Source organism: Mesorhizobium sp. B2-3-13 (genome assembly GCF_006442195.1).
GTDB lineage: Bacteria > Pseudomonadota > Alphaproteobacteria > Rhizobiales > Rhizobiaceae > Mesorhizobium > Mesorhizobium salmacidum.
In genome coordinates this window covers 53,982-164,697 of sequence record NZ_VFVQ01000010.1, presented here as the reverse complement: position 1 = coordinate 164,697, position 110,716 = coordinate 53,982, and the positions used below count along the sequence as shown (strand labels likewise).

The window sequence follows — 110,716 nt, the reverse complement described above, 5'->3', positions numbered from 1 at the left end:
CAGGCTCAACCTGTCGCCCTGGGCGCGCGTCGGCGTGCTTGTCGTCGCGGCGCTGGCCATCGGTTTGCTGCTGATTTCGGGACGCTGGGACAGCCTCTCGATCCTCAAGGAGTATTCCAACCGCGCCGACAGCTTTTGGGCCGAAGGCTCCAAACATGTGACCCTGGCGCTCGGCTCATTGCTTGCCGCCGTGATCGTCGGCCTGCCGCTCGGCATCCTGTGCCATCGTGTCGAAAGCCTGCGGGCCGGCGTCCTCAACGTCTTGAACATCATCCAGACCATTCCTTCGATCGCGCTGTTCGGCCTGCTGATCGCGCCGCTTGGCTGGGTCGCAACCCATGTGCCGGGAGCCGCCGCGCTCGGCATCAGGGGCATCGGCACGGCACCCGCCTTCGTCGCGCTGTTTCTCTATTCGCTGCTGCCGGTGGTGGCCAACACCGTGGTCGGCCTTGCCGGCGTGCCGCGTGCCGCCAACGACGCGGCGCGGGGCGTGGGCATGACCGATCGCCAGCGCCTGTTCGGTGTCGAGTTTCCGCTGGCGTTTCCGGTGATCCTGACGGGCATCCGCATTGTCCTGGTGCAGAACATCGGCCTTGCCACCATCGCAGCGCTGATCGGCGGCGGCGGTTTTGGCGTCTTCGTGTTCCAGGGCGTCGGCCAGACGGCGATGGACCTGGTGCTGCTCGGCGCGGTGCCGACCGTGGCGCTCGCCTTCGCCGCCGCCATCATCCTCGACGCGGTAATCGAAATGACCGCCACCAAGCGCAGGGTTGAAACGGCATGATCGAGATCGAAGGCATCACCAAGCGCTATGACGCGACGACAGTCGTCGACAACGTCTCGATGGTCATCGAGCCGCGCACGGTTTGCGTCATTGTCGGCACTTCGGGTTCCGGCAAGACGACGCTGCTGCGCATGATCAATCGGCTGGTCGAACCAACCGCCGGCGTCGTCAAGCTCGACGGCGCCGACAATCGATCGGTGCCCGGTTACGAACTGCGGCGCAGCATCGGCTACGCAATCCAGGGCCACGGCCTGTTTCCGCATCGTACCGTGGCGCAGAACATCGCCACCGTGCCGGTGCTGCTTGGCTGGGACAAGGCCCGCATCAAGGCCCGCGTCGATGAACTGATGACGCTCTACCAGCTTGACCCCCGGGAATTCGGGCCGCGCTATCCGCACGAACTGTCCGGGGGCCAGCAGCAGCGCGTCGGCGTGGCCCGCGCGCTTGCCGCCGAGCCCAACGTTCTTTTGATGGATGAGCCGTTCGGCGCGCTCGACCCGATCATCCGCACCAAGGCGCAAGAGGATTTGCTGGCGATCCAGAAGCGCTTCGGCACCACCATCATCCTCGTTACCCATGACATGGAAGAGGCCGTGCACATGGGCGACAGGATCGCGGTCATGGATGCCGGCAAGCTCGTGCAATATGCAGGGCCGGCGGAGATCCTGGCGAAGCCGGCCAACGCTTTTGTCGAGACGCTGGTCGGCGCCAGCGAAAGGCCATTCAGGCTGCTGTCGCTGGGCCGGGTGCGCGATGCGGTGGAGCAGGGCGCCGCCGAAGGCGAGGCGATCCCCGGCGACGCCAGCCAGCGTGACGCGCTCGCGGAACTTCTCTGGTCCGGCAGGCCGGCGCTGCCGGTAAAGGGCACCGACGGCAAGCCGATCGGCCGCGTCACCGTGGATGGCCTGGTCAAGCGGGCGGCGAGGCCGTCATGAAAGCCTGGCTGCCTCTGCTGCTCAGGCTTGCGCTTGTGGTGTTGCTTGTTGCCTTCACCACCAGCCCGGGTTGGTTCGAGCCGTTGCTGAAGCCGCTGACCGAAAACAACGCTCCCGTCATCTACAATCAAGGCAGCCTGCTGACGCTGACGCTGCTGCATCTGCGCACCGTGTTGATCGCGACCGTCGCGGCCACCATCGTCGCTGTGGCGCTCGCCATCCTGGTCACCCGGCCCGCCGGCGCCGAATTCCTGCCGCTGTCGCGCAGCCTGGTCAATATCGGCCAGACCTTTCCGCCGGTGGCGGTGCTGGCGCTCGCCGTGCCGGCGGTGGGCTTCGGCGAGAAGCCGACGCTGATCGCGCTGTTTCTCTATGGTCTGCTGCCGATCTTCGAGAACGCGCTCACCGGACTGACGACGTTGCCGGCCAATGTCGTCGAGGCTGCGCGTGGCGCCGGCATGACCGGCTGGCAAAGGCTCACCAAGGTCGAACTGCCGCTCAGCGCGCCGATCATCCTTGGCGGTATCAGGCTGTCGGTGGTGATCAGCCTGGCCACGGCCACCATCGGCTCGACGGTGGCGGCCAGGACGCTCGGCGAGGTGATCATCGCCGGCTTGCTGTCGAACAATCTGGCCTTCATCCTGCAGGGCGGTCTGATCGTGGCGGCGCTTGCCGTGCTGATCTATGACGGACTGTCGGCCGTCGAGCGCTACGCGGCGCGGCGCATGGGCAGAGAGGCGGACTGACCCGTGCCCGATGGTCGGGACGATTTCAATCGATCTAACCGCCGAGAGATCGCGACGGACACTCGCCAGCATCGACTTTTGGGCGAAAGCCGCGCAAAAATCGAACCATATCTTGACGTTCGCAGCCCTGTTTCGCATACACCGATGCGAAGAGGGGGATTCCATGCACGGGATTCCGTCTTTGTCTCAACGGCCCAGGGAGGGGTTCTTTTGGGCCAACAATCGAGGAAAACCCGGCAATGACCATAATTTCCGCCGTCATCGCCTGCGGCTTGCTTTCTGTCCTTTACGCCATATGGGCGACACGTTCGGTCCTTGCGGCCGATCAGGGCAATGCACGCATGCAGGAAATTTCCGCAGCCATTCGCGAAGGCGCGCAAGCCTATCTGGCACGCCAGTACACCACCATCGCCATCGTCGGCGTCGTCGTGCTCCTCCTCGCCTGGTGGCTGCTGTCGATCACCGCCGCCATCGGCTTCCTGATCGGTGCCGTTCTGTCGGGCGCCGCCGGCTTCATCGGCATGCATGTTTCGGTGCGGGCCAATGTGCGTACCGCGCAAGCGGCTTCCAACAGCCTTGCCGCCGGTCTCGACATCGCCTTCAAGTCGGGCGCCATCACCGGCATGCTGGTTGCGGGCCTGGCCCTGCTTGGCGTTTCGATCTATTACCTCATCCTCACCCATTTCCTCGGCCTCCAGCCCAATGACCGCATCGTCATCGACTCGCTGGTCTCGCTCGGCTTCGGCGCTTCGCTGATCTCGATCTTCGCCCGTCTCGGCGGCGGCATTTTCACCAAGGGCGCCGATGTCGGCGGCGATCTGGTCGGCAAGGTCGAAGCCGGTATTCCGGAGGATGATCCGCGCAATCCGGCCACCATCGCCGACAATGTCGGCGACAATGTCGGCGACTGCGCCGGCATGGCCGCCGACCTGTTCGAGACCTATGCGGTGACGGTCGTCGCCACCATGGTTCTCGCCGCCATCTTCTTCGGCGGCACCGCTGTCCTCGGTGCGACAATGCTGTATCCGCTCGCCATCTGCGGCGCCTGCATCCTCACCTCGATCGTCGGCACCTTCTTCGTCAAGCTCGGCTCCAACGGCTCGATCATGGGCGCGCTCTACAAGGGCCTGATCGTGACCGGCCTTCTGTCGGTCGTTGGCCTCGGCGTCGCCACCTCGGCCACGCTCGGCTGGGGCGAGGTCGGCACCGTTGCCGGCATGACCATCACCGGCAAGAACCTGTTCATCTGCGGCCTCATCGGCCTTGTGGTGACCGGGTTGATCGTGGTGATCACCGAATACTACACCGGCACCAACAAGCGTCCGGTCAACTCGATCGCCCAGGCATCGGTGACCGGCCACGGCACCAACGTCATCCAGGGGCTGGCAGTCTCGCTGGAATCGACGGCGCTTCCGGCAATCGTCATCGTCGGCGGCATCATCGCCACCTACCAGCTCGGCGGTTTGTTCGGCACCGCGATTGCCGTCACCACCATGCTCGGCCTCGCCGGCATGATCGTGGCGCTCGACGCCTTCGGCCCGGTCACCGACAATGCCGGCGGCATTGCCGAAATGGCTGGCCTGCCCAAGGAAGTGCGTCACTCCACCGACGCGCTCGATGCGGTCGGCAACACCACCAAGGCGGTGACCAAGGGCTACGCCATCGGTTCGGCCGGTCTCGGCGCGCTGGTGCTGTTCGCGGCCTATTCGAACGACCTGAAGTTCTTTGCCGCCAATGGCGACAAATATCCCTACTTCCAGGGCATGGGCGAAATCTCCTTCGATCTCTCCAATCCTTACGTGGTCGCCGGCCTGATCTTCGGCGGCCTCATTCCCTACCTGTTCGGCGGTATCGCCATGACGGCCGTCGGCCGCGCGGCGGGCGCCATCGTCGAGGAGGTGCGCAAGCAGTTCCGCGAGGATCCGGGCATCATGGCCGGCACCTCGAAGCCGAACTACGCGCGTGCGGTCGATCTCCTGACCAAGGCGGCGATCCGGGAGATGATCATCCCGTCGCTGCTGCCGGTGCTGGCGCCGCTCGTCGTCTATTTCGGCGTGCTGTTGATCTCGGGCTCGAAGGCGTCCGCCTTCGCCGCGCTCGGCGCCTCGCTCCTTGGCGTCATCGTCAATGGCCTGTTCGTCGCGATCTCGATGACTTCGGGCGGTGGCGCCTGGGACAACGCAAAGAAGTCGTTCGAGGACGGTTTCACCGACAAGAACGGCGTCAAGCACCTGAAGGGTTCCGAGGCGCACAAGGCTTCGGTGACCGGCGATACAGTCGGCGATCCCTACAAGGACACCGCCGGCCCTGCGGTCAACCCGGCGATCAAGATCACCAACATCGTGGCACTCTTGCTGCTGGCCGTGCTCGCGCACGGCTGAACGGCAACGATTGAATCTGAAAATCCGCGGGAGCGATCCCGCGGATTTTTCATTTGATGGGTTGCTGCGACCAGGAACGGGATTTCGTGTCTCGCCGGTTGTCACAAAATTTCAGCATTTCATCCTGTCACGGTCTGCCGGTCGGGTGTCCCCGTCGTCGTCCAGCCATCCGGCATCGCACGGTCGTCACTGCTCATGTCCAAGCTCCCCAGCTTGGCGGTTTGATACGGGTTTTCCCCACCACTGGCGAGCCGGACCGGCCAAACAAAAACCCGTGGGATCGCTCCCACGGGTTTTCGATCGCCTGAGACATTTCTGTTCCCCAAAGTCAGGGAAGCAGGATCTAGGGAAGCAGGAATCTAAGGATCAGGGGGTGCCGCCGGGAATGCTGGGCGCCAGCTTGCTCGCGCCGTTGATGATCTGGCTGAGGAAGTTCTGGTCCTTGCCGCCGGTCGGCGTGGTGCGCGAAATGAAGTCGAAAATCTTACCGTCCTTCAAGCCGTATTTGGCGATCTGGGTGACGCGGCTGTCCGGGCCGAAATAGACCGCCAGCACCTTCTGGTCGACCAGCCTCGGCTTGTCGAAGGCGACGTAGCGCTTGCGCGTCTGCGAGATATAGTAAAACGCCTCGTTGTCGAAAGTCGCCGTGGTTGACGGCGTGCCGAGCGCCAGAAGCACCTGCTCGCGGCTGGAACCGACCGGCACAGAATCGATCGCCTGCTGATCGAGGACGTAGCCTTGCGTGAACGTCTCGCTCGGACTGAGGTCGCCGATCATCTTATTGGTGTGGCATGCAGACAGCGCCGCTACGATAGCCAGCAGCGAGATCGCACCGGCAGGCCTGAAAGTGAAAGTCGACTTGAAATTCAGCGCGCGCAACAACAATTCTCCATTCCATCGCCGCAACTTGCGCTGGGCCGCAAAACCGGTAAACCAGCTTGCTTGCCGATGCAACAAGGCCAATTCAACAAACGGTCCCCGGAGACCATCCCCATGTTCCAGCGCCTTTTTGGCCGCGAACGCCACGCCAACCGCACCATCACCGACGCGCTCTACGCACAAATCGTGGCGGCGGCGCGGCAGATTGTTTTTTATTCCCACTGGAATGTGCCTGACACGCCGCTTGGCCGTTTCGAGATGCTTTCGCTGCACATGTTCCTGGTCCAGCACCGCTTGCGCGGCGAGGACGGCGTGGCGCAGGACATCGCGCAGGTGCTGATCGACGAGTTCTTCCTCGACGTCGATCATTCGCTGCGGGAACTGGGCATTGGCGACGTCGGCGTGCCAAAACGCATGAAGAAACTGGCGAAGATGTTCTATGGCCGCACCGCCGCCTATGATGATGCGCTGGAACGAAACGATCATGATAGTCTGACCGCGGCACTTACCCGTAATGTCCGTCCCGACGCCGGCGCTTGGCCGGAAGCGTCGCGTTTGGCCGGGTATGTCGCCGACGCCAGCCGGCAGCTGAGTGCTCAGCCGACCGAATCGATCGTTGGCGGCACTGTGGCATTTCCAGGGGCCAACGGAGGCTAATCGATGAAACACGCGGATATGCAGAGTCCGGTATCCTTTTTCGCCAATGTCGCCCGGCTGCCGCAAAAGGGGCTGCCCGTGGTGATCGAGGCCGATCCCGCGCAGCGCGCCGCACTCGCCGAGGCGCACGGGCTGCTGTCGGTCGAAGCCTATCGCGCCGAACTGCTCGTTACGTCGTGGAAGCGCAATGGCGTTAAGGTCAGCGGCCGTGTCGAGGCAGACATCACCCAGGCCTGCATCGTCACGCTCGACCCCGTCCAGGCGCATATCGACGAACCGGTCGAGGCACTGCTCTTGCCTGAGGACTCCAAGCTCGGACGGCAGGGATTCGAAAGCGCCGGCGAGATTCTGCTCGACGCCGACGGGCCCGACAGTCCCGAGACATTTTCAGGCGACACCATCGATGTCGGGGCGCTTGCCGAACAGTTCTTCGGATTGGCGATCGACCCCTATCCGCGCAAGCCCGGCGCCTCGCTTGGTGCCGGTGACGACACCGGATCGGCCGAGAATGAATTTCAGCAAAAACTGCGATCCTTGCTGGGAAAATCCTGAAAACCTCGCCCGCGACGGAAAAGTCGGTTGTGCGGCAGCCTAAAACCGCTATTTTCGCCGAACCTTTGCGACCGCTAAAACGACTTGCCGCCTAACCGTGAGATGAATACCGCGTGATCAGGATTTCCATCGATGCCATGGGCGGCGATCACGGACCAACCGTGGTCATTCCAGCGCTCATGACGGTCGCGACCCGCCGTCCCGACATCCGCTTCGTCATCTATGGACGTGAGGAACTGGTGCGCCCGGAACTCGCCAAGTTTCCCAAATTGGCTGAGGTCAGCGAGTTCTTCCACTGCGAGATCGCGGTCAGGATGGACGACAAACCGAGCCAGGCGCTGCGCCATGGCCGCTGGAAATCGTCTATGTGGAAAGCAGTCGAGGCCGTCAAGTCGGGCGCCGCGGATGCATGCATCTCCGCCGGCAATACCGGCGCGCTGATGGCGATGTCGAAATTCTGCCTGCGCACCATGGCCACCATCGAACGTCCGGCGATTGCGGCATTGTGGCCGACATTGCGTGGCGAGAGCGTGGTTCTGGACGTGGGCGCCACCATTGGCGCCGACGCGCACCAGCTCATCGATTTTGCCATTCTCGGCACCGGCATGGCGCGTTGCGTATTCGGCGTCGCCAGGCCCACGGTCGGGCTGCTCAATGTCGGCGTGGAAGAGATCAAGGGCCAGGAGGAGGTCAAGGAAGCGGGGCGCATGTTGCGTGAAGCCAACATGGCCTCGATGAACTACCATGGCTTTGTCGAAGGCGACGACATCGGCAAGGGCACGGTCGACGTTGTGGTGACGGAAGGCTTCGCCGGCAACATCGCGCTGAAGACGGCGGAAGGCACCGCGCGCCAGATAGGTGGCTATCTGCGCGCCGCGATGAGCCGCACCCTGATGGCCAAGATCGGCTATGTCTTCGCCAAGGGCGCCTTCGACCGCCTGCGCGAAAAGATGGATGTCGGCCGCTCGAATGGCGGCGTGTTCCTGGGGCTGAATGGCATCGTCGTCAAAAGCCATGGCGGCGCCGATTCGGACGGTTTCGCCGCGGCGATCGAACTCGGCTACGACATGGTGCGCAACAATCTGCTCGACCGCATCGAGGCCGACCTCGATCTGTTTCATGCGCGCAACCCGCATGCCCTGACATCTAGGAAATCCGACGTCGTTACCGACGCAAAGGAATAGGAAAGAATTTTGATCAGATCAGTTGTGCGCGGCACGGGCGCCGCGCTGCCCCGCCGCATCATGAAGAATGCCGATTTTGAAGGCATGGTCGAGACGTCCGACGAGTGGATCGCCCAGCGCACCGGCATCCGCCAGCGCCATATCGCGGCTGACGACGAGACGACGGCTTCCCTTGGCGAGGCCGCGGCGCGCGCCGCGCTTGCCGATGCCGGATTGACCCCGTACGATATCGATCTGATCGTGCTGGCGACCTCGACGCCCAACAACACGTTCCCCGCCACCGCCGTCGAGATCCAGAACCGGCTCGGCATGCAGCACGGTTTTGCCTTCGACATGCAGGCGGTATGTTCAGGCTTCGTCTATGCGGTGACGACAGCCGACCTCTATATCCGCGGCGGCTTGGCAAAGCGCGTGCTGGTGATCGGCTCGGAAACCTTTTCGCGCATCCTCGACTGGAGCGATCGCTCGACCTGTGTGCTGTTTGGCGACGGCGCCGGTGCGGTCGTTCTGGAGGCAGGCGAGGGGGCCGGCACGATCGCCGACCGGGGCGTCCTGGCGGCCAGCCTGCGTTCCGACGGCGCGCACAAGGAGAAGCTTTTCGTCGATGGCGGGCCGTCGACGACGGGAACAGTCGGCCATCTGCGCATGGAAGGCCGCGAGGTCTTCAAGCACGCGGTCGGCATGATCACCGATGTCATTGAGACGACCTTCTCGGCCGCTGGTATTACCGCCGACGATCTTGACTGGTTCGTGCCCCACCAAGCCAATAAACGGATTATTGACGCTTCAGCAAAAAAGCTTGGGATAGCCGAGCAAAAGGTGGTGGTCACCGTCGATTTGCACGGTAACACCTCGGCTGCTTCCGTACCGCTGGCGCTGTCGGTGGCCGTCGCCGACGGCCGCATCAAGAAGGGTGACCTGGTGCTCCTGGAGGCGATGGGCGGCGGCTTCACCTGGGGCGCCGTTCTGGTTCGCTGGTAAGTGGAGAACGGTCCGGTTTCGGTCCTTGACCTTGCCGGATCAATTACTTAGGCTCTGCCGTTGTTGTGCCGATTTTACGCTTGAACTGATGGGACGGTCGCATGGGGGGAAAAACACTTACGCGCGCCGACCTGGCCGAGGCCGTCTACCGGAAGGTCGGTTTGTCGCGCACTGAATCCGCCGAACTCGTCGAGGCGGTACTGGACGAAATATGTGAAGCGATCGTGCGCGGCGAGACGGTTAAGCTGTCGTCCTTCGCGACGTTTCATGTCCGCTCCAAGAATGAGCGCATCGGACGCAATCCAAAGACCGGCGAGGAAGTACCGATCCTGCCGCGCCGGGTGATGACCTTCAAATCGTCCAACGTGTTGAAGAACCGCATTTTGCGTTCTCACCAGAACAGCAAGGCCAAGGGCGGTAAATAGCCTCCATTGCACGGTTGAAAAACCGACCCGCCGAAACAGCGGGCTTGAATATTGCTTCACAAACCGCTGAAATAAGGCCCGATTCGGCAGCATGGCCGGATTGGTGTTCTGGCGTATGATCGATTCCGCGCTGGCGGAACAAGCTCTTCTTCGTTGAGCGTGATCTCGTCTGAAGACCGTTCCGGGCCACGCTCCAGCGTGAGGATTTCGCCCATGGACAAGAGCCCTGACGCCTTCCGCACCATCAGCGAGGTCGCGGAAGATCTCGACCTGCCGCAGCATGTGCTGCGTTTCTGGGAGACGCGCTTCAACCAGATCAAGCCGATGAAGCGCGGCGGCGGCCGTCGCTATTACCGGCCGCAGGATGTCGAACTGATCAAGGGCATCCGCCATATGCTGTATGACCAGGGCTACACCATCAAGGGCGTGCAGAAGCTGCTGCGCGAAAACGGCAATCATTTCCTGGTCGCTATCGGCAATGGCGACATGGCCGCCGTCGAGGCGATTTCGCAACGCAAGCAGGCCGACCAGGTGCCGCTGACGCCGGCATCCCAGCCGCGCGGCGGAGATGACGAACTGGTTGGCCAGCCAAGGGTCAAGCCCAGCCGCCGCTTTTTCGGCCTGGGCAAGAGCGACGAGGAAGGTCCGGTTGCGCCGGACGCGTCGAAACTCTCGCGTGACAATCGCGCGCTGCTGCAGGAGGCGTTGTTCGACCTCCTGGAATGCAAGCGCCTGCTTGACCAGGTGCGCTGACCCCGGGGGGCCAGTGCCTTCGACGCGTCGAAAACCGGAACCGGCGGTCGGGTGAGGCGTTACGTTTCCTTCTGCAAGACAAGGAAACGCATGATGGCATCATATTCAACCCTGTCGGACATCGACCTCGAAAAGCAGGTCGCGGCTCTCTCGAGGGAACTCGCGGCGTTGCGCAAGGCAGTGTCAAAGCGGGGTGGCGCTTATTATGGAGACGGCCGTGATGCTGCTCTTGATACATATTCGGATCTTGCGGAGCGCCTGCGCGATGCCATGCCGGCAATCCGCAAACAGGGCAGGGTGATTGAGAAATCGGCACGCGACCATCCGGCGGCCGCCGTCGCGGTCGGCCTTGTCGTGCTCGGCCTGGCCGCCAGCCTGCTGTTCAGCCGGCGCTGACCGCTACCCCGGCACAAGGGGAACTCGCCTATCCACGGACGCCATTCCCTTGTTGTCGCTAGCTGGACTGGCGCTGCTATCCGGCGACAGTTCGAGTACCGGTCGTCCGGCTTGGCATTGCTGACCAGGAGAAGACCAGCCTTGAACAAGAAACCAAGGCCGGTCTTCTCGTTGGCGGTCTGCTTAGGCCTTGTTGCCCATCTTCTTCATGTGGTGATGATGATGATGGTGATAGCGGTGATGGTAACGATGATGGTAGTGGTGACGGTGGTGATGATGCTTTGCCATTGGGGCTGCGTTCGCGCTCGTCGCGCCGACCACCGGCACCGCGAAAGCGATTGCTGCTGCAAGCCCGAGGGCCGAGAGGAGGGACTTCTTCATTGGATCGTTTCCTTTTTTCGCAGGCAGGTATCAATCGGGCCGATATCCCGACCGCCGCGAATGGAATTACGCTCCTGATTTTTTTCCTCAGTATTTCCCGATTGTAGAATCTTTTTTCTGAACTGTTTCCGAGGAAACCGGCTTCCTGCTCGATAATCGCCAGGGCCGAAAGCCGGCTGTTTTGGCCTACATCGGCGGGATCACACCATTGTTGCCCACCACGACGCGGCTGGCGCTGAGCGTGCCGTCAGCCTCGCGCTGCCCGGTAACGAAAACGGTCGCGCTTGGCTTGAGATCGGTCGGCGCGGCCGGCGCGAAGGTCACGACAGGCGTGCCGTCGGGTATGGAGATCTTCTTCGTCCGCCCGTTGTCGTAGGTTAGCGTCACGGCCCGCCCGTTTATGTCGGTGACGTCGGCGACGGTTCCGTTGGTCATGCGGCTGTTCGGCTCCAGGTCCCAGGGGCGGTCACCCTCGCCAGTGCCTTTCAAAGCCGCGGGAAAGACCACCACTTCGAGCGCGCCGCTGCCGCCGTCAGCCTTGGAGACAGAGGCGATGCCGAGGAAATCGCCCTGCTTGATGTCTTTTAGCGATGCGCTTGCGACGCCTGAAAGCTTCCAGCCGTCTTTCAGTTTGATGGCGGAAGTATCGCCCTGACGAGTTTTCACGGTCAGCAGCGACGGCTCGAAGCTGACCACGGTGCCGCGCACGCGCAATGTGTCCGCGGCCTGCGCGCTGGGCACAGCGACGCCGGAAAGCATCGAAATCGTGCCGAGCACGAGGAGGGGTGTCTTGAGGTTCATGGGTGTCCTTTTGGGAAAGACTGGCTGGAAAGGGATGGTTTCACGCCAGCGACATCGAGATAACGAACGGGTGGGGCGAAACTGCCGGGCAAAAGCCGCTCGGGCGTTCAAAACAACTTGATCGGGACAGGGCTAGGCAGCGCTTGGCAAATCGCCGGCGAGAGGGCATCTTCCTGCTCGTCTCAGGCAACATCCATTTTGATCAAACGCTTTCAGCCAACGGAGTTGCCAATGCCCAAAAATGCAAAAAGCCACGCCCTCTCCGAACCATTAGCAAACGAGATCGGGCCAGATTACAACACCCTCAGGGCAATGCGGGAAACGCGCGGATACAGCCTCGAAGCGCTTTCGCTGACCTGCGGCCTCTCGGTCGACGAGATCGAGGACATCGAGAGCGGCCGGGCGGCCGACCCGGCGAAGCTGCGTCGTATCGCGTCCGCGCTTCGTTTGCCCCAGGACGCTTCCCTTGCTTCCGCCGCACCGACGCTGGCCGCACAAGGCCGGCCTCAGGCATAGATCGGCGACCGGCATGCGCAAGAAACCCGCCAAGGCCTGCTTGGCGGGTTTCTTGTTGACGCCATGGCGTTCTCCGGCAGGCCGGGCTTGCCGATTTGCAAGTCACGCGTGTTTATACGTTCGGCATCCAAATTCGCGCCGATCGCATCTGCCTTGCATCGGGTCTGAACCGTGAGTTTTTCGATATGAGCCTGGACTCCGTTGGTGCTTTCTTCGCGGCTCACGCGCCTGATATCGAGGTCATTGTCACGCAATCGAGTTCGGCGACGGTGACGATGGCGGCGGAAGCGCATGGCGTCCTGCCGGCGCAGATCGCCAAAACGATCTGCCTTCGCGTCGGCGAGCGTACCATGCTGATCGTGACCAGCGGCATCGCCAGGCTGGACAATCGCAAGTTCAAGGACCAGTTCGGCGGCAAGCCACGCCTGCTGGACGCACAAGAGGTTGTCGCGGCCACGAGCCATCCGGTGGGCGGTGTCTGCCCGTTCGGCCTGCCGGCGCCGCTGCCGGTCTATTGCGACGTCTCGCTGCGCGAATTCGCTGAGGTCGTACCCGCCGCCGGCGCCACCAACGCGGCGGTGCGCATTGGGCCACAGCGCATGGTTGAGCTCGTCGGCGCGGAGTGGGTGGATGTGTGCCAGGCCTAGCGCCGGATCCAATCCAGAGCTGAGCCGCGCAGAATGGGCAGTTCGAGAATGAGGGGATGCGGCAGAGGCGGACTTTTGGGGGCAAGTCCTGCTTTAAAATGGTCGGAGTGGCCGGATTCGAACCGACGACCCCTTGACCCCCAGTCAAGTGCGCTACCGGGCTGCGCTACACTCCGGACCGGTCGCGATGTATCTTGATAACCCGGCTCGGGTCAACCGATTTCCGCGATAATTATCTTGCCGCGATCGCGGGCTCGAATGAGACCTACGATACCGGGCGTAACAGCCGCTGATGGCGGTATTCCAGGGTGATGGCGCCCCAGACTAGGCCGAGCGGCAGATACATATGGCGCCAGTGGTCGATGTCGATGAAGGTGCCGGGCCCGATATTGCCGATGAAGGCGACGTAGGCGCATAGCAGGTAGGCTGCCACGGCCGGTCGCGCAGCAGGATGCGGAATCCGGCCGCCGTAAGCGAAATCCTCAGGCCGAACAGAGCTCAGATGGCGATCAACCGGCCATGTAGATTTGGTAAGGCGCCGGCTCGCCGATGACGAAGCCCGACAGAAGAGGAGGGTCAGCGCACGCGGCGGATCATGGCTGATCGCGCTCAATAGGCGTTTTCCGTATTGAGCAGGCGGATCGGTGTCAGGAACAGGATCCGCAGATCGAACAGCAGCGACCAGTTCTCGATGTAATAGAGGTCGTATTCGGTCCGCATGCGGATCTTCTCATTGGTGTCCATCTCGCCGCGCCAGCCATTGATCTGCGCCCAGCCGGTGACCCCTGGCTTGACCTTGTGGCGCGCGAAATAGCCATCGACCACCTCGTTGTAGAGAAGGTTGTGCGACTGCGCGGCAATGGCGTGCGGGCGCGGACCGATGAGCGACAGCGAGCCGAGCAGCGAGTTGAAGAACTGCGGCAGCTCGTCGATCGAGGTCTTGCGGATGAAGCGGCCGACACGGGTGACGCGCGGATCGTTCTTGGTCACCGTCTGCTTGGCGGTCGGATCCGACCGGTCGGTATACATGGAGCGGAACTTGTAGACCTCGATGATCTCGTTGTTGAAGCCATGCCGCTTCTGCTTGAACAGCACCGGTCCCTTGCTGTCGAGCTTGATGGCGATCGCCGTGGCCAGCATCACAGGCGAGAACGCGACGATGCCAATGACGCTGAAGATGATGTCGAAAGCGCGCTTGGCGACCGAGTCCCAGTCGTTGATCGGCTTGTCGAAGATGTCGAGCATCGGCACCGAGCCGATGTAGGAATAGGCGCGCGGACGGAACTGCAGCGCATTGGAATGGGCCGACAGTCGGATGTCGACCGGCAGCACCCAAAGTTTCTTCAGCAATTGCAGGACGCGCGATTCGGCGGTCAGCGGCAACGACACGATCAACATGTCGATACGGGCGATGCGGGCGAATTCGATCAGCTCTGAAATGGTGCCGAGCTTGGGATAGCCGGCGACGAGGGCTGGCGAACGCTTGTCGTTGCGATCATCGAAGATGCCGCAGATGCGGATGTCGTTGTAGGGCTGCTTTTCCACCGAGCGGATGAGCACTTCCGCCGCCTTGCCGCCACCGACGATGACGGCGCGCCGTTCCATACTGCCATCGCGCGCCCAGCGCCGGATCAGCTTCGACATCATCAGCCTGAGACCGAAAAGGCAGACGAAGGCAACGACGAACCACGTGCCGAACAGCAGGCGCGAATAGTCTTGTGACATCTTCATGGTGAACGCCGTCAACGCCATCAGGGCGAAGGTGCCGGCCCAGACCAGCAGGATGCGCCCAAAATTGGTGATCGGCCGCATCAGGGACACCACCTGGTAGCAATCGGTGACATCGAGCAGCACCACTGCGAGGAACGACGCGGCGGCTATCGTCAGCGGATATTGCCAGGCGAGGTAATTGAAGAAACCGACATAGTAGAAATAGACGCAGAGCCCCGAGAGCAGCAGCACCGCGAATTCGACCATGCGCAACACGCCGCTGACCATGATCGGCGACATCGTGTCGCGCCGGTATTGCGACGCGACCTGCCGGGCAACGTCGTTCATGCCGCCGGGCTTGTCGCCATCGGCAGGGCCGTCGAATTGACGCACCGCTTCTGATGAAAAGCGATGCGCGGGGTCGATCTCGTTCATGGAACAGTCCGCAAGCTTCCCAAGAGTGATTAGCAAAAGAGAGCTAAGAAACCCTTGAAACAACCTGTGGCTTTGGATGAGCCTGAACTACCTTTCGAGCGCGGCGAAGTCATTGGCCTCGCCGCGGCAAGTATCTCCAGCACGGCGACGACCCGCGCTTCCGTCAGGCCGCGCACGTGCCGGAAAATTGCTCCGACGGGTGAGCGAAAGCGGTGGACGATCCTGAGTTGCCCGTCACGCTGTTCAGAACAGGCGTTCGCGGACGTACACGGTATCGCCCGGCAGCAGCGGATCGGAGGTGACCACGCGGCCCGTTATCACCTTGCCGTTGATGTCGCGGGTGATGTCGACGCTCTCCTGGTTGGCGCGTGGCGTGAAGCCTCCGGCGATGGCGATGGCCTTCTGCACAGTCAGGCCGGGCACATAGGAATACTGGCCGGCGGCGCCCACCTCACCCATGACGAAGATCGGCCGGTAACGATCGATCTCCACCGAGACGTCAGGGTCGCGCAGGTAGCCTTGCCGCAGTTTATCGGCGATCTCCTTTTCCATCTGCTGCGCGGTGTGGCCACGTGCCGGTATGGCGCCGACGAGCGGGAAGGAGATGTAGCCGGACTGGTCGACGCTGTAGCTATTGGTCAGGCCCTCCTGCTCGAACACGGTGACGCGGACGCGGTCGCCGGCGCCGAGGCGATAGGGCTGGTCGAGGACCTCGTGAAAGGCGGCCGGCGTCGGCCGGTAGCTGGAGCAGCCCGCGAGCAATGATACGGCAAGCAGTGCGCGAAAAAGGGAAGCAGTGCTTTGCATGGCCGGACAGGTACCTTCGACTGGCCGCTGCGGCGTCGCAGCAAACATCTGGGATCGGGTCCGTTATCATCCTGTTAGGGTTAATGGCCGGTAAAGGAGCGCGCCAATGGCGATCAAGCAGACAAGGTTTTGCGATTTTATCGATTTTTTGCCGTCGCCCGCCGGTAAATCTAATGAAGCTTACCGTGATCTTAACGGCTGAGTTACCATAGTTATTTACGGTGCATCCGACCAGTTTCGGAGTAGGGATGCATGTCCGTTCAATCCGCGGCCGCAGACGTCGATGTTGATCTCAGGCAGTCCTTCGCTAGCCTGGGCCGGAACTGGCTGCGGATTCTGGTCTTCGTTCTCGTGGTAACGGGACTTGCCTTCGCGGCCGTGTCGTTCGCGACCCGGCATTACAAGGCCCAGACGCAGGTGGAGATCGCCCCGCGCGGATCGGACTACACGCGGCCCGCCAGCAGCAACCCGGACAGCGACAAGCCGATCCTCGACGAGCAAGGCATTGCCACCCAGGTCCAGATAATTTCGTCCAACGAAATCCTCAAACAGGTCGCCCAGAAACTCGGCCTGTCGCGATTGCACGAATTCGACGAGACGATCGACATGTCGGCATTGAACCGGCTGCTGGTCCTGGTCGGGTTGAAGAACGACCCCATGGATGTTCCTGCCGATGAACGTGTTCTGAAGAAAATGCGCGAGAAGCTCAACGTCTACCGCGTTGAAAAGAACGGCATAATTGCCATCGAGTTCTCTTCGGAGGATCCGAAGCTTGCCGCCGCCATCCCCGATGCCATTGCCGCCGCCTATATTGCGGGGCAGGGCGCGGCCAAGAGCGAATCGAACACCGCCGCTGCGGACTTCCTGGCACCCGAGATCGCCGACCTGTCCAAGCAGGTCAGGGATGCCGAAGCCAAGGTCGCGGCTTACCGCGCCCAGTCGGACCTCCTGATGGGCGGCAACAATTCCACGCTGGCCACCCAGCAATTGGCCGAGCTGTCGACCGAGTTGTCGCGAGTGCGGGCCAGCCGCGCCTCGGCCGAAGGCACAGCCGAGAGCGTGCGCAAGGCACTGCAGAGCGGCGGATCGCTGGATTCACTGCCGGAAGTGCTGTCTTCCGACCTGATCCAGCATTTGCGCGGGCGGCAGGTCGAATTGCGCGCCAACATCGCCGATCTGTCGACGACGCTGCTCGACAATCATCCGCGTATTCGCGCGGCCAAATCACAACTGGCCGATCTCGACGCCCAGATCCGCAGCGAAGCCCAGAAGATCATGAAGGGCCTGGCGATGCAGGCCGATGCCGCCAAGGCGCGCGAAAACCAGCTCGTCGCCGACGTCGACACGCTCAAAGCTGCTTCGGCACAGGCCGGCGAGCAGCAGGTCGGTCTCGACGCGCTACAGCGCGATGCCGCCGCCAAGCGCCAGCAGCTCGAACTTTACCTGACCAATTATCGCGAGGCGGCGTCGCGTCGGGATCGCAACTATGTTCCGGTCGACGCTCGCATCGCGTCGCCGGCTTTGGTTCCCTCCGAGCCCTACTTCCCCAAGGTCTGGCCGATCGTTGGCGTAGCCGCCGCAGCTTCCCTTCTGCTGGCGGCGGTGTTCACGCTGCTGCGGGAGATATTCTTCGGCCGGGCCATGCGCCCGGCAAGGGGTGCCCGGCTTGAACCGATCGACGAGGTGGCGATGCCGCCAGCCGCTTATCAGGACCCATCCACCCGCTCGGAGCCGGCAGTCGCCAACGAGTTCGCCAATCGCGCGGTCGAGGCATCATGGCCCGAAACGGTCACGGAAACACCGGCGCAGCCGCGGCCCGCCGCCGAGGTCGAGACCGTGGAGGTCCGGCGGCCGCGCTCCGTGCTCGGCGAGATCGACGTCGAAAAGGCCGCCGAGAAGCTCATCGCCAGCGGCGCCGCGCGCGCCATATTCGTTTCCCCCGAGGGCGACGAGGCGGCCGCGTCGGCGGTCCTGGTGGCGCGCGAGGTTTCCGACGCCGGGCTGCGTGTCCTGCTGCTCGACCTCACGGCCTCGGGAGCTGCGTCGCGGCCGATGCTGGACAGCGGGCTTTTCCCCGGCATCACCAATCTGCTGGCGTCGCAGGCGCAGTTCAGCGACGTGATCCATGCCGACCTCTATTCAGACTGCCATGTCATTCCCGTCGGCACCGCCGATCCGGTCCGTGCCATGCGCGCCGCCGACCGGCTGCCGATCATCATGCAGTCGCTGACGACAGCCTATGACCTGGTGGTGGTCGAATGCGGGCCGGCCGATGCGCAAGGTATCGGCCGTCTGGACGGCGAGGCCACCGAGGTGTTCCTGTCCATGCTGGAGCCTGACGACGAGGTGACGCAAGCCGCGGTCAAGCTGATCGAGAGCGGCTATCCCGACCTGACGCTGGTGACGCCGCTCGGGCACGAGCCGCCAGGCAATCCGGTGCCGGGGCGGCGTTCAGCGGCCTGAACAGCCACTCAAAGGCACCTGGCCTATCCCAGTTCCAGCGTCGTCACGCCGGATATCCTGTTGGCGTCGAGCCTTGGTGGCGCGCCTTTGTACAGGCGCGTGGTGGTGAAGGTCGGTGAGAAGCCTGCCGCCTCGAGCGCCGCGACGAAGTCCACCTTGCTGGCCGGAACGTCGATGTGAAGGTCTCCTCCTTCGCAGGCGCCCGCCAGGTCTTCGAGCAGGTCCAGCGCGGTCCGCGTATCGTCGGCGAAGAGCGGGCCGATCTTGAAGCCGCTGCGGCAGGATCGCGCTACCGCATAGCCGGCCGCGCCCCGTGGTGTGATCGCTGCCAGCGCGCGATGCGGTGGCTGCAGCCACCGCTGCAGGAAAGAATGGCGGGACGCGGGAAAGCAGAGTGCGCCATATCTCATGATGTCGGGCACCAACTGCGTGGTCACCATGCATCGACCACATCGAGGCTGATCTCGATCTGCGCGTCAGGGCAGGCCCAGCACTCCGCGAGGCTCTCAAATTCTGACAGCTAGTGTTCGTCGTCGATGGAAAGGGGGCCGCCTGTCTGGCTGCCGCGAAGTGTGCTTTGCGCGCAACGCCGGCTATGCCTCCGCCGTGACCACCGCCATGGCGTGCTGCGCGCCGAACATGCCGGCTTCCTGCAGGCCTTGCTACATTTCGGTCAATGGCCGCTACCAGAGCCTGGCCCGCATACGCACCATGCTGTCGGGCGTGACGACGCCGCTCGCCAATGCCGGCAAGGTGCTCGTCACTGTCTGACGTGCCGCCTGACCGGGCAGGGCTCAGCGCTTGGCCCTTGGCTCCAGCATCAGCCACTTGATGATGCCCATCGCCGGCAGCACCCAGAGCAGGCCGCTGAGCAGGAAGAACAGGAATTGCACCAGCGCGCCCGATTCCGACAGGCGGGCGACCGCGAAGATCGAGGCGACCAGTGCGTAGATGATGACCAGCGCCAATAGCAGGAACATTCCGATCAGTTTTTTCAGTCGAATGGGCATGGCTGGCCTCGTTGATGGCTATCGCTTAGGCCGAACGCGAGGCACGCGCAACCCGCGACACCGGGCGCGACGGCGTGCCGCGCTGCGCGGTCTTGCCAGCAGGAGTGCGATGGTTCACCAATCCGCGACATTCAAACTGCCGGGATATATCCATGGCCGCCATCACTGCCGCCGCGCCCTATCAGGCCCGCGACCGCGACCTCTATAACCGGGCACTCGTACGCGGCTGGCTGTACGTCGTGCTCCTGGTGCTGTTCGCGCTGGTGCTGGTTGGCGGCGCCACGCGGTTGACTGAATCCGGCCTGTCGATCACCGAATGGCAGCCGATCCATGGCGTCATCCCGCCGCTCAACGGCGCCGAGTGGCAGGAGGAATTCCAGCGCTATCAGCAGATCCCGCAATATACCGAGCTCAACAAGGGCATGAGCGTCGAAGCGTTCAAGTCGATCTTCTGGTGGGAATGGGCACATCGCCTGCTGGCGCGCAGCGTCGGCCTGGTCTTCGCCCTGCCGCTGCTGGTCTTCTGGGCGGCGCGCCGTATCGAGCGCGGCCTTGGGCCGAAACTGGTCGGCATTCTGTTTCTCGGCGGGCTGCAGGGGGCCATCGGCTGGTGGATGGTGGCCTCCGGCCTTGTCGACCGGGTGTCGGTGAGCCAGTACAGGCTGGCGACGCATCTCACGCTGGCGGCACTGATCTTCACCGCGACCATGGTCGTCGCGCGTGGCCTGGCGCCGCATTCCGAGCCCGCGGCCGATCGCTCGACGCAGCGTCTGGCCGGCTTCATCGTGCTTCTGGCGCTGAGCCAGATTTATCTCGGCGGCCTGGTCGCCGGTCTCGACGCCGGCATGAGCTACAACACCTGGCCGCTGATGGACGGCAGGATCATTCCAGGCGATCTGCTCGTCCTCGAGCCGGCGTGGCGCAACTTCTTCGAGAACCCGAAAACGGTGCAGTTCTTTCACCGGCTGGGTGCCTATACGGTCTTTGCCGTCGCGCTCTGGCACATGATCGCCACGCGTCGGCGGCTGCCCGGCTCAACGCATGCGCGACGCGCGACACTGTTGTTTGTTCTGGTGCTGGTCCAGGCTTCGATCGGTATCGGTACGCTGTTGATGCAGGTGCCCCTGCATATGGCCCTGACCCATCAGGCCTTTGCGCTCGTCGTGCTGGGCTTTGCCGCCGCGCATTGGCGCGGCACCAAGGGCGCTTATCCCTTGCCCAACGAGGTTGCCGTCGGACGCTGAGTGCGGCCAGTCACATCCAGAATTCATTCGACTGCGTCGCCCTGAGCATGACAAATCCTTGGTGAGGGAGCCAGGACAGGTCCGTAACCGATCATGGTCAACAAACGCTCGCTTCGGCTCTTCCCCGGGATCAGAAACGCGCCCGCACTGCCCGGATCGCCGCGGCGATCGACAGTTCGCGGTTCTCCTCGACCGCATTGTCGTCCTCATGATGCCAGGACGCGGACAGACAACCATAGGCGATGGCATGGTCCAGTATTGCCGCCGGTGATTGCCCCAGCGTCCGGGAAAAGACCTCGGCCATATGCGCGATCCGCTCCGGGGCGAGGCAAAGTGCATCGCGGTCGAGCGGATTGTAGAACATGTTGGCGGCGTCGAAACCGGGATCACCGAGCACGCCCTTCGGATCGATCACCAGCCAGCCGCGCGGTCCTCGCAGGATGTTTTCGTGATGCAGATCGCCATGCAGCGGCCTGATGTCATGCGGATTGGCCAGCAGTCGTTCCGCGATGGCGCCGGCCTCGACATAGAGGCTGTCACCACCGATGCCACGATCGGTTGCGGCTTTCTTGAAGAGGCTGGCGAACCGCTCCCTGAGCGGCTGAAGCTCGGACGGGTAGGGGTGATCAGATGGCGAAAACAATTTCGCCATCACATCCGCCGCGATGGCGGTCGCTGCATTGTCGCCTTGTTCGACGAGAACCTGCGACAGAAGTGTGTCCCCGCCATATTCGAGCAGCATGGAATGCCCGTCACGGCCGAGAAGCCGCACCGCGCCTTCGCCGCGCCGCCAGGTAAGGAAATGCTCGCCGCGCAACTCGTCGGCAACGTCGTCGAACGGCTTCAGTGCCTTCACAATGGCTGGTGAGCTGTCCTCGAGCCGCACCTTCCAGATGCGGCTCGAAAAGGTCTCGGCAATGAGTTCGGGTTCGCTGACTTTCCAGCGCGGTGGAAAGGCCGGCGCGTTCATCACAGACCGAGCATCAGGTCCATGTTCTGGACGGCTGCACCGGAAGCACCCTTGCCGAGATTGTCGTAGACCGCCAGCAGCAGCGCCTGAGCTCTGCTGTCGTTGGCAAAGACATAGACCTTCATGCGGTTGGTGCCGTTGTAGACCTCCGGATCGATGTCAAGCACGCGCTCCAGATGCGCATAGGGCGCCACCTCGACCACACCGCCCTTGATCGCGGCGAAATGGTCCGCAATGGCGGCGTGAAGTTCGGCACCCGTCGGTACGCGGTCGAGGCCACCGAGTTGCAACGGCACAACCGTGATCATGCCTTGCGCGAAATTGCCCACCGCCGGCTGCATGATCGGATCGTGCGACAGCTTCGCATAAGCCTTCAATTCCGGCACGTGCTTGTGCTGCAGGGTCAGGCCATAGGGCAGGAACTCCGAGGCGTCCTCGCCCTTGGCGACGTAGTCCTCGATCATCGGGCGCCCGCCGCCCGAATAACCCGTAATGCCGTTGACCGAGATCGGGAAATTGGCCGGCAGCAGGCCTGCCGTGACCAATGGCCTGAGCGTCGCGATCGGCCCCTGCGGCCAGCAGCCGGGATTGGCGACGCGCTTGGCCGTGGCGATCTTCTTCGCCTGCTCCTTGTCCAATTCGGCGAAGCCATATTCCCAGCCTTCGGCCACGCGATGCGCCGTCGACGCATCGATGACCTTGGTGGTGTCGTTGGCGATCAGCGAGACGCTTTCCTTGGCCGCATCGTCGGGCAAGCACAGGATCGCGATATCGGCGGCGTTGAGGAATTCGGCGCGCGCGGCCGTTTCCTTGCGGCGCTCGACCGGAATGGAAATGATCTCCAGATCGCCGCGCTCGGCAAGCAGCGCCCGGATCTGGAGGCCGGTGGTGCCGTGCTCGCCGTCGATGAAGATTTTCGGTTTCATTGCCTGATCAAATTCCCTGATATCTCAAAACTATATGCCGTTGCCATGATTGACCGCGGCGCCATTGTGGTCGCCGCTGTTCAACTCATCGAGCCGGGCCTTTCGTTCCGCCAGCAGGCCGAGATACTGCATGGCCACCATCGAACCGGCGATCGCCGTTATATCGGCGTGATCATAGGCCGGCGCAACCTCCACGACATCGGCACCGACAATATCGACCTGGTTGAGCTGACGCAGCGTCGACAGGATCTTCGCTGACGACGGCCCCCCCGAAACCGGTGTGCCGGTTCCCGGCGCATAGGCCGGATCGAGGCAGTCGATGTCGAAGGTCAGATAGGTCTTCCTGCCCCCGGTGCGATCAACGATGGCATAGGCGATGTCGGAGGCGCGCATTTCCTCGATTTCATGACCGTGCAGGATCTTGATGCCGAACGTGTCGGGCGCATGGGTGCGGATGCCGATCTGGATCGAGCGGTCGGGATCGATGATGCCTTCCTTGACCGCGCGGCCGACGAAGGACCCATGATCGATGCGCTTGCCGTCATCGGGCCATGTGTCCTGGTGGGCGTCGAACTGCACCAAGGCGAGCGGCCCGTGGATGGCGGCGTGCGCCTTGAGCAGCGGCCAGGTGACGAAATGGTCGCCGCCGAGCGTCAGCAGGAAGGCGCCGGATTTCAGGATCTTGGTCGCCTCGCGCTCGATCGTGCCGGGCGTCTTCTGATGGTTTCCCGAGTCGAGCAGGCAGTCGCCATAATCGACCACGGCGAGGTGCTCGAACAGATCGCGTGAAAACGGGTATTGCGGGTCGTTATCGAGGATCGCCGAGGCGCGGCGGATCGCCTGCGGCCCGAACCGGGCGCCCGGCCGGTTGGTGACGGCGGCGTCGAAGGGAATGCCCCACACCACCGCATCCGCGCCCCTCACGTCCTTGGTGTATTTGCGCCGCATGAAAGACAGCGCGCCAGAATAGGTCGGCTCAAGGGCGCCACCCGTTTTGGAGCGGGTGGTGAAGGCATGGTCGATGTTCTTGGTCGCCATTACTGGTCCTCGTTTTCATCGGGGTGCAACAACTACAAAACCGGCATGGAAGATGCCAGTCACAGCTTGGGGAGACGAAACCGTGCCGCCCGGGTGCCACGGCAAGACAGGATTTGTATCATCATGACGCAGACCGCGTTTCTTAATCCGTCGGATGCCGTGGTGTCGACCCACGCCGGCACGATCGCCGGCGATCGCTTCCAGGTTCTCGATTCGTGGCGCGGCATCTGCGCGTTGTTGGTGACGCTGTTTCATTTCCCGACCGCCTCGGCGATCTCGCAGAGCGGCTTTGTCGGTTCGTCCTATCTTTTCGTCGATTTCTTCTTTGTCCTTTCCGGCTTTGTCATGGCCTCGAGCTATGCCAATCGGCTGGGCCGGCCGGGAGAGGTTATCCGCTTTGCGCTGGTCCGGTTCGGCCGCATCTACCCGCTGCATCTGGTCATGCTTGCCGCCTTTGCCGCCTTTGCCGCCTTCGAGCTGTTGCGGCTGGTGCTGCCGCAATTGCATGGCACGGGGGCAGCTCCCTTCACCTGCGGCTTCGACCTCAAGAGCTTGGCTGCCAATCTCCTTTTGCTGCAAGGTGTCGGCTTCGAGGATCGGTTGACGTGGAACGCGCCAAGCTGGAGCATTTCGGCCGGGTTTTTTGCCTGTCTCCTGTTTGCCGGCGTGGTCTTCGTCGCCGGCGCACGCGCCTGGATATGGTTTGTCGCCGCCGCCGTCGCCGCGCCGCTGTTCCTGCTCGGCTTCTCCACGCATCATATGGATGTGTCCTATGATTTCGGCTTCATCCGCTGCCTCTACGGCTTCTCGCCCGGCGCCCTGTTGGCCTGGTTTCAGCATGATTCCATTGCAGGGGCGCGACAGGTTTTGCTCGCAAACGGCCCGCGGATGAGCTGGACTCTTGCCGAAATCGTCATGGTGGCCGTTATCGTTCTCTTTGTCTCGCTGGCGGGCGACAACGACGCCGGCATTGCCGCGCCCCTGGTGTTCGCCCTGGCGCTGTTTCTCTTCGCCCATGAAGGCGGCTGGATCAGCGCGTTGCTCAGGACGCCGTTCATGCTGACGCTCGGCGCGCTGTCCTATTCGATCTACATGGTCCACATCTTCGTCCAGGCGCGCCTGATCAATGTCGCCGGGCTCGTCGAGCGCAAACTCGGCCTCGGCTTGATTGGCGACATAGTACTGCGTGGCGAGCCCGCGACCGGCTTTGGCGCCGGATGGACAGCGACTGTGGCGATCGTCGTCATGCTCGCCGCCACCATCGCCGTGTCGTGGGTCACATGGCGCCTGGTCGAAATGCCTGCAATGGCTTGGTTCCGCCGGCTGTCGAAGCGCATCTGACCCACATCGCCGGCCAACCGCTACAGCATGTCGCCCAAAAGTGACTCTCGGTTTTGGGGAAGACGACATGCGTAAAGACAAACATCCAAAGCGTCGCCTGAATCCGTTTCGACGCGACGCGCTTTAGCCGGCTTCGTTCACCTGGATGTCACTGACGTCGCCTATCCCGGCTCGACCCGGCAAGGAGCGATTCTCGATGCGGACGATCTGGCTGAGCCTTCTGCTTTCCACCGCGCTGGCGGCCGCCTCCGGTCAGGCCTTGGCCGGCGAAACTCGCGCCAGGCAGATCCTCGACCGCTTCGAACATGCCAACCAGTGGCGCGACCATGTCATGGTGGCTGCCCATCGCGCCGGCAGCATGCAGGCCGGCAAGACGCTCTATGCGGAAAACTCGCTTGCCGCCGTGGAAGGCTCGATCACGATCGGCGCCGAAATTGTCGAGGTCGATATCCGGCGCTCGAAGGACGGCCAGTTCATCGTCATGCATGACAGCTGGCTGGACCGCACGACCACCTGCAAGGGCGAGGTCCTCAACTACACGCTGGCCGAACTGAAGAGATGCCGGCTGGTGATCGAGGGCACCCATGCCGTCACCAACGAGACCGTCTCGACGTTGCGCGAGATGCTGATGACGACAAGGGACAGGATCCTCATCAATCTCGACAACAAGCTCGAAGTCGGCGACCTCCCGGGCATGATCGCGGTGGCTCGGGATCTCGGCATGGCCGAACAAGTCATCGTCAAGGAAAACCTGTGGAACCAGGACAGGATCACCACGGTGAGGGCCGCCATGGCCGCGGCAGGCGATGGCTTCCAGTTCATGCCGATCATCGCCGATGACGCGGTGCATGATGCCGGCTTCGCCTCGACGGTCGACCATGCTTTCGCGCCGCGCGCGATCGAGCTGATCAACTGGCGGGCGGACGCCGAGACGTTGACCGAAACCGGCGGGTCGCTGTTCAGCACCCGCATGCGCGCCGAGGCGGTGAGGGGCGACTGGCATATCTGGGCCGACACCTACGCCATCGTCAACAAACCGGGCGGCTTCCTCGCTGGCGGCCGTGGTGATGAACTGGCGGTCCAGGCCAGCCTGCCGCGCGAAGCCTGGGGCTTCTGGGCCGACCGCGGCGCCACCATCATCCAGACCGACGAACCGAAAGCAGCGATCGGCTGGCTGGCTGCGAATGGTTGTCGCGTGCCTTATGCCGGCGAGAAGCCGACAGAACCGGCGCATACAGCCAGCATCAATTAGGAGTGGCGGCTGAAGCTGCCGCTCTCCCTCTCTCGTGAGAGTTGCCCGGCAGGTCGGAGGGGCGCTGTCCCACAATTTGTCGATCAATCAAATCTGTAGCCCAAAAGCAAAAAAGGCCGCCCGGAGGCGGCCTTTTTCGATATCGGAGTTCGAAACGCCTAGCGCTTCGAGAACTGGAAGGAGCGACGGGCCTTGGCCTTGCCGTACTTCTTGCGCTCGACGACGCGGCTGTCGCGGGTCAGGAAGCCGCCCTTCTTGAGCACGGCGCGCAGCGCCGGCTCATAGTAGGTCAGCGCCTTGGAGATGCCGTGACGCACGGCACCGGCCTGGCCGGACAAGCCGCCGCCGACGACGGTGGCGACGATGTCGTACTGGCCCGAACGGTTGGAGGCGATGATCGGCTGGTTGAGGATCATCTGCAGGACCGGACGCGCGAAATAGGTCGCGAATTCCTTGTCATTGACGACGATCTTGCCGGAACCCGGCTTCACCCAAACGCGCGCGATGGCGTTCTTGCGCTTGCCGGTGGCATAGGCGCGGCCCGACTTGTCGAGCTTCTGGACGTGGACGGGAGCCGCGGCCTGCGTGTTCGTGTTGCCGGTGGCGGCGCCCAGTTCTGCGAGCGAGGAAAGCTCAGCCATCTTATGCGACCTTCTTGTTCTTGGAATTCAGCTTGGCCACGTCGAGGACTTCTGGCTGCTGGGCGACATGCGGATGTTCCGCGCCTGCATAAACGCGCAGGTTCTTCATCTGGCGACGGCCGAGCGGACCACGCGGAACCATGCGCTCAACGGCCTTCTCGACGACACGCTCGGGGAAACGGCCCTCGAGCAGCTGGCGCGCGGTGCGCTCCTTGATGCCGCCGGGGTGGCCGGTGTGCCAGTAATAGACCTTGTCGGTGAACTTCTTGCCGGTGAACACCACCTTGTCGGCATTGATGACGATGACATTGTCGCCGTCGTCGACATGCGGGGTGAAGGTCGGCTTGTGCTTGCCGCGAAGATGATTGGCGATGACAGTGGCAAGACGGCCGACGACGAGACCCTCGGCGTCGATCAGGATCCACTTCTTCACCACATCCGCAGGCTTCTGCGAAAAGGTTGTCATGTTTTCTGCTCTCGGTTTTGACCTTCACGGGGAAGGCGTTTCTTGTTGCTTGGATTGGCGAAAGACGTTTGTCCCCAGCCAATAAACAAAACGGCGGCCTTCGCGGGCCGCTGCTTCGTGAGGGCTTATAGGCGAGGGCAGTGGTTGCGTCAAGGCAGTGGGAAAGTCCTACGGCGCAGAAAATGCTGTAGAAACAATACGTTGGTCGAAGGGTATTATTTTACCACATCTGTGGCGCGCTGGGGCGGGATCGAATAGGTCCCCGTGGCATGCGCGATCGTGTGTCCATCCGGGCCGGCGACGATGTCGATGTCGAACACCATCAGGCTCTTTCCCAGCTTCAGGATGCGGCAATGACCATCGATCGGCCCGGCCTCGGCCTTGCGGACGAAGTTGATGTCGAGGTTGACGGTAACAGAAAGCGCGTCCGGCCCGGCGTGGGAAAGCACACAGACATATCCGCCAATGTCGGCCAGCGTGAACAGCGACGGACCGGATACAGTTCCGCCAGGACGCAGGTGCCGCTCGCCAGCGTTGAGCCGCACAATGCAGCCGCCTGGGAACACGTCGATCGCCTCGTAATATTTGAACTGTTCGTTGAGTTGAGGATAGACGGTCTCCATCAGCACATTGACTTGCGCTGCGGTCAGCACGGGCTTGAGATTGTTCTGGGCGGGCATGTCGGCCTCTCGTTTTGTGCCAGGCTTGTATGAACGCAGCGCGGCATTTCTGGCAACACCTTCATCCCGGCGCAAGCGGTCCTGGCGCAAGCAATGGGTGTTGGACGAAAGCCGATCCGATATTAGATACTGTGCCAGCACGAACGGAATCGCGAGACCTCATCCATGGCCGAAATCCTTGCCATCAAGCCTGCTGCCGCCGACGAGGGCCCGGTCACGGCGAGGCTGGATAAGGGCGTGCTGCGCCTGACGCTCGCCAATTCGCCCGCCAACGCCCTGTCGCTGGCTGTGATGGCGGCGCTGACGGCGGAACTCGACCGCGCCAAGGCCGACAAAGCCGTTCGCGTCATCGTGCTGTCGGCGGCCGGCAAGGTGTTCTGCGCCGGCCACGACCTCAAGGAAATGACCGCGCGGCGCGCCGACGCCGATCGCGGCAAGGCCTTCTTCGAAGAGACGTTTGCCGCTTGCGCGACGCTGATGCGGACCATCGTGCGCCATCCCCTGCCTGTCATCGCCGAGGTCGACGGCCTGGCGACAGCCGCCGGCCTGCAACTGGTCGCCAGTTGCGACCTTGCGATCGCCTCGCACGAGGCGACCTTCTGCACGCCGGGCGTCAACATCGGCCTGTTCTGTTCGACGCCGATGGTGGCGCTATCGCGCAACGTCTCGCGCAAGCAGGCGATGGAGATGCTCTTGACCGGCGAGACGATCGACGCCGCAACGGCGAAGCAATTCGGCCTCGTCAACCGCGTCGTGCCGCGCGAGTACCTGAATCAGATTGTCACCAAATACGCCCAAACCATTGCTTCCAAATCCTCCTTGGTGGTGAAGACCGGCAAGGAAGCTTTTTACGCGCAGGCCGAGATGGGCTTGGCGGATGCCTATGCCTATACCGGCCGCGTCATGGTCGAGAACATGCTCGCGCGGGACGCGGAAGAGGGCATTGGTGCTTTCATCGGCAAACGCAAGCCGGAGTGGACGGACGAATAGGACGAGGATTATGGAACCGCGCATCTCCATCATCACCATCGCCACCGACAATTTGGATCTCGCCGTGCGTTTCTACGAGGCTATGGGTCTGAGGCGCCACGCGGGCATCACCGACGGTGTCGCCTTTTTCCAGATGGGCGGCGCCATCCTCGGTCTGTTCCCGCGCGCCAGCGCCGAGGAGGATTCGGGCATCACCTTCGCCCAGGCGCCCTCGGCCGTCTATCTCGCCTACAACACCCGCTCGGACGCCGAAGTCGACGAGGTGCTCGCCATGGCCGAGAAGGCCGGCGGGCGTATCGTCAAGCCGGCCGGCCGTGCCTTCTGGGGAGGCTGGTATGGGTACTTCGCCGATGCAGACGGGCATGTTTGGGAAGTGGCGCACAATCCGGCCTTCCCGATCGCGGAAGACGGCACGATTTCGCTGCCTGATTGATGGCTTATCCCAAGCAGCTGACACGGCTCAAGGCACCGTATCTCAAGCGCATTCTGCTCGACCCGGAGCGCGTGACGGACTGGGAGAAATACCCTTGGAACCTGCCGCTGTTTCGCGGCCACGGGTTCGAGCTCGAATTCGCCACGCCCATCACCATCATCGTCGGCGAGAACGGCACCGGTAAATCCACGCTGCTCGAGGCGATCGGCGCGCTGGCCGGCTATGACGAGGCCGGCGGCGGCAAGGGCTACCGACCGGTCGACCATGCCAGTGCCATCGACAAGAGTGGCGCCGCACTGGCGAACACATTCCGTGGCCACTGGTTGCCAAAAGTCACCGCCGGCTGGTTCTTTCGTGCTGAATCCTTTTACTCCGTGGCTCGCTATCTCGATCAGGCGGCGCTGGAGGACCCGTTCAAGCCGCCGCCGCCGGATTTCCTGTCCTGGTCGCATGGCGAAGGCTTCATCCGCTTCTTCGAGGAGCGCTGCCGCAGGCAAGGCATCTATATTCTCGACGAGCCCGAAAGCGCGCTTTCACCGACGCGCCAGATCGAATTGCTGAAGATGCTTCGGCGCATGGACCAGTCGGGCACAGCGCAAGTGATCATGGCGACCCATTCGCCGCTGCTGATGGCCTGTCCCGGCGCGCAACTGTTCCGCATCAGCCGCTTCGGGCTGGAGCCCTCTGACTTTCGTGATACCGACCACTTCCGCATGCTGCGCGATTTCAGCAATGACCCGGGTGGTTTTCTCGCTGAGGCGTTGTATGAGGACGAGGCATGAACCACGATAGCTACGACAACACCTATATCGGCGGCATCCTCAATGCGGTGAAGACCGTCGCCATGGTCGGCGCGTCGGCCAATGATGTCAGGCCGAGCTATTTCGTGCTGAAATATCTGCTGGCCAAGGGGTTTTCGGTGTTCCCGATCAATCCCGGCCAGGCCGGCAAGGAAATCCTCGGCCGCATGACCTATGCCAGGCTGGCCGACATCCCGGAGCCGATCGACATGGTCGATGTCTTCCGCAATGCAGCCGCGGTTCCCGGTATCGTCGACGAGGTGCTGGCGCTCGATCCCTTGCCGAAAGTCATCTGGATGCAGCTTGGCGTGCGCCATGACGAGGCAGCCGCCCGCGCCGAAGCCGCCGGCATCAAGGTGGTGATGAACCGCTGCCCCAAGATCGAATATGGCAAGCTCTCCGGTGAGATCGGCTGGACCGGCGTCAATTCCGGCGTCCTGTCGTCGAAAAAGCCGCTTATGCGCCAGGGCTTCCAGAGTTTTGGCGTCCGCCAGAAGTGACGTGATACGGGATTGCTTTTCCGCAAAAGATTCCAGTCAACTGCCGGTGCGCAAAATTTTTTCGGGAAGCCATTAAGTTTCCCATGCGTTCATCGCGGATCGCACGCCGAAAGGTATTTTCTTCTTTGCATTCCAGGCCGCGCTTCGCCAAGAATGCCCCGCCAATTAAAAGTTTCAAAGGGAGGTTTCAGTGACCCGTTCGCCCGGTTTCAACACGCTCGCGGTCCACGCCGGCGCCAAGCCCGATCCGGCCACCGGCGCGCGCGCCACGCCGATCTACCAGACGACCTCCTTCGTCTTCGATGACGCCGACCACGCCGCTTCGCTGTTCGGGCTGAAGGCGTTCGGCAACATCTACACCCGCATCATGAATCCCACCCAGGCAGTACTCGAAGAGCGCGTCGCGGCTCTCGAGGGCGGCACGGCTGCGCTTGCGGTTGCATCCGGCCATGCCGCGCAGGTCATCGTGTTCCACAATCTGATGCAGCCCGGCGACAATTTCGTCGCCGCCAACAAGCTTTACGGTGGTTCGATCAACCAGTTCGGCCATGCCTTCAAGAATTATGGTTGGGAGGTACGCTGGGCCGACACCAATGATCTCTCGACCTTCGAGAACCAGATCGACGACAGGACCAAGGCGATCTTCATCGAGAGCCTGGCCAATCCGGGCGGCACCTTCGTCGATATCGAGAAGATCGGCGACATCGCCCGCAAACATGGCCTGCCGCTGATCGTCGACAACACGTTGGCCTCGCCCTACCTCATCCGCCCGATCGAGCACGGCGCCGATATCGTCGTCCATTCGCTGACCAAGTTCATGGGCGGCCACGGCAACTCGATCGGCGGCGTCATCGTCGACGGCGGCACCTTCGACTGGTCGAAGTCGGGCAAGTACCCGATGCTGTCGGAACCGCGCCCCGAATATGGCGGCCTCGTGCTGCACGAAACCTTTGGCAATTTCGCTTTCGCCATCGCCGCCCGCGTGCTCGGCCTGCGCGATCTCGGCCCGGCGATCTCGCCGTTCAATGCCTTCCTTATCCTCACCGGCCTCGAAACCTTGCCGCTGCGCATGCAGCGGCACTGCGACAACGCGATCACGGTCGCCGGCTGGCTGTCCAACCACCCCAAGGTCGCCTGGGTGAATTATCCCGGCCTGCCCAGCGACAAGAACAATGCGTTGCAGAAAAAATACTCGCCTGAAGGCGCCGGCGCCGTCTTTACCTTCGGCCTCAAGGGCGGCTACGAGGCCGGCATCAAGTTCGTCGAAGCACTCGAGCTCTTCTCGCATCTGGCCAATGTCGGCGACACCAAGTCGCTGGTCATCCACCCGGCATCGACCACGCACCGCCAGCTTTCCGACGAGCAGAAGGTCAAGGCCGGCGCTGGCCCGGACACTGTGCGGCTGTCCATCGGCATCGAGGATGTCACCGACATTGTCGCCGACCTCGAACAGGCACTCGCCAAGGTCTGACCTGATATGTCCGCGCTTCTTTCCGTCGACACCAAAAGCGTCGAGCCCGAATCCGGCGCGCCCGCGCCGGATCGCCTGATCTCGGGCGATCCGAAATTCCGCACCTGGAACATCGAGGAGCGCGACGGCGGCCTCTACGCCGGCATCTGGGAATCGACCCCTGGCAAATGGCGCATCGTCTATGACGAATGGGAATTCTGCCACATTCTGTTAGGCGTCTCGGTGATCGCGGAAGAGGGTGGGGAAGCGCGCACCGTCAAGGCTGGGGATAGCTTCGTGCTGAGGCCGGGCTTCAGGGGAAGCTGGGAAGTGCTTGAAACGACTCGCAAGGAGTATGTGATCAAGCTTTGATCACCTCGCTGCCGGATACTCTCCGGCTTCTGGGCCACGGCGTCAGCCATGCAGCCGAACAGGATCGTCACGGCGAGCGCGATCGCGCCTCTCGAAAACAATCTCATCGCAAGCCCAGCCCACCATGGTCAGAAACGCACGGAGAGCGCCTCCAGCCCATGGAAGTGGTAACTGTCGCGGAAGCGGGGCTGTTCGGCAAGATGCACTCGCGGGTGCCGATCAAACAAAGTCTTCAGCGAAACCTGCAGTTCGAGGCGGGCGAGCGGCGCGCCGATGCAGAAATGGATACCGGCGCCGAAAGACACATTCTTCTGGTCGGTGCGCTCCTGCCGGAAGGCCTGCGGTTCGGCAAAGGCGTGCGGGTCATGATTGGCCATGCCAAGCAAAAGCCCGATCGTCTGGCCCGGCCGCACGACGATGCCGGGCGCGATTTCGATCTCCTCATAGGCATAGCGCATGAACATGTGCAGCGGCGCGTCGAAGCGCAGGCATTCCTCGACTGTCGCTGCTGTCGCTTCCGGTGAGGTGAAGAAGCGGCGCGGGTCGCCGCCTTGCGCCAGGATGGAATGGACGGCGTTGCCGGTCTGGTGCACGGTCGCTTCATGGCCGGCGTTGAGCAACAGGATGGCCGAGGAGACCAGTTCGTCCTCGGACAGTTTCTGGCCGTCTTCCTGGGCCGAGATCAGCAGCGACAGCAGGTCATCGCCCGGCTTCTTGCGCCGCTCGGTCACGTAGCCACGCAGGAAGTCGGAGAATTCGCCCGCGGCACGGTTGGCCGCGTCCTCGGTCTCGCGGGTGCGGCCATGGATATACATGGCGACCATCCGATGCGACCAGTCGAGCAGTTGCGGGCCTATCTCCACCGGCACGCCGAGCATTTCGGCGATGATGGTGATCGGCAGCGGGGAGGCGAAGGCCGGCAGGAGGTCAACGGCCTTGCCAGGTTCGAAACGATCCATCAATTCGTTGGCGAGTGCCTCGACACGCGGCCGCAACCGTTCGACCTGACGCGAGACGAAGGCACGGTTGACCAATGTCCTCAGCCGCGTGTGCACCGGCGGCTCCAGTTCCAGCATCGAGTTGGCTTCGATGCCGTCAAATGCCTTGAGATAGGTCCTGTCTTGGCCGACACCACGGCTGTCTGGGATGCCGGCCGGGTTCTGGCGGCCGAAACGGCGGTCGCGCAGCAGTCTGTTGACATCGCCAAAGCCACCAAAACACCAGAAGCCGAACTCTTCCCAGAAAAATGCATTCGACGCGTCGTGCAGGAAGCCGTAGGCCTCGTAAGGGTTCAGGAAGAAAGCCCGTTCGCGCGGGTCGAGCCTGAGCCGGCGAGTGGCTGGATCAAAGGCCAGATACGGGAGCGTCGATTTGGTCATGCCAGAACCCATAGCGCGGCTTGCCAGCCCGGTTCCAGACCGTATGTTGCGTCCGACAGCCCGATGCATTGAGCCAGCCATAGGGTTGCGGAAAGTCTGAACGGATGAATGTGATCGTTGTCGGCGCGGGTATCGCCGGTCTCTCCACGGCGTGGTCGCTGGTCAAGGCTGGCCACGCCGTGTCGATCGTCGAGCAGGGGCCGATTCCCAATCCGCTGGCGGCATCGGGCGACCATCACCGTATCATTCGCCGCGCCTACCGCGCTGGCACCGGCTATGGGCGGCTGATCACCGAAGCCTATGAGGCCTGGGACGAGATGTGGGCCGATCTCGGCGAGAACCACCTCGATGCGCGCGGGTTCGTCTGCGTTTCGCGCGAGCCCGGCGATGAGGCCGAGGAATACCGCGAGGGCCTGGAAGAGGGGAATTTCCCTTTCGAACTGCTGGAACCGGACGCTGCCGTCGAGCGCTGGCCGTTCCTTGAGGCCGGCTCGTTCCGCTACGCCTATTTCTCCAGGGAAGGCGGCGCGCTGCATTGCCGCGGAATAGCGGCGGGGCTCGCCAAATGGCTGCGCGCCAACGGAGCCAACGTCTACGAGCACAGCAAGGTGACGGAGATCGATGCCGAGGCCGGCCATATCGTGCTGGAAAGCGGCGAGACGATGCAGGCAGACCGCATAGTCGTTGCCGCCGGCGCCTGGGTGCTGAAGCTATTCCCTGAACTCGGCGGTGAATTGAAGACCTTTCGCACCGCGCTCGCCTATGTCGAACCGCCCGCCGAGCTCAAGGCGGCCTGGGAGGCGGCGCCCGTCATTCTCGATGTCGGCGGCAAGACCGACGGTTACATGATCCCGCCCACCCGTGGCGCCGGCATGAAATTCGGCTCAGGCCTGCACAAGGTGCCGACCAGCGACGCCGACTGGAACCGCGAGCCGGTGCCGGGCGAGGGCGAGGCGATCCGCAACCTGTTTTCGCCGCCGATCGCCCGCATCGAGGAGTATAAGGTGACCGAAGTGGTCACCTGCGCCTACACCTTCACGTCAGACGAGAAATTCCTGGCGCATGAGACAGGCAAGTGCCTGGTCGTCTCGGCGTGCTCGGGTCACGGCTACAAATTTGGTGCCGCGGTCGGGCGCCGTGTTGCCAAAGCCATTGGCGATAGCGATGTCGCGGGCCTCAAGGCTTGGCTGCGGGCCGAGGTGGCCTAGGCTCAGTCCTGGCAGTGCCTCGGTATATGCACGCGGCGCCACTCCGATGACCCTTCACGCACCAGCACGCGCCGCGGGACGGTCTGGTAGGCGGCGGGAATATCGATGACGCGCCTTTGCTCGGGCCGCACCAGCACCTCCTCGGCGATGCTGTCATATTGCGCCGGAATGACGACGCGCCGCGTTCGCTCGGGCTGGATCACCACCGTCTCGGCGACGCGTTCGTAGCGCGCCTCGTGCCAGACCTTGCACAGCACCCGGCGGCCATGGATGACGCGCCATTCCCAGGAATAACCGCCGCCATCGATCCTGACGGTGTGGTAGACGGTCCGGGTGATTGCCGGGACCACTTCATATTGAACCTGTGCCGGAACGGTCATCACCACACGCTCACGGGTGCCATAGATCGGCGGATCATAGTCGACGGTCTGCTGGCCGGGAGGGCTGACCATGACGTCTTCGTAGACGGTGTCGTAAACGGCCGGTGTGCGGACGGGCTCGTAGCATTCGACGGCGCGGCCGCCTGCCGCCGTTTGCGAAATCGAGCCGAGCAGGGTCAGCCCGGCAATGGCGAAGCATGCGGTCTTTCCTGACATGACACTCCCCGTTTGAACTCTATTGCATGGCGCCCAAAAGTGAACCTCGGTTTTGGGGCAACGACATGCATAAAAACAAAGCCACAAGTTCAACGTTGAATTGTAGGGGAGGCCGTTGCGGAGAAAAGCGGTTCGGTGCATTTCGTTAAGTGACGAGGTTAAGAAACTGCTACCTGGCGGGGGCCGGCTCGGTATTTCGGGTCGGCGTGGCATCAGCTGCTGCTAATCCTTGCCCGGAAGCTTGATTCGACTTACCCAGATGGCTAGGACGGGTCGGCCTTGCGCAAGGATGAGCCGGCATCCTATTTACATCTTGACGATCCAGAACCGATTCTGCCCGAGCTGCCAGCCTGTCCGGCGCCGGAATCCCACCGCGAGACAAGAGATAACTGATGAAGAATCCCGTCGAAACCTACATGAACCTCGTTCCGATGGTGGTCGAACAGACCAATCGCGGCGAGCGGGCCTACGACATTTTCTCGCGCCTCCTCAAGGAGCGCATCATTTTCATCACCGGTCCGGTCGAGGACGGCATGGCGACGCTGGTGTGCGCGCAGCTCCTGTTCCTCGAAGCTGAGAACCCGAAAAAGGAAATCAACCTCTACATCAATTCGCCAGGTGGCGTCGTCACCTCGGGCATGGCGATCTACGACACCATGCAGTTCATCAAGCCGGCCGTGTCGACGCTGTGCATCGGCCAGGCGGCCTCGATGGGCTCGCTGCTGCTGACCGCCGGTCACAAGGACATGCGTTTCGCGACGCCGAACGCCCGCATCATGGTTCACCAGCCGTCCGGCGGCTTCCAGGGCCAGGCGTCCGATATCGAGCGTCACGCCCAGGACATCATCAAGCTGAAGCGTCGTCTCAACGAGGTCTATGTCAAGCACACCGGCAAGAGCTATGACGAGATCGAGAAGACGCTGGACCGCGACCATTTCATGACCGCCGACGAGGCCAAGGATTTCGGCCTGATCGACAAGGTCATTTCGTCGCGCGAGGCGGCCGAGGGGGCGTTGGCATAAAGGCTAGTTGGCAGTTGGATGGCACCATCACGCGCTTTTGGCGTGTCTTGCGTCATTTCGGCCACAATTGGCTGTTCCCTCGGAGGTCGGGATTGCCTACGTTAAGGCTATGTTGATTTTCGACGGCTTAGCTTTGCGTGGGGAGCTGCGAATCATTGCCACGTTTTCTGATTTGTGTTTCGTACGCAATACGTTGCGGGAGCCGGAAGACTGGCGGCGGCGGATTCCCGCGATAAATAGAGTATGCGCCCTTTCAGCCAGACCATCGGCGGGCGGCCATGAAAGGACATGAAAATGAGCAAGGTCGGCAACAACAGCGGTGATTCCAAGAACACGCTCTATTGCTCGTTTTGCGGCAAAAGCCAGCACGAGGTGCGCAAGCTGATCGCCGGCCCAACGGTGTTCATCTGCGACGAGTGCGTCGAGCTGTGCATGGACATCATCCGCGAGGAGAACAAGACCTCGATGGTGAAGTCGCGCGAGGGCGTGCCGACCCCGCAGGAGATCCTCAAGGTTCTCGACGACTACGTCATCGGCCAGCCCTACGCCAAGCGCGTGCTGTCGGTGGCGGTCCACAACCACTACAAGCGCCTGGCGCATGCCGGCAAGAACAACGACGTCGAGCTGGCCAAGTCCAACATCCTGCTCATCGGCCCGACCGGCTGCGGCAAGACGCTGCTCGCGCAGACGCTGGCCCGCATCATCGACGTGCCCTTCACCATGGCGGACGCCACGACGCTGACCGAGGCCGGTTACGTCGGCGAGGACGTCGAGAACATCATCCTGAAGCTGTTGCAGTCGGCCGACTACAATGTCGAGCGCGCCCAGCGCGGCATCGTCTACATCGACGAAATCGACAAGATTTCGCGCAAGTCCGACAATCCCTCGATCACCCGCGACGTGTCGGGCGAGGGCGTGCAGCAGGCGCTGCTCAAGATCATGGAAGGCACGGTCGCCTCCGTGCCGCCGCAGGGCGGCCGCAAGCACCCGCAGCAGGAATTCCTGCAGGTCGACACCGCCAACATCCTGTTCATCTGCGGCGGCGCCTTCGCCGGGCTGGACAAGATCATCTCGGACCGCGGCAGGAAAACCTCGATCGGTTTTGGCGCCATCGTCGCGTCGCCGGAGGATCGCCGCACTGGTGACGTTTTCCGCCTGGTCGAGCCCGAGGATCTGTTGAAATTCGGCCTCATTCCGGAATTCGTCGGTCGTCTGCCGGTCCTGGCGACGCTCGAAGATCTCGACGAGCCGGCATTGATCCAGATCCTGACCGAGCCGAAGAACGCGCTGGTCAAGCAATATCAGCGCCTGTTCGAGATGGAAAATGTCGATCTGACCTTCCACGAGAACGCGCTTTCGGCGATCGCCAAGCGCGCCATCGAGCGCAAGACCGGCGCGCGCGGCCTGCGTTCGATCATGGAAGCGATCCTGCTCGACACGATGTTCGAACTGCCCGCGCTCGAAGGCGTGCGCGAGGTGGTGATTTCGGAAGAGGTGGTGACCGGCAGCGCCCGGCCGCTCTACATCTATTCCGAACAGAAGGAAAAGAAGGGCAATGTCAGCGCCTGATATGGCACTTGGCCCTATATTTTTGTGGAACGGCGCCCATGCGGCGCCGTTTTGCTGTGAGGAACCGGCACACCTTCGCGATGGAATGGATTGCGGACCATGTTAACTCTTGATCTTTGGCCCGCCTGCCTCCACCTAACACGAGAAGGCCGAGGTGCCCGATTTCTGTGCTGTAAAACTCCCGTCATAAACGGTGGTAGGCGGAACGATCCCCGGTCGTTAATATGAGATTCGCGGTTGGCCTGATGGTGGCCGCGACATGAAAGGTTGGACAATGGCCAAAATATCCAAGGCTCCCAGCGACGGCGTCTTCGCAGTCCTCCCGCTGCGCGACATCGTGGTGTTCCCGCACATGATCGTTCCGCTCTTCGTCGGGCGTGAAAAGTCGATCAAGGCGCTGGAAGAGGTGATGGGTCAGGAAAAGCAGATCCTGCTTGCCACCCAGATGAATGCCGCCGATGACGATCCCGAGCCCGATGCGATCTTCGACATCGGCACGCTCGCCAATGTGCTGCAATTGCTGAAGCTGCCCGACGGCACCGTCAAGGTTCTGGTCGAGGGCGCCTCGCGTGCGAAAATCGTCTCTTTCACCGACCGTCCCGACTTCCACGAGGCCAAGGCCGCGGCGCTGGTCGAGCCCGAAGAGGAAGAGGTAGAGGTCGAGGCCCTCGCCCGCTCGGTCGTCACCGACTTCGAGAACTACGTCAAGCTGAACAAGAAGATCTCGCCCGAAGTGGTGGGTGCCGCCAGCCAGATCGACGACTATTCCAAGCTCGCCGACACGGTTGCCTCGCATCTCGCCATCAAGATCCCTGAAAAGCAGGAAATGCTGGCCACGCTTTCCGTCAAGGAGCGGCTGGAAAAGGCGATGGGCTTCATGGAAGCCGAAATCTCCGTCCTGCAGGTGGAGAAGCGCATCCGCTCGCGCGTCAAGCGCCAGATGGAGAAGACGCAGCGCGAATACTACCTCAACGAGCAGATGAAGGCGATTCAGAAGGAGCTCGGCGAAGGCGAGGACGGCCGCGACGAGGCCGCCGAGATCGAGGCGCGCATCAAGAAAACCAAGCTCTCCAAGGAGGCTCGCGAAAAGGCGGAAGCCGAATTGAAGAAGCTCAGGACGATGTCGCCGATGTCGGCTGAATCGACGGTCGTGCGCAACTATCTCGATTGGCTGCTGTCGATCCCGTGGGGCAAGAACTCCAAGGTCAAGCAGGACCTGGCCTACGCGCAGAACGTCCTCGACACCGATCACTTCGGCCTCGACAAGGTCAAGGACCGCATCGTCGAGTACCTTGCCGTGCAAAGCCGCCAGAAGAAGCTGAAGGGGCCGATCCTGTGCCTCGTCGGCCCTCCCGGTGTCGGCAAGACCTCGCTCGGCAAATCGATCGCCAAGGCAACCGGTCGCGAGTTCATCCGCATGGCGCTCGGCGGCGTGCGTGACGAAGCCGAGATCCGTGGTCACCGGCGCACCTATATCGGCTCGATGCCCGGCAAGGTCATCCAGTCGATGAAGAAGGCAAAGAAGTCCAACCCGCTCTTCCTGCTCGACGAGATCGACAAGATGGGCCAGGACTTCCGTGGCGATCCGTCGTCGGCCCTGCTCGAGGTGCTCGATCCCGAACAGAACTCGACGTTCATGGATCACTACCTCGAGGTCGAATACGACCTGTCGAGCGTGATGTTCGTGACGACGGCCAACACGCTGAACATCCCTGCGCCCCTGATGGACCGCATGGAGATCATCCGTATCGCCGGCTACACCGAGGACGAGAAGATCGAGATTGCCAAGCGGCACCTGATGCCGAAGGTGATCCGCGATCACGCACTGCAGCCGAAGGAGTTCTCCGTCGGTGAGGACGCGATCCGCGCGATCATCCAGACCTACACCCGTGAAGCGGGCGTCAGAAGCCTGGAGCGCGAGCTGATGAAGCTCGGGCGCAAGGCGGTGACCGAGATCCTGAAGACGAAGAAGAAGACGGTGAGCATCACGGCGGCGAACCTCGCCGACTATCTCGGTGTTCAGCGCTACCGCTTCGGCCAGGTCGAGGCTGACGATCAGGTCGGTGTCGTCACCGGTCTTGCCTGGACGGAGGTCGGCGGCGAGTTGCTGACGGTCGAAGGTGTCATGATGCCCGGCAAGGGCCGCATGACGGTGACCGGCAATCTGCGCGACGTGATGAAGGAATCGATTTCGGCGGCGGCCTCCTATGTCCGTTCGCGCGCCATCGATTTCGGCATCGAGCCGCCGCTGTTCGACAAGCGCGACATCCACGTGCACTTGCCGGAAGGCGCAACGCCGAAGGACGGTCCGTCCGCGGGTGCCGCCATGGCCACGGCCATTGTGTCGGTGCTGACGGGTATTCCGGTTCGGGCCGATGTGGCGATGACTGGCGAGATAACGCTTCGCGGCCGCATCTTGCCGATCGGCGGCCTCAAGGAGAAGCTGCTCGCCGCGCTGCGCGGCGGCATCAAGAAGGTGCTGATCCCGGAAGACAACGCCAAGGATCTGGCGGAGATTCCGGACAACGTGAAGAACGGCATGGAAATCATTCCGGTCTCACGCGTCGGTGAGGTGTTGCGCCACGCGCTGGTGCGGATGCCGGAGCCGATCGAATGGGTCGAGCCGGTCAATCCGCCGGCCACGACCGACAGTGCCGACGATGCCGGAAAGTCGCTTGCGCATTAGTTTTTTCTAAAGTTGCAGTGCACAAACAGAAAGCCGGGCCTCGCGCCCGGCTTTTTCATGTGAAAAACCGCGGAATTCCGGGCTTTTTCCGCTTTTTTCCTGCCTTTTCGACTTGGTTGCGGCAACGCTTCTTTCTAAAGTCCGTTTCCTGCCGGACGAGTCGTAAGTTCCGGTGTTCTCATGGAAGGGAATTTTTATGAACAAGAACGAACTGGTGTCCGCTGTCGCCGACGCCGCGAGCATTTCGAAGGGTGACGCGCAGTCGGCGGTCGATGCAGTGTTTTCTGTCATCTCCGGCGAACTGAAGAGGGGCGGCGATGTCCGGCTTGTCGGCTTTGGCAATTTCACCGTGTCAAAGCGCGCTGCATCCACCGGCCGCAACCCCCAGACCGGTGCCGAAGTGCAGATCCCGGCGCGCACCGTGCCGAAGTTCTCGGCCGGCAAGGGCCTCAAGGACGCCGTCAACTAAGCGCATTTAATTTTCAAAAACCTGAAAAGCCGGGCTTGCCCGGCTTTTCATTTTTGGACTCGTGTCGATCGGATCGGAAGCTCCTCAAACAGTCGGGGCGTCGGCGCGCATCAGGCCTTCCTTCTTGAGATGGGCCCAGAGCGCTGCAGGGAGTTTCGCGTCCAGCAGCGACCGGTTGCTCTCGACTTCTTCAGGCCTCTGGCCGCCGGGGATGACCGAAACCACCGACGGGTGCAACAGCGGGAACTGCAGGGCGGCCTCGATCAGCCTGACATCATGGCGTTTGCAGACGGCCTCGATGCGCGTCACGCGGTCGAGCACATCCTGCGGCGCTTCGGAATAGTTGTAGTAGGCGCCGGGCTTGGGTCCGGTCGCCAGGATGCCGGAATTGTAGGGGCCGCCGAGAACGATGCCGATGCCGCGTTTCTGGCAAAGCGGCAGGAACGATGTCAGCGCCTCCTGTTCCAGCAGCGTGTAGCGACCGGCAAGCAGGAACAGGTCGAAATCGCCGCGCTCGGCCAGCGTCTGGGCCACCTGCCACTCGTTGATGCCGCCGCCGAACGCCTTGATGACGCCTTGGTCGCGCAAGGCAAGCAGACCATAATAGCCCGAGCGCATGAACTCATCGATGCGCTGGTCGGACGCCTCTTTGCTGCCATGGGTGAAGATGTCGACATCGTGCACGAACAGGATGTCGATGCGGTCGACGCCAAGCCGCTCCAGCGACGCCTCGAACGAGCGCATGACGCCGTCATGGCTGTAATCGTAGACCTCCTTGCGCGACGGCGTGTCGAAGAACTTGCCGATGCCCGTGCGCTCCTCCGGCCGGCAGGCGCGCATGATGCGGCCGACCTTGCTCGACAGCACGTAGTCGTCGCGCTTCCTGGAGCGCAGGAACGGGTTGAGGCGCGTTTCCGACAGGCCGAGCCCATAGAGAGGTGCTGTGTCATAGTAGCGGCAGCCAGTCGCCCAGGCGGCCTCCAGCGTCGCATTGGCGTCCTCGTCGGAGACGGCGCGGTAAAGATTGCCGAGCGGAGCCGTGCCGAAGCCCAGCTCCGTAAAGGCGATGCCGCCATTGCCGATGCGGTCGAAATGCCGTGTCTTCATGTCTTGAAATTTTCCCGGATTGATTTGTCTAACATGACACTATCATGCTCGTGGCTCGGCAAAAGCACCGCTGAGCGTTGGACACGCAATTTCGCGGTTGCTAGCATGAACGAAATCAAGCTGTTCCGGGGAAGAGCATGATCGGAAATTGCCAATCATCTTCGACTACTGGCACGCCGGTGGCGCGGCCATGAGCAACTCCGGCTCGCAGATGTTCAGGACCGCGCTCGACGAGCTTGGCGCGGTGCTGGCGCGCGTCGACCGCGATCGGATCGACGCCGCTTGCGGGATGCTGGCGGATGCCAGACAGATCGTCGTCTATGGCTGCGGCCGCGAGGCCTTGCAGGTGAAGGGCTTCGCCATGCGGCTCTATCATCTGGGCCTGCCGGTTTCGGTCGTCGGCGACATGACCACGCCGCCTGTAGGGCAGGGCGATGTCTTGCTTGTCAGTTCCGGGCCTGGCGAAATTTCGACTGTACTCACCCTGATGCGCATTGCGCGCGAGGCCGGCGCAACCGTCCTGCTCCTGACCGCCCAGGCGGGCGGCAGCGCTGTAGGGCTAGCCGATTTGACGCTGCTGATCCCGGCGCAGACCATGGCCGACGACCAGGGGCCGCAAAAGACGTCGGTGCTGCCGATGGGCTCTGTCTTCGAGGGCGCGTTGTTCCTGCTGTTCGAGATCATGGTGCTGAAATTAAGGGAGTTGACCGCGGCGTTGCCGGAAGCCATGCGCGCCCGTCACACCAACATGGAATAGACCATGCGCTATGAACTGATGCTGCCGCACCAGATCCGCAAGGCGATCGCGCAGAATTGGCCGGTCGCGCTGCCGCTCGGCGTGCTGGAATACCATGGCGAGCACATGGCCGTCGGCATGGACACGCTGGCCGTCATCAAGACGCTGGAACTGTTCGAAAAAGAGAGGGACATCGTCATCCTGCCGCCCTTCTATTACGGGGCGGCGAGCTATGCTGTCGCACCGCCTGAAGGCAGCGGCTCCGTTCAGGTCGGCGGCAATCAACTGGCGCCGTTCGGCGAAGAGCTGTTCTACAGCCTGCTGCGCATCGGCTTTCGCAACATCCACGCCATCATTCATCACCAGACTGAGAATTTCTCCGCCGGCATGCCGACCGATCTCGCTTTCAAGACCGCCGGCAGACAGGCGATCTTCCGCTTCCTCGAGAAGCAGCGCGGCGAGGGCTGGTGGGGAGCCGAGACGATGGCCGACTACTACGCCGGACATGCCGCGGGCGAAAATTTCTTCAACTGGGTACAGGTGCATCCCCTGATGCCGGTCGCAATGAACGGCAAATACCCGTTCGACCATGCCGGCATCGGTGAGACATCGCTGATGCTGGCGCTATGCCCGGAAGCGGTGGATGCCGCGCACTTCGCGGACAACAAAAGCTGGTATACGGCGAGCGCGGCGGATGCTTCGGCAGAACTCGGACAGCAGGGCGTCGCCATGATCATGGATCATCTGCGCACGATCCTGAAGGCCTAGCCCGCCCTTTCCTTCTCCCACAGCGGAGGGAAGGAAGAGGCGCCCGGTTACTTCACCGCACCAGCCGTCATGCCCATGATCAGGTAACGTTCCAGCGCGATGCCGATGACCGCAAGCGGCGCGATCGCTGCGGTGGCCAGAGCAGCCATCGACCACCAGTTGATACCTTGCGACCCCGTTTGACTGGCGACCATGACCGGGATCGTCTTGGCGTCCGTCGATGTCAAAAGGGCGGCGAAGAAATACTCGTTCCAGCACAGCACCATTGCCAGGATGAAGGCTGCGACCATGCCCGGCAGCGCGATCGGCATGACGATGCGGAAAAAGGCGCCCCAGATCGACAGGCCGTCGACGAGGGCTGCTTCCTCCAGCTCGACGGGGATGGAATTGAACTGGTCACGCATGATCCAGATGACGATCGGCAGCACCATCAGCGTGTAGAGCAGGATCAACCCGATGCGCGTATCGAGCAGCCCGACTTCGCGGTAGAGCACCAGGAAGGGTAGGGCCAGCACCACCGGCGGCAGGATCAACTGCGACAGGAAGAAGAACGAGATATCCTCGTTCTTGAACCAGGCGAAATGGTAGCGATAGCGGGTCAGGCCATAGGCAGCGAGGCTGCCGATGATGATCGCCAGGCTTGACGCGCCGACCGAGGTGATGACCGAATTCATGAAACGCTTGAGGAATTCGTCGCGCACGGTCGAAGTCTGGAAGATCGAGTCCGGCGACAGGCCAAGCGATCGCCACCCTTTCCAATCCGGCTGGAAGTCGACAAACGGGATCAGATGGCCTTGGGTGACATCCACCGCCGTTTTGAACGAGGTGGTGATGGTCCAATAGATCGGAAAAAGGCAGATGAAGCCCCAGCAGGCGAGCGCGCCATAGATGAAGACGCGGCTGGCGACGAAGCTCGCCGGCGAGCGGATTTCGGAGGCGACGTAGTCTGTGGTCTGGACGCTCATCTTGCCCTAATTCACATTGCGCACGAAACGGCTGGCGAACTTCAACAGCCAGGTCACGAACACCACGATGATGACCAGATAGGCCATCGCCAGCATGGTCCCGTAGCCGACATTCGAGCGGTCGCGGTATTCGCGGTAGATGAAGCTCGACACCGAATCAGTGGCGCCGCCCGGACCGCCCGAGGTAACCGTGATTATGATGTCGGCAAGCTTCAGCTTGAAGATGATGCGCAGGATCACCGCCGTCACCGACACCGGCAGCATCAGCGGGAAAGTGACCTGCCAGAAGGTCTGCCAGGCCGTGGCGCCATCGACACGTGCCGCCTCCAGCACCTCGCGCGACATCGCCTGCAGTCCCGCCAGCAGCATGATCATCATGAACGGAACGAAGGTCCAGGCGTCCAGCAGCATGATCGAGATGCGGGCGGTGATCGGGTTCGAGAAGAAAGCCGGGTCTTCCCAGCCGAGATGGCGCGCCAGCGTGGCTGCTGGTCCAAAGCGGTATTCCATCAGCGACTTGCCGATCATCCAGGACACGGCGACCGGTGACAGCATCAGCGGCATCAGGAACACCACCCGGAAGAATTTTCGGGCGCGGATCTGCGCGTTGAGCAGCAGCGCCAGGCCGAACGCGATCACATATTCGACCAGCACCGCCAGCACATAGAGCACCATGTTGACCAGGGCGTTGCGGTAGTACGGGTCGGCGAGCATCTGCCAGAAATTGTCGAGCCCGTTGAACCTGCGGCCGCTGAACGAACTGAGATTCCAGTCGGTGAGCGCGATGTAGAAGCCGAACAGCGTCGGGAAGATCACCATCGCGATGGTGAACAAAAGAGCCGGTAGCAGGAAGAGCGCGCGCTGGCCGTCCTCGCCGCGTGTCAGAACCTGGCCGATGCCGATCGCCACACCCCACAGCACATAGGCGTAGACCACGGGCCGCCATGTCTCGAAGCCGATCGTATCGACCTCGGTCTTGTAGAGGATCTGCAGCACGATCGTTGCCAGCAGGCCGAGCGTGGCAAGCGCCATCAGCGCCCAGCCCAAACGCCTGCGCCCTGGCGGGATCAGATCATAGGAGGCGGCGTCTGCCGGCCACCCGGTCGCGGTCGAAGTCTGGTCAGCCACAAATCTCGCCCGTTTGGAAGGGAAGGCTGTGGTCCGGCGTTGCCGCCGGACCACGGTTCAAAGGCAGCTTACATGCCGAGCGAGGCCTTGTAGAGCTTGACCTGCTTGTCGCGGCCGATCTGATCGGTCAGCTTCTCCCAGGCGGCCGCGATGGCATCGGCGCCTTCCTGCGCCTTCATCTTGCCGGCGAAAGTGTTGGCCAGGATATCCTCGGCGGCGCTGTAATACTGGAAGATGCCGGGGATGCGCGGCTCGATCGCCGCGTTGGGGTGGTTGTAGCTGTCGCCTTCCGACTTGAGATAGGACGTGATGAAAGCCTCGTCGTAGCCGGCCGCCACCCATTCGGGAATGTCGAAATGGGAGTTGCGGTAGGGCTGGAAGCCCGACGGATACATCGCCGTCCAGATCGACAGGTCCTTGCCGCCGAGATGGGCGGCCGCCGACCATGCAGCCTTCTTCTTTTTCTCGTCCGCATCGACACGGGCCATGACATAGACGCCCCAGCCGAGGTAGGCGCAGTTCGGCGCATAGTTCGGGCCGCTGGCGAGCTTCTCCCACTTGCCGGTCTTGGAGTTATAGACATCGTCGGAGCCCGGCAGGATCGAGAAGCCGGTGACATCGCCGATGACCGAGCTATCATTGGTCTTGACGTTCGAGCCGACATCGCCCCACCAGGGGATCATCGAGCCGGTGCCGGCCAGGAACTGCTGGAAGGCGGTGGTGTTCGGGTCGGCATTGATCTGGTCGGCGGGCTCCGACGGCAGGGCGTCGATGACATCCTGGATGGCCCGTACCCAAGCCGGATTGTTGACGCGTGGCTTCATCGTGTCGGCGTCGAACAGCCAGGCCTTGTCATCGGGATGCTTGGCGTAGGCGCTGGCACGGCTGCCCAGGAAATAGAAGCCGAAACCGCCCCAGGGCTTAGGCGCGTCGAGATAGCCGTAAACATCCTGGCCCTTGAACTTCTTGCCCTTCAGGAACTTGGTCACGGCCTGAACCTCTTGCCAGGTCTTCGGTACACCCCATTCGCTGGTCGCCCCGCCATCCTTCCACTGCTTGGCGAGATCGGCGTCTGCAAACACGTCGGTGCGGTAGTTGAAGTTGTGCGCGTCGCCGTCGATGGTGACCCGGTACTGCTTGCCATCCCAGGTGCCAACGGGCGGCTTGAGGTAGTTGACGAGATCGTCGAAGTCGATCTGCTTCTTGACCCAGTCGGGCATCTCCGAAGTCAGGCCCTTGCCGCAGACGTCGCCCTCGAACGGGGCGCCCATCTCGATGATGTCGAAATCGACGGTGCCGGTGGCGATCGACTGCTGCAGGCGGGCGTTGTAGTCGGCCTGCGCCAGGTCGATCCAGCTGATCTTGGCGCCGGTATAGGTCTCCCATGGCTTCAGGAAACCACGAAACAGCACATTGTGCAGGTTCTGGTTGTTGAGACCCATGAAGGTGAGCTCGACACCGGCGAACTCGCCTTCCTTGACATTGGCCTTGGTCGCCTCGAGGCAAAGCTCGCCAACCTTCTGGAAGTCGGCGTCGGTCGGCTGACCTTTGCCAACCCCGGGGATTTGCAGGATTTTCGAGCGCAGTTCGCTTGCGGCGGCAGCTGGGCGCGTCAGCGCGCCAAGTCCGGCGCCGGATGCGGCCGCGATCGCGGCCATCGAGGCCGCGCCCTTCAATATGTCGCGCCTCGTAGCGCCGGCACGGACCAGTTTGTCGTAAAGACCTACTCGCATGGACTATTCCTCCCAGAACATTAGTCGTGAATCGAAGTGCCGATCGCGCCGGGCGCTGGCTTTGTTCAGAAGCGAAACGTAGGACCCCAACCTGCGTCGCTTCGCGTTCCGTTTTTCGGGTCGAGTACCAGCGTTTCGGATCGGCGCTTGTCACTATTCTCGCAACCAAACGCCGTGTCAACGAGAACGGTTTTTGTCTATAAGAGACCGACTTGCCCTGACCGGTCGCGTTGGTTAGCTTCTGCGCCTACGGCCAGTGGAGCCGATGGGGGAACGATGGCTCAAGTCGCGATCAGCAATGTTGCCAAGGCGTTTGGAACCGTCAAGGTTCTGCACGAAGTCAGCGTCGACATTGCCGATGGTCAGTTCGTCGTGCTTGTCGGCCCGTCCGGTTGCGGCAAGTCCACGCTGCTCAGGATGGTGGCGGGGCTGGAGACTGTCTCCGGCGGCACGATCGCCATCGGCGACCGCGTCGTCAATCACCTGCCGCCCGCAAAGCGCGACATCGCCATGGTGTTCCAGAACTATGCGCTTTATCCGCACAAGACGGTCGAGCAGAACATGGCTTTTGCCCTCAAGCTGCGCAAGACCGATCCGGCCGTGGTTGCCGAGCGGGTCAAGCGCGCCGCAGACATCCTCGACCTCAGCCCCTATCTGAAGCGCTATCCGCGCCAGCTTTCCGGCGGCCAGCGTCAGCGCGTCGCCATGGGGCGCGCCATCGTGCGCAATCCGCAGGTATTCCTGTTCGACGAGCCGCTTTCGAACCTCGACGCCAAGCTGCGCGTGCAGATGCGCACCGAGATCAAGGAACTGCACCAGCGGCTGAAGACCACCACCATCTATGTCACCCACGACCAGATCGAAGCCATGACGATGGCTGACAAGATCGTCGTCATGCGCGACGGCCGCATCGAACAGGTCGGCGCGCCGCTGGAGCTTTTCGACCGGCCGGCGAACCTTTTCGTCGCCGGTTTCATCGGCTCGCCTTCGATGAACCTGCTCAAGGGCACCGGGCGCAAGGGCGGCGTCGACATTGCCGGAACGCTGTTCCCGGTTGCTCCGAACAACGCCGTCGAGGAGGGGCGCTCCGTCGTCTATGGCGTGCGCCCCGAACATCTTGAGATCCACCCCGATGGCGTGCCGGCCAAGATTTCGGTGGTCGAGCCGACCGGCTCGGAAACCCTGGTCTTCCTGCGTTTCGGCGACGGCGAGATGGTGGCGCTGTTTCGCGAGCGCCATGACTTCAAGCCGGGCGACACGCTGAAGCTTCGGCCAAGGCTCGACCATCTCCATCTGTTCGACGCCGAGACCGGGAAGCGTCTCTGATCTCAAACGCACTTCACGAGGACCATCATGCTCAAAGGGATCGATCCGTTGCTCAATGCCGACGTGCTCCAGGCATTGCGGGCGATGGGACATGGCGATGACCTGATCATCGCCGACACCAATTTTCCCTCCGATTCGGTAGCGCGCCGGACGGCGCTCGGTCGGGTGCTGCGCATCGATGCCTCGGCGGCGCAGGTGGTGAAGGCCGTGCTGTCGCTATACCCGCTGGACACGTTCGTCGATGATTCGGCCGCCCGCATGGAGATCGTCGGCAAGCCGGACGAGATCCCAGCCGTGCAGAAGGAAGTGCAGAAGGAGATCGACGCCGCCGAGGGCAAGTCCTGGCCGATGGTGCCGGTCGAGCGTTACGCCTTCTATGAGCGCGCCAAGCAGGCTTATTGTGTCATTCAGACTGGCGAACGCCGCTTCTACGGCTGCTTTGCCTTCCGCAAGGGCGTCGTGCCGCCGGATGCGGAGTAGCGGCATGGCCTCGGGCAAGCCTGTTGTTATCCTCGGTGTCTTTGTCGCCGATACGGCTTACAGGGCGCAGCGCCAGCCGCGCATGGGCGAAACGATCCTCGGCAATTCCTTCAAGCTGGGGCCAGGCGGCAAGGGGTCGAACCAGGCAGTGGCCGCCGGCAAGCTCGGCGCGGACGTCACATTCCTGACCCGCCTCGGTGTCGATGCCTTCGCCGACATGGCCACGCGGACCTGGAAGGATGCCGGCGTGAAGAGCGCCGCCATCGACACGCCGGACAGCTATACCGGTGCCGCCTACATCTTCGTCGAGGAGGGAAGCGGCAACAACGCCATCATCGTCAGTCCCGGCGCTGCCATGCTGATCACGCCTGAGGATATCGAAGCCAATGTCGACCTGATCCGTGGTGCCGGTGTTTTCGTGACGCAGCTCGAACAGCCGATCGATGCCGCGATGCGGGCGCTGGAGATCGCGCGCGGGGCAGGGGTGACGACCATCCTCAATCCGGCACCGGCGGCAAAGCTTCCCGACCGCATCTACACGCTCTGCGACTATCTCACACCCAATGAGACCGAAGCCGAGGAATTGACCGGAATGGGAGTCACGTCGGTCGACGACGCGCGCGCCGCCGCGGACAAGCTGCTTGAAAAGGGCGTCGGCACGGTCATCGTCACGCTCGGCGACAAGGGCGCGCTGCTGCACGCGAAGGATCGGTCCGAGCATGTTCCAGCCATCAGTGCCGGCCCTGTCGTCGAGACCACCGGCGCGGGGGACGCCTTCAATGGCGGCTTGGCCGCAGCACTTTCGCGCGGCGTGGAGCCGCTGGAGGCGGTGCGCTTCGCCTGCGCCGTTGCCGGCATTTCCGTGACACGTCCAGGCACCGCACCGTCGATGCCGACATTGCAGGAGGTCGAGGCGCTGCTGGCCAAGGGCTGAGGCAATTGCCCGGAACTCGCAGGATACCCCAGAGGCCAGAACGTTCCGGCCTCCGAAGTCTCATGTTCGATGGGCGCGTTGCGAAGCTACTGCCTGACGTAGCAGCGCTTTCCCTGATCCGGAGCGGGATCGCCGAATGCATCATTGTCGCATTGGACGCCATTGCGGAACACGTCCTGCGTGAATCGGCCGTGGGCGCCGTACCTGACCACCTTGCGGCCATAGAAATCGCAGAATTCGCCTTCCTCGGCGCAGACCGCCCACTTCTCGCGGCGAGGCTCATCGTAATCGTCGTTCGACTCGTCACGGTCGCGCTTCACGATGAAGCAGAACTTTTCCTTGCCCGGCGCAGGATCGCCGAAAACGCGGTTCGAACAGGGTATCGCGTTGCGCTCGATGTAACGCGAGGTCGTGCGGCCCTTGGCGCCGTAGACGACCTCGGCGGGATAGGGCAGGCGGCAGATCTCGCCCTCGCGCGCGCATCGCTGCAGCCGGTCCGCCGACGCGGCGGCGGGAAAAAGGATAGAGGCGGCCGTCGTCGCGCCGCCCAGGCAAATCAGCGTGAATATCGTGCGCGTAGAAATATTCGGTGCAATTGACATTACGTCCTCCATGCCATTCCGGCAGCATACTGCAATCTGGCTGCCTGCGGATGAATCGAGCGCTTTGTGGGCGATTGCGCAAGCAGATTCGCAACGACCAACGCGTTCGCAATCTGCAGGGCTGCTTCGGCCGTTGTTTGTCAGCCACCGGAACCGCGTCGTGGGTTCCACGGTACCGCTCATGCAAGGGTGATTTTGGATCCTGGGAAAGCCAGGCCTAAGGACGCCTTCGGCACGTCAATTCTGAAGAGATCTTTGACAATTCATGTCGGCATTTCCCTGGAGACAAGGATCGTGATCCTTGAGGGAAATGGCGCGAGTGACGGGGCTCGAACCCGCGACCTCCGGCGTGACAGGCCGGCACTCTAACCAACTGAGCTACACCCGCGCATTGACGAGCACGTGTCAGCCGTGTTCGTCGTTGGGGCGCTGGATAAGGGGTTCGCTACCGGGTGTCAAGCGCACCAAACCATCATAACGCCAAACAGGAGAAGGTTTTTTGACAGCCGGCATTTTGTTCGCAAATCGGGCCTGCGAACAGGGCATCCCACACTCATTTAGCCTTGCGAAGCAAGTCCCGACCGCTTAAAGGTCCGGCCCGGAGCGGGCGATTAGCTCAGTTGGTAGAGCGCTTCGTTTACACCGAAGATGTCGGCGGTTCGAGCCCGTCATCGCCCACCATATCTTTCCACCCGTTGATGTTTTCCGGTTTGCGGGCGCCACGAATCGCCGCGTCGACAACAGTTCCGCGCACAGCTCACCTGTTCTCCCTCCTGAGGGCGTGCATTGCTTTTTCACGGGTGAGCGGCATTTTCGGGAAATCTTTAGGGCCTCCCAGCGTTCACCTCGATAGAGATAGCCATTGCCGTGGGGGCCACAGCTCTCGCCGAAGGCAACTGCGGCTGCAGGTCAAGGAAAATGCCCGTTCAAGCTTTCATCAACCGAATTGCCACGGCCGTCCCTGATCACGGTGTCCACCAATTCTTCCTTCAATTTGCGGGCTCCCAGCTGGCAGATCCCCGCCGCCGCGCAATTTTCGATCGCATGGCCGACAAGGGCGGCATCGAACATCGCTATTCCTGCTTCGCACCCGCTAGCGATCCTGAGGGTCTGAGCGTCGACCTGGCGGGTGTTTTCAAGCGCGGTGCGTTTCCAGGTACGGCCAAACGCATGGAAATGTTTGCCACGGCCGCGCCCGCGCTGGCCGAGCGAGCATTGGAGCGGCTTCTGGAGGGCGAAGACAGGAAGGGTGTCACGCATCTGATCGTCACCACGTGTACGGGCTTCTCCGCCCCCGGTATCGATCTGGAAATAATCGCCCGGTGCAATCTGCCCACCACCGTGGAGCGCACGATCATCGGTTTCATGGGATGTTATGCGGCAATCAATGCGCTCAAACTGGCGCGGCACATCGTCCTGTCGGAACCTGCGGCCCACGTTGTGATCGTCTGCATCGAACTCTGTACGCTCCATCTCAAGGAGACGGCTGATCTCGAAAAACTGCTATCTTTCTCCCTCTGGGGCGATGGCTGCGCGGCCGCGTCGGTGACCGCCCGCCCGTTCGGCATCGGCCTGGACAGTTTTCATGCGATCGTGGATGCCGACGCCCGCGACCTGATGAGCTGGAGCGTGCACGACGACGGGTTCGACATGGTTCTGTCGGGGCAGGTTCCTGCTGCAATCCAGAATGCGCTTGGCAAAGGCGTCGGCGCCATCCTGGGAAACAGGACCGCCGCCAACGTCGACCTTTGGGCTGTTCACCCGGGTGGGCGTTCCATTCTCGACGCCGTGGAGCGCGCGCTGGATCTTCCTCCCGATGCGCTGTTGCCGTCGCGCGACGTGCTTCGCGAAAACGGAAACATGTCCTCCGCCACCGTGATGTTCGTGCTGGAGCGGATGCTTCGCGGGTTCACGGATGATGACGTGGGCTGTGCAATGGCATTCGGCCCCGGCCTCACGGCCGAGACGATGATGTTCCACACTGCCGGCAGTGCCTGACGTGGCCACGGATCTCGACAGCCGCCATATCCAGCCGGAACTGCTCGATCATTTGCCTCCCGACGATCCCAAGGCGATTGGCTCCCGGCGTGACCTGATTTGGATAAATTCCCTGATGTTTCAACATGCGATCATGTCCAGCCTCCTGAAGGCAAGCGTGCGCGAGGGTTCGATCAGAATCTTGGAAGTCGGGTCCGGCGACGGTACATTCATGCTCTCGGTTGCAAGGCGCCTCGCCAGGAAGTGGGTCGACGTGGAACTGGTCATGCTCGACCAGGTTGACCTCATTACCGACCGGCGGCGCGCCGATTTCGCGGCACTGGGCTGGCGGGTTGAAACCATCACCGACAATGTCTTCGACTGGATCGCAAAACCCGGGGGTGACGCGTACGACGTTGTCTCGGCCAATCTGTTCCTGCACCATTTTTCCGACGCCGCCTTAAAGATCCTGTTCGAAGCCCTGCGCCGTTTGGCACCGGTGTTCCTCGCCGCCGAGCCAAGCCGAAACGTTGTCGCCTTGAAAGCATGCTCGCTCCTGCGCCTTGTCGGTGCAAACCAGGTCACCATGCACGATGCGGCGGCAAGCGTCCGCGCAGGTTTCGCTGGCAAGGAACTTTCCGGCTTGTGGCCTCTCGGTTCCGCGCAGCAGTGTGAAGAACGCAGGATTGGCCCGTTTACCCACGCCTTCCGCGTTTTCCCCAAGGAAGGATTTGCGCGATGTACGATGCCATCGTCATAGGTGCCGGCCCAAGCGGCTCATCGGCAGCCTTGGCCTTGCGCGGCCAGGGTCGTTCCGTGGCCATCATCGAAGCGAGCGAGTTTCCACGCCGCAAGGTCTGCGGCGAATTCATGTCGGCGGTCAATCTGGAGCTGTTGGACCGTCTGGAGGCGGGCGTGGCGGTTCGCACCAAGGCAGGACCGGAAGTCAAGCGGGTTGCGTTGTTCGCGTCGGGCCCTGGCATACAAGCAGGCATGCCGCGCGCCGCCGGGGATGCTTACGGGCGGGCGCTTGGACGGGACGTTCTGGATGGCATCCTCTTGGACGCGGCGCGCAACGCCGGAGCCGACGTTTTTCAGCCGTGGCGCGCGGTGGAGATCGCCAGCAATGGCGATCGTGCCATCGTCCGGATCGCCAACAAGGACGGTCAGACAAGTCTTAGCGGGCAGGTGGTGATTGCGGCGCATGGCTCCTGGGGCCAGGGCAGGTTGCCGACCAATCTCCCAAAGAGCAGCGCGGCCTCCGATCTGTTTGGCTTCAAGGCCCATTTCAGGGGAGCTTCGCTCGCTCGGGACCTCATGCCGCTCCTGGTGTTTCCGGGCGGCTATGGTGGCATGGTGTGGGCGGATCAGGACAGGATATCGCTGTCGTGCTGCATACGCCGCGACGTGTTGGCCAGGCTGCGCAAAAAGGGCGGTGCCACGTCAGCAGCCCAAGCCGTTCACGCGCACATACTGGCATCGTGCCCGGCGGTGGTTTCCACGATCGGCGACGCCAGCCTCGAAGGTGAATGGCTTGCCGCCGGTCCCATACGTCCGGGGATGCGCCCACGATTTGCCGACGACATATTTCGGGTCGGCAACATCGCCGGCGAGTCCCATCCCATCATCGCCGAAGGCATCTCCATGGCCCTGCAGTCCAGCTGGCTTCTCGCTGGCGAATTGGCAAGGTTCGAACAATGGGACCGGACGGCGCGCCTCGCCGTCGGCAACCGCTATTCAAGAGCGTGGAGCCGGCAATTTGCCACTCGCATTCATGCGGCCGCACTGTTGGCGCGCATTGCCGTCCGTCCCAGGTCCAATACGGCGATGAAGGCGTTTGTGGGGTGGTTCCCGGATAGCCTGACCTTAGGAGCCAGATTGTCCGGCAAGACGAAAGCCTTGCCTGCCCTCAGCCATCCGTAAGGGCTGAAGCCGGCCGGACGCCTGGAGGAATTCGCCCAAGCGCTCAAGCCAAATCGGCAATTCAGCAGGCACACGGTTCGTGGTGTATGGCTGCCCCCCGCTCACGGCGGCACCATCCGGAAATCCTTGCCCTCGGGCAGCAATTGCCCGCCATCGACGACAATGGTGGTGCCGGTGATGTAACTGGCGTCGTCCGAGGCGAGAAACAGGAAGGCGTTGGCCACGTCGCGCGGGCTGCCGAGCCGGCCGAGCGGGATCGAATCTTCCATGTTCTTGATATAGGCGGCGCCGCGATGCTGCTGGATGGCTTCGGTAAGGATATTGCCGGGCTCGACGCCGTTGACGGTGATGCCGTAGCCGGAGAACTCCAGCGCCGCAGCGCGAATGAAGCCGTTGATGCCCGCTTTCGTCGCCGAATAATGGCCATGGCCAGGGCTGGTGACATGCGGGCCGGTGATGGAGGAGGTGTAGAGCATGCGGCCAAAGCGCTGCGCCTTCATTGGTACCAGGGCCGCGCGGCTGGCATTGAAAGTACCGCGCAGGTTGACGGCCATGACGCGGTCCCAGTCGTCGGCACTGGTGTTTTCGATCAACTGCCAGGGATAGATGCCGGCATTCTGCACGATGATGTCGAGGCGGCCGTGATGTCTCAGCGCCAGTGCCACCGCGGCCTCGGCGTCTCTCATTTGCGAGATGTCGGTGCGGATGAAGGGGACGCCGAGTTCATCCGCACTTGCTTGCCCGGCCTCCTCCTCCGTGTCGGCCAGCACCAGCCTTGCGCCTTCTTCGGCGAAGCGCAGTGCGATGCCCTTGCCGATGCCGCGCGCGCCGCCGACGATCAACGCCACCTTGTCTTGCAGTCGTCCTGTCATGCGAGCCGTCCTGTCATGCCAAATCCCCGCCTCACGCCAATCCCCCCTCACGCCAGTCTTTGGCGAATGGTTTGCTTGAATGCGTCGAGCAACACCGCTGCCAAAACCAGCAGGCCGTGGATGACCTGGGTGAAGTTGGCGGGCAGGCCCATCAGGTTGATCGCCGTGTTGATGGCAGAGAGCAGGAGCACGCCGGCATAGACGCCCGGCAAGGTGCCGACACCACCCTTCAGGCTGACGCCGCCGATGACGACCGCGGCAAAGGCGTTGAACAGAAGGCCAACGCCCAGATTGGCCGTGGCACCCGAGGTGCGGATCGCCAGCAGCCAGCCGGCGAGCCCTGCTATGGCGCCGGCGAGCACGAAGGCGATGATCAGGTTGCGGTTCACCCGGATGCCGGCGCGGAAGGTCGCGGTTTCATTGCCGCCGATCATCACGAGGTGCCTGCCGAACGGCGTCTTGGCCATGATCAGCGAGAAGACCACGAAACAGGCCACCGCGATCCAAGCGGTAAGCGGCAGGCCGATCAGGCGTTGGATGCCGAACCAGCGGATGGCAGGTGCCAGATCCTGGGCCGAGCGACCGCCCGAAATGACCAGCACCAGACCGCGCACCCAGATGTAGGAAGCGAGCGTGATGATGAAGGCGCTCATCTTGACCTTGACCACAAGATAGCCGTTGAAGGCGCCGATGAGGCCGCCGACGGCCAGCGCCAGCAGCAGCGACACCGGAACCATCAGCCATTCCGGGTGCAATTGGACGCCGAGGCCGATGCCCGAGGAACAAAACAGGATGCCCACCGCCATGGCGCTGAGCGCGGCCACGGATTCGACCGACAGGTCCATGTGACCGGCAATGATGACCAGCGCCAGGCCGATCGACATGACGCCGAGTACGCTCGACGCCTCGATGATGTTGGCGAAGATGCCGAGCTGGAAATAATTCGGGATGAACAGCGAGAAGACGACCAGGACAAGGAGCAGCATGAACCAGACGAGGTTGTCGAGGACGAACTCCAGGGCTTTGCGTGTGCGAGGATTCATATGTCGATCCGGTTGGCGTGCGCAATCAAGGCCGTAGAACATTGCCTGCGTCTCATTCGATACGGACAGGGAAGGGCTCCGGGCCGGGTATGGCCCGGAGCGGTTGGGCCATCTGTCTATTCGACCGGCTTGACCGTATCGGTCGGCGGCTTCTGGTTGCCCCAGAAGGCCGGATTGTCGACATTCTCCTTGGTGATTGCGGCGCCCGGGATCTTGATGTTCGGGCCCCAGGCTTCCTTGGTGACGGTCGACTTCAGGCCAAGCACATCGTATTCGCCGGGCTTGATCTCTTCCTTCTTGACGACCTTGTCCATGAACATGGCGACGGCCGCGGCCTGTGCGTAAAGTGGCTGCTCGACCTCGACGTTGAGCCAGCCCTTGCGGATCAGGTCGAGACCGACCGGCGCGCCGTTCGAACTCATCAGCATGACGTCGCCAGGCTTCTTGCCGGCGGCCTCGAGCGAAGCGACGGCGGCGACCGACAGGTGCGCGGCATGGCTGAATATCAGGTCGATGTCGGGGTTGGCCAGCATCTGGTCGGCAACGATGGTGCCGGCATTGCTGGCCTCCCATTGCATGGCAGGCAGAGAGATGATCTTGACGTCCGGGAACGCCTTCATCTTTTCTTCAAAACCCTTCTGGATGTCGAGCGTGTAGGGATCGCCGGGATCGCCAAGCACCTGCAGGACCTTGCCCTTCACCGAGCCGTTCTTGGCTTTCAGAAGTTTTTCGGCCTGGTCGGCGGCGACGTAGCCGATCTCGACGGTACCCGCGACCGACGTGAAGTCGGACGGCGTCGACGTGATCTGGCGGTCGAACTCGACCACCGGAATGCCGGCGGCGCGCGCTGCCTCGATCGACGGTTTCAGCGCATTGAAATCGACGGCGGCCAGGATGATAGCCGCCGGCTTCAGCGCGATGACGTCGTTCATCTGTGACTGCTGGGCGTCGGTCTTGTTGTCGGCGTTCAGCGTCTTCATGTCGTAGCCGGTCTGTTTCAGGAACAGCTCCAGCGCGCTCACCGAGCCAGTCTGGAACTCGTCGAGCAGTGTCGGCACCATGTAGTAGACAATACCCTTGGACTGCGCGAATGCCGGCGTGAGTGTGGCAAAAGCCAGTGCCAGGATACCGAAGACAGCAAGAAGTATTCGCTTCATGTCGTTGGCTCCCTGTTAAGCCGGACCCCTCTTTGTCCCTCAGCCCGCCGGTCCGGCACCGGCAAGCGTCTCCCCGGTGATCATGTTGATCACCGCGTCGGGACTTGTCTTGTTGCGTGCGACATCGCCCGCCACGACGCCTTGCCGGATCACCACGATCCGGTCGGCGACCTGAAAAGCCTGCTGCATGATATGGGTGATGATGACGACGCCGATGCCCTGGCTCGCCACCTGGCGGATCATGTCGAGGCCGCGCCGCGTCTGCTCGACGCCAAGTGCGGCGAACGGTTCGTCGAGCAGCACCAGCTTGCCGCCCCAGTGCACGAAGCGGTTGAGTTCGATGGCCTGCCGCTGGCCGCCCGAGAGATGCTCGACATTGGTGCGCAGTGAAGGAATGCGGGTACCGGCGCTGGCCAGCGCTTTCCCGACGACGGCTTCCATGGCTCGCTCATCGAGCACGGGAATGCCAAGCAGCTTCCTGGTGATCTCGCGGCCCATGAAGAAATTGGCCACCACGTCGACATTGGTGCAGAGCGACAGGTCCTGGTAGACGGTCTCGATACCCGCCGCCTTGGCTTCCGCCGGCGACCGGGCCAGGAACTCCTTGCCCTCGAACAGCATGCGGCCGGAGGTCGGTTCGAGACCGCCCGCAATGATCTTGACCAGCGTCGACTTGCCGGCGCCATTGTCGCCGAGCAACGCTACCACCTCGCCCTTGCCGATGGAAAAGCTGATCCCCTTCAGCGCTTCGATCGCGCCATAGTTCTTGGTCACGTTGTCGAGCACCAGCAGGGGTTCGCTCATGCTGCAATCTCCCCGGCCGAAAGGATGTCGCGGCCGCGCTCGCGTTCGGCGGCGAACATCTGGCCGAAGCGTGGCGACAACACCCCGGAAACGGCGAGTGCCGCCGCGCCGCGCAGCACCGCATGCTGGCCGCCGCTGGCGACGACGACGCGCGGCGTCTTGCGGTCCGCGCGGGCCGAAACCGAATTGTGCAGCGGTTCGGCCGCGTCTGCCAGGCGTTCGAGCAACTCCGATGCCGCCAGGCCGCCGAGCACGACCGTCTCTGGGTCGAAGAGGTTTTCGATGATGGCGATGGTGTTGCGGAAGATCGGGCCGACCTGCGCCACCCAATCGGCGTCATTGCCGGCCCGGCGGCCCCGCGCTTCAAGCGAGAGGTAGCGCTCGAGGCAGCCTCGGTTGCCGCAGGGGCAAAGCTCGCCTTCGGGGACCATGGGAATATGGCCGATCTCGCCCGCATTGCCCCAGGCGCCGCGCAGAACGCTGCCGTCATGCATCATGGCGCCACCAAGCCCAACGCCGAAATAGAGATAATAATAGTCGGAATGGCGGGCGCCGATGCCATAGAGCCGCTCGCCCATCGCGGCGGCGGCCATGTCGCTCTCGAAGAACGCCGGCAATCCCGTCGCGGCCGTCAGCCGCTCACGCAGCGCCACGTGCTTCCAGCCGGTCATCGTGGTCGGGCCGACAAAGCTCATGGAGTCCACGTCGAACGGGCCGGGAAGGGCCATGCCGATGCCGATGACGCGGCCGCCAGGCCGCTTGCCCGTCAGGCCGCGGACCATGGCGCCAATCTGTTCGAACGCATGATCGGGCGCCGCGTTGGGCGCTTCGCGACGTGAACTCTCGATGACGTCGCCGCTGAGATTGATCAGTGCGGCGTCTATTCCAAGCGGCGTCAGGTGGATGCCGACGGCATAGCCGCCTTCCGGGTTGATGCGCAGCGTCGCCGGTGGCAGGCCACGGCCCTTCGGCTCTTCGCGCACGGACAGGATATAGCCCTGTTCCTCCAGTTCGCGAACGATGGTCGATACGGTCTGGACGGTGAGCCCGACATGCCTGGCGATGTCGCCACGGGCGATCGGACCATGACGGCGGATGGACTCAAGTACGATGCGCCGGTTGTACGGCCGCCCGAACTCCTGATTGGTCCCTCGCAATGCCATGCCTTGCGCCCCTGCCTGACGTGAGGTTCGCATCAAATATTTATTCAGTCAAATGGAATTCAAAAATAACCCGGCACGCGGACCGAGCTGCCGATTCCACGGCTTCTCACCTTCGATATGGATTAGTGATGAGACTAAGAAGCGACGGTTTGCGGTCCTGCCGTTGGCGGATGGCCGTCAGCAGCTTGACGACGTGCGGGAGACTGCTTGGCGAGGGAGAGGCGTGGCTGACCGGTGGTCCCGATTCAGCCCGCAGGCGGGCGATTGCCCTTGCTAAAGATATTGCGCGACTTTCCTGCCGACGGTCAGGAAGCGCAACGGATCGATCGCCTCGCCATTGTGCCGCACTTCATAATGCAGATGCGGGCCGGTCGAGCGGCCGCTGCTGCCGGTCTTGCCGATGACGGCGCCGGCATCCAGTTTCTCGCCGACTGTCACGTCGATTTCGCTCAGATGCCCGTAACGGGTGGCAAAGCCGTTGCCGTGATCGACTTCCACCATGCGGCCATAGCCGCCGTTCCAGCCGGCCTTGGTCACGATGCCGGGCGCGGTGACCTTGGCGGGCATGCCGATGGGCGCCCTGAAGTCCATTCCCGAATGCAGCGCGGCGGTGCCGAGAAGGGGATCGGTACGCACGCCGAACGGGCTGGTGACGGAGTGGCCAGGGGCGGGATTGGCGAGCGGCAGCCGGCGCGCCTCCTTTTTCAGCTGATCGAGCGTGTCCAGCGCCTCGTCCAGTTCCTTGACCTTGCTGTCGAAGATCATCGAGGAGTCGAGCGGGATCAACGGTCCGCCGACATCGCTTTCGTTCTTGCCGAAATCGCTGTCGACCGGCAGTCCGGCCGCCTGCAGCGCCTGCTGGATGGCATCTGCGCTTTTGTAGGCGTTGTCCGCGAGCGTGCTGATGCGGCTGAGCTGATCATTCTCGATGGATTTCAGCGACTGGTTGATCGAGACGAACAGCTTGTCGGCACGATCGGCGGATGAATCGCTGGGCAGCGGATCGGCGCGGGTCGACCACAAGGAGAAGGGCCTCGTGTCGGCGCTGCCGAGGTCGCCGCCCAGGCCGGCGACCGCGTAGGTCTGCGCGGGCTGGTTGATGCTGCCGGTCACCTCGGCGCGCTTGTCCGGCTTGGCGGTCGCGGCCGGATCTTCCGCGGGCACCGTTCCGACGTCGTTCTCGGCACGTTCGAACAGCGGGCCGAGACGGCCATGCCGCTGGCTGAGCTGTGTCTGGCGCTGAAGCAGTTCGCTGACCTTGGTTTCCATCAATTGCTGGTCGAGCAACTGCCTGCTTGTGATGCGGTCTACCTGGGCGCGAAGCGCCGAAATGCGGTCCTCGTAAGCCTGCTGCATCCGCGCCTGGCGCGCGGTGGTGGCGCCGATCAGGTCGTCACGCAGCACAAGATAGGATGTGGCCAGGAGATAGCCAATGGCAATGGCGGCGAGTCCCGAACCGATGAATGCCGCGAGCCAGGGCCGTATCGTGAAGTGCCTGATCTCGTTACCCCGTGCGATGATGACCGTATGGAGTTCCTTGCGCCTGCCGAAGACTGCGGACTGACCGGTTACGTTCACGGGACCAAGCTTTCGTTTACGACACCACGACAGCCTGACTACACATTATTAGGGTTAACAAAGGCTTGCCTTATCCGCTGCGTCGCGCCGAATGCAGGCAGCGCGCGCAAGAGGTTGCATGAAAACCGCCGGGGTACGGCCGCCATGTCGCGAAATCGTTGGTGATGAGCACCAATGCTCCGCCAGCAGTGGCCTGTCGCCCGCAGAGCAAGACTTGGGTTTCTTAACTGTCTTCGATTGCGATTAATTGACGTTTTTCGAGTAAAGGCGTGCTGGTCCTTCGGATTCACCGTGGCGGTAGGGATGCTGAACGATCTGATTGGCAAGATCCTCGACAAGATTTCGGCCACCAGTCTGCTGGCGACCGGGCTTTTGCTGCTGACTGCCCTTGTCAGCGCACTCGTGGCCTATTGGCGCACGGTCGAGGAGAAGAGCTGGAAGGAGTTCTTCGAGTTTGTCATCCCGCATGAGGTCATCACCCATCCCTCGGCGAAGGCCGACCTGCTGTTCTGGGTGACGAAGAAGGCCCTGATGCCTTTCCTGATGCTCCCCGCCGGAATCGTTTTCGTCACGGCGGTGGGCTACGGGACCAACTGGCTGTTTTCGACACTGTTCCAGTTTCAGCCGCCTCTGATCGAGGGGCCGGCAGGGCCGGTGACGGTGCTGATCTTCACCGTCAGCATGCTGCTCGCCTACGACATCTCCTATTATCTCTATCACGTCGCCCAGCATCGCTATCCGCTGCTTTGGGAACTGCACAAGGTGCATCACTCGGCCGAGGTGATGGTCGGGATCACCAAAGACAGGGTTCACCCGCTGGACGAGTTGATGAACCGAGCCTGGGACGGCCTCATCGTGGGGCTGTGCTTCGGCATCTGGTCGCTGATTTCGCTGAACCTTGTCGAACTGACCGTCTTTGGCGTCAACGTCTATGTCATACGTAACATACTGATGATGGATTTCGTCAGGCACACGCATTTCAAGATATCGTTCGGCCCGCTCAACAATTTGATCCTGTGTCCGCATTGGCACCAGTTGCATCACAGCGTCGATCCGCGCCACTACGACAAGAATTTCGGGCTGCTCTTCTCGTTCTGGGATCGGCTCTTCGGGACATTGTGTGTGCCGAGGCCCGACGAGGACTTCAAGTTCGGGCTGGTCGACCGCGATGTGCGTGACTACCAGTCGCTCGCCGGGCTCTACGTCATGCCGTTGAAGCGGATGTGGGGGCATATCGCCAGGCGCATGCGGCCAGGAAAGCCACGGCCAAGAACCGCGCGGTCATCGGAAGGAACACGGTCATGAACGCTCCCGTTGTGCTCGCGATCCCGCGGACACGCACCTTCGAAGTCGTGACGTCGGCGGTGCGCCTGGCCGAGATCGCACCGGCCTGGAGTGCGCTCTGGCAGCGGGCTGGCGGGCTTGTCTTCCAGCATCCGAACTGGATTGCGGCCTGGTGGCGCACAACCCCGCATCAGGAGCGGCGCGCGCTCAGGATCGGGCTTGCCTGGAACGGTGACCGGCTCGATGGCGTGATAGCGCTCGCGACCTTCAGGCGCTCCGGCATCCGCATGCTCGAATGGGCGGCGAAGGATCACAGTGACTATGGCGACGCGCTGGTTGCACCCGACAGCGACCCGCGAGCGATCTCCGGCCTTTGGCAGTATGTTTTTGACCAGGGCGGCTTCGACCTGATCTATCTGAACCGTCTGCTGCCGGATGCCGGTGTTCATGCCCTGTTGGGACCGGCCCATGGCAAGGCGCTTCGGCGCAACCACCGCACTGAAATCAGCTATCGTGTTGCGGGTCCCTGGCAACGTGGGGCGGAATGGTTCGAGACGTTGTCCAAGAAGGGCCGGCAGAACTATCGTCGTGGCCGCAAGTCCATGGAAGAAAGCGGTGCATTGCGTTTCCGGCTCCTGGATGCGGAGGACCCGCGCGAGCCGGTGCTCGAGCGGGTCGCGACGTTGAAGCGCCTCTGGCTCGCCCGGCATGGTCGCGCCTCGGATCTATTCGATAAGGGCTCGCCAGTTCTCTCCGCGCTTATTTCGGTGCTTGCCGACCTCGGGCTGTTGCGCATCTTCGTGCTGAAGCTTGACGACACGATCGTCGCCGTCTCGATCAATTTCGAGCAGCACGGCACGATGATGGCTTTCGTCACCACCTACGATCCCGAATATGAGCGCGGCTCGCCGGGTATGGTACTGATGATTGACTATATCCAGTGGTCGTTCGACCGCGGCCTTGGCACAATTGATTTTCTCTGCGGCGGCGAGGATTTCAAGCGGCGCTTCGCCACGCAATCAGTCACGCTGTCATCGATGATGGGCGCGCGCGGCCTGCGTGGTCATCTCGCCGCTCTGGCCGATCATGTGAGCCATGTTTCGAAATCCTGGAGGACTGGGCGGCAGCCGAAGGCCGAGGCACCTGACGAGTAGCAACCATAATTGTCGATTGCTTTGGTGGGCTTCGGCGACGCTCAAAGCTCGCGAACAGCTTCCAGCACTGCCTCGGCATGGCCCTTGACCCGGACCTTGCGCCAAATCCTGGCGATCCGCCCGTCACGGCCGATCAGGAACGTCGCGCGCTCGACACCCATGTATTTGCGGCCATACATCGATTTCTCGACCCATAGATGGTAGGCCTCGATCACCTTGCGCTCCTCGTCGGCGGCAAGATCGATGGTGAGATCGTATTTCGACTTGAACTTGTCGTGTTTCTTGGCGCTGTCGGGCGACAGGCCAATGACGACGGCGCCGGCCTTCTCGAATTCCGGCTTCAGCTGTGAGAAGCTGATCGCCTCTTGCGTGCAGCTTGTCGTGTCGTCCTGCGGATAGAAATAGAGCACGACCGGCTTGCCGGCGGATGCGGCCAGGCTGAGCGATCCGCCGCCGTCCCGCGGCAGATCGAATTGCGGCGCGGGATCGCCTACTTCCAGGTCAGCCATATCGATGCCCTTGTTTAAGGTTACGCGCGAAGCCACACCGATATAATGTCGAGCGGGGATTCGTCCACGAGCGAGTTTGTACAACGGAAGATTGCGTGGATCAGGACCAACCGCAGCACGAGAAGATCCGGTTCAGGCGGGACGAAATCACCGACCTGGGAGCCTTGCCGTCCGCGTGCCGCGTCCCGCCTCTCGGCCAGGCGGCGATCGGCCGCGGCTTTCGCATCCTTTCGCGCGTGTTTGCCGGCGTGGTCGCATTCATGCTGCTGACCGCGGTCGCCGTCTATCTCATCGGCCTTTCCGGCATCGGGTCGGACAGGCTGCGCGTCGAGGCGGAGAGCGCCATAGAGAGGCTGGCGGGCGTCGACGTCAATGTCGCGGTCGGGCCAGCCCGCATCACTCTCGACAGTTCGAGTTTCGTCGCCCTCCAGGTGAGCGATGTCAGCCTGAAGACATCAGACGGCAAACCGATGGCGGATGCCGGTCGTGTACGCTTTGGCGTGCGTCTCGTGCCGCTGCTATGGGGTGAGGTGCGGTTGACCAGCGCCAGGATCTCCGATGCCCGCATCGTCATGGCGGCGATGCCGTCCGGCGGCGACTGGACCGCGGCGCTGCGCAACGAGAACGGCCTCGTCGATCCGGAAAAACTGTCGGACGCGGTGTTCGGCAACATCCATCGCGCGCTCGACGCCGTGCGGGAGGATTCGATGCGCCGCATCGATCTCAGCAATGTCGAGTTCGTGCTGCCCGACGCCGGATCGATCAGACTGGTCAAGATCGCCGACGCCACCGTCGTTCAGTCGGGGCCGGGCGGCATGGAGTTTACCTCCGAGGCGGATGTCGACGGCAGGACAGTCACCGTTGCCGCCTCCGCCACCCGCGATATCGCCGCGCATCGGGTGATAAGCCTGGATGCCAGCATCAATCTGGCGGATGCCGGTGATACTGCTGCCGGCTCCGGCAGGCTTGGTGCCGTCGCATTGAAGCTGACAGGATCGGAAGGCTCAGGTGCCACCGCATCACGCTTGATGGCCGCCCTTTCGTCCACCGGGTCGGTGCTGGATCTTGGCACGCGCGGGCTGCTGCCGGCGGATGCCGATGTCAATGCGACGCTGGTCCACGGCTCCAACAAGATCCAGGTGGACAGGTTGCTGCTGAAAACTGGCCGGTCTTCATTCGATTTCGGCGGCTCGATCGGGCCAAAACCGGCAACCGGGGTGGCGGGCGAGGAACCCTCCTACCGTTACGACCTGACCAGCGACGGTTCGACCTTGGCGCCATCGGAATCGCCTGAGCCCGCGTTGATCTTCCTGGCGCGGATCGCCGGCGTCTACCAGCCGCAAAGCCGTAAACTGGTGGCCGAGCAGATCGCGGTTCGGTCCGCCGGTTCCGGCGAGGTGCTTGGCACCGCGGCGATGCAATTCGTCGACGGCAAGGCTCCTGGGATCAATCTGGCGCTCAACATCCATGACATGCCGGTCTCGCATGTCAAACAGCTGTGGCCGTGGTTTTCGGCGCGCAATGCGCGGCTCTGGTGTCTGGACAACCTGTTCGGCGGCCGTGTGGTCGACGCCAATCTCCAGTTCCAGGTGGTGCCGGACCGCCTCGGCAATGGCGTGCCGCTTTCAGCCGACGAGGTCTTTGGCCGCTTCCAGATCGAGGGGGCGCGTTTCGACACGGCCGGCCGCATTCCGCCGATACGCGACGCGGTGGGCGTCGTCGGATTCCACGGCAACGACGTCGATATTTCGTTGTCGTCGGGCACCGTCTTCATGCCCAGTGGCCGCGTGGTGGCGGCCAGCAACGGGACACTGGCCGTCAAGGCAGCCAACCGCCCGCCGGTCATCGGCGCTCTCGATATCGACGTTGCCGGCGATGCGTCAGCCGTCGCCGAACTTGCATCCTACGAGCCGATCAATGCCATGCGCCATGTCGGCATTCTGCCCGAGGACCTTTCCGGCGGCGTCACCGGCCATGTCAAAGCGGACATTCCGCTGCAGTCGGGCGTCGACACCGCGAAGCTCGATTGGCTGGTGTCTCTCGACTACACCGGCCTGTCCTTGGCCAAGCCGTTCGAGGGACAGGCCGTGACCGATGCCGATGGCTCGATCACCGTCGACCCGCAAAAGGCTGTCATTTCGGCCAAGGCATCGCTGAATGGCATTCCGGCCGAACTCGATCTCGTCGAGCCGCTGGCGGATGACGGGCCGGCGCGCAGCCGCAAGGTAGCCCTGGTGCTCGACGACAAGATCCGCGCCGCCGCCATGCCCGGCTTGACGCCGCTGCTTGGCGGAACGGTGAAGGTCAAGATCGACAAGAGCGGCAGCGGCAACCAGAATGTCTCGGCCGACCTGACCAATGCCAGGCTGGACATTCCCTGGGCCGGCTGGAGCAAGGGGACGGGGGTTCCCGCCAGCGCCACATTCGTCATGACCAAGTCCGGCGACACCACGACCCTGTCCGACTTTGAACTCGACGGCAAGACGTTCTCCGTCGACGGCAGCATCGTGCTGGTCAACGGCGCCTTGTCTTCGGCCAAGTTCAGCAAGGTCACCTTGAACAGGGGCGACGACGTGGCGGTTTCGGTGAAGCGATCGGGCAAGAGCTATGCGGTCGACATCATTGGCAACGCGCTTGATGCTCGTTCGCTCATCAAGCAGTTCACGTCCGATGTGGACACTGCAACCAAGACGACGGGAACAGACAACATTTCCGTCAGCGCCGATGTCGATCAGCTGACCGGTTTCCACGATGAGCAACTGTCCAACCTGAAGCTCGACTACAGTGCGGCTGGTTCAAGGGTCAACGGACTGAAGGTCAGCGCGACGGCGAGTTCCGGCGCAGCCATCGCCATCAGCAACACCGCCGGCGACGGCAGGCGCTCGCTCAACGTGCAGTCGGCGGACGCCGGCGCCATCCTTCGGTTCCTCAACATCTATGAACACATGGAAGGCGGGTCGATCACGCTGGCGCTGACGGGGGCCAGCGACGGACCGATGAAGGGCAAGGTCGACACCAGCAACTTCTTCATCGTCAACGAACCCAAGCTCGCCTCCATCGTCTCGACCACGCCGGCCGGCGACAGCCGCAGCCTCAACCAGGCGGTGAAGGGCAAGCTCGACACGTCGCGGGTGAAATTCGAACGTGGTTACGCCGAGATCGACAAGGGCAGCGGCTATCTGAGGCTGACCAATGGCGTGCTGCGTGGCCCGCGCATCGGCACGACGTTCCAGGGCATCCTCTACGACCAGAACAACAATATGGACATGACCGGCACCTTCATGCCGGCCTACGGCCTCAACCGCATTTTCGGCGAACTGCCCATCGTCGGCGCGCTTCTGGGCAATGGCCGCGACCGCGGCCTGATCGGCGTCACCTTCCGGCTCAGGGGCAATGCCAACAAGCCGGTGCTCGACGTCAACCCGCTGTCGGTGATCGCGCCGGGGATATTCAGGTCGATCTTCGAATACCGGTGAGGGGTACTCAGGCCGGTCTCACCAGAATGTGTTTTTTCCTGCCCAATGAAAGCTTCACGACATTTTCCGGACTCAAATCCTGAAGCGTGACCAGTCGACGGTCGTCGCTTACCGGCTGGTCGTTCAGGCGCACGGCGCCACCCTGGATGTGCCGCCGTGCCTCGCCATTGGATGAAGCCAACCCCGCGCTGACCAATAGCGACAGGATGCCGACGCCGGTTTCGAGCGCGGCCTTGTCCGTCTCGACGGTCGGCAACGTGTCGGCGAGCGCGCCTTCCTCGAAGGTCTTGCGCGCCGTCTCGCTGGCCTGTTCGGCGGCCGCGCGGCCATGCAGATGAGCGGTGATCTCGGTAGCGAGGATCTTCTTTGCCTCGTTGATCTCGGAACCGCCCAGCCGCTCGAGCTGTGCGACCTCTTCCAAAGGCAGCGTAGTGTAGAGTTTCAGGAACCGGGCAACGTCGGCATCCTCGGTATTGCGCCAGTACTGCCAGAACTCGTAGGGGCTCAGCATCTCCGGATCGAGCCAGACCGCGCCCGATGCCGACTTGCCCATCTTGGCGCCGGACGAGGTGGTGAGCAGCGGCGTCGTCAGTGCGTAGAGTTGCGCATCCTCCATCCGGCGGCCGAGATCGATGCCGTTGATGATGTTGCCCCATTGGTCGGAGCCGCCCATCTGCAGGCGGCAGCCGAGGCGCTTGTAGAGTTCGACGAAATCATAGGCCTGCAGGATCATGTAGTTGAATTCGAGGAACGACAGCGATTGCTCGCGATCAAGCCGCAATTTGACGGAATCGAAAGCAAGCATGCGGTTGACGGAAAAGTGCCGCCCGACATCGCGTAGGAAATTGACGTAGTTGATCTCCATCAGCCAGTCGGCATTGTTGATCATGACCGCGTCGTTCGGACCGCCGCCGAATTTGAGGTAGGGCATGAAGTTGCGGCGGATACCGGCGAGATTGGCGTCGATATCCGCAGGCGTCAAAAGCTTGCGCGCCTCGTCCTTGAAGGAGGGGTCGCCGATCATCGACGTGCCGCCGCCCATCAGCGCGATCGGCCGGTGGCCGGTCTGCTGCAGCCAATGCAGCATCATGATCTGGATCAGCGAGCCGGCATGCAGGCTCTTGGCCGTGGCGTCGAAGCCGATATAGGCCGTCACCGTTTCCTTGGCGAAAATAGTGTCGAGACCGGCATCATCCGAGGTCTGGTGGATGAAACCGCGCTCGCTCATCGTGCGCAGGAAATCGGATTTGAAGGCAGGCATGTTTTCTTTCCCGAAGCGTACGCCACGGTCCGTGGCGGGCATATGTGAACGCGCGCGTTTAGCACCCAAGCGCGATCAGCAAAAGTGGATTCCGGTTTTGCGCCGGATCGCGCGCCAACCAAGAGTTGGCGATCAGCAAAAGCGGATTCCGGTTTTGCGGCCGCGCGGATGGTGCCAGCGGCGGTCCGGCCGCAATGCTTGCTTCATCGTTTCGGCTGGCGTAATGAGGCGCCGCGCCACAAGGTTCTAACAGTCCACGACCTCAAGCGGCACCGCACGGCATCCATAAAATGCCATATCCGACGACAGAGCCCCGACGCGACATGCCGGACGCATTGATATCCATTGTCATTCCTTGCAGGAACGAGGCGGCAAACCTGCCACTGCTGATCGACGAGATCGAGGCGGCGATGGCCGGCCGCGACTTCGAGTTGATCATCGTCAATGACGGCTCGACCGACGAGACGGCTGCCGTGCTCGCCGAACAGGCGGCGCGACGCTCGTTTCCGCTACGCGAATTGCGGCATCGGAAGTCCGCCGGCCAGAGCCTTTCGGTGCGTTCTGGCGCCTGGGCGGCGCGCGGCGGCATCGTCGCGACCATCGACGGCGACGGCCAGAACGATCCGCAGTACATTCCGGTGCTGGTCGATGCGCTGCGCCAAGCCGGGCCCGATTTCGGCGCCGCGCAAGGGCAGCGCCTCAAGCGCCGCGACAGCAAGGTCAAACAATTGGCGTCGCGTTTCGCCAACTGGCTGCGAAACGCCATCCTGCATGACGAGACGCGCGACACCGGCTGTGGCCTGAAGGCGGTTCATACCGATATCCTGCGCAAACTGCCGTTCTTCGACGGCACCCATCGCTTCGTTCCGGCCCTGGTCATCCAGGAGGGGTATCGCGTCGTGCATTGCGACGTCGTCGACCGCTCGCGCCGGCACGGCAAATCGAATTACGGCATTTTCGATCGCGGCCTGCAGGGTGTGCTCGATCTCTGCGGTGTCTGGTGGTTGCGCCGCCGGCGCCGCAGAATGCCAAAAATAGAGGAAATCAAGCGTGTTTAATGTGCTTCAGGAACTGGGAGCCTGGCTTCATCAGGTTTTCATCAAGCAGTTCGATGCGTGGATCCTGCTCGGCTTCGTCGCCCAGTTCTTCTTCACCATGCGCTTCGTCGTGCAGTGGCTGGCCTCGGAAAAGGCCAAGCGCAGCGTCGTGCCGGTGGCCTTCTGGTTCTTCTCCCTGTTCGGCGGCGGCCTGCTTCTGATTTATGCCATCCAGCGCCAGGATCCGGTGTTCATCGCCGGGCAGGCCATGGGCATGTTCATCTACATCAGAAATCTCTGGCTGATCGCCAATGAGCGCAAGGCGGCGATGACCAAGGTCGATTGAGCAACCGCCAAAAAAGAAATGATCGGAGAGACGCAAAAATGGCGTTGAACAGGAACTACATCTTCCTCTTCCTGTTCAGCCTGGTGATGACGGCTTCAGGCTTGGCATCCATGCCGCCAGTCGACCGCGACGAGCCCCGCTTCGTCCAGGCATCCAAGCAGATGGTCGAGAGCGGCGACTATGTCGACATCCGCTTCCAGGAGACCTCGCGCTACCAGAAGCCGATCGGCATCTACTGGCTGCAATCGGCGGCCGTGGCGCTGAGCGGGCAGGGTGCCGAGGCACCGATCTGGGTCTATCGCACGGTTTCGGCACTCGGCATTGCCCTTGCCGTGCTGGCGATCGCCTGGACTGGGACCAATCTTTTCGGTACCAATGCCGGCCTCGCGGCCGGCCTGGTGATGGCCGCGATCTTCGCCACGGCGTTCGAGGGCCGCGACGCCAAGACCGATGCGATGCTGCTGGCCTGCTGCGTGGCGGCGCAAGGCGCGCTGGCGCAGATTTACCTGGCATCGCGCCGCAATGAAGCGGTCGCCGGCCATCTCTGGTGGATCTTCTGGATCGCGCAAGGGGCGGCGATCCTCATCAAGGGGCCGATTGCGCCGCTGCTGTCCGCGTTGACCATTGCCGTCCTGTTCGCCTTCGAGCGCGACGGGCGTTGGCTGTCGAAGCTTAGGGTTGGGCGCGGCCTGCTACTCGTCTTGATGATTTCTCTGCCCTGGCTCGCCGCGATCACCTGGAAGAGCCACGGTGCTTTCCTGCAGCAGGCCGTCGGCAAGGACATGCTCGGCAAGGTCGCGTCGGGCGCGGAATCGCACGGCCTGCCGCCCGGCTTCTACATGCTGACCTATTCGCTGTTCATGTGGCCGTTCGGCCTGATCGCGGTAGGCGCTGGCCTGCAGGCCCTCAACCGCATGCGCGATGATGTGAGGCTGCGCTTCTGCCTCGCCTGGTACATTCCGTTCTGGCTCGTTTTCGAACTCATTCCCACCAAGCTGCCGCATTATGTCCTGCCCGCCTATCCCGGCATGGCGCTGCTGATCGGCTGGCTGCTGACATTGCAGCCGCAGGACGCCAATGCGCCGCTCAGTCGCTGGCAGCAATGGTTGTGGTGGTCGACCGCATTCGGTCTTGTCGTGGTCAGCCTGGGCCTGGCGGCGGTCTGCATCGGAGCGCCAATCTACCTCACCCACACTTTCTCCTGGTGGAGCATTCCGGCGGCCGCGGCCGCACTTGGCGCGGGCTATTTCGCGTTTTCGCGGCAGTTACAGGTGCCGCTGCCCCGCATCGGCGCCACCGCCGCCTGTGCGGGCATCGCCTACGCCTTGCTGTTCGGCGTCATCGCCCCGTCCCTGAAGCCGATCTGGCTGAGCCCGGCAATCAGGGACGCGGTGCGCGCCAACAAACCTTGCGACACGACCGTGCTGGCCTCGGCGCGTTATCAGGAGCCGAGCCTGGTGTTCCTGGTCGGCACCAAAACGGTGCTGACCGATGTCGGGGGCGTGGCGGAACATCTGCTCGCCGATCCCGCTTGCTCCTTGGGCCTGGTGCCGATCGGCGACGAGCAGAAATTGAATGGCATGCTGTCCGTGCAACGCAAGTCGGCGAACCGCCTCGCCGAAGTCGACGGCCTCAACTATTCGTCGGGAGACAAACTGTCGCTCGGTCTCTACCGTATAGCGCAATGACTTCGATGATGGGGTCGAGTTCCCAATGCTCGTGAAATCGCAGCCTCCAGTTTCCAGATCGCTTCTCGGGACAGGGCGCCGGTCCCTCGGCAATTTTCGCGACACCCTGCAGATCGCAAGACGGCGCCTTGCCGTTCGCCCCGCTCGCTATCCCAACATCTCATGGTGGGCGTGGGGCCTTGTCTGGGTCTTTCTGACGGCCGCGGCCTTTGTCCGTCTCGATACGCCGGCAGGAGTAGCATATGGCCAGTGGTCGGCGGGCGCCGCCAGGCTTGCCGAGTTCTTCACGCAGTTCGGACTGGGCGGCTGGTATCTCATCCCGTCCGCGCTGCTGCTTGTCGCGGCCAATCTAACGGATTGGCGAAGCCTTTCGCGGCGCGCGCTGATGCTGGTCTACAGTTGGACCTGCCTGGCTTTCCTGGTGCTGAGCGCCGTTGGCCTGTCCGGCCTAACGGTCAATGTCCTCAAATATGCCATTGGCAGGGCTCGCCCGCTCTACTTCCAGGATTTTGGCGTCCTTGCACTGCACCCCTTTGCCTTCGATGCGCGCTTTGCTGGCTTTCCGTCCGGCCACGCCACGACGATGGGCGCCGTGTTCGGTATCCTGCTGCTTTTGTTTCCGCGGCGTTGGTATATCGCCCTTGTGGTCACGGCCTGCATCGCCTCGACCAGGATCTTCGTCGGTGCGCACTATCCAAGCGACACCGTCGCCGGCTTCGGCCTCGGCTGTGCCTTCGCGCTGGTGTGCGGACTGGTCTTTGCCAGGCTCGGTTTCATCTTCAGGCCGGCACCTTCAGGATTGCCGGTCCGCAAGCCATCGTTCCGGCTTATTGCCCCGGAAAAATAGGTCGCTGCCGGACCGTCCGCACCGCGGCGGCCTCATGTCGAGGAGGCGAGCCTTGCCCGCCCGCTCATAGCCCGGGGATACGGATGGCCTGATGTTTTAGCGCAGCCGCTTCGGCCTCGGATCGGACAATTCTCCCGCCAGCCGGCGATCGAGATAGTCGGCGCATTCTTCGATCAGCACATCGGCGTCGTTGGCGAAGAAATGGTTGGCGCCGGGCAGGGTCTTCTGCGTGATGGTGATGCCCTTTTGCGTGTGAAGCTTGTCGACCAGGCCTTGCACATCCTTCGGCGGCGCCACCTTGTCGGCATCGCCATGGATGATCAGACCCGAGGACGGGCAGGGCGCCAGGAAGGAGAAATCATAGGTGTTGGGCTGCGGCGCGATCGAGATGAAGCCCTCGATCTCGGGCCGGCGCATCAGGAGCTGCATGCCGATCCACGAACCGAAGGAATAGCCGGCCACCCAGCAGCTCTTGGAATCCGGATGCAGCGACTGCACCCAGTCGAGTGCGGCCGCCGCGTCCGACAACTCGCCGGTGCCGTGGTCGAACTCGCCCTGGCTGCGGCCGATGCCGCGGAAATTGAAGCGCAGCGTGGTGAAATCGCGCTTCTGGAACATGTAGAAGAGGTCATAGACGATCTTGTTGTTCATCGTACCGCCGAACTGCGGGTGCGGATGCAACACGATGGCAATCGGCGCGCTCTTTTCCTTCGAGGGTTGGTAGCGTCCCTCCAGGCGGCCGGCCGGACCGGTAAAAATGACCTCAGGCATGAAATACTCCACGTGACATATACAAATGCGCGGCGCCCGGAACTCTTGCTCTGGCCCCGCTTCCACAGACCTTGACGCAGGGCGAGCGTCTTCCTAGAAGCTAGTTTAGAATTGTTCAAAACTGGGTGGCCGAAACGCAATCGCCCGGTCGCACTCGCCGCAAGCCGCGTAAATAGGACGGCTTGCCTTGGAATTTCAAGGAAATAACGCCATACGTCGGCGGAATGGCTTTTGACGGGAAGAACTGGACGAAAATGGCCGCGATACGCGCCTATCTGGACTATAATGCCAGCGCGCCGCTGCTTTCAGCCGCGCGCGAGGCCATGGTCGCGGCGTTTGACGCAGCCAACCCCTCGTCGGTCCATGCCGAGGGGCGCGCCGCGCGCAGGCTGGTCGACAATGCCAGGCGCGACGTGGCGGCACTGGTCAACAGCAAGACCGAACATGTCGTCTTCACCTCGGGTGCGACCGAGGCCGCCTCGACGCTGCTGACGCCGGACTGGCAGATGGGGCGCGGCGCCATTCGCATGAGCCGGCTCTACGTGTGCGAGGCCGACCATCCGTGCCTGCTGAATGGCGGACGCTTTCCGGCAAACCTGGTGACGCGGATCGGTGTCGGCGCTGATGGCATCGTCAGTCTCGACGCCTTGACGGCTGCGCTCGGCGGTCACGATAAGGCCGATGGCTTGCCGTTGGTCGCGATCCACGCCGCCAACAACGAAACCGGCGTCATCCAGCCGATCGACCGCATCGCGGAGATCGTCGGGGCGGCGGGCGGCATTCTTGTCGTCGATGCCGTTCAGGCCGCGGGCCGCGTTTCCATCGATATGTCGGCTGGATACGCCGACTATGTGATTCTGTCCTCGCACAAGATCGGCGGCCCCAAGGGCGCCGGCGCCATCGTTGCCGCTGCCGACCTGATGATGCCGAAGCCGCTGATCAATGGCGGCGGCCAGGAAAAGGGTCACCGTGGCGGCACCGAGAACTTGCCTGGCATCGCCGGTTTTGGCGCCGCCGCGCGCGAAGCGCTGGCCGGGCTGAAGGCCATCGGTGCCGTGCGTCGGCGTCGCGATGAGCTCGAAACGTCGATCAAGACGCTGGTGCCGGACGTGGAAATCTTCGGAGCCGGCGCGCCAAGGCTTGCCAACACGACATTCTTCGCTATTCCCGGCGTCAAAGCCGAAACCGCCCAGATCGCCTTTGATCTGGGGGGCGTGGCGCTTTCCGCCGGTTCCGCGTGCTCGTCGGGCAAGGTCGGGCCGAGCCATGTGCTGAAGGCCATGGGACACGGCGACAGCCTTGGTGCCTTGCGCGTATCGGTCGGTGCCGCGACCGCCGACGAGGATATCGAACTGTTCCGCACCGCGCTGGCAAGCATTGCCGCGCGTCGGGCGGGTAGAGAGAAGGCCGCGTAGCGGTTGGAGCATCGGACCGGGAAATCCGATGCTTGAGAAAAAGGATCAGGCTTCGGCCTGGTAGAGCCGTGCGTTTTATGCTGGCCGGGTGAATTTCCGGTCGAGGCGCACTATATGAAACTTACGCTGCCGCGGACGCTGCTCGGGCGTTTATTCGGCGGTGCCATAGTTTGAAAACTGTCGGGCCTTGACCCCGGCGCGGATGGAGAACGCATATGCCTGCTGTGCAGGACACGATCGATCGAGTCCGAAAGATCGACGTCGACCAATACAAATACGGATTCCAGACCGAGATCGCTGTCGACAAGGCTCCCAAGGGCCTGAGCGAAGACATCATCCGCTTCATTTCGGCCAAGAAGGACGAGCCGTCCTGGATGCTGGAATGGCGCCTCGAAGCCTATCGCCGCTGGCTGACGCTGGAAGAGCCGACCTGGGCGCGCGTCAACTATCCCAAGATCGATTTCCAGGACATCTACTATTACGCGGCGCCCAAGAGTACGCCCGGACCGACTTCGCTCAGCGACGTCGATCCCGAGATCTTGAAAGTCTACGAGAAGCTCGGCATTCCGTTGAAGGAGCAGGAAATTCTCGCCGGCGTGCAGAAGACCGACGCCTCGGAGCTCGAGGAAGTCAGCGACAATGTCTACAAATCGGGCCGCGTCGCCGTCGACGCCGTGTTCGATTCCGTGTCCGTCGTCACCACCTTCAAGAAGGAGCTGGCGCAGGCCGGCGTCATCTTCTGCTCGATCTCCGAAGCGATCCGCGAGCATCCGGAACTGGTCAAGAAATATCTCGGCTCGGTCGTGCCGACCTCCGACAATTTTTACGCCACGCTGAATTCGGCCGTGTTCACCGACGGCTCGTTCGTCTTCGTGCCCAAGGGCGTGCGCTGCCCGATGGAGCTGTCGACCTATTTCCGTATGAACGAGAAGAACACCGGCCAGTTCGAGCGCACGCTGATCATCGCCGAGGAGGGGGCCTACGTCTCCTATCTCGAGGGCTGCACGGCGCCGCAGCGCGACGAGAACCAGTTGCATGCCGCTGTGGTCGAACTGGTCGCGCTCGACGATGCCGAGATCAAATATTCAACGGTGCAGAACTGGTACCCCGGCGACGCCGAGGGCAAGGGCGGCATCTACAACTTCGTCACCAAGCGCGGTGACTGCCGTGGTCATCGTTCGAAGATATCGTGGACGCAGGTCGAGACCGGTTCGGCGATCACCTGGAAATATCCGAGCTGCATCCTGCGCGGCGACGATTCCTCGGGCGAATTCTATTCGATCGCCGTGTCGAACGGGTACCAGCAGGTCGATAGCGGCACCAAGATGATCCATCTCGGCAAGAACACGTCGAGCCGCATCATCTCCAAGGGCATAGCCGCCGGCTTCTCGCAGAACACCTATCGCGGCCAGGTTTCGGCGCACCGCAAGGCGACCAATGCCCGCAACTTTACCAATTGCGACTCACTGCTGATCGGCGACCAGTGCGGCGCGCACACTGTGCCTTACATGGAAGCCAAGAACTCGACGGCGCAGTTCGAGCATGAGGCGACGACGTCGAAAATATCAGAGGACCAGAAGTTCTACGTCATGCAGCGCGGCATCCCGGAAGAGGAAGCCATCGCGCTGATCGTGAACGGCTTCGTCAAGGATGTCATCCAGCAGCTGCCGATGGAGTTTGCCGTAGAGGCGCAGAAGCTGATCGGCATCTCGCTGGAAGGCTCGGTGGGCTGACCGGCCCGGACAAATATTCAGGAAACAAAAATGCTTGAGATCAAGAACCTGCACGCCCGCATCGTCGATGACGGCACCGAGATCATTCGCGGCTTGAACCTGACGGTGAAAGCCGGCGAGGTCGCCGCGATCATGGGACCGAACGGGTCGGGCAAATCAACGCTCTCCTACATCCTCGCCGGCCGCGAGGACTATGAGGTGACCGAGGGCGACATCCTCTACAACGGCCAGTCGATCCTCGAAATGGATCCGGCCGAACGCGCCACTTCCGGCATCTTCCTCGCCTTCCAATATCCGATGGAGATACCGGGCGTGGCGACCATGGAATTCCTCAAGGTGGCGATGAACGAGCAGCGCAAGGCGCGCGGCGAGGAACCGCTGAAGATCCCGGAATTCCTGAAGCGGGTGAAGGAAGCCGCCGCCTCGCTCAGCATGGACATGGCGATGCTGAAGCGGCCACTCAATGTCGGCTTCTCCGGCGGCGAGAAGAAGCGCGCCGAGATCCTGCAGATGAAGCTCCTGGAGCCGAAACTGTGCGTGCTCGACGAGACCGATTCCGGCCTCGACATCGATGCGCTGAAGATTGTCTCGGATGGCGTCAACGCACTGCGCTCGCCGGACAGGGCGTTCCTGGTTATCACCCACTACCAGCGCCTGCTCGAACACATCGTGCCTGATAGCGTGCATGTGCTCTACAGGGGCCAGGTCATCAAGTCGGGCGACAAGTCGCTGGCGCTCGATCTTGAAGCGAACGGCTATGCCGGCGTCATCGGGCAGGCCGCGTAACGTGCCAAGTCATTTTGGTCCAGAAGACAGGCGAGACTGATGAATATGCACACACAACCGCAGCGGACACCGGCCGAGACAGCGTTGATCGACGCCTTCGGCGAACGGCTGTCGCTTTTGCCGGGAGACGGCGCGGTGATGCTGAAGCGCGACGACGCCATCGAAGCGGTCAAGCAAGGCCTGCCGACGCGGCGCATCGAATCCTGGCACTATACCGACCTGCGCCGGCTGTTGGGTGCGGTGCCGGACTTCGATCCGGCCGCCGCCGCCAAAGCCATCGCGCCAATCGTCGACGGTTCGACGGTTCTGACCCTGTTGAACGGGGTATCAAGCGCCAAGGCGCCGGTCGTCGACGGCGTCAGCGTCCAGCGTCTGTCCGAAAAGCTGACTGATGGCAGCATCGCGCCGGGGCTCGATCCCTATGGCAGCGACGATGCCATCGGCGCGCTGAACACGGCCTTCGTTGCCGACGGCTATTTTGTCGATATCGCCGACGGTATTGAACTGGAAAAGCCGATCGAGCTGCAGAACCTGCAGGCCGGTGGCCAGACCCATGTGCGCCTGCCGGTGCGGGTTGGCACCGGCGCCAAGGCGGTCATCGTCGAGCGTCAAGCCGGCGAGGGCGCGGCGCTGACGAGCTCGGTCAGCCAGCTCGTGCTTGGCGCGGGCGCCGAGGTGACCTGGCTGATCGTCCAGGAGCAGCCGGATACGGCGACACATCTGGGGCAGTTCAAGGCCCATATCGGCAAGGATGCCAAACTGACGCTGTTCGTCATGAACGCCGGCGGCAGGCTGGTGCGCCAGGAAATCATGGTCAAGACGACGGGCGAAGGCGCCGACTTCAAGCTGCGCGGCATCAATCTTCTGGCCGGCGACACCCATACCGACGTCACCATGGTGCTCGACCATGCCGTACCGCATACGACATCGACCGAGGTCATCCGCAATGTGGTGACCGGCAAGGCGCGGGGCGTGTTCCAGGGCCGCATCAACGTCCATCAATATGCGCAGAAGACCAACGCCAAGATGGCTTGCAACACGCTGCTTTTGTCGGACGATGGCGAGTTCTCGACTAAGCCGGAGCTCGAGATCTTTGCCGACGACGTCGTCTGCGGCCATGGCGCGACGGTCACCGAGATCGACCACGATCATTTGTTCTACCTGATGGCGCGCGGCGTCGACGAAAAGAGCGCGCGGGGGTTGCTCGTCAAGGCGTTCGTCGCCGAGGTGATCGAGGAACTGGATGACGAAGCGATCGTCGAGGCGCTGGAAGCGCGGCTCGATGAGTGGTTTGTGACGCACGGCTAAATTGGATGGGGCTTAGCTAAGCCACCCCTCATCCGTCTTGGCGCTACGCGCCAGTCCACCTTCTCCCACAAGGGGAGAAGGTAAAGCGCTCTTCCTTCTCCCCTTGTGGGGCCTGAAGGGCGGGCGAGGCGAGTGACTCGCCCTGGGCGGCGGCCGCGAAGCGGTCGGATGAGGGGTGCGCGGCAGAATGAGGCGATGAAGTTGTGATGGACCGGAAGATCGAAACCAGCCCCTACGACGTCGAGGCGATCCGCCGTGACTTTCCGATTCTGTCGCGCGAAGTCTATGGCAAGCCGCTCGTCTATCTCGACAACGGCGCCTCGGCGCAGAAGCCGCAGGTGGTGCTGGATACCATCGAGCACGCTTACAGCCAGGAGTATGCCAACGTCCATCGCGGCCTGCATTTCCTTTCCAATGCCGCCACCGACGCCTATGAAAAGGCGCGAGAAACGGTGCGCCGTTTCCTCAACGCGCCAAGCACCGACAACATCGTCTTCACCTCGAACACGACCTCGGCCATCAACACCGTCGCCTATGGCTATGGCATGCCTAATATCGGCGAGGGCGACGAGATCGTGCTGTCGATCATGGAGCACCATTCCAACATCGTGCCGTGGCATTTCATCCGCGAACGCCAGGGCGCCAAGCTGGTCTGGGTCCCTGTCGACGACCTCGGTGTCTTCCACATCGAGGAATTCGAAAAACGCCTGACCGACCGCACCAAGCTAGTCGCCATCACGCAGATGTCGAATGCACTGGGTACGGTGACGCCAATCAAGGAGATCGTCCGGATCGCTCACGCCCGCGGCATTCCGGTGCTTGTCGACGGCAGCCAGAGCGCCGTGCACATGCCCATCGACGTGCAGGATCTCGATTGCGATTTCTTCGTCTTTACCGGCCACAAGGTCTACGGCCCCTCGGGCATCGGCGTGCTCTACGGCAAGAAGGATAGTCTCGCCGGCATGCGGCCCTTCATGGGCGGCGGCGAGATGATCGAGGAGGTGACGGAAGATATCGTCACCTACAACGACCCGCCGCACCGCTTCGAAGCCGGCACGCCGCCGATCGTCCAGGCGATCGGACTGGGTGCCGCGCTCGACTACATGGACACTGTCGGCCGTGAGCGCATCGCGGCACACGAGGAAGACCTCAAGAATTATGCCCATGAGCGCCTGCGCGCCATCAATTCGCTGCGCATCTTCGGTGATGCGCCTGGCAAGGGCGCCATCATCTCCTTCGAACTAAGAGGTATTCATGCCCATGACGTCTCGATGGTGATAGACAGGCAAGGCGTGGCTGTCCGCGCGGGCACCCATTGCGCCCAGCCGCTGTTGAAACGCTTTGGCGTAACCTCCACATGCAGGGCATCGTTCGGCATGTATAATACCAGGGCCGAAGTCGACGCTTTGGCCGAGGCGCTTGAAAAAGCGCGCAAGTTTTTCGGGTGACGACCATGGATGATGTGAGCACCACCACCGAGGCTACGCCGGAAAACGCCGGCAACAGCGTCGTTTCCGCCTCGGCCATCCCGGCCGATGAACTGGCGCGGCTGACCGATGACATCGTCTCGGCGCTGAAGACGGTCTACGACCCGGAAATCCCGGCCGACATCTACGAGCTCGGCCTCGTCTACAAGATCGACGTCGAGGACGACCGCTCGGTCAAGATCGACATGACGCTGACCGCGCCCGGCTGCCCGGTGGCCGGCGAAATGCCCGGCTGGGTGGAAAATGCTGTCGGCGCCGTCGAAGGCGTGTCTGGCGTCGAAGTCAACATGACTTTCGATCCGCCCTGGACGCCCGATCGCATGTCGGAAGAGGCGCAGGTGGCGGTGGGCTGGTACTAGCAGCGAGCCCGGTACACTTGCGCCAATGGTAAAACTTCACCATTTTAGGTGAGGACTCATTCGGCAGGCCTTGAACCTGCATGGAATGGAGAAGGAAAAAACATGGGACGCTTTGCCGTCATCACGATGACCGAAAAGGCCGCCGACCGGGTGCGCGAGATCGTCGCCACGCGCGATAACGCGCATGGCATTCGTCTCGGCATCAAGAAGGGCGGCTGCGCCGGCATGGAATACACGGTCGACCTGGTGACCGAGCCCAACGCCAAGGACGACCACATCGAACGCGACGGCGCCCATGTCTATGTCGCGCCGGAAGCAGCACTTTTCCTGTTCGGCACCGAGATGGATTTCGAGCAGACGACGCTGCGCACCGGCTTCACCTTCCGCAACCCGAACCAGAGCTCGGCCTGCGGCTGCGGCGAATCGGTCGAATTGAAACCGGCCGATCTGAAAGTCTTGGCCGAGGCGCGCGCTTCGGCCTGAGCATTTCCTTCGCCCCGTTTACGGGGTGAAGAAAGCTAATCCACCCACATGCCTGTCCGCTTGTGCCAGTCGGCGATCGATTCCTCAGGATAGACGTCGAACACCTTGTCCTTCGGCCCGATATCGGGCTCGACCCAGTTCGCCTTGTATTTCAGCATCAGATGCACTTTTTCGGGCGGCTTCGGCAGGTCACTGTCGATCGCCGAGGCGAAGGGATGCACCAGTTCCGGCCAGGTCGGGTCGTAGAGCCACAGCGCTGACCCGCATTTGCGGCAAAAATTGCGCTCGCCGGTCGAGACCTCGCAATTGGGATGCTCGTCGTCCTCGATCTCAGCGCGATAGACGCCAAGGTTTCTCTTGCCCCAGATGTTCAGCGTTTCGTAGTCGGCGCCTAGATTGATGGCGAAACCGCCGCCGCCCTGCTGCTTGCGGCAGATCGAGCAGTAGCACAGCATGAACGGCACGGGCGTGTGGCTTTCCACCTCGAAACGCACGGCGTTGCAGCGACAGGACCCCTTGAGCAGCACAGGCATGGCAAAAACTCCGACAGGATAGCCACAACCTGTCAGCATGATTTTGGTTGCGGCGATGACAAGGCCAAATGCCGGTGACATGATCGCGGCATGGACAATGAACGCATCGCTGAAGTGTTCGAGGGCCTCGGTCAGGTCAGCATCCGAAAACTGTTCGGCGGCAAGGGCATCTATTTCGACGGCGTCATCGTCGCCATTGTCCTGCGTGGCGAATTGCTGCTGAAGGCGGACGAGCAAAGCGCACCGGATTTCGAAGCCGCGGGCTGCCGGCAGTGGACCTATATCGGCACGCGCCACGGCAAGCTGGTAGCGATGCCCTACTGGAGCATTCCCGACAGCGCTTTTGACGATCCGGACGAAATGACGGTCTGGGCACGCCGCGCCTATGAGGCGGGGCGGCGCGCCGGCAAGTGACCTACAAGGCCTTGGCGATCTCAGCCGCCAGCCTTGCATTGTTCTCGACCAGCGCGATATTGGTCTTCAGGCTGCGGCCGCCGGTGAGTTCGAGGATTTTTCCCAGCAGGAACGGCGTTACCGCCTTGCCGGTGACGTTGAGGGCCTCGGCCGCCTTCTGCGCGGCTTCGATGTAGCCCGCCATTTCTTCAGCGGGGATTTCGTGGTTTTCCGGCACCGGATTGGCAACCAGCAAGCCGCCGCCCAAACCCAGAGCCAGGCGCGTCTGATAGAAATGCGCGATGTCTTCCGGCTTGTGCAGGGTCAATGGCGCCCGGAACGGCGACTGCCGCGACCAGAAGGCGGGCATCGTCTCGCAGCCATGGCCAACCACAGGCACGCCGCGCGTCTCCAGCACTTCCAGCGTCTTTTCGATGTCGAGGATCGCTTTGGCGCCGGCGGAGACGACGATGACCGGCGTGCGCGCCAGTTCATCGAGGTCGGCCGAGATGTCGAAACTCTTTTCCGCGCCCTTGTGCACGCCGCCGATGCCGCCGGTGGCGAATACTTTTATCCCGACCATGTCAGCCGCGATCATGGTCGCTGCGACCGTGGTGCCCCCGGTGCGGCCTTGCGCGACGGCGAAGCCGAGATCGGCGCGCGACAGCTTCATGGCGTCACCCGTCATCGCCAGCGATTCGCGCTCGCCGTCGGAGAGGCCGATCTTGATGCGGCCGCCAATCACGGCGATCGTCGCCGGCACCGCGCCGCCGTCACTGATGATCTTCTCGACATTGGCCGCCATGGCACCATTGTCGGGATAGGGCATGCCATGGGTGATGATGGTGCTTTCGAGCGCCACCACCGGACGCCCGGCGGCCAGGGCTTGCGCTACCGGTGCGTGGATATCGATGAAAGGGCGGGCGGTTTCTGGCGTCATCTCTGATCTCCAATCCGGAGTGCGGCGCATCCACTGCGCTCTATGAATTTGCCGGTCTCATGCCACTTCCCTGGCATCCGGCACAAGGGCCAGCGCCTCCGCGAAACTCGCCGCGGTGAATTCGGGCACCGCATTGGCGCTTTCGATGGTCAACGTTGCCGCCGCGACGCCTTCGCGCAGGGCCTGGCGCAATGGCAGGCCGCGCAGCAGTGCCGCGACCGTCGCGCCCGCCAGTGCGTCGCCGGCGCCGGTGACATCGGCAACTTTTCTCGGAGCAGGCGGCAGGATCGAAAAGGCGCCCGTGCCGTCGAAACCCAGCACAGGGCCACTGCCTGCCGTGACCACGCCGCTGGCAAGGCCGCTGCACCGCAATCCGTCGATCATTTCCTGCTCGCCGACACTTGCATTGACGCCGGCCAGCACAGCGGCCTCCCGTCGGTTCATGAAGAGTTGGGCCAGCCCGCCGAGCACCGGTATCAGCCGCGTCACCTTGGCCGGCGAAATCGCGATGGCGAAAACCGGTTTGCCGGCGGCGAGCGACAGCAACCCCTCCAGTGCGGCCGACGGCAGGTTGGCGTCGCACAGGATGGCATCCGCGGCGGCCACTTCCTGGCGTATCTTGGAACGTCTGATCTGCTTGGGAAAAGCCAGGTCGTACAGCGCCATGTCGGCAAAGCCGACGATCAATTCGCCCTCGCGATCGATCAGCGCTGTGTAGCTCGGCGTGGCACGATCGAGGAACACCGCCGAAAGATCGGCGATGCCTGCCTCGGCGATGGCCCGTGAAACCGTATCGGCTGACGCATCGCCACCGCGCACCGAAAGCAGCGATGCGCAGAGGCCGTGCCGCACCATGCTGCGCAACGCATTGAAGACGCCACCGCCGACATCCTCGCGCATCGTGCCGGGATTGGAGGCGGCCGGCACATAGGGGCCGGACACCTGGCCACGCCGGTCGATATGGGCACCGCCCACGGCCAGTACCTTCAAGGAATCCACCATGGCGGCGATATGACCTTTGTTGTTGGGACCGCACAAGCGCTAGAGTGCGCGACTTGCTGCAATCGTTCCCGCGCCCTGTTGGGAAGTGAACGGGGGCTTGGTAGCCATCGCCTTTAGAAGGCGGTCGAAGCGGTGGTTTGGGTTGTTGGTCATGAGGATAATCCCGGTATCTCAATTCCAAGGCGCTTAGCGAAGGACGATAAGTCTGACTTTTTAATTTCTAAGCCAGACGGGAGTTCCCGCTCAACTCCACTCACTGAAGGAAATCTTCGGTAGTTTCTTGTCATTGCAACTTGGCCGCCAAAATCATTTAACACTGCGATTTCCCCGCTCAAGACCTTTTTTTGCAGGTCGTATAGGTAAGCCGAGGCCGGTCCGCGAATGTCCGTCTGCTGGATATCGACGTTCGCTAATAGACATGCCGACTCCTCTAGCGTGAAGCTCTTACGAAATGCAATTAATCGACCAAGAGGATTGGTTTCAGCTTGGTCAAGCTCTTATCTCTCCATTTCTGGTATGGCGAAACAACTAAGGCGTGACAAACAAACACAGCCGAAAACAGCCCCGTTATCGCAATTGTCACGAATATAGCCCAAGCCAGAGTATCCTTGAGATTGTCGGCGCTCATAAGGCGATCACGCACAAGAATCGGGCTTACCTGCCAGACAATTACCGCCGTAAGAGCTAACAGCACGATGTCTCTAAAGATATCTTTGGCACTATGACGCATCACCACGGACCAAGTTCCCCGCCATGCGATGTGCAACACATCGCGCCAATATTTGATGAAATGATTGGTACGTGTGTTTTCAGCCATGCCCCGCACACTGCCCGGATTCCCGGCGCTTGTGTAGTGGCCGCCCATAAAGCACCATAAGCGTGGGCTGGAGGGGTTGTTATGCGGTTTCTATTCGTTGCGCTGTTCATGGTGCTAGCCACCCACGTAAGAGCGCAGGAAGCCCAAGGGGTGGCCGCTGAAGCCCCAAGCCAGCAAGAAGGCAAAGGCGGGAAAGCAAACGATGCTCAGGGCAATCCCAGCGCTTCGTCTATCCCGGTACGCATTATCGAAAGTCCAGAAGAGACCCAGCGTACCAGGGACCGCGAAGCCACAAGCGACAAGCACGAGTCCGATGATCTGAAAGCCCAGCAAGAAGCTGCCCAAGCCGCTGGCCGTAGTGCTACAGCCGCTAACAGGCAGGTAGACGCAGCATGGTGGCAGGTCGGCGTAGGCATCGCTGGCATTATTGCCATTTTGGTGACTATCGGCTTCACCATTCGCGCGACTAATGCCGCCGTTCGCTCTGCCGATCTGGCTGAAAAGGCCATTCATCTCGATAGGGAGATGGGCGAAATCCAAACGCGCGCCTACCTTGCCGTAACTGGCGGGACGGCTATCTTCAGGGGCAGCATGGAGCCGGAGGTTTTTATAAAGGTGAGGAACGGCGGCAATAGTCCCGCCTTTAACGTCACTGCCAACTACCAGCGGAATAATGCCGTTTCTTTTGACGCCAAGCCAACAGGAGGTCGTGTCGATGGGGTGGTAAGTGAGCACCCGGTTGCAAAGATCATTGGGGCGAATATCGAGAATGAGTATTCGATAGGAATTTTCAGCAAGATCGATAACGCCAAGCGGCCCGGCATCGTCGGAGGTTTCGGCTTTTACCTCGAAGGAGTTTTGGAATACCAGACGGTTTTTGATATCAAATCCGGCAGTATCGACATGGATACGACATTTCTCTTCCTGTTCGGCCCAGATAAAGCGCTGATCGAAAAGGCAATCCAAGACGGAAAGGAACTGAGGTTCCAAATGAAACTCATGCCCGCTTTCGTGTCCGGGTGGATCGTTGATTACCGCCGCATAATGAAGTCCGCTCGCGAGAAAGAGCGCCGCGACGAGCAAGGCGCCAAGAAGGCGTAGCCGCACCGCTAGCCAACACATAGCTTTTCCTTTCAGTCGGAATTTGCGAGGCTTGATGCCTTCGAACGGGAAGGAGACGAAGATGGAAGTTGAGTATCAGGACGACGACATAACGGTCATCTCGCGCAACCCATTGCAGGGCACGCTGACGCTGGTGACATATGATGAAGACGGTGATCCTTCCGACATCGACTTGACGCTGGACAAGGACACCGCCGAGGCCATGATGAGCGCCCTGATGCAATTCCTGATGGCCGGCGAAGGCGGCGACATGCCCAATTTGCAGATCGGCCGGAAATCAGAATGAGAGGGCAGGCACGGCTTGGTGCTTTAGCGACGCAAGGCGAATTAGGCTCACTCTCCGAATCGGAGAGGGCGGAAGGCTTCTTTTCCTAGCAAAATTTTTACATGTCCGAACGGCATACATCCATGCCCGGGTTTGCGAGACAAAAAAAGAACAAATCAGGATATCGGTTGTTTTTCAATTGATTGTCACCCCTTGCCAAATGAGAACAAAAAAGGTACAAATTGACAAGGATTACGGATTGTCCGGCCTTCATTGACGACCAAGGGGTGATGTATCATGGCTCAGAATTCTTTGCGGCTGGTAGAGGATAAGGCAGTGGACAAATCAAAGGCTCTGGATGCGGCGCTGTCGCAAATCGAGCGGGCTTTCGGCAAGGGCTCGATCATGCGGCTCGGCGCCAACGAGCAGGTCGTCGAGATCGAAACGGTGCCGACCGGGTCGCTCGGCCTCGACATCGCGCTCGGCGTCGGCGGTCTGCCGCGCGGCCGTATCATCGAGATCTACGGGCCGGAAAGCTCGGGCAAGACGACGCTGGCCCTGCATACCGTGGCCGAAGCCCAGAAGAAGGGCGGCATCTGCGCCTTCGTCGATGCCGAGCACGCGCTCGATCCGGTTTACGCCCGCAAACTCGGCGTCGATCTTGAAAACCTGCTGATCTCGCAGCCCGACACCGGCGAGCAGGCGCTGGAGATTTGCGATACGCTGGTGCGTTCCGGCGCCATCGACGTGCTGGTGGTCGATTCGGTGGCGGCGCTGACGCCGCGCGCCGAAATCGAGGGCGAGATGGGCGATTCCTTGCCGGGCCTGCAAGCCCGCCTGATGAGCCAGGCGCTGCGCAAGCTGACCGCCTCGATCTCGCGCTCCAACACCATGGTCATCTTCATCAACCAGATCCGCATGAAGATCGGCGTCATGTTCGGTTCGCCCGAGACGACGACCGGCGGCAACGCGCTGAAATTCTACGCCTCGGTGCGTCTCGACATCCGCCGCATTGGCTCGGTCAAGGATCGCGACGAGGTGGTGGGCAACCAGACCCGCGTCAAGGTGGTCAAGAACAAGCTGGCGCCGCCCTTCAAGGTGGTCGAGTTCGACATCATGTATGGCGAGGGTGTCTCCAAGACCGGCGAACTGGTCGATCTCGGCGTCAAGGCCGGTGTGGTCGAGAAGTCGGGCGCCTGGTTCTCCTATAATTCGCAGCGTCTCGGCCAGGGCCGCGAGAACGCCAAACTGTTCCTGCGCGACAATCCCGACACCGCGCGCGAGATCGAACTGGCGCTTAGGCAGAATGCCGGGTTGATCGCCGAAAAGTTCCTCGAAAACGGTGGCTCAGAGGGCAATGGCGATGATGGTTTTGAGGACGAAGCCGGCGCGATGTAGGGCAACGCCAGAGTTTGGCCATAAATCCAGCCTATTATCTGATGCTTAAGTAACAGAGTTCTGTAGTACCGCGTTCCAAACCGCCGGCCTTCGCGCCGGCGGTTTTCGTTTGCGTGCCTGCGTAAGTGCCGGTGCAAAGCGCGAATTGGCCCAATTCCGTGTTTCTGGACAGGGTCAAGAGCTACGGCTAAAAGGCCAACTCCATCTTCTAGAAAACACAGAGCCATCTCCCGCCGGTCCGGCCGGCGGCTCTCTTGAAAAGGCAGTATCCATGAGTGGCGTGAACGAGATCCGGTCGACATTTCTCGACTATTTCCGCAAGGAGGGCCACGAGGTCGTGGCCTCGAGCCCGCTCGTGCCGCGCAACGATCCGACATTGATGTTCACCAATGCCGGCATGGTGCAGTTCAAGAACGTCTTCACCGGTTTGGAGAAGCGGCCCTATTCGCGTGCCACCACCGCCCAGAAAAGCGTTCGCGCCGGCGGCAAGCACAACGATCTCGACAATGTCGGCTATACCGCGCGCCACCTGACCTTTTTCGAGATGCTCGGCAATTTCTCCTTCGGCGATTATTTCAAGGAGCGCGCCATCGAGCTTGCCTGGAACCTCATCACCAAGGAATTCGGGCTGAAGAAGGATAAGCTGCTGGTCACCGTCTACCACACCGACGATGAGGCGGCCGATTTCTGGAAAAAGATCGCCGGTTTCTCCGACGATCGCATCATCCGCATCCCGACCTCGGACAATTTCTGGGCGATGGGCGATACCGGACCCTGCGGACCATGCTCGGAAATCTTCATCGACCGTGGTGAGCACATCTGGGGCGGCCCTCCCGGCAGTCCGGAGGAGGATGGCGACCGGTTCCTTGAATTCTGGAACCTGGTGTTCATGCAGTATGAGCAGGTGACGAAGGAGGAGCGCGTCGACCTGCCGCGCCCGTCGATCGACACCGGCATGGGCCTGGAGCGCATGGCATCCATCCTGCAGGGGGTGGAGAGCATCTTCGAGACCGACCTGTTCCGTCATTTGATCGATGCTGCGTCCTCCGCACTTGGGCGCGCACCCGATGCGGAAACGGTTTCCTCCTACCGCGTCATTGCCGATCACCTGCGCTCGTCCTCCTTCTTGGTCGCCGACGGCGTGCTACCGTCCAATGAAGGCCGCGGCTATGTGCTGCGTCGCATCATGCGCCGCGCCATGCGCCATGCGCAGCTGCTCGGCGCCCGCGATCCATTGATGTGGAAGCTGGTGCCGGCGCTGGTGCGCGAGATGGGCCAGGCCTATCCGGAACTGGTGCGCGGCGAAACGATGATTACCGAGACCTTGAAACTCGAGGAGACACGGTTCCGCAAGACGCTGGTGCGCGGCCTTGGGCTGCTCTCCGAGGCGACGGAGAAGCTCGGCGCCGGCGACATGCTGGATGGCGAGACGGCATTCAAGCTCTACGACACCTATGGCTTTCCGCTCGACCTGACACAGGACGCGCTGCGCCAGCGCAGCATTTCGGTCGATCTTGCCGGATTCACCAATGCGATGGAGCAGCAGAAGGCGGAGGCGCGTAAGCACTGGGCCGGGTCCGGCGAGGCCGCCACCGAAACGGTTTGGTTCTCCGTGCGCGAAAAAACCGGCGCCACCGAATTTCTCGGCTACGAAACCGAGCAGGCTGAGGGCCTCATCCAGGCGCTGGTCAAGGACGGCAAGACCGTTGACAGCGCCGCCAAGGGCGATGCGGTCGCCGTGGTCATCAACCAGACGCCGTTCTATGGCGAATCCGGCGGCCAGATGGGCGACACCGGCGTAATCTCGGGTGAGGGGTTCTCGATCGAGATTTCCGATACGCAGAAGAAGGCCGATGGTCTGTTTGTGCATCTCGGCAAGGTGATCGCAGGCACGGTCAAGACGGGTGCCGCGGTCGAACTGAAGGTTGATCATGCCAGGCGTTCCAGGCTACGCGCCAACCATTCCGCCACGCATCTGATCCATGAGGCGCTGCGCGAGGTGCTGGGCACCCATGTCGCTCAAAAAGGCTCGCTGGTCGCGCCCGAGCGCCTGCGTTTCGATATCTCGCACAACAAGCCGATCTCTCCGCAGGAGCTCGAAGAGGTCGAGCGCATGGCCAACGAGATCGTCGTCCAAAACAGCCCGGTGACCACGCGCCTGATGTCGGTCGACGACGCCATTGCTGAGGGCGCGATGGCGCTGTTCGGCGAGAAGTATGGTGACGAGGTGCGCGTCGTCTCGATGGGCACGGGCGTTCATGGCGCCAAGGCCAACCGGCCTTATTCGGTCGAGCTTTGTGGCGGCACGCATGTCAGGGCGACCGGCGATATCGGCTTGGTGCGCATCGTTTCGGACGGCGCGGTCGCAGCAGGCGTGCGCCGCATCGAGGCGCTGACAGGCGAAGCCGCGCGAAAACATCTCGACGAGCAGGACAGGCGGCTGAAGGCGGCCGCTGCCACGCTGAAGATCTCGCCGGCGGATGTGCCAGCGCGCGTCGAAGCGCTGCTCGAAGAGCGCAAGAAGCTCGAGAAGGACCTGGCCGAAGCGCGCAAGAAGCTGGCGCTGGGCGGCGGGTCGCCTGCCGATGCCCCGGCCGCCAACGAGATCGTCGCTGGCGTCGGCTTCCTCGGCAAGGCGGTTTCCGGCGTCTCGCCGAAGGATTTGAAGCCGCTGGCCGACGCCGGCAAGACTTCGTTGGGCTCTGGCGTCGTCGTGTTCGTTGGCGCTGGCGAGGACAACAAGGCGAGCGTCGTGGTCGCCGTCACCGATGATCTCGTCAACCGCTTCAGCGCCGTCGACTTGGTGCGCGTCGCCTCCGCCGCATTGGGCGGGCAGGGCGGCGGCGGCCGTCCCGACATGGCCCAGGCCGGCGGACCGGACGCGTCGAAAGCCAACGATGCGATCGCGGCGGTAAGGGCGGCGCTCGAGGCAGCGTAAGCGTCGGATTGGACTTATTTCGACGGTTGGGAGGGGCGCCGCCCCGAAGCCATCTCAATCCTTGTCAACTAACCTTGTCGGTGCGCGCAAAGCTTGCACGCACCGAGACACGCGCATACCAGTCCCGGATACCCGCAAACCGCGCCAGCAAGTCGCGTCCTTCGGCAACCCTGACGAAATAGCCGATCATCGGCGCCGCATGCAGGTCGGCCAACGTCAGCTGGTCGCCAAGCAGCCATGGCCCTTGTGCCTTCAGCGAGGTCAGCACCCTGAGCACTGTTTCGGCTTGCCGCTGCCCGTCGGCGATCAGCGCCTCGTCGGGAGCTTCTTTTTCCAGCCGCTCGACAGCGACGTCCCAGACCATCGCCCGATAGGCATAGGCATCGAGCATGCCGACGATCTGGCCCATCCTGGCGCGGCCGCGCGCATCGGCAGGCTGCAGCGCCGGCCCATCGAAGGCCTCGTCGACATAGCGAGCGATCGCGCTGGTCTCGAAGAGGCGGAACCCGTCGTGCTCGAGGGCCGGAATGCGGCCGAACGGATGGTGTTCGAGATACCAAGCCGGGACCCCCTCGGAGGCAAAGATGTCGAGCGGCACCGGCTCGCAGTCGATGCCTTTCTCCGCCAGCGCCATCCGCGCGATGCGCACATACACACTGTAGTCCGCGCCGTAGAGGATTGGCTTGGTCACGCTGTCAGCCCTTTGCTTTCGCCGGCCCCAAAAAACCGAAGGCTCCTTTCGGAGCCTTCGGCATTTGGAACTGCGGGTGCCTACGCCATCGCCTTCTGTAAATTCTCGTCGATCTTGTCGAGGAAGCCGGTGGTCGACAACCAAGGCTGGTCGGGGCCAATCAAAAGCGACAAGTCCTTGGTCATAAAACCGCTCTCGACGGTCTGGATGCAGACCTTTTCCAGGGTCTCGGAAAAACGCTTCAGTTCGGCGTTGTCGTCGAGCTTGGCGCGGTGCGCCAGGCCCCGTGTCCAGGCGAAGATCGAGGCGATCGAATTGGTCGAGGTTTCCTCGCCCTTCTGATGCTGGCGATAGTGGCGGGTGACAGTGCCGTGCGCGGCTTCGGCTTCGACGGTCTTGCCATCCGGCGTCATCAGCACCGAGGTCATCAGGCCGAGCGACCCAAAACCCTGCGCAACGGTGTCGGACTGAACGTCGCCGTCATAGTTCTTGCAGGCCCAGACATAGCCGCCCGACCATTTCAGGCTCGACGCCACCATGTCGTCGATCAGGCGGTGCTCGTACCAAAGTTTCTTTGACTTGAACTCGGCCTCGAATTCAGCCTCGTAGACCTCCTGGAATATGTCCTTGAAGCGGCCGTCATAGGCCTTGAGGATGGTGTTCTTGGTCGACAGGTAGACCGGATAATTGCGCAGCAGGCCGTAGTTCAGCGACGCCCGGGCAAATTCGCGGATCGACTCGTCTAGATTGTACATGGCCATGGCGACACCGGCGCCGGGCGCATCGTACACGTCATGCTCGATCACCTGGCCATCCTCGCCGACGAATTTGATCGTCAGCTTGCCCTTGCCGGGGAAGCGGAAATCGGTGGCGCGATACTGGTCGCCGAAGGCGTGACGGCCGACGATGATCGGCTTGGTCCAGCCGGGCACCAGGCGCGGCACGTTCTTCATGATGATCGGCTCGCGGAAGATGGTGCCGCCCAAAATGTTGCGGATGGTGCCATTGGGCGATTTCCACATCTTCTTCAGCTTGAATTCCTCGACGCGCTGCTCGTCGGGGGTGATGGTCGCGCATTTCACGCCGACGCCGTATTTCTTGATGGCGTTGGCCGAATCGATCGTCACCTGGTCGTTGGTGGCATCGCGGTGCTCGATGCCGAGGTCGTAATATTCAAGCTTGAGGTCGAGATAAGGGTGGATCAGCTTGTCCTTGATGAACTGCCAGATGATGCGGGTCATCTCGTCGCCGTCGAGTTCGACGACCGGGTTCGCCACCTTGATCTTCGCCATGGAAAGAATGCCTCGTTGCTGGGAATGGGACGGCCTTGCCCGCGTGGCGTTGGCCGGGGATGCCGCCCGTATATCAAAGCGCTTTTGGCCACGCAAACGGCGATCGGTCACGAATGCGAGGCCGTGACCGCTGCCATTTGCGAATACTTCATTTTCCCGGTCGAATATGGCAGGGGACGCTGAAATGCCGCAAACAGCAGTTCATTGACAATCATGCCCATTACCAAAGATTCCGCTAACCCCGCAGCCGCCGGCCCGGCGATCATTCTGGTCGAGCCGCAGCTTGGCGAGAACATCGGCATGGTCGCCCGCGCCATGGCCAATTTCGGACTTTCGGAGCTGCGCCTAGTCAACCCGCGCGACGGCTGGCCGAGCGAGAAGGCGCGCGCCGCCGCCAGCCGTGCCGACCATGTCATTGATGCCGTCAAGGTTTTTGACGACCTGGCCACGGCGCTCGCCGACCTGAACTTCGTCTTCGCCACCACCGCCAGGCAGCGCGACGGCTTCAAATCCGTGCGCGGCCCGGTGGAAGCAGGCAGGATGCTGCGTGCCCGATACGAAATGGGACAACGCACCGGCATCCTGTTCGGACGCGAACGCTTCGGTCTCTACAATGACGAGGTTGGTCTCGCCGACGAGATCGTCACTTTCCCGGTCGATCCCGACTTCTCCTCGCTCAACATCGCCCAGGCGGCCTTGCTGATGTCCTATGAGTGGATGAAGTCGGGCCTGGAGGACGAGACCAGGACAAACTTTACGGGGCCGGAGATGAAGCCTGCAAGCAAGGAAGAATTGCACGGCCTGTTCGCCTATCTGGAAGGCGCATTGGAGGCGCGCGGCTATTTCCGACCGGCGCCGAAGAAGCCGAAAATGGTCGACAATCTGCGCGCCGTGCTGACGCGCGCCGGCTTTGCCGAACCGGAGCTCAAGGTGTTGCGCGGCATCATCTCGTCACTAGACCGGTTCTCACCGGCGATGCCGCGCGGCGATGGGTCGCCGGGCGATGATCCGAGGCGTTTGCCCGCGGCCGCCGCGCGCGCCCGCAAGGCGGAGGCTGCTGGCCGGGTGGTGCCGGACGCTAATGGCGACGACGCGGACACGCCGCCGCTCGGCGGCAAGGGAACCGACAATGACTGACCAGCCGATCCTGATGTTCGATTCCGGCGTCGGCGGGCTCACCGTGTTGCGCGAGGCGCGCGTGCTGATGCCCGACCGTCGCTTCATCTATGTCGCCGACGATGCCGCCTTTCCCTTTGGCGCCTGGGAAGAGCCGGCGCTGCGGGCCCATATACTGGAGCTGTTCGCCAGACTGCTCGACCGGTTTGCGCCGGCCCTTTCGGTCATTGCCTGCAACACCGCCTCGACGCTGGTGATCGATGCGCTGCGCGATACCTTTCCCGGCCATCCCTTCGTCGGCACGGTGCCGGCGGTCAAGCCGGCGGCCGAGCGCACGCGCTCGGGCCTGGTCTCGGTGTTGGCGACCCCGGGCACGGTAAAGCGCCAGTACACGCGCGACCTGATCGCCAAATGGGCGCAGAAATGCCATGTCCGCCTGGTCGGCAGCGACCGGCTGGCGGGTCTGTCCGAAGCCTACATGCGCGAGGGCTTCGTCGACGAGGAGGCCGTGCGCGCCGAGATCGCGCCGTGCTTCATCGAGCGCGACGGCATGCGCACCGATATCGTTGTGCTGGCCTGCACGCACTATCCCTTTCTGGTCAACCGCATGCGCAAGACGGCGCCCTGGCCGGTCGACTGGATCGATCCGGCCGAGGCGATCGCACGGCGCGTCCTTTCGCTGCTGCCGCCCATCGATGGGGCGCTGCCGCAAGGCGAGCCCGATATCGCGGTCTTCACCTCGGGCAAGGCGGATTTCGCCGTCAGCCGCCTTATGCAGGGCTTTGGGCTGACCGTGCACTTAGACAGTGGCGGAACTGCCCGCCATTCAAACAGGTTCGAAGACGATGCTGCGTTGATCCGGATCGGCCAGGACCAGCCTTAGCGTCAGACCGTCGCCCTGTCTGAGGCCGGAGGCCTTTACGGTGGCGACGACAGGCATGTCGGCAAGCTGAACACGCACGCCATGGTCGACGAAGTCGGTGACGACGGCTTTGAAAATCTCCCCCTCGCGTCCCCTGAGCATTATTGCCTCGGCAAGGTCGATGGCTGCATGGTTGATCTGCGAAGCGCGGCTATCCGCACGTCCCATAGCCTTCGGCAATCTGGCGAACGCGTCGGTGACAGCCTGGGGCACGGGCTGGCCGTTGGCGATGGCTAGCGCGCAGCGCACGACATGGCGATCGGCAAGCCGTCGGAGTGGTGCCGTTGCATGGGCATAGGTCGCAGCCATGGCCTCATGCCATGGGATAACGCCGTCATGATAGGCTTGATAAGACGCGCCGGGGCTTGCATGGCGGATTTCCAGCATCAGTGCTGCTTGTCGCGGATCGGTCGGATCGAGGGTTCGCTGATAGTCTCGCAAACCGGTGGAGGCCGGCCAGGACAGTCCGAGAGCCTGTGCCGCGTTGCGCAATCTTTGAACCTTGAAAGCATCCGGCCCCGACATCACCCGGAACAAGCCGGTGTGGTGCGCAAGCATGGCATCGGCAATCGCCATGTTGGCGGCCAGCGAAAGTGCTGCGTTGTCCTGCTCGGATTGCAGCAGCGGTCTGAACGAAAGCCGGTATGTGCCATCGGCAAGCCTTTCCACCTCCTGCTCGGGTGGGTCGACGCGGGAAGCCCCGCGACGCTGTTCGTTCTTTGCCATGCGCAACGCCATTTCGGCAAAGCCGGCCGGAACGTCGGAAGCCTTCACGCTGTCGTAGGCGAGCTTGGCGCGGCTTTGAATGATTGCCCGCTCCGCGCCGTCCAACTTCGTTGCACCGTCCTGCGCAATCCGGACCGTGAAGATAACAGCTGGACGGGGTCCATCCGGCAACAGGCTTGCCGCACCCTCGGCAATCACCGGCGGGTAGAGCCCGGCCTTGCCGTCCGGCAAGTAAAGTGTCTCGCCCCGCGTCCAGGCTTCGAGATCCACCGCGTCGCCGTCCTCGACGAACCAGGCCACGTCGGCAATGGCATAATGCAGCAGAAGATCACCACCGCTCGCCTCGATCGAGAACGCCTGATCGAGATCGGTGGAGGCAGCCGGATCGAGCGTGACGAAGGGCATCGCCCTTCGATCGGCATGCTGGTCGGGCACGCGTTTGGCCGCCGCCTCCGCCGCGGCAACTACATCAGCCGGAAATCCATCCGGTACGTGTAATTCGGTGCGGATTTTCGCCAGGCCGGTGGAGAGAGCCTGTGAGGGATCGGTCAGGGATTTCATTCAGCCGTCCTACACTGGGGTTCCGGACACGGGAAGGTACCAACGAAAATCGCCAAGGCCGGCCATCATCTGGCACCGAGCGGACCGGGATGGGCCACTGGCGCTGGAACCGCCGCCGAAGCGCGGCGTTTCTCCTGCAGCAAAGGAGAACCGCCATGCCAGCCACCTCGAAAGCCCAGCAGAAGGCCGCCGGCGCCGCACTCTCCGCCAAACGTGGCGAGACCAAGAAAAGCGAGCTCAAAGGCGCTTCCAAGGGCATGTATGAATCGATGAATGAAAAGCAGCTCGAGGAATTCGCCGAGACGAAGCGCAAGGGACTACCGGAGAAAAAATCCTAGATTGAGCGCTTCGAGCCAGACTATCTTGGAAATGAAAAAGGGCCAGCGACGTTTGCTGGCCCTTTGGGATTGTTGCTTGAACAGCCTACCAGCGATGGCAGCGCCGTACCCTCTCGACGATCACCCTGCGATGACCATGCCGCCACACCACTCTCTTTTTGACGATGACCCGGCAGACCTGTTTGTGGCCGTGCCAATGGCGCGCCATGGCCGGTTCCGGCGCCACCGCCATCGAGCCTGCAAGCACCGCGGCGCCTGCCAGGGTAAGGAAGAACTTCTTCATGTAGTTGGGCTCCTCTAGCTCCAGTCCCTTCCTGTGCCGCTGGCGCAAAACCTCCCGCCAAATCCGGCATCGCATCAACGTCGCAAACGCTACATGGTTGTGGTTGGCCACGCTACTCACAAGCTTGACATCGGTTAAATCTCGGTTTAACCAGCCGCCAACGCCGGGCAGCGATGTCCGGTGTTTCTTTTATATACGCAAAGTCAGTCACCCTATTTGTTCTGGCCTTGTTTGAACTGACGTGTCCCGTGGGTTTTCCGCCGCGTTGCGTGGGAAAACCCTGTCAGGTCTCGAAACGGAGGCCAGAGGAGGGCGCGTTTCCTTCACCCGGACCATGAGGTGCCGGGTGTGCTGTTTTGAAAAGGGAATGCGATGAGCAAGCGCGAATCCGCGAAATACAAGATCGACCGCCGTCTCGGCGAAAATATCTGGGGCCGCCCGAAGTCCCCGGTCAACAAGCGTGAATACGGCCCCGGCCAGCATGGCCAGCGCCGCAAGGGCAAGCTTTCCGATTTCGGCCTGCAGCTGCGCGCAAAGCAGAAGCTGAAGGGTCACTATGGCGACGTTTCGGAAAAGCAGTTCCGCAAGGTCTATGAAGAGGCCGACCGCCGCAAGGGCGACACCTCGGAGAACCTGATCGGCCTGCTCGAATCGCGTCTCGACGCGGTCGTCTACCGCTCCAAGTTCGTACCGACCATCTTCGCCGCCCGTCAGTTCGTCAACCACGGCCACGTCAACGTCAACGGCAAGCGCGTCAACATTGGCTCGTACCGCTGCAAGCCGGGCGATGTCATCGAAGTGCGCGAAAAGTCGAAGCAGCTGGTCATCGTTCTGGAGTCGGTCGGGCTCGCCGAGCGCGACGTGCCGGACTACATCGAAGCCGATCACAACAAGATGGTCGCGACCTTCTCGCGCATCCCGGGCCTCGCCGACGTTCCATTCGCCGTGCAGATGGAACCGAACCTGGTCGTCGAATTCTACTCGCGCTAAGCGAACGCTTTTCTGCGATATCGGAAAAGGCCGCCTTCGAGGCGGCCTTTTTGTTTTCGGGCATCCGCTTTGCCGTTTCGATTTTCCGGCCGATGCGTTAATCCGGGCGGAAGTCACATTTCCGGGGCCGTCGCGCCATGAACATGCTGCCAGACATCGAAACGCTTGAACCGCTCGCCGACGGTGGTTTCCATCCGCTGTTCGCTGATGTGCCGTCCTCGGTCGAGTTCAACAAGCTGCGCAAGCGGCTGCTGCGGCTGACCCGCCAGGCGATCGAGGATTTTTCGATGGTGAAGCCCGGCGAGCGCTGGCTGGTCGCACTGTCGGGCGGCAAGGATTCCTACGGTCTGCTTGCCATGCTGCTTGATCTCAAATGGCGCGGGATGCTGCCGGTCGAGTTGCTGGCCTGCAACCTCGACCAGGGTCAGCCGAATTTCCCCAAGCACATCCTGCCCGACTATCTCGACGCCAACGGCATAGCCCACCGGATCGAATACCGGGACACCTACTCGGTCGTCACCGACAAGCTCCCGGAGGGCAGCACCTATTGCTCGCTCTGCTCGCGGCTGCGGCGCGGCCATCTCTACAGGATCGCCCGCGAGGAGGGCTGCTCGGCCCTGGTCCTCGGCCATCATCGCGAGGATATCCTCGAAACCTTCTTCATGAACCTGTTCCATGGCGGCCGGCTTGCCGCCATGCCGCCAAAACTGCTCAACGACGACGGCGACGTCATGGTGTTGCGGCCGCTGAGCTACTGCGCCGAGGTCGACCTGGAGAAATTCGCTGCCGCGATGCGGTTCCCGATCATCCCTTGCGATCTCTGCGGCAGCCAGGAAGGGCTGCAGCGCAACGCCATGAAGGCGATGCTCGAGGACATTGAAAAGCGCATGCCTGGCCGCAAGGACACGATGATCCGCGCTCTGTCCAACACCAGGCCGTCGCATTTGCTCGACCGAAAGCTGTTCGATTTCGCTGCCCTCAATGAAACCCTCGCGACCAGGCAAGACATTTCCGATGACATTTGACGATACCGCGATCGACTGGCTGGCCGGCATTCTGGCCGAGGCAGCCCAAGCCGAAATCATGCCGCGCTTTCGCCGATTGGGCGACGGCGATATCCGCCAGAAGACTTCCGCGGCCGACCTGGTGACGGAGGCCGATGTCAATGCCGAGCGGCTGATCACCGCCAGGCTGCGCGAGCGCTATCCCTCGGCCATGATGGTGGGCGAGGAGGCCTGTTCCGAAAATCCGGCGCTGCTCGATGGCTTGGGTGATGCCGAACTGGCATTCACCATCGATCCGGTGGACGGCACCTTCAATTTCGCATCCGGCGTACCGCTGTTCGGCGTCATGCTGGCGGTCGTGGTCAGGGGCGAGACGGTCGCGGGCATCATCCATGATCCGGTGGGCAAGGACTGGCTCATTGCCGCCAGGGGCGCCGGCAGCCATATCAGGCATGCCCATGGCAGCCTGGAGAAAGTGCATGTGGCGACACCCGTGCCGATCTCGCAGATGACCGGCGCGGTCTCCTGGCAATATCTCGACGAACCGGAGCGCTCACGCCTTGCACGAAACCAGACCAAGGCACTGTCGCAGTTCGCCTATCGCTGCGCTGCGCACGAATATCGCCTGCTGGCGAGCGGGCACGCGCATTTTGTCGTCTACAACAAGCTGATGCCCTGGGATCACCTGCCCGGCGTGCTGATCCATCAGGAAGCCGGCGGCCATGCCGCGCGCATCGACGGCAGCGCCTATCTGCCCTCGCATGTCGACGGCGGCCTGCTTGTCGCGCCGGACCAGGACAGCTGGCAGGAGCTGCGCCGCGAGCTGTGGGCGCAATAGGTTAAGTTCCACGCGGCGTCTGCGGCAGATCTAGTGCAGGTCGGTGACGTGCCCTGAGACGGGTGCGTTCTGCGGCTGGAACATCTTGCCGCGCTCGGCAATCAGGATCATCAGCAGTGCGGCAACCGAGACGCTGCAGAACCCGGCGGCCAGTGGCGTCACCGTGCCGTTGAAAGCCTGGCCGATCAGCGTGCCGAGAATGCCGCCGAGAAACGTCTGCATGAAACCCAGGATGGATGACGCCGTGCCGGCCAGTTGGCCAAGCGGCTCCATGGCCAACGCGTTGAAATTGGCGCCGAGGCAGCCAAACGGCAGCATGGCGCTGGCAAAGAAGGTGATGAACAGCCAGAGCGGCATCTTCGTTTCCAACGAAACCACCAGCCAGGCCAGGCTGATCACCAGAAACAGCAGCAGCGCGCTTTGCGACAGGCGGCGCATGCCGACGCGGCCGACGAGGCGCGAGTTGAGATAATTGGAGAAGGCGAGCACGCCCGCGACACCGGCGAAGATGACGGGAAACATCTCGCCGACGTTGAAGACGTTGACATAGATCTGCTGCGCCGAGGCGATGAAGCCGAACATGGCACCGAAGATGAACGTGCTGGCGAAGGCATAGCAGAGCGCGATGCGGTTGGTGAGCACGATGCGGAAGCCGCCGACAATGGAGGAGACCGTCAGTGCCCGGCGATATTCGGGATGCAGCGTCTCGGGCAGGCGCAGCAGCGACCATGCCGACACGATCAAGGCGCCGACGGCCATGGTGACGAATATCCAATGCCAGGTCGCGAACAGCATGACGAACTGGCCGATGCCCGGCGCCACGACCGGAATGGCCATGAACACCATGAAGATCAGCGACATGACTTCGGCCATACGCCGGCCATCGAATGTATCGCGCACGATCGAGACCGCGATGACGCGCGTGGCGGCCGCGCCGATGCCTTGCACGGCGCGGCATATCAAAAGTGTTTCGAAGCTGGGCGCGATGGCGGCCGCAGCGGCCGCAGCCACATAGATGATCAGGCCGGCGACAAGCGGCGAACGGCGTCCGAAGCGGTCCGAGATCGGCCCGAAGAACAGTTGGCCACCGCCGAAACCCAGTATGTAGGCGGTGATCACATATTGCCGGTGGTTTTCATTCTCGACGCCGAGCGAGGCGCCAATCTGCTGCAGCGCGGGCAGCATGATGTCGATGGCCAGCGAATTGAGCGCCATCAGCGCCGCGCAGAGCGCGATGAACTCCCAGCGCGGAATGGGCAATTTGCTCACTCCGGGCAAGGCGCTTGCCCCGGGCAAGGCGCTTGCCCCCTGCGACGCTGATTTCTGCTGGTCCACGGCAAGTCCGATCTCTCAAACGAAAACGCGCCGGCGGGCCGGCGCATTGGCTCGTCCTAGTCCCGGGGGCCGGGATGTAAAATTGCCGAGGTGGGCTGCCCCGGTGCCCAAGGCGTGTCGGTGTCGACATGCCTTGGCTGAATTAGGCGGCGCCTTTGACGCTGACGCCCTTCTCGACCAGGAAGGTCTGCAACTCGCCGGCCTGGAACATTTCGCGAATGATATCGCAGCCGCCGACGAATTCGCCCTTGACATAGAGCTGCGGGATCGTCGGCCAGTTGGAATAATCCTTGATGCCCTGGCGCAGTTCGGCGGAGTCCAGGACGTTCACGCCTTTGTAGTCGGCGCCGATATAGTCGAGGATCTGGACGACCTGGCCGGAAAACCCGCATTGCGGAAAGCCGGGCGTGCCCTTCATGAAAAGGACGACGTCGTTGCCCTTCACTTCGTTGTCGATGTAGTCGTTGATACCGCTCATGGAATATCCTTTCACGCCTGTGGGAGTCAGGCTCGAAGCATGTCTTTCAAATAAACCCATAGGTTGCCCGAAACAAGACTTTAGCCATGCCATCACCCGAATGGCGCAAAGAATGGGCTGTTTTGGGCCAAGCTTGTCGGGTGGAAATGCCTCAGTCGGGAACGCTGGTCTGCAGCGCCAGCGCGTGCAGCACGCCGCCCATATTGCCCTTCAGCGCGTCATAGACCATCTGGTGCTGCTGAACGCGGCTCTTTCCCCGAAAGCTCTCGGCCACGACTTCGGCCGCGTAGTGGTCGCCATCGCCGGCGAGATCGCGGATCGTCACGCGGGCGTCCGGTATGCCGTCCTTGATCAGTTTTTCGATATCGTGGGCGTCCATTGCCATTGCAGAGATTCCTGTTCCGGGAGGGCGGCGGCGCGGCGGCCCATGCGATGAGAGTCGGGCGAGCCTAAAGCCTTTCCAATCCGGATTGAAGCGGTTCCGTCCGGAGTTCGTTCTGTTGGTGTTCAGGAGATGGTTTCACCCGGCCCCTGCGCCGGCTCGTCCTCGCGCATCGAGAAGGCGCGGCCCAGACTGAAAACCAGCACGTAGAGCGGGGTGTTGACCGCCAGGTTGGCGATCGGCAGATAGCTGGTCACCCGCCAGGCGGGCGAGAAGAACGGCTGGCCGTAGCCATCGCAGACAAGCGAAGAGCCATACTCCCACAAGGCTCCCAAAACAGCCGAGACGGCGAAAAGCTTGATGCAGGTGATGATATGCCTAGCTCGCGTTGGTTCCGGCAGGAGCCAGTTCCAAAGCACCAGACAGACAACCGGAACCGCATAGATGAGGTTCTGCAGGACCAGCATCGGAAGCATATCGTTGGCCGCGGCGAGAAACTCGGCGCGTGTTTCCAGCCTGGGGCAAACCTCGCTCGAGGTCGTCGACAGCAGGAAGAAGACGAACGGCCCGAGGCACCAGAAAAAGAACAGCGACGGCCAGAAGACGACCGCAAGCAGCGCCCGTAGGGCCAGTTTCTTATGATTGAGCAGGATCTCTGGACAAAACGGCTTTCCGTTTGTCTGAGAAAACCGGTTTTCACTTTTCGGGATCATGCTCTCGTCAACTGGTCTGGTCCATGAAGCGCGGGAACCAGCCTTCATGGGCGGCGGTCAGATCGCTGACCGGGATTGCCCTGGCATCGCTGAGCTTCAGCGCGTTGCCGCCCGTCGAGCCGATCCACGGCGCGAAGATGCCGAGTTCGCCCTGCTGCTTGCGAATAGCGTCCCATTCATCGCCATGGGGATCGATCGACAGCGTCAGGAGATAGCGGCCCTGGTCTTCGCCAAACCAGACCGGGATCGGATCGGTACCGACCAGTCCGGGAACGGTCGCGCCGATGCCGGACGCCATCGCCATTTCGGCCAGCGCCACCGCGATGCCGCCGTCGGAGACGTCATGCGCCGCCGTGACGACGCCGGACGCGATCAACGAGCGCACATGGTCGCCGACGCGCTTCTCGTGCTCGAGATCGACCGGCGGAGGCGGGCCATCGCTGCGGCCGTGGATATCGCGCATATACGCCGACTGGCCAAGATGCGTTCCCCAGGAAGCCGGCGCGCCCACCAGCAGGATCATCTGGCCTTCCGCGGCGAAACCGATCCGCGCCATCTTCGACCAGTCCGATATCAGGCCGACGCCGCCGATGGTCGGTGTCGGCAGGATGCCCTGGCCGTTGGTCTCGTTGTAGAGCGAGACGTTGCCCGACACGATCGGGAAACCCAGCGCCCGGCAGGCATCGCCAATGCCTTTCACCGCGCCGACCAGTTGGCCCATGATTTCTGGCCGTTCGGGATTGCCGAAATTGAGATTGTCGGTGGCGGCGAGCGGCAGCGCGCCCGTGGCGGTCAGGTTGCGCCAGCATTCGGCGACGGCCTGCTTGCCGCCCTCATAGGGATCGGCTTCGCAGTAGCGCGGCGTCACGTCGGAGGAGAAGGCCAGCGCCTTGGTCGGATGTCCCTCGACGCGCACCACGCCGGCATCGCCGCCCGGAAGCTGCAGCGAATTGCCCTGGATGAGCGTGTCGTATTGTTCCCACACCCAGCGACGCGAAGACAGGTCCGGTCCGCCAAGCAGCTTCAGCAGCGCATCGGCGAGGTCGGCTTGCGGGATATCGTTGGCGGCAAGCGGCGCAGGCTTCTTCGGCTCGACCCACGGGCGATCGTATTCCGGTGCCTTGTCGCCAAGGTCCTTGATCGGCAGGTTGGCGACCTCGTCGTCCTGGTGCCGCACGCGGAAGCGCAGATCGTCCGTGGTCTTGCCGACGATGGCAAAGTCGAGGCCCCATTTGTGGAAGATCGCCTCGGCTTCCTTTTCCTTTTCGGGGCGCAGCACCATCAGCATGCGCTCCTGGCTTTCCGACAGCATCATCTCGTAGGCGCTCATGCGCTCTTCGCGCACCGGCACCTTGTCGAGGTCGAGCTCGATCCCGAGGTCGCCCTTGGCGCCCATCTCGACCGCCGAACAGGTAAGGCCGGCCGCACCCATGTCTTGGATGGCGATGACCGCGCCCGAGGCCATCAGTTCGAGAGAGGCCTCGAGCAGGCATTTTTCGGTGAAGGGATCGCCGACCTGCACGGTCGGGCGCTTCTCGTCGATCTTGTCGTCGAACTCGGCCGAGGCCATGGTGGCGCCGCCGACACCGTCGCGGCCGGTCTTGGCACCGAGATAGACGACCGGCAGGCCGACCCCCTTTGCCTCTGACAGGAAGATGGCGTCCGTCTTGGCAAGGCCCGCGGCAAAGGCATTGACCAGGATGTTGCCGTTGTAGCGAGCGTCGAAATTGACCTCGCCGCCGACCGTCGGCACGCCGAAGGCATTGCCGTAGCCGCCGACACCGGAAACCACTCCGGCGACGAGATGCCTGGTCTTGGGATGGTCGGGAGCACCGAAGCGCAGCGCGTTCATGGCCGCGATCGGCCGCGCGCCCATGGTGAAGACGTCGCGCAAGATGCCGCCGACGCCGGTCGCCGCACCCTGATAAGGCTCGATGAAGGAGGGGTGGTTGTGGCTTTCCATCTTGAAGACGACGCAGTCGCCATCACCGATGTCGACCACGCCGGCATTCTCGCCCGGGCCCTGGATGACCTGCGGACCGGTGGTCGGCAAGGTGCGCAGCCATTTCTTCGAGGATTTGTAGGAGCAGTGCTCGTTCCACATTGCCGAGAAGATCCCGAGTTCGGTAAAGCTCGGTTCGCGTCCGACGAGGTCGAGGATGCGCTGATACTCATCGGGCTTCAGCCCATGCGCGGCGATGAGCTCTGATGTGATCGGCATGGAATTGGAAATGGTCATGGGCGGCGATTTATGTCCATGGAGCAGGGATTTTGAGTCTCCTCTTATCGCAAGCTTTGCGGTCGATACACCCGTCGGCTGAGGAAAAAAGGCAGAAAGCAACAGGGTGATGACCACGATGGATCGCGGCAGGCTCTCTCGTGAGCAATGAGAGGCGCCAGGCCAGCGATTGAAGCTCCCACATAGCCAAATGGGGAACGCCATGGTGTCCCAGCCGTTAGATTCCTATCACTCAGGAGACAGCACGATGGCTACCAAGCAAGGCAAGAACGACAATCGCCTCTCGGACAAGGAGGCTCTCCATATCGCGGAGACCACCGATGTTTCACCCCGGCAAGCCAAGGAATTGGCTGAAAAGCACGGCAAGGACAAGGCCGAGAAGGAAGCCAAGAACTTCAAGGCCGAAGGCTGATCCGATCCGGTTCTGACAAGTCTCGGTTTCGCGAAGGCGGCGTCTCGAGGCTAGCGGGGCGGGTGGCCGCGAATGGCTCAGGAAAAACTGTCGTAGCCTGCGCGCCCCTCGTCCAGCAGCCGCCTGATCACCGTGACGCCGCCGGCAATATCCTCGCGCCGCTTCGGCTGCGAGACGCCGAACCGCACCCCATGAAAAACCCGCTCCGAGCGCCCCGCCTTGAACTCATCCTCATCGTCGATCAGCACGCCATGCTCCAGGCAGGCATTCTTGAACGTGCCGGAAAGCCAGGGATCGGGCAGGGTGAGCCAGACGAACGGCACTTTGTCGTGCGATTTGAATGAGAAGCCTGTCAAGCGTTCGCGCACTATGGCCATGCGGGCGCTGATCTCCGCGATGCTGCGTCTGCGGATTTCGCTGGCCTGACCGGAAAGCACCAGCCGGGAATTCACCTCCGCCAACAGGAATGGCATGCCGCCGGTCATCATCTTGTGGGCGACCCGGATGCGGTGGCGATAGGCAGGCGGGCAGGAGAGCCAGCCGCCACGCAGGCCGGCCGCGACCGATTTCGACAGGCCTCCGGCAATGATGGTGCGTTCAGCCGCAAATTCGGCAAGCAGTGGTGTCGGGTCGTCGGTCAGATGGCCGTAGAGGTCATCCTCGATCAGGATGACATTGTATTCACGGGCGACACGCGCGATCGCCTCACGGCGCGCCGACGACAAGGTCACCAAGGTCGGATTCTGCGCCGTTGGCATCAGAAATATCATCTTGGGATGCTTTTGCGCGCAGACACGTTCGAAATCCGCTGGATCAAGGCCTTCATCATCCGATGCCACCAGCGCGGTGCGCCGGCCTATCAGGCCGGCGCTGCGGGAAATCTGCGAGTAGGTGAGGTGCTCGAAGGCGACATAGTCGCCGGGCGTGGTGAGGGCCGCGATCGCGGCCATCACCGCGGCATGAGTGCCGAGAGTGGGGACGATTGTGTCGACCGCTGGCCGGAAGGCGTTCCGTGACAGCCACCGGGCGCCGGCTTCGTACCAGCGATCCGGGAAATCGCGCGTGTAGCTCGAAATCTCATGCGGATGGTCCTGCGCGGCGCGCGAGAGGACGTCGGCAACAATGGCGCCCTGGCCCATGTCAGGGGCCGCCGTGCTGTCGAAACGCAGCTTGCCCTTGGGGGCATCGGCATAACGCGTGCCTTCGACACTGGTGTCGGGCTCCTCTGGCTCTGTAACGCCAACGTTCTCTCCCAGCACATAGGTCCCCCGTCCGACCTCGCCACTGACAAGACCGCGCTCACGCAGCAATTGGTAGGCCCGGCCGACCGTGCCGACCGTGGCGCCGATGTCGTAGGCGAGGTCGCGCTGTGGCGGCAGCTTTGCCCCGGCCCCGATCACACCCCGGTCGATATCCGCTTCAATGGCATCTGCGAGGCGCTGATACAGCGGACCTGAACCCGTGAGATCTGGAACCCAATTTGTCATGGTGACAATTTTCTATATTGCACCGTTTCGGGAGTCAATACATATCAATAGCGCGCTAAAAAGGGTGCAATTTATATTTGGCAGAAAGAAAATGGATACAATCGGAACATTCCGCCACTCCAGAACCGAATTGCTCGGCCAGCCTGCACGCCCGTCCGGGCAGCGCCGCTTCGCCGGCCGACTGGTGCAAGTGATCAGGGCGCTGGCGAAATGGATCGACCATCTGCTGGAGCGCCGGCGCGGCCGGCTGGCACTGCTGGAGATGACCGACGATCAACTCAAGGATATCGGCATCTCGCGCTGCGACGCTCACCGCGAAGGCATCAAGCCGCTCTGGGAATAGGGACCGGTCTATCGGATGCCTTTGCTCCTGAGGCGTCCGACGCCGTGATCGACGAAAATGGCGACGACGCATATCGCCACGAACAGCGCGGTGATGGCGAGCGCCGCTATAGTGACGCTCTCAACGCCATTCCTGGCGATATCGAGGAAGGGGTAGGGCACCTCGCCCGCCAGCGGCGCCCGCGCCAGCGCATAGGCCAGATAGGCGATGGGATAGACAACCCACCAGGAAATATCGCTCCATCTCGTTTTGCCGTCGGCGCCTGACGTCAGCCACCACAGCACGAACAGCACCGGCGTCACGTAGTGCAGCAGGACGTCGCAAAGCAGGAACGGGCCCTGTGGCTGCCAGAGCCGCGCCAGCAGGGTGGCATAGACAATGAAGACCAGGGTGATCGAAACCGCGACGCCCGCGCGCATCCGTGGTCCGGCAAAGGCCGGCAGCCACGCATGGCCGTTGGATGACAACAGCGAGGTGTGAACCAGCACGGCGCCAATGTTGGTCAGATGGTGAAGAAGCTGAAATAGAACACGATCGAGCCAAACAGGCCGCGGCCCGCTTCCATCGACGCTGGAATGGTGATCGAGAACTGCAGGGCAAGCGCTATCAGGCCAACTACCAACCCTGCGGTCTGCAGGAACCGGCCCATGGCTGGCTCAGGCGGTGGCTGCGCAGGCCGGATTGCGCGCCTGCCAGCGCGCGACATCCGAGCTGATGCGCGCGCCAAGCGGGTCGTTCATCAACGGTCCGAAGACGTCGACATGGCTTGAATTCCCCTGCGCCTGCACGACCAGCAGCGGTTTGCCGCCATAGTGCTTGGCCGGCACCAGAAGGAAGCGCGGCTGGCCGCTGAACGAGTTCAACTCATTGGCCATCTGATACTGCTTGAAAGCCGGGTCCTTGCTGGCGATCCAGCATTTGTGGGCCGATATCGCCACTTGTTCCATCGCCAGCAGCGCGGCACTTTTGCCCGACGGCAAAGGCGTGCTCTTGGGGCTCGACTGGCACGATGCCAACGCAAACCCCGCCGCGGCGACGATGGCAATCGTCCTCGTCTTGATCAAGCGGCACCCATTTCAAGTTCGGATAGAGACATCTTGAGGCCGTCGATCATCTCGCCCCACACCCTGGACAATGCGGGGTGCTGCGAGGCGATCTGCTCATAGGCATCGAATTTGGGATAGGCGTCGAGCAAGTCGTGGCGGCCTGTCATGGCGCGGAAATTGTTGAGGATGAACCGCGTCGGCGTCAGCCAGGCATCGGCGAAACTGATGTCGCTACCGAGCGCGAAGGGGCCTTGCGCCATCCGTGCCTCGATGGCCGCCAGCCCATGGTGGAGACGGGCGAATTGGGCGTCGATCTCGGCAGTGTTGCGCTTCGGCACGAAATGCAGCTCGAAAAGCTTCATCGTCGGCGTCAGCACATCGAGATCTGTGATGCGGGCGAACATGCGCACCAGCGCGCGGTCCTTCGAATCGGGCGGCAACAGCGCCGGTCCGGGAAACCGCTCCTCAAGATATTCGGCGATGACCACCGATTCGACGATCGTTTCGCCCGAGCCGGTGATCAGAACCGGAATCCGGTTCATCGGCGAGATGGCGCGAAACTCTTCGGGGATCGGAAAACCCGGTGGCGGCGCGATGATCTTGAGCGGCACGTCCTTGATATAGGCCAGTGCCCGCACAATCGAAGAGTAGGGCGACAACGGCCGCGAATAGAGTTTCATGACCGTCTCTCCCTCATGATTTTGAATTACCGCAATTCTTAAGGTTGCGGTTGCAAACTTCAAGCGGCAATGCCCAGGGCGCCCTCGAACAGCGCCCTTCCGTCATTGCCGCCATGGGCTGCTTCTATCAGGTTCTCGGGATGCGGCATCAGGCCAAGCACATTGCCTTGTTCATTGACGATGCCGGCAATGTCGTTGATCGAGCCGTTCGGATTGGTGCCTTCGGCATAGCGGAACACCACCTGGCCTTCGCCTTCGAGACGGGCAAGCGTGTCGGCGTCGGCAAAGTAATTGCCGTCATGATGCGCAACCGGCGAGCGGATGATCTGGCCCGGCTGGTAGCGGCGGGTGAACATGGTGTTGGCGTTGGCGATCTCGAGCTTGACTTGCCGGCAGACGAATTTCAGCGAGGTGTTGCGCATCAGCGCACCGGGCAGCAGTCCCGCCTCGACCAGGATCTGGAAACCGTTGCAGACGCCGATGACCATGACGCCCTTGGCGGCCTTTTCGGCGACCGCCCGCATCACCGGCATGCGCGCGGCGATGGCGCCGCAGCGCAGATAGTCGCCGAAGGAGAAGCCGCCTGGGATGGCGATCAGGTCGACATCGGGGATTTCTGTGTCGGTCTGCCAGACGGTTGCCGGCGCCTGTCCGGAAATCTTGGTCAGCGCCGCAATCATGTCGCGGTCGCGATTGAGGCCAGGCAGGAGGACGACAGCTGATTTCATTTTGGTTCGTAAGGCCTCTGAGCTTCGGCAAGTTCGCGCGGGTCGAGACGGCGTTCTATGCGTTCAAATCGATCATCCTGGCGGGCGAAAATGCCATAGATGTCACTTTGCGTTGCCACCACATGACCCCGCATAACACTCAATTCCCGTTTCGTCTCGGAACATCCTGACGAAGTTCACCAATTTCGTGATGCACGCATTTCAGCAGCTCGAACATCAACTCATTCACTTCCGGCATATTGCCTCCGACACAACCTCAGGTAAGCGTCACACTATAATTCTCGATCACCGTATTCGCCAGCAGCTTGTCGCACATGGCCTTGAGGTCGGCTTCGGCCTTGGCCTTGTCGCTTTCCGCCAGTTCGACGTCGAACACCTTGCCTTGCCGCACCGCGCCGACGCCATCGAAGCCCAGCCCTGACAGTGCGTGTTCGATTGCCTTGCCTTGCGGGTCCAGAACGCCGTTCTTGAGGGTGACGGTAATGCGGGCCTTGATCACGCTGGACATGCTCCTGTTCTGAATGTTGGGGCGCAAGCCGCTATCAGTGCGGCTTGCCTTTGAGGCCGTCGGTCGAGGCGACAAGCACCGGGCCGGTCGGACGCGGCGGCTCGTTCTCGTTCATGATGCCGAGGCGGCGGGCGACTTCCTGATAGGCCTCCACGAGGCCGCCCATGTCGCGGCGGAAACGGTCCTTGTCGAGCTTGTCCTGCGTTGCCACGTCCCACAGGCGGCAGGAGTCCGGCGAAATCTCGTCGGCCACGACGATGCGCATCATGTCGCCCTCGAACAGGCGGCCGCACTCGATCTTGAAGTCGACCAGCTGGATGCCGACGCCCATGAACAGGCCGGAGAGGAAATCGTTGACGCGGATGGCGAGCGCCATGACGTCGTCGATTTCCTGTGGGCTTGCCCAGCCGAACGCCGTGATGTGCTCTTCCGAAACCATCGGATCGTCGAGCGCGTCGGCCTTGTAGTAGAATTCGATGAT

Annotated in this window: 112 protein-coding genes, 3 tRNA genes and 3 pseudogenes (2 of these 118 only partly in view); 65 read left to right on the top strand and 53 right to left on the bottom strand. The window is 62.3% G+C overall.

The features are described from left to right. From FJ941_RS14525 to FJ941_RS14510, 4 genes are all read left to right on the top strand, one after another. Positions 1-784, top strand: partial view of an ABC transporter permease gene (locus tag FJ941_RS14525; protein ID WP_140506505.1) — the 3' portion only. The gene continues 380 nt to the left of window position 1, outside the view; 784 of the gene's 1,164 nt are visible here — the last part of the coding sequence; the start codon falls outside the window, past its left edge; it ends in the stop codon at positions 782-784. Beyond that, positions 781-1,719: an ABC transporter ATP-binding protein gene (locus tag FJ941_RS14520; protein ID WP_140506503.1), complete on the top strand. Its 939-nt coding sequence runs from the start codon at positions 781-783 to the stop codon at positions 1,717-1,719. Before FJ941_RS14525 ends, FJ941_RS14520 begins: the two co-directional genes overlap by 4 nt. Beyond that, complete coding sequence (locus FJ941_RS14515; protein ID WP_140506501.1) at positions 1,716-2,465, top strand: ABC transporter permease; 750 nt, start codon at positions 1,716-1,718, stop codon at positions 2,463-2,465. The genes FJ941_RS14520 and FJ941_RS14515 overlap by 4 nt, the downstream gene beginning before the upstream one ends. Positions 2,466-2,704: 239 nt before the next feature. Further along, on the top strand, positions 2,705-4,846 hold the full coding sequence (locus FJ941_RS14510; protein ID WP_140506499.1) for a sodium-translocating pyrophosphatase: 2,142 nt from the start codon (positions 2,705-2,707) through the stop codon (positions 4,844-4,846). 366 nt (positions 4,847-5,212) lie between these two features. Here the strand turns inward: FJ941_RS14510 and FJ941_RS14500 are convergent, their stop codons facing one another. Continuing rightward, complete coding sequence (locus FJ941_RS14500) at positions 5,213-5,725, bottom strand: outer membrane protein assembly factor BamE (protein ID WP_140506497.1); 513 nt, start codon at positions 5,723-5,725, stop codon at positions 5,213-5,215. A 114-nt stretch (positions 5,726-5,839) separates the two neighbouring features. Here FJ941_RS14500 and FJ941_RS14495 point away from each other — a divergent pair, with 114 nt between their 5' ends. The 7 genes from FJ941_RS14495 to FJ941_RS14465 all read left to right on the top strand — a co-directional run bounded on the left by FJ941_RS14495 (position 5,840) and on the right by FJ941_RS14465 (position 10,673). After that, positions 5,840-6,382 (top strand): ubiquinol-cytochrome C chaperone family protein, encoded by a 543-nt coding sequence (locus tag FJ941_RS14495; RefSeq protein ID WP_140506495.1) that lies wholly within the window; start codon positions 5,840-5,842, stop codon positions 6,380-6,382. Positions 6,383-6,385: 3 nt separating this feature from the next. Continuing rightward, entirely contained in the window at positions 6,386-6,934 is a 549-nt protein-coding gene (locus tag FJ941_RS14490) for a DUF177 domain-containing protein (RefSeq protein WP_140506493.1), read from the top strand. A gap of 113 nt (positions 6,935-7,047) precedes the next feature. Beyond that, positions 7,048-8,118, top strand: a complete 1,071-nt coding sequence (plsX, locus tag FJ941_RS14485) for a phosphate acyltransferase PlsX (RefSeq protein ID WP_140506491.1) — start codon at positions 7,048-7,050, stop codon at positions 8,116-8,118. A gap of 9 nt (positions 8,119-8,127) precedes the next feature. After that, a complete protein-coding gene (locus FJ941_RS14480; RefSeq protein WP_140506490.1) occupies positions 8,128-9,099 on the top strand; it encodes a beta-ketoacyl-ACP synthase III in 972 nt (323 codons plus the stop codon). A 101-nt stretch (positions 9,100-9,200) separates the two neighbouring features. Beyond that, positions 9,201-9,524, top strand: a complete 324-nt coding sequence (locus FJ941_RS14475) for an integration host factor subunit alpha (RefSeq protein ID WP_010915609.1) — start codon at positions 9,201-9,203, stop codon at positions 9,522-9,524. Positions 9,525-9,737: 213 nt separating this feature from the next. Then, on the top strand, positions 9,738-10,277 hold the full coding sequence (locus tag FJ941_RS14470) for a MerR family transcriptional regulator (protein WP_027143593.1): 540 nt from the start codon (positions 9,738-9,740) through the stop codon (positions 10,275-10,277). 93 nt (positions 10,278-10,370) lie between these two features. After that, complete coding sequence (locus FJ941_RS14465) at positions 10,371-10,673, top strand: hypothetical protein (protein ID WP_140506488.1); 303 nt, start codon at positions 10,371-10,373, stop codon at positions 10,671-10,673. 183 nt (positions 10,674-10,856) lie between these two features. Here FJ941_RS14465 and FJ941_RS14460 read toward each other — a convergent pair whose 3' ends face one another. Then, the gene (locus tag FJ941_RS14460; RefSeq protein ID WP_140506487.1) at positions 10,857-11,054 is read right to left on the bottom strand and encodes a hypothetical protein; all 198 of its coding nucleotides are present in this window, start codon (positions 11,052-11,054) and stop codon (positions 10,857-10,859) included. A 186-nt stretch (positions 11,055-11,240) separates the two neighbouring features. Next, a complete protein-coding gene (locus FJ941_RS14455; RefSeq protein ID WP_140506485.1) occupies positions 11,241-11,855 on the bottom strand; it encodes a hypothetical protein in 615 nt (204 codons plus the stop codon). Between the two features lie 231 nt (positions 11,856-12,086). Between FJ941_RS14455 and FJ941_RS14450 the strand changes: the two genes are divergently transcribed. After that, positions 12,087-12,371, top strand: a complete 285-nt coding sequence (locus FJ941_RS14450) for a helix-turn-helix transcriptional regulator (protein WP_140506483.1) — start codon at positions 12,087-12,089, stop codon at positions 12,369-12,371. 185 nt (positions 12,372-12,556) lie between these two features. Then, positions 12,557-13,018, top strand: coding sequence for a YbaK/EbsC family protein (locus FJ941_RS14445; protein WP_140506481.1), 462 nt, complete (start codon positions 12,557-12,559; stop codon positions 13,016-13,018). A gap of 99 nt (positions 13,019-13,117) precedes the next feature. Here the strand turns inward: FJ941_RS14445 and FJ941_RS14440 are convergent. The 5 genes and pseudogenes from FJ941_RS14440 to FJ941_RS14420 all read right to left on the bottom strand — a co-directional run bounded on the left by FJ941_RS14440 (position 13,118) and on the right by FJ941_RS14420 (position 15,970). Next, positions 13,118-13,194, bottom strand: a tRNA-Pro gene (locus FJ941_RS14440). Between the two features lie 89 nt (positions 13,195-13,283). Then, a pseudogene (locus FJ941_RS14435) lies at positions 13,284-13,486 on the bottom strand (hypothetical protein); the annotation flags it as partial. 141 nt (positions 13,487-13,627) lie between these two features. Then, the gene (locus FJ941_RS14430; protein WP_140506479.1) at positions 13,628-15,163 is read right to left on the bottom strand and encodes an undecaprenyl-phosphate glucose phosphotransferase; all 1,536 of its coding nucleotides are present in this window, start codon (positions 15,161-15,163) and stop codon (positions 13,628-13,630) included. A gap of 143 nt (positions 15,164-15,306) precedes the next feature. Then, positions 15,307-15,438: pseudogene (locus FJ941_RS29435) on the bottom strand (glycosyltransferase family 1 protein); the annotation flags it as partial. Then, entirely contained in the window at positions 15,407-15,970 is a 564-nt protein-coding gene (locus FJ941_RS14420) for a polysaccharide biosynthesis/export family protein (protein WP_027143601.1), read from the bottom strand. The pseudogene FJ941_RS29435 and the gene FJ941_RS14420, both read right to left, overlap by 32 nt. A 252-nt stretch (positions 15,971-16,222) precedes the next feature. Between FJ941_RS14420 and FJ941_RS14415 the strand changes: the two genes are divergently transcribed. After that, positions 16,223-18,433, top strand: coding sequence for an exopolysaccharide transport family protein (locus FJ941_RS14415; RefSeq protein WP_140506477.1), 2,211 nt, complete (start codon positions 16,223-16,225; stop codon positions 18,431-18,433). 23 nt (positions 18,434-18,456) lie between these two features. Here the strand turns inward: FJ941_RS14415 and FJ941_RS14410 are convergent, their stop codons facing one another. Further along, entirely contained in the window at positions 18,457-18,873 is a 417-nt protein-coding gene (locus tag FJ941_RS14410) for a hypothetical protein (protein ID WP_246673827.1), read from the bottom strand. Positions 18,874-19,003: 130 nt separating this feature from the next. Between FJ941_RS14410 and FJ941_RS14400 the strand changes: the two genes are divergently transcribed. Further along, the gene (locus FJ941_RS14400; protein WP_246673826.1) at positions 19,004-19,204 is read left to right on the top strand and encodes a hypothetical protein; all 201 of its coding nucleotides are present in this window, start codon (positions 19,004-19,006) and stop codon (positions 19,202-19,204) included. 23 nt (positions 19,205-19,227) lie between these two features. On the opposite strand, the gene FJ941_RS14395 is transcribed toward FJ941_RS14400, so the two are convergent. Further along, complete coding sequence (locus FJ941_RS14395; RefSeq protein WP_027143610.1) at positions 19,228-19,443, bottom strand: DUF2842 domain-containing protein; 216 nt, start codon at positions 19,441-19,443, stop codon at positions 19,228-19,230. Between the two features lie 152 nt (positions 19,444-19,595). Between FJ941_RS14395 and FJ941_RS14390 the strand changes: the two genes are divergently transcribed. Next, entirely contained in the window at positions 19,596-20,687 is a 1,092-nt protein-coding gene (locus FJ941_RS14390) for a COX15/CtaA family protein (RefSeq protein ID WP_140506475.1), read from the top strand. A 130-nt stretch (positions 20,688-20,817) separates the two neighbouring features. On the opposite strand, the gene FJ941_RS14385 is transcribed toward FJ941_RS14390, so the two are convergent. From FJ941_RS14385 to speB, 3 genes are read right to left on the bottom strand one after another with little or no spacing between them, the layout of a single operon-like run. Further along, positions 20,818-21,660, bottom strand: coding sequence for an aminoglycoside phosphotransferase family protein (locus tag FJ941_RS14385; RefSeq protein WP_210242179.1), 843 nt, complete (start codon positions 21,658-21,660; stop codon positions 20,818-20,820). Further along, a complete protein-coding gene (gene argC / locus FJ941_RS14380; RefSeq protein WP_140506471.1) occupies positions 21,657-22,583 on the bottom strand; it encodes an N-acetyl-gamma-glutamyl-phosphate reductase in 927 nt (308 codons plus the stop codon). The genes FJ941_RS14385 and argC overlap by 4 nt, the downstream gene beginning before the upstream one ends. Positions 22,584-22,613: 30 nt before the next feature. After that, entirely contained in the window at positions 22,614-23,621 is a 1,008-nt protein-coding gene (gene speB / locus FJ941_RS14375) for an agmatinase (protein ID WP_140506469.1), read from the bottom strand. A 123-nt stretch (positions 23,622-23,744) separates the two neighbouring features. Here speB and FJ941_RS14370 point away from each other — a divergent pair, with 123 nt between their 5' ends. Both FJ941_RS14370 and FJ941_RS14365 read left to right on the top strand, forming a co-directional pair. After that, on the top strand, positions 23,745-24,962 hold the full coding sequence (locus tag FJ941_RS14370) for an acyltransferase (protein WP_140506467.1): 1,218 nt from the start codon (positions 23,745-23,747) through the stop codon (positions 24,960-24,962). A 196-nt stretch (positions 24,963-25,158) separates the two neighbouring features. Continuing rightward, positions 25,159-26,214 (top strand): glycerophosphodiester phosphodiesterase family protein, encoded by a 1,056-nt coding sequence (locus tag FJ941_RS14365; protein ID WP_140506466.1) that lies wholly within the window; start codon positions 25,159-25,161, stop codon positions 26,212-26,214. 158 nt (positions 26,215-26,372) lie between these two features. Here FJ941_RS14365 and rpsI read toward each other — a convergent pair whose 3' ends face one another. The 3 genes from rpsI to FJ941_RS14350 form a co-directional block, all read right to left on the bottom strand. Beyond that, positions 26,373-26,855, bottom strand: a complete 483-nt coding sequence (gene rpsI, locus FJ941_RS14360; RefSeq protein WP_010915637.1) for a 30S ribosomal protein S9 — start codon at positions 26,853-26,855, stop codon at positions 26,373-26,375. A 1-nt stretch (position 26,856) separates the two neighbouring features. After that, positions 26,857-27,321: a 50S ribosomal protein L13 gene (gene rplM, locus FJ941_RS14355; protein WP_010915638.1), complete on the bottom strand. Its 465-nt coding sequence runs from the start codon at positions 27,319-27,321 to the stop codon at positions 26,857-26,859. Positions 27,322-27,536: 215 nt separating this feature from the next. Beyond that, positions 27,537-28,001, bottom strand: a complete 465-nt coding sequence (locus FJ941_RS14350; protein WP_027143617.1) for a PaaI family thioesterase — start codon at positions 27,999-28,001, stop codon at positions 27,537-27,539. 165 nt (positions 28,002-28,166) lie between these two features. On the opposite strand from FJ941_RS14350, the gene FJ941_RS14345 reads away from it, so the two are divergent. From FJ941_RS14345 to FJ941_RS14320, 6 genes are all read left to right on the top strand, one after another. Further along, entirely contained in the window at positions 28,167-28,991 is an 825-nt protein-coding gene (locus tag FJ941_RS14345; RefSeq protein ID WP_140506464.1) for an enoyl-CoA hydratase, read from the top strand. Positions 28,992-29,001: 10 nt separating this feature from the next. After that, positions 29,002-29,424: a VOC family protein gene (locus FJ941_RS14340; RefSeq protein WP_027143619.1), complete on the top strand. Its 423-nt coding sequence runs from the start codon at positions 29,002-29,004 to the stop codon at positions 29,422-29,424. Then, positions 29,424-30,206 carry an AAA family ATPase gene (locus FJ941_RS14335; protein ID WP_140506462.1) on the top strand — a complete coding sequence of 261 codons (783 nt, stop codon included), beginning with the start codon at positions 29,424-29,426 and terminating at the stop codon, positions 30,204-30,206. Before FJ941_RS14340 ends, FJ941_RS14335 begins: the two co-directional genes overlap by 1 nt. Then, positions 30,203-30,724, top strand: coding sequence for a CoA-binding protein (locus FJ941_RS14330; RefSeq protein WP_140506460.1), 522 nt, complete (start codon positions 30,203-30,205; stop codon positions 30,722-30,724). The genes FJ941_RS14335 and FJ941_RS14330 overlap by 4 nt, the downstream gene beginning before the upstream one ends. Before the next feature lie 190 nt (positions 30,725-30,914). Beyond that, positions 30,915-32,195, top strand: a complete 1,281-nt coding sequence (locus FJ941_RS14325; protein ID WP_027143622.1) for an O-acetylhomoserine aminocarboxypropyltransferase — start codon at positions 30,915-30,917, stop codon at positions 32,193-32,195. Between the two features lie 6 nt (positions 32,196-32,201). After that, complete coding sequence (locus FJ941_RS14320; protein ID WP_140506458.1) at positions 32,202-32,546, top strand: cupin domain-containing protein; 345 nt, start codon at positions 32,202-32,204, stop codon at positions 32,544-32,546. Positions 32,547-32,674: 128 nt separating this feature from the next. Here the strand turns inward: FJ941_RS14320 and FJ941_RS14315 are convergent, their stop codons facing one another. Then, positions 32,675-33,925 carry a cytochrome P450 gene (locus tag FJ941_RS14315; protein WP_140506456.1) on the bottom strand — a complete coding sequence of 417 codons (1,251 nt, stop codon included), beginning with the start codon at positions 33,923-33,925 and terminating at the stop codon, positions 32,675-32,677. A 104-nt stretch (positions 33,926-34,029) separates the two neighbouring features. Between FJ941_RS14315 and FJ941_RS14310 the strand changes: the two genes are divergently transcribed. Next, positions 34,030-35,133: an FAD-dependent oxidoreductase gene (locus FJ941_RS14310; RefSeq protein WP_140506454.1), complete on the top strand. Its 1,104-nt coding sequence runs from the start codon at positions 34,030-34,032 to the stop codon at positions 35,131-35,133. 2 nt (positions 35,134-35,135) lie between these two features. On the opposite strand, the gene FJ941_RS14305 is transcribed toward FJ941_RS14310, so the two are convergent. Continuing rightward, on the bottom strand, positions 35,136-35,729 hold the full coding sequence (locus tag FJ941_RS14305; protein ID WP_140506453.1) for a hypothetical protein: 594 nt from the start codon (positions 35,727-35,729) through the stop codon (positions 35,136-35,138). 392 nt (positions 35,730-36,121) lie between these two features. Here FJ941_RS14305 and clpP point away from each other — a divergent pair, with 392 nt between their 5' ends. The 4 genes from clpP (at position 36,122) to FJ941_RS14285 (ending at position 41,475) form a co-directional block, all read left to right on the top strand. Continuing rightward, positions 36,122-36,751, top strand: coding sequence for an ATP-dependent Clp endopeptidase proteolytic subunit ClpP (gene clpP, locus FJ941_RS14300; RefSeq protein ID WP_027028064.1), 630 nt, complete (start codon positions 36,122-36,124; stop codon positions 36,749-36,751). 294 nt (positions 36,752-37,045) lie between these two features. Then, on the top strand, positions 37,046-38,320 hold the full coding sequence (clpX, locus tag FJ941_RS14295) for an ATP-dependent Clp protease ATP-binding subunit ClpX (protein WP_023759839.1): 1,275 nt from the start codon (positions 37,046-37,048) through the stop codon (positions 38,318-38,320). 274 nt (positions 38,321-38,594) lie between these two features. Then, positions 38,595-41,006 (top strand): endopeptidase La, encoded by a 2,412-nt coding sequence (gene lon, locus FJ941_RS14290; RefSeq protein WP_140506451.1) that lies wholly within the window; start codon positions 38,595-38,597, stop codon positions 41,004-41,006. Positions 41,007-41,202: 196 nt separating this feature from the next. Further along, positions 41,203-41,475 carry an HU family DNA-binding protein gene (locus FJ941_RS14285; RefSeq protein ID WP_140506449.1) on the top strand — a complete coding sequence of 91 codons (273 nt, stop codon included), beginning with the start codon at positions 41,203-41,205 and terminating at the stop codon, positions 41,473-41,475. An 84-nt stretch (positions 41,476-41,559) separates the two neighbouring features. Here FJ941_RS14285 and FJ941_RS14280 read toward each other — a convergent pair whose 3' ends face one another. Further along, a complete protein-coding gene (locus tag FJ941_RS14280; RefSeq protein ID WP_140506448.1) occupies positions 41,560-42,582 on the bottom strand; it encodes an aldo/keto reductase in 1,023 nt (340 codons plus the stop codon). Between the two features lie 190 nt (positions 42,583-42,772). On the opposite strand from FJ941_RS14280, the gene FJ941_RS14275 reads away from it, so the two are divergent. Then, the gene (locus FJ941_RS14275) at positions 42,773-43,339 is read left to right on the top strand and encodes an SIS domain-containing protein (RefSeq protein WP_140506579.1); all 567 of its coding nucleotides are present in this window, start codon (positions 42,773-42,775) and stop codon (positions 43,337-43,339) included. Between the two features lie 3 nt (positions 43,340-43,342). Then, on the top strand, positions 43,343-44,086 hold the full coding sequence (locus tag FJ941_RS14270; RefSeq protein WP_140506446.1) for a creatininase family protein: 744 nt from the start codon (positions 43,343-43,345) through the stop codon (positions 44,084-44,086). Between the two features lie 47 nt (positions 44,087-44,133). Here the strand turns inward: FJ941_RS14270 and FJ941_RS14265 are convergent, their stop codons facing one another. The 3 genes from FJ941_RS14265 to FJ941_RS14255 form a co-directional block, all read right to left on the bottom strand. Continuing rightward, positions 44,134-45,051, bottom strand: coding sequence for a carbohydrate ABC transporter permease (locus FJ941_RS14265; protein WP_027143632.1), 918 nt, complete (start codon positions 45,049-45,051; stop codon positions 44,134-44,136). A gap of 6 nt (positions 45,052-45,057) precedes the next feature. Then, complete coding sequence (locus FJ941_RS14260) at positions 45,058-46,179, bottom strand: sugar ABC transporter permease (RefSeq protein ID WP_140506444.1); 1,122 nt, start codon at positions 46,177-46,179, stop codon at positions 45,058-45,060. Positions 46,180-46,247: 68 nt separating this feature from the next. Beyond that, a complete protein-coding gene (locus FJ941_RS14255) occupies positions 46,248-47,912 on the bottom strand; it encodes a sugar ABC transporter substrate-binding protein (RefSeq protein WP_140506443.1) in 1,665 nt (554 codons plus the stop codon). Between the two features lie 276 nt (positions 47,913-48,188). On the opposite strand from FJ941_RS14255, the gene ugpC reads away from it, so the two are divergent. The 3 genes from ugpC to rbsK are packed head-to-tail and all read left to right on the top strand — an operon-like array spanning position 48,189 to position 50,652. Further along, on the top strand, positions 48,189-49,238 hold the full coding sequence (gene ugpC, locus FJ941_RS14250; RefSeq protein ID WP_140506441.1) for a sn-glycerol-3-phosphate ABC transporter ATP-binding protein UgpC: 1,050 nt from the start codon (positions 48,189-48,191) through the stop codon (positions 49,236-49,238). 27 nt (positions 49,239-49,265) lie between these two features. Further along, positions 49,266-49,718: an RbsD/FucU family protein gene (locus tag FJ941_RS14245; protein WP_127278878.1), complete on the top strand. Its 453-nt coding sequence runs from the start codon at positions 49,266-49,268 to the stop codon at positions 49,716-49,718. Positions 49,719-49,722: 4 nt separating this feature from the next. After that, the gene (gene rbsK / locus FJ941_RS14240; protein WP_140506439.1) at positions 49,723-50,652 is read left to right on the top strand and encodes a ribokinase; all 930 of its coding nucleotides are present in this window, start codon (positions 49,723-49,725) and stop codon (positions 50,650-50,652) included. Positions 50,653-50,738: 86 nt separating this feature from the next. Here rbsK and FJ941_RS14235 read toward each other — a convergent pair whose 3' ends face one another. Both FJ941_RS14235 and FJ941_RS14230 read right to left on the bottom strand, forming a co-directional pair. After that, positions 50,739-51,254, bottom strand: coding sequence for a hypothetical protein (locus FJ941_RS14235; RefSeq protein WP_140506437.1), 516 nt, complete (start codon positions 51,252-51,254; stop codon positions 50,739-50,741). Positions 51,255-51,565: 311 nt separating this feature from the next. Beyond that, positions 51,566-51,642, bottom strand: a tRNA-Asp gene (locus FJ941_RS14230). Positions 51,643-51,859: 217 nt separating this feature from the next. Here FJ941_RS14230 and FJ941_RS14225 point away from each other — a divergent pair. The 4 genes from FJ941_RS14225 to FJ941_RS14210 all read left to right on the top strand — a co-directional run bounded on the left by FJ941_RS14225 (position 51,860) and on the right by FJ941_RS14210 (position 55,154). Next, positions 51,860-51,935 (top strand) — tRNA-Val (locus FJ941_RS14225). 237 nt (positions 51,936-52,172) lie between these two features. After that, a complete protein-coding gene (locus FJ941_RS14220) occupies positions 52,173-53,252 on the top strand; it encodes a type III polyketide synthase (protein WP_140506435.1) in 1,080 nt (359 codons plus the stop codon). A 1-nt stretch (position 53,253) separates the two neighbouring features. Next, positions 53,254-53,991, top strand: coding sequence for a methyltransferase domain-containing protein (locus FJ941_RS14215; RefSeq protein ID WP_140506433.1), 738 nt, complete (start codon positions 53,254-53,256; stop codon positions 53,989-53,991). Continuing rightward, positions 53,970-55,154: an FAD-dependent monooxygenase gene (locus FJ941_RS14210; RefSeq protein ID WP_140506431.1), complete on the top strand. Its 1,185-nt coding sequence runs from the start codon at positions 53,970-53,972 to the stop codon at positions 55,152-55,154. The genes FJ941_RS14215 and FJ941_RS14210 overlap by 22 nt, the downstream gene beginning before the upstream one ends. A 101-nt stretch (positions 55,155-55,255) precedes the next feature. Here the strand turns inward: FJ941_RS14210 and FJ941_RS14205 are convergent, their stop codons facing one another. The 6 genes from FJ941_RS14205 to FJ941_RS14180 form a co-directional block, all read right to left on the bottom strand. Next, the gene (locus tag FJ941_RS14205) at positions 55,256-56,026 is read right to left on the bottom strand and encodes an SDR family NAD(P)-dependent oxidoreductase (RefSeq protein ID WP_140506429.1); all 771 of its coding nucleotides are present in this window, start codon (positions 56,024-56,026) and stop codon (positions 55,256-55,258) included. A gap of 47 nt (positions 56,027-56,073) precedes the next feature. Next, positions 56,074-57,069, bottom strand: a complete 996-nt coding sequence (locus FJ941_RS14200; protein WP_140506428.1) for an ABC transporter permease — start codon at positions 57,067-57,069, stop codon at positions 56,074-56,076. Positions 57,070-57,185: 116 nt separating this feature from the next. Next, positions 57,186-58,226, bottom strand: coding sequence for a sugar ABC transporter substrate-binding protein (locus FJ941_RS14195; RefSeq protein ID WP_140506426.1), 1,041 nt, complete (start codon positions 58,224-58,226; stop codon positions 57,186-57,188). A gap of 39 nt (positions 58,227-58,265) precedes the next feature. Further along, the gene (locus FJ941_RS14190; protein WP_140506424.1) at positions 58,266-59,030 is read right to left on the bottom strand and encodes an ATP-binding cassette domain-containing protein; all 765 of its coding nucleotides are present in this window, start codon (positions 59,028-59,030) and stop codon (positions 58,266-58,268) included. After that, positions 59,027-60,193 (bottom strand): ROK family transcriptional regulator, encoded by a 1,167-nt coding sequence (locus FJ941_RS14185; RefSeq protein WP_140506423.1) that lies wholly within the window; start codon positions 60,191-60,193, stop codon positions 59,027-59,029. Before FJ941_RS14185 ends, FJ941_RS14190 begins: the two co-directional genes overlap by 4 nt. Positions 60,194-60,466: 273 nt before the next feature. Next, positions 60,467-61,771, bottom strand: a complete 1,305-nt coding sequence (locus FJ941_RS14180) for a M23 family metallopeptidase (protein ID WP_140506421.1) — start codon at positions 61,769-61,771, stop codon at positions 60,467-60,469. A gap of 303 nt (positions 61,772-62,074) precedes the next feature. On the opposite strand from FJ941_RS14180, the gene FJ941_RS14175 reads away from it, so the two are divergent. Together FJ941_RS14175 and FJ941_RS14170 are read left to right on the top strand one after the other, a co-directional pair. Further along, positions 62,075-63,076 carry a sterol desaturase family protein gene (locus FJ941_RS14175; RefSeq protein ID WP_140506419.1) on the top strand — a complete coding sequence of 334 codons (1,002 nt, stop codon included), beginning with the start codon at positions 62,075-62,077 and terminating at the stop codon, positions 63,074-63,076. After that, positions 63,073-64,209, top strand: a complete 1,137-nt coding sequence (locus FJ941_RS14170; RefSeq protein ID WP_140506418.1) for a GNAT family N-acetyltransferase — start codon at positions 63,073-63,075, stop codon at positions 64,207-64,209. The genes FJ941_RS14175 and FJ941_RS14170 overlap by 4 nt, the downstream gene beginning before the upstream one ends. A 41-nt stretch (positions 64,210-64,250) precedes the next feature. Here the strand turns inward: FJ941_RS14170 and FJ941_RS14165 are convergent, their stop codons facing one another. Beyond that, positions 64,251-64,718: a peroxiredoxin gene (locus FJ941_RS14165; RefSeq protein ID WP_140506416.1), complete on the bottom strand. Its 468-nt coding sequence runs from the start codon at positions 64,716-64,718 to the stop codon at positions 64,251-64,253. A 95-nt stretch (positions 64,719-64,813) separates the two neighbouring features. On the opposite strand from FJ941_RS14165, the gene FJ941_RS14160 reads away from it, so the two are divergent. Then, positions 64,814-68,194 (top strand): DUF3971 domain-containing protein, encoded by a 3,381-nt coding sequence (locus FJ941_RS14160; protein WP_140506414.1) that lies wholly within the window; start codon positions 64,814-64,816, stop codon positions 68,192-68,194. A gap of 7 nt (positions 68,195-68,201) precedes the next feature. Here the strand turns inward: FJ941_RS14160 and tyrS are convergent, their stop codons facing one another. Further along, on the bottom strand, positions 68,202-69,455 hold the full coding sequence (gene tyrS / locus FJ941_RS14155) for a tyrosine--tRNA ligase (protein WP_140506412.1): 1,254 nt from the start codon (positions 69,453-69,455) through the stop codon (positions 68,202-68,204). Between the two features lie 323 nt (positions 69,456-69,778). On the opposite strand from tyrS, the gene FJ941_RS14150 reads away from it, so the two are divergent. The 4 genes from FJ941_RS14150 to FJ941_RS14135 are packed head-to-tail and all read left to right on the top strand — an operon-like array spanning position 69,779 to position 73,373. After that, on the top strand, positions 69,779-70,513 hold the full coding sequence (locus tag FJ941_RS14150) for a glycosyltransferase family 2 protein (protein WP_140506411.1): 735 nt from the start codon (positions 69,779-69,781) through the stop codon (positions 70,511-70,513). Further along, positions 70,506-70,838, top strand: a complete 333-nt coding sequence (locus FJ941_RS14145) for a lipid-A-disaccharide synthase N-terminal domain-containing protein (protein WP_140506409.1) — start codon at positions 70,506-70,508, stop codon at positions 70,836-70,838. Before FJ941_RS14150 ends, FJ941_RS14145 begins: the two co-directional genes overlap by 8 nt. A gap of 38 nt (positions 70,839-70,876) precedes the next feature. Then, positions 70,877-72,526 (top strand): glycosyltransferase family 39 protein, encoded by a 1,650-nt coding sequence (locus FJ941_RS14140; protein WP_181169803.1) that lies wholly within the window; start codon positions 70,877-70,879, stop codon positions 72,524-72,526. Positions 72,527-72,551: 25 nt separating this feature from the next. Continuing rightward, on the top strand, positions 72,552-73,373 hold the full coding sequence (locus FJ941_RS14135) for a phosphatase PAP2 family protein (protein ID WP_140506407.1): 822 nt from the start codon (positions 72,552-72,554) through the stop codon (positions 73,371-73,373). 96 nt (positions 73,374-73,469) lie between these two features. Here FJ941_RS14135 and FJ941_RS14130 read toward each other — a convergent pair whose 3' ends face one another. Further along, positions 73,470-74,144: an alpha/beta hydrolase gene (locus tag FJ941_RS14130; RefSeq protein WP_027028091.1), complete on the bottom strand. Its 675-nt coding sequence runs from the start codon at positions 74,142-74,144 to the stop codon at positions 73,470-73,472. A 254-nt stretch (positions 74,145-74,398) separates the two neighbouring features. Between FJ941_RS14130 and FJ941_RS14125 the strand changes: the two genes are divergently transcribed. The 7 genes from FJ941_RS14125 to sufA all read left to right on the top strand — a co-directional run bounded on the left by FJ941_RS14125 (position 74,399) and on the right by sufA (position 81,715). Then, the gene (locus FJ941_RS14125; protein ID WP_140506406.1) at positions 74,399-75,559 is read left to right on the top strand and encodes a cysteine desulfurase family protein; all 1,161 of its coding nucleotides are present in this window, start codon (positions 74,399-74,401) and stop codon (positions 75,557-75,559) included. Positions 75,560-75,774: 215 nt separating this feature from the next. Continuing rightward, a complete protein-coding gene (gene sufB / locus FJ941_RS14120; protein WP_027143655.1) occupies positions 75,775-77,292 on the top strand; it encodes a Fe-S cluster assembly protein SufB in 1,518 nt (505 codons plus the stop codon). A 30-nt stretch (positions 77,293-77,322) separates the two neighbouring features. Continuing rightward, positions 77,323-78,078, top strand: coding sequence for a Fe-S cluster assembly ATPase SufC (gene sufC / locus FJ941_RS14115; RefSeq protein ID WP_027143656.1), 756 nt, complete (start codon positions 77,323-77,325; stop codon positions 78,076-78,078). A 39-nt stretch (positions 78,079-78,117) separates the two neighbouring features. Beyond that, a complete protein-coding gene (gene sufD / locus FJ941_RS14110) occupies positions 78,118-79,386 on the top strand; it encodes a Fe-S cluster assembly protein SufD (protein ID WP_140506404.1) in 1,269 nt (422 codons plus the stop codon). 206 nt (positions 79,387-79,592) lie between these two features. Then, positions 79,593-80,834: a cysteine desulfurase gene (locus tag FJ941_RS14105; RefSeq protein ID WP_140506403.1), complete on the top strand. Its 1,242-nt coding sequence runs from the start codon at positions 79,593-79,595 to the stop codon at positions 80,832-80,834. Between the two features lie 5 nt (positions 80,835-80,839). Further along, positions 80,840-81,232, top strand: a complete 393-nt coding sequence (locus FJ941_RS14100; RefSeq protein ID WP_140506401.1) for an SUF system Fe-S cluster assembly protein — start codon at positions 80,840-80,842, stop codon at positions 81,230-81,232. Positions 81,233-81,334: 102 nt separating this feature from the next. Then, the gene (gene sufA / locus FJ941_RS14095; protein ID WP_140506400.1) at positions 81,335-81,715 is read left to right on the top strand and encodes a Fe-S cluster assembly scaffold SufA; all 381 of its coding nucleotides are present in this window, start codon (positions 81,335-81,337) and stop codon (positions 81,713-81,715) included. Positions 81,716-81,750: 35 nt separating this feature from the next. On the opposite strand, the gene FJ941_RS14090 is transcribed toward sufA, so the two are convergent. Then, complete coding sequence (locus FJ941_RS14090) at positions 81,751-82,248, bottom strand: GFA family protein (RefSeq protein WP_140506398.1); 498 nt, start codon at positions 82,246-82,248, stop codon at positions 81,751-81,753. A 90-nt stretch (positions 82,249-82,338) separates the two neighbouring features. On the opposite strand from FJ941_RS14090, the gene FJ941_RS14085 reads away from it, so the two are divergent. After that, complete coding sequence (locus tag FJ941_RS14085) at positions 82,339-82,662, top strand: TfoX/Sxy family protein (RefSeq protein ID WP_140506396.1); 324 nt, start codon at positions 82,339-82,341, stop codon at positions 82,660-82,662. A 1-nt stretch (position 82,663) separates the two neighbouring features. Here the strand turns inward: FJ941_RS14085 and FJ941_RS14080 are convergent, their stop codons facing one another. The 3 genes from FJ941_RS14080 to FJ941_RS14070 form a co-directional block, all read right to left on the bottom strand. Further along, the gene (locus FJ941_RS14080; RefSeq protein ID WP_140506394.1) at positions 82,664-83,581 is read right to left on the bottom strand and encodes a pseudouridine-5'-phosphate glycosidase; all 918 of its coding nucleotides are present in this window, start codon (positions 83,579-83,581) and stop codon (positions 82,664-82,666) included. Positions 83,582-83,638: 57 nt separating this feature from the next. Next, positions 83,639-84,583 (bottom strand): carbohydrate kinase family protein, encoded by a 945-nt coding sequence (locus FJ941_RS14075; RefSeq protein WP_140506393.1) that lies wholly within the window; start codon positions 84,581-84,583, stop codon positions 83,639-83,641. A 457-nt stretch (positions 84,584-85,040) separates the two neighbouring features. Continuing rightward, positions 85,041-85,400, bottom strand: coding sequence for a hypothetical protein (locus tag FJ941_RS14070; protein WP_140506391.1), 360 nt, complete (start codon positions 85,398-85,400; stop codon positions 85,041-85,043). An 81-nt stretch (positions 85,401-85,481) separates the two neighbouring features. Between FJ941_RS14070 and FJ941_RS14065 the strand changes: the two genes are divergently transcribed. The 4 genes from FJ941_RS14065 (at position 85,482) to alaS (ending at position 91,123) form a co-directional block, all read left to right on the top strand. After that, complete coding sequence (locus FJ941_RS14065) at positions 85,482-86,501, top strand: hypothetical protein (RefSeq protein ID WP_140506389.1); 1,020 nt, start codon at positions 85,482-85,484, stop codon at positions 86,499-86,501. A gap of 82 nt (positions 86,502-86,583) precedes the next feature. After that, positions 86,584-86,808, top strand: coding sequence for a hypothetical protein (locus FJ941_RS14060; protein ID WP_140506387.1), 225 nt, complete (start codon positions 86,584-86,586; stop codon positions 86,806-86,808). Between the two features lie 276 nt (positions 86,809-87,084). Then, positions 87,085-88,185: a recombinase RecA gene (gene recA, locus FJ941_RS14055; RefSeq protein WP_013895892.1), complete on the top strand. Its 1,101-nt coding sequence runs from the start codon at positions 87,085-87,087 to the stop codon at positions 88,183-88,185. Positions 88,186-88,456: 271 nt separating this feature from the next. Further along, positions 88,457-91,123 (top strand): alanine--tRNA ligase, encoded by a 2,667-nt coding sequence (gene alaS, locus FJ941_RS14050; RefSeq protein ID WP_140506385.1) that lies wholly within the window; start codon positions 88,457-88,459, stop codon positions 91,121-91,123. Positions 91,124-91,187: 64 nt separating this feature from the next. Here alaS and FJ941_RS14045 read toward each other — a convergent pair whose 3' ends face one another. Both FJ941_RS14045 and FJ941_RS14040 read right to left on the bottom strand, forming a co-directional pair. Then, positions 91,188-91,814 (bottom strand): glutathione S-transferase family protein, encoded by a 627-nt coding sequence (locus FJ941_RS14045; protein ID WP_140506383.1) that lies wholly within the window; start codon positions 91,812-91,814, stop codon positions 91,188-91,190. An 80-nt stretch (positions 91,815-91,894) separates the two neighbouring features. After that, on the bottom strand, positions 91,895-93,106 hold the full coding sequence (locus tag FJ941_RS14040) for an NADP-dependent isocitrate dehydrogenase (protein ID WP_027143667.1): 1,212 nt from the start codon (positions 93,104-93,106) through the stop codon (positions 91,895-91,897). Positions 93,107-93,319: 213 nt separating this feature from the next. On the opposite strand from FJ941_RS14040, the gene FJ941_RS14035 reads away from it, so the two are divergent. Together FJ941_RS14035 and murI are read left to right on the top strand one after the other, a co-directional pair. Further along, positions 93,320-94,243, top strand: a complete 924-nt coding sequence (locus FJ941_RS14035) for an RNA methyltransferase (protein ID WP_140506381.1) — start codon at positions 93,320-93,322, stop codon at positions 94,241-94,243. Next, positions 94,236-95,105, top strand: a complete 870-nt coding sequence (murI, locus tag FJ941_RS14030; RefSeq protein ID WP_140506380.1) for a glutamate racemase — start codon at positions 94,236-94,238, stop codon at positions 95,103-95,105. Before FJ941_RS14035 ends, murI begins: the two co-directional genes overlap by 8 nt. On the opposite strand, the gene FJ941_RS14025 is transcribed toward murI, so the two are convergent. Next, positions 95,049-96,431: an RNB domain-containing ribonuclease gene (locus FJ941_RS14025; protein WP_140506378.1), complete on the bottom strand. Its 1,383-nt coding sequence runs from the start codon at positions 96,429-96,431 to the stop codon at positions 95,049-95,051. The genes murI and FJ941_RS14025 overlap by 57 nt on opposite strands. Before the next feature lie 155 nt (positions 96,432-96,586). Here FJ941_RS14025 and FJ941_RS14020 point away from each other — a divergent pair, with 155 nt between their 5' ends. Next, the gene (locus FJ941_RS14020; RefSeq protein WP_015318153.1) at positions 96,587-96,769 is read left to right on the top strand and encodes a DUF3008 family protein; all 183 of its coding nucleotides are present in this window, start codon (positions 96,587-96,589) and stop codon (positions 96,767-96,769) included. An 85-nt stretch (positions 96,770-96,854) separates the two neighbouring features. Here the strand turns inward: FJ941_RS14020 and FJ941_RS14015 are convergent, their stop codons facing one another. Further along, positions 96,855-97,052 carry a hypothetical protein gene (locus tag FJ941_RS14015; protein ID WP_140506376.1) on the bottom strand — a complete coding sequence of 66 codons (198 nt, stop codon included), beginning with the start codon at positions 97,050-97,052 and terminating at the stop codon, positions 96,855-96,857. Between the two features lie 372 nt (positions 97,053-97,424). Between FJ941_RS14015 and rpsD the strand changes: the two genes are divergently transcribed. From rpsD to FJ941_RS14000, 3 genes are all read left to right on the top strand, one after another. Then, the gene (gene rpsD / locus FJ941_RS14010) at positions 97,425-98,042 is read left to right on the top strand and encodes a 30S ribosomal protein S4 (RefSeq protein ID WP_027028657.1); all 618 of its coding nucleotides are present in this window, start codon (positions 97,425-97,427) and stop codon (positions 98,040-98,042) included. A gap of 137 nt (positions 98,043-98,179) precedes the next feature. After that, entirely contained in the window at positions 98,180-99,067 is an 888-nt protein-coding gene (gene ttcA / locus FJ941_RS14005) for a tRNA 2-thiocytidine(32) synthetase TtcA (RefSeq protein WP_140506374.1), read from the top strand. Beyond that, positions 99,057-99,884 carry an inositol monophosphatase family protein gene (locus FJ941_RS14000; RefSeq protein ID WP_140506372.1) on the top strand — a complete coding sequence of 276 codons (828 nt, stop codon included), beginning with the start codon at positions 99,057-99,059 and terminating at the stop codon, positions 99,882-99,884. The genes ttcA and FJ941_RS14000 overlap by 11 nt, the downstream gene beginning before the upstream one ends. Positions 99,885-99,914: 30 nt before the next feature. Here FJ941_RS14000 and FJ941_RS13995 read toward each other — a convergent pair whose 3' ends face one another. The 5 genes from FJ941_RS13995 to purL all read right to left on the bottom strand — a co-directional run bounded on the left by FJ941_RS13995 (position 99,915) and on the right by purL (position 105,031). After that, on the bottom strand, positions 99,915-101,138 hold the full coding sequence (locus FJ941_RS13995; protein ID WP_181166602.1) for a multidrug effflux MFS transporter: 1,224 nt from the start codon (positions 101,136-101,138) through the stop codon (positions 99,915-99,917). A 223-nt stretch (positions 101,139-101,361) separates the two neighbouring features. After that, positions 101,362-101,697, bottom strand: coding sequence for a Grx4 family monothiol glutaredoxin (grxD, locus tag FJ941_RS13990; protein ID WP_013895877.1), 336 nt, complete (start codon positions 101,695-101,697; stop codon positions 101,362-101,364). A gap of 151 nt (positions 101,698-101,848) precedes the next feature. Next, complete coding sequence (locus FJ941_RS13985) at positions 101,849-102,082, bottom strand: BolA family transcriptional regulator (RefSeq protein ID WP_015318146.1); 234 nt, start codon at positions 102,080-102,082, stop codon at positions 101,849-101,851. Between the two features lie 122 nt (positions 102,083-102,204). Beyond that, on the bottom strand, positions 102,205-102,792 hold the full coding sequence (locus FJ941_RS13980; RefSeq protein ID WP_246673825.1) for a hypothetical protein: 588 nt from the start codon (positions 102,790-102,792) through the stop codon (positions 102,205-102,207). A 7-nt stretch (positions 102,793-102,799) separates the two neighbouring features. Then, the gene (gene purL, locus FJ941_RS13975) at positions 102,800-105,031 is read right to left on the bottom strand and encodes a phosphoribosylformylglycinamidine synthase subunit PurL (RefSeq protein WP_140506370.1); all 2,232 of its coding nucleotides are present in this window, start codon (positions 105,029-105,031) and stop codon (positions 102,800-102,802) included. A gap of 247 nt (positions 105,032-105,278) precedes the next feature. On the opposite strand from purL, the gene FJ941_RS28975 reads away from it, so the two are divergent. Further along, positions 105,279-105,443 (top strand): hypothetical protein, encoded by a 165-nt coding sequence (locus FJ941_RS28975; RefSeq protein WP_167531216.1) that lies wholly within the window; start codon positions 105,279-105,281, stop codon positions 105,441-105,443. 77 nt (positions 105,444-105,520) lie between these two features. Here FJ941_RS28975 and FJ941_RS13970 read toward each other — a convergent pair whose 3' ends face one another. Further along, entirely contained in the window at positions 105,521-106,930 is a 1,410-nt protein-coding gene (locus tag FJ941_RS13970; protein WP_140506368.1) for a PLP-dependent aminotransferase family protein, read from the bottom strand. Between the two features lie 91 nt (positions 106,931-107,021). Between FJ941_RS13970 and FJ941_RS13965 the strand changes: the two genes are divergently transcribed. Next, positions 107,022-107,273 (top strand): DUF1127 domain-containing protein, encoded by a 252-nt coding sequence (locus FJ941_RS13965; protein WP_140506366.1) that lies wholly within the window; start codon positions 107,022-107,024, stop codon positions 107,271-107,273. Between the two features lie 8 nt (positions 107,274-107,281). Here FJ941_RS13965 and FJ941_RS13960 read toward each other — a convergent pair. The 6 genes and pseudogenes from FJ941_RS13960 to purC all read right to left on the bottom strand — a co-directional run. Beyond that, a pseudogene (locus FJ941_RS13960) lies at positions 107,282-107,922 on the bottom strand (Pr6Pr family membrane protein). 7 nt (positions 107,923-107,929) lie between these two features. Continuing rightward, positions 107,930-108,337: a hypothetical protein gene (locus FJ941_RS13955; protein ID WP_140506365.1), complete on the bottom strand. Its 408-nt coding sequence runs from the start codon at positions 108,335-108,337 to the stop codon at positions 107,930-107,932. Beyond that, complete coding sequence (locus FJ941_RS13950; RefSeq protein ID WP_140506363.1) at positions 108,334-108,999, bottom strand: glutathione S-transferase family protein; 666 nt, start codon at positions 108,997-108,999, stop codon at positions 108,334-108,336. The genes FJ941_RS13955 and FJ941_RS13950 overlap by 4 nt, the downstream gene beginning before the upstream one ends. 59 nt (positions 109,000-109,058) lie before the next feature. After that, positions 109,059-109,727, bottom strand: a complete 669-nt coding sequence (purQ, locus tag FJ941_RS13945) for a phosphoribosylformylglycinamidine synthase subunit PurQ (protein WP_015318137.1) — start codon at positions 109,725-109,727, stop codon at positions 109,059-109,061. A gap of 256 nt (positions 109,728-109,983) precedes the next feature. Then, positions 109,984-110,226: a phosphoribosylformylglycinamidine synthase subunit PurS gene (gene purS / locus FJ941_RS13935; protein WP_013895864.1), complete on the bottom strand. Its 243-nt coding sequence runs from the start codon at positions 110,224-110,226 to the stop codon at positions 109,984-109,986. Positions 110,227-110,269: 43 nt separating this feature from the next. After that, on the bottom strand, positions 110,270-110,716 hold the 3' portion of the coding sequence (gene purC, locus FJ941_RS13930; RefSeq protein ID WP_013532127.1) for a phosphoribosylaminoimidazolesuccinocarboxamide synthase. The gene runs 348 nt beyond the window's last position; 447 of the gene's 795 nt are visible here — the last part of the coding sequence; its start codon lies beyond the right edge, outside the window — the gene reads right to left on this strand; it ends in the stop codon at positions 110,270-110,272.

Excerpts from the sequence above, each read along its gene's own strand:
- FJ941_RS14190 (WP_140506424.1), bottom strand. The coding sequence starts at position 59,030 with ATGAGCGAACCCCTGCTGGTGCTCGACAACGTGACCAAGAACTATGGC.
- FJ941_RS14310 (WP_140506454.1), top strand. The coding sequence starts at position 34,030 with ATGAATGTGATCGTTGTCGGCGCGGGTATCGCCGGTCTCTCCACGGCG.
- FJ941_RS14020 (WP_015318153.1), top strand. The coding sequence starts at position 96,587 with ATGCCAGCCACCTCGAAAGCCCAGCAGAAGGCCGCCGGCGCCGCACTC.
- FJ941_RS14305 (WP_140506453.1), bottom strand. The coding sequence starts at position 35,729 with ATGTCAGGAAAGACCGCATGCTTCGCCATTGCCGGGCTGACCCTGCTC.
- FJ941_RS28975 (WP_167531216.1), top strand. The coding sequence starts at position 105,279 with ATGGCTACCAAGCAAGGCAAGAACGACAATCGCCTCTCGGACAAGGAG.
- FJ941_RS14340 (WP_027143619.1), top strand. The coding sequence starts at position 29,002 with ATGGAACCGCGCATCTCCATCATCACCATCGCCACCGACAATTTGGAT.
- FJ941_RS14445 (WP_140506481.1), top strand. The coding sequence starts at position 12,557 with ATGAGCCTGGACTCCGTTGGTGCTTTCTTCGCGGCTCACGCGCCTGAT.
- FJ941_RS14495 (WP_140506495.1), top strand. The coding sequence starts at position 5,840 with ATGTTCCAGCGCCTTTTTGGCCGCGAACGCCACGCCAACCGCACCATC.
- FJ941_RS14080 (WP_140506394.1), bottom strand. The coding sequence starts at position 83,581 with ATGACGCCAGAAACCGCCCGCCCTTTCATCGATATCCACGCACCGGTA.
- purL (WP_140506370.1), bottom strand. The coding sequence starts at position 105,031 with ATGACCATTTCCAATTCCATGCCGATCACATCAGAGCTCATCGCCGCG.
- FJ941_RS14515 (WP_140506501.1), top strand. The coding sequence starts at position 1,716 with ATGAAAGCCTGGCTGCCTCTGCTGCTCAGGCTTGCGCTTGTGGTGTTG.
- FJ941_RS14060 (WP_140506387.1), top strand. The coding sequence starts at position 86,584 with ATGGAAGTTGAGTATCAGGACGACGACATAACGGTCATCTCGCGCAAC.
- FJ941_RS14150 (WP_140506411.1), top strand. The coding sequence starts at position 69,779 with ATGCCGGACGCATTGATATCCATTGTCATTCCTTGCAGGAACGAGGCG.
- FJ941_RS14000 (WP_140506372.1), top strand. The coding sequence starts at position 99,057 with ATGACATTTGACGATACCGCGATCGACTGGCTGGCCGGCATTCTGGCC.
- argC (WP_140506471.1), bottom strand. The coding sequence starts at position 22,583 with ATGAAACCGAAAATCTTCATCGACGGCGAGCACGGCACCACCGGCCTC.
- FJ941_RS14395 (WP_027143610.1), bottom strand. The coding sequence starts at position 19,443 with ATGCCCATTCGACTGAAAAAACTGATCGGAATGTTCCTGCTATTGGCG.
- purQ (WP_015318137.1), bottom strand. The coding sequence starts at position 109,727 with ATGAAATCAGCTGTCGTCCTCCTGCCTGGCCTCAATCGCGACCGCGAC.
- sufC (WP_027143656.1), top strand. The coding sequence starts at position 77,323 with ATGCTTGAGATCAAGAACCTGCACGCCCGCATCGTCGATGACGGCACC.
- FJ941_RS14105 (WP_140506403.1), top strand. The coding sequence starts at position 79,593 with ATGGACCGGAAGATCGAAACCAGCCCCTACGACGTCGAGGCGATCCGC.
- FJ941_RS14205 (WP_140506429.1), bottom strand. The coding sequence starts at position 56,026 with ATGACAGGACGACTGCAAGACAAGGTGGCGTTGATCGTCGGCGGCGCG.
- FJ941_RS14035 (WP_140506381.1), top strand. The coding sequence starts at position 93,320 with ATGCCCATTACCAAAGATTCCGCTAACCCCGCAGCCGCCGGCCCGGCG.
- FJ941_RS14040 (WP_027143667.1), bottom strand. The coding sequence starts at position 93,106 with ATGGCGAAGATCAAGGTGGCGAACCCGGTCGTCGAACTCGACGGCGAC.
- rplM (WP_010915638.1), bottom strand. The coding sequence starts at position 27,321 with ATGACAACCTTTTCGCAGAAGCCTGCGGATGTGGTGAAGAAGTGGATC.
- FJ941_RS14165 (WP_140506416.1), bottom strand. The coding sequence starts at position 64,718 with ATGGCTGACCTGGAAGTAGGCGATCCCGCGCCGCAATTCGATCTGCCG.
- FJ941_RS14135 (WP_140506407.1), top strand. The coding sequence starts at position 72,552 with ATGCTCGTGAAATCGCAGCCTCCAGTTTCCAGATCGCTTCTCGGGACA.
- ugpC (WP_140506441.1), top strand. The coding sequence starts at position 48,189 with ATGGCTCAAGTCGCGATCAGCAATGTTGCCAAGGCGTTTGGAACCGTC.
- FJ941_RS14460 (WP_140506487.1), bottom strand. The coding sequence starts at position 11,054 with ATGAAGAAGTCCCTCCTCTCGGCCCTCGGGCTTGCAGCAGCAATCGCT.
- FJ941_RS13980 (WP_246673825.1), bottom strand. The coding sequence starts at position 102,792 with ATGATCCCGAAAAGTGAAAACCGGTTTTCTCAGACAAACGGAAAGCCG.
- FJ941_RS14140 (WP_181169803.1), top strand. The coding sequence starts at position 70,877 with ATGGCGTTGAACAGGAACTACATCTTCCTCTTCCTGTTCAGCCTGGTG.
- FJ941_RS14315 (WP_140506456.1), bottom strand. The coding sequence starts at position 33,925 with ATGACCAAATCGACGCTCCCGTATCTGGCCTTTGATCCAGCCACTCGC.
- FJ941_RS13950 (WP_140506363.1), bottom strand. The coding sequence starts at position 108,999 with ATGAAACTCTATTCGCGGCCGTTGTCGCCCTACTCTTCGATTGTGCGG.
- FJ941_RS14100 (WP_140506401.1), top strand. The coding sequence starts at position 80,840 with ATGGATGATGTGAGCACCACCACCGAGGCTACGCCGGAAAACGCCGGC.
- FJ941_RS14450 (WP_140506483.1), top strand. The coding sequence starts at position 12,087 with ATGCCCAAAAATGCAAAAAGCCACGCCCTCTCCGAACCATTAGCAAAC.
- FJ941_RS14370 (WP_140506467.1), top strand. The coding sequence starts at position 23,745 with ATGACGCAGACCGCGTTTCTTAATCCGTCGGATGCCGTGGTGTCGACC.
- FJ941_RS14130 (WP_027028091.1), bottom strand. The coding sequence starts at position 74,144 with ATGCCTGAGGTCATTTTTACCGGTCCGGCCGGCCGCCTGGAGGGACGC.
- FJ941_RS14195 (WP_140506426.1), bottom strand. The coding sequence starts at position 58,226 with ATGAAGCGAATACTTCTTGCTGTCTTCGGTATCCTGGCACTGGCTTTT.
- FJ941_RS14350 (WP_027143617.1), bottom strand. The coding sequence starts at position 28,001 with ATGCCCGCCCAGAACAATCTCAAGCCCGTGCTGACCGCAGCGCAAGTC.
- FJ941_RS14320 (WP_140506458.1), top strand. The coding sequence starts at position 32,202 with ATGTCCGCGCTTCTTTCCGTCGACACCAAAAGCGTCGAGCCCGAATCC.
- lon (WP_140506451.1), top strand. The coding sequence starts at position 38,595 with ATGGCCAAAATATCCAAGGCTCCCAGCGACGGCGTCTTCGCAGTCCTC.
- FJ941_RS14185 (WP_140506423.1), bottom strand. The coding sequence starts at position 60,193 with ATGGCATTGCGAGGGACCAATCAGGAGTTCGGGCGGCCGTACAACCGG.
- FJ941_RS14335 (WP_140506462.1), top strand. The coding sequence starts at position 29,424 with ATGGCTTATCCCAAGCAGCTGACACGGCTCAAGGCACCGTATCTCAAG.
- FJ941_RS14265 (WP_027143632.1), bottom strand. The coding sequence starts at position 45,051 with ATGAGCGTCCAGACCACAGACTACGTCGCCTCCGAAATCCGCTCGCCG.
- FJ941_RS14280 (WP_140506448.1), bottom strand. The coding sequence starts at position 42,582 with ATGAAGACACGGCATTTCGACCGCATCGGCAATGGCGGCATCGCCTTT.
- rpsD (WP_027028657.1), top strand. The coding sequence starts at position 97,425 with ATGAGCAAGCGCGAATCCGCGAAATACAAGATCGACCGCCGTCTCGGC.
- FJ941_RS14175 (WP_140506419.1), top strand. The coding sequence starts at position 62,075 with ATGCTGAACGATCTGATTGGCAAGATCCTCGACAAGATTTCGGCCACC.
- FJ941_RS14070 (WP_140506391.1), bottom strand. The coding sequence starts at position 85,400 with ATGGCTGAAAACACACGTACCAATCATTTCATCAAATATTGGCGCGAT.
- FJ941_RS14025 (WP_140506378.1), bottom strand. The coding sequence starts at position 96,431 with ATGAAATCCCTGACCGATCCCTCACAGGCTCTCTCCACCGGCCTGGCG.
- clpP (WP_027028064.1), top strand. The coding sequence starts at position 36,122 with ATGAAGAATCCCGTCGAAACCTACATGAACCTCGTTCCGATGGTGGTC.
- FJ941_RS14065 (WP_140506389.1), top strand. The coding sequence starts at position 85,482 with ATGCGGTTTCTATTCGTTGCGCTGTTCATGGTGCTAGCCACCCACGTA.
- FJ941_RS14390 (WP_140506475.1), top strand. The coding sequence starts at position 19,596 with ATGGCCGCCATCACTGCCGCCGCGCCCTATCAGGCCCGCGACCGCGAC.
- FJ941_RS14200 (WP_140506428.1), bottom strand. The coding sequence starts at position 57,069 with ATGAATCCTCGCACACGCAAAGCCCTGGAGTTCGTCCTCGACAACCTC.
- FJ941_RS14170 (WP_140506418.1), top strand. The coding sequence starts at position 63,073 with ATGAACGCTCCCGTTGTGCTCGCGATCCCGCGGACACGCACCTTCGAA.
- FJ941_RS14220 (WP_140506435.1), top strand. The coding sequence starts at position 52,173 with ATGCCCGTTCAAGCTTTCATCAACCGAATTGCCACGGCCGTCCCTGAT.
- FJ941_RS14345 (WP_140506464.1), top strand. The coding sequence starts at position 28,167 with ATGGCCGAAATCCTTGCCATCAAGCCTGCTGCCGCCGACGAGGGCCCG.
- clpX (WP_023759839.1), top strand. The coding sequence starts at position 37,046 with ATGAGCAAGGTCGGCAACAACAGCGGTGATTCCAAGAACACGCTCTAT.
- FJ941_RS14420 (WP_027143601.1), bottom strand. The coding sequence starts at position 15,970 with ATGCAAAGCACTGCTTCCCTTTTTCGCGCACTGCTTGCCGTATCATTG.
- rbsK (WP_140506439.1), top strand. The coding sequence starts at position 49,723 with ATGGCCTCGGGCAAGCCTGTTGTTATCCTCGGTGTCTTTGTCGCCGAT.
- FJ941_RS14235 (WP_140506437.1), bottom strand. The coding sequence starts at position 51,254 with ATGTCAATTGCACCGAATATTTCTACGCGCACGATATTCACGCTGATT.
- recA (WP_013895892.1), top strand. The coding sequence starts at position 87,085 with ATGGCTCAGAATTCTTTGCGGCTGGTAGAGGATAAGGCAGTGGACAAA.
- FJ941_RS14015 (WP_140506376.1), bottom strand. The coding sequence starts at position 97,052 with ATGAAGAAGTTCTTCCTTACCCTGGCAGGCGCCGCGGTGCTTGCAGGC.
- ttcA (WP_140506374.1), top strand. The coding sequence starts at position 98,180 with ATGAACATGCTGCCAGACATCGAAACGCTTGAACCGCTCGCCGACGGT.
- FJ941_RS14470 (WP_027143593.1), top strand. The coding sequence starts at position 9,738 with ATGGACAAGAGCCCTGACGCCTTCCGCACCATCAGCGAGGTCGCGGAA.
- FJ941_RS14430 (WP_140506479.1), bottom strand. The coding sequence starts at position 15,163 with ATGAACGAGATCGACCCCGCGCATCGCTTTTCATCAGAAGCGGTGCGT.
- rpsI (WP_010915637.1), bottom strand. The coding sequence starts at position 26,855 with ATGGCTGAGCTTTCCTCGCTCGCAGAACTGGGCGCCGCCACCGGCAAC.
- FJ941_RS14510 (WP_140506499.1), top strand. The coding sequence starts at position 2,705 with ATGACCATAATTTCCGCCGTCATCGCCTGCGGCTTGCTTTCTGTCCTT.
- speB (WP_140506469.1), bottom strand. The coding sequence starts at position 23,621 with ATGGCGACCAAGAACATCGACCATGCCTTCACCACCCGCTCCAAAACG.
- alaS (WP_140506385.1), top strand. The coding sequence starts at position 88,457 with ATGAGTGGCGTGAACGAGATCCGGTCGACATTTCTCGACTATTTCCGC.
- murI (WP_140506380.1), top strand. The coding sequence starts at position 94,236 with ATGACTGACCAGCCGATCCTGATGTTCGATTCCGGCGTCGGCGGGCTC.
- FJ941_RS13985 (WP_015318146.1), bottom strand. The coding sequence starts at position 102,082 with ATGGCAATGGACGCCCACGATATCGAAAAACTGATCAAGGACGGCATA.
- FJ941_RS14410 (WP_246673827.1), bottom strand. The coding sequence starts at position 18,873 with ATGGTGACCACGCAGTTGGTGCCCGACATCATGAGATATGGCGCACTC.
- FJ941_RS14465 (WP_140506488.1), top strand. The coding sequence starts at position 10,371 with ATGGCATCATATTCAACCCTGTCGGACATCGACCTCGAAAAGCAGGTC.
- sufB (WP_027143655.1), top strand. The coding sequence starts at position 75,775 with ATGCCTGCTGTGCAGGACACGATCGATCGAGTCCGAAAGATCGACGTC.
- FJ941_RS14125 (WP_140506406.1), top strand. The coding sequence starts at position 74,399 with ATGGCCGCGATACGCGCCTATCTGGACTATAATGCCAGCGCGCCGCTG.
- FJ941_RS14330 (WP_140506460.1), top strand. The coding sequence starts at position 30,203 with ATGAACCACGATAGCTACGACAACACCTATATCGGCGGCATCCTCAAT.
- FJ941_RS14520 (WP_140506503.1), top strand. The coding sequence starts at position 781 with ATGATCGAGATCGAAGGCATCACCAAGCGCTATGACGCGACGACAGTC.
- FJ941_RS14255 (WP_140506443.1), bottom strand. The coding sequence starts at position 47,912 with ATGCGAGTAGGTCTTTACGACAAACTGGTCCGTGCCGGCGCTACGAGG.
- FJ941_RS14245 (WP_127278878.1), top strand. The coding sequence starts at position 49,266 with ATGCTCAAAGGGATCGATCCGTTGCTCAATGCCGACGTGCTCCAGGCA.
- FJ941_RS14475 (WP_010915609.1), top strand. The coding sequence starts at position 9,201 with ATGGGGGGAAAAACACTTACGCGCGCCGACCTGGCCGAGGCCGTCTAC.
- sufD (WP_140506404.1), top strand. The coding sequence starts at position 78,118 with ATGAATATGCACACACAACCGCAGCGGACACCGGCCGAGACAGCGTTG.
- FJ941_RS14090 (WP_140506398.1), bottom strand. The coding sequence starts at position 82,248 with ATGCCTGTGCTGCTCAAGGGGTCCTGTCGCTGCAACGCCGTGCGTTTC.
- tyrS (WP_140506412.1), bottom strand. The coding sequence starts at position 69,455 with ATGCCTGCCTTCAAATCCGATTTCCTGCGCACGATGAGCGAGCGCGGT.
- FJ941_RS14455 (WP_140506485.1), bottom strand. The coding sequence starts at position 11,855 with ATGAACCTCAAGACACCCCTCCTCGTGCTCGGCACGATTTCGATGCTT.
- FJ941_RS13965 (WP_140506366.1), top strand. The coding sequence starts at position 107,022 with ATGGATACAATCGGAACATTCCGCCACTCCAGAACCGAATTGCTCGGC.
- FJ941_RS13970 (WP_140506368.1), bottom strand. The coding sequence starts at position 106,930 with ATGACAAATTGGGTTCCAGATCTCACGGGTTCAGGTCCGCTGTATCAG.
- FJ941_RS14365 (WP_140506466.1), top strand. The coding sequence starts at position 25,159 with ATGCGGACGATCTGGCTGAGCCTTCTGCTTTCCACCGCGCTGGCGGCC.
- FJ941_RS14270 (WP_140506446.1), top strand. The coding sequence starts at position 43,343 with ATGCGCTATGAACTGATGCTGCCGCACCAGATCCGCAAGGCGATCGCG.
- FJ941_RS14415 (WP_140506477.1), top strand. The coding sequence starts at position 16,223 with ATGTCCGTTCAATCCGCGGCCGCAGACGTCGATGTTGATCTCAGGCAG.
- FJ941_RS14275 (WP_140506579.1), top strand. The coding sequence starts at position 42,773 with ATGAGCAACTCCGGCTCGCAGATGTTCAGGACCGCGCTCGACGAGCTT.
- FJ941_RS14285 (WP_140506449.1), top strand. The coding sequence starts at position 41,203 with ATGAACAAGAACGAACTGGTGTCCGCTGTCGCCGACGCCGCGAGCATT.
- FJ941_RS14210 (WP_140506431.1), top strand. The coding sequence starts at position 53,970 with ATGTACGATGCCATCGTCATAGGTGCCGGCCCAAGCGGCTCATCGGCA.
- grxD (WP_013895877.1), bottom strand. The coding sequence starts at position 101,697 with ATGAGCGGTATCAACGACTACATCGACAACGAAGTGAAGGGCAACGAC.
- FJ941_RS14085 (WP_140506396.1), top strand. The coding sequence starts at position 82,339 with ATGGACAATGAACGCATCGCTGAAGTGTTCGAGGGCCTCGGTCAGGTC.
- FJ941_RS14490 (WP_140506493.1), top strand. The coding sequence starts at position 6,386 with ATGAAACACGCGGATATGCAGAGTCCGGTATCCTTTTTCGCCAATGTC.
- sufA (WP_140506400.1), top strand. The coding sequence starts at position 81,335 with ATGGGACGCTTTGCCGTCATCACGATGACCGAAAAGGCCGCCGACCGG.
- FJ941_RS14075 (WP_140506393.1), bottom strand. The coding sequence starts at position 84,583 with ATGGTGGATTCCTTGAAGGTACTGGCCGTGGGCGGTGCCCATATCGAC.